This window comes from Actinotalea alkalitolerans (genome assembly GCF_023369855.1).
Classification (GTDB): Bacteria; Actinomycetota; Actinomycetes; order Actinomycetales; family Cellulomonadaceae; genus Actinotalea.
Map to the genome: position 1 here is coordinate 169,673 of NZ_JAMBPP010000001.1, position 113,220 is coordinate 282,892.

A 113,220-nucleotide genomic window follows, 5' to 3' on the forward strand; every position below is an offset into this window, starting at 1 on the left:
CGGTACCTGTGGATCGGGCTGCTCACCGTCTCGGTCACGATGGTCATCGGGGTGCTCGGTGCGGTGGGCCAGAGCACGACCCGCTCGATCCTGGTGTTCCACATGATCAGCCAGATCGGCTACATCCTGATGGGTGTGGCGCTGTTCACCCCGCTCGGACTGATGGCCGGGATCTTCTACCTCATCCACCACATGTTCGTGAAGGCGTCGCTCTTCCTGTCCACCGGTGCGATCGAGCACGTCTACGGCGACAGCCGGCTGGACCGGCTGGGCGGCATCGCACGCCGTGAGCCGCTGCTCGCGGTCGCCTTCATCGGTGCGGCGCTGTCCCTCGCGGGTCTCCCGCCGTTCTCGGGGTTCGTGGCCAAGCTCACCCTGGTCACCGCAGCCGTGGACGCCCAGCAGTGGGGCGCGGTCGCGGTGGCCGTCGCGGTCAGCCTGATCACCCTCATGTCGATGCTCAAGATCTGGGGCACCGCCTTCTGGGGCTCACCACCCGACGACCCCGACACGGTGGACGGCAGCACGACCATGGTCAAGGTCCGCGCACGACTGGTCGCACCGGCCCTGGTCCTGACGGCCACGACCCTGTGCCTGGGCCTGGGTGGTGAGGTCCTGCTGGGTCTGGCCTCGCAGGCGGCCGCCGGGCTGATCGACACCTCGGCCTACGTGGAGGCGGTGATCCGGCCGTGAGCCGTGTGCGCTGGGCCCTGCGACTGCTGGGCTTCCCGTTCTACTTCGCCGCCGAGGTCGTCAAGGCCAACACGACGGTCGCCCGGGACATCCTCACACCGGGCAGCCGGATCACCGCCGGCTTCGTCGAGCTCCCGCTGCGGTGCGTCACCGACCTGGAGATCACCACGATGGCGAACCTCATCACCCTGACGCCCGGGACGGTGACCGTGGCCGTCCGCAAGGACCCCGCGACGCTCTGGGTGCACGGCATGTACATCACCGACCTCGAGGAGTTCCGCGCGGACCAGTACGCGATGGAGACCCGGCTGCTGGCCGCGATGCGACGCGACCCCGACGCCGGGCCCGTCCCCCCCGCACCGCCGCTCACCGGGGAGGTCGAGCGATGACCCTGGACCTGCTGACCACCCTCGCCTTCGTGGTGATCGTCGTCTCGATGATCGCCGCCGCGCGCAGGATCCTGCGCGGTCCGTCGGACGCCGACCGAGGCGCGGCCGCCGACGTGATCTTCTTCGGCTTCGTGGCCCTGGTGGTGATCCTGGGCCTGCGCCTGGGCAACGACCTGGTGATCGACATCGTGCTCGTGGCCACCCTCGTGGGGTTCATCGCGGCGCTGTCCCTGGCCCGACTCATCACCGGAGGCAAGCGATGAGCGACGTCCTCACGCACGTCGGCACCGGCCTGGTCCTGGCCGGTGCCCTGGTGTTCGCCGTCGGTGCCCTCGGGCTGGTGCGCCTGCCCGACGTGTACTCCCGGCTGAGCGCGGTGACGATGGCCGGCGGGCTGGGCATCGCCCTGATGCTGATCGGGGTGCTGCTGCACTTCCCGAGCCCGCTCAACACGGTCAAGGTCGCCCTGGCACTGCTCATCCAGCTCGCGACGGCGGCCGTGGGTGGCAACGCGATGGCCCGCGCCGCCTACCTGACCCGCGCCCCACGGGCCGCTGCCACCCGGTTCGACCAGCTCGCGACCGCTGAGTCCCTGACACCCACCGCGGAGGACGTGGTCGGGGTGGAGGTCGAGCCGGGGGACGTCGGGCCGGTGACCGAGCCGCAGGGCCCCGGCGACCGATGACCGCCGAGGTGACCGGTGTCGAGCCTCTCGCGCGCACCGCAGGTCCCGGTGAGGGAGTAGGTTCTGCGGCGTGACCGACGCCTCGACCGTGCTGATCGACGGCCCGTGGGAGCACCGCTTCGTGACCGCGAACGGTGCACGGTTCCACGTGGCCGAGGCCGGTGCGCCGACCGCACCGCTGGTCGTGCTGCTGCACGGCTTCCCTCAGCTCTGGTGGGCCTGGCGGCACCAGCTGCCCGCCCTGGCGGCCGCCGGCTACCGGGTGGCTGCGATGGACCTGCGGGGAGCCGGCGCCTCGGACAAGCCGCCTCACGGCTACGACGTCCCGACCCTCACGCGTGACGTCGCCGGGGTGATCCGTTCGCTGGGCGCCGATCGGGCGGTCGTGGTCGGCCACGGTGTGGGCGGGACGGTCGCCTGGTCGATGCCGGCCCTGCAGCCCGCGGTCACGCGCGCCGTCGCGACGCTGGGTGCGCCTCACCCGCTGCGCTGGCACAGCCCCGGTGCCGGCCGTCGGATCGCGCTGAGCCCAGCGGCCCGCAGGCTCGCCTTCGCCCAGCTGCCCTACTTCCCCGAGCGCCAGATGACCCGCGGTGACCTGAGCACCCGGGTGCTGCGGGAGTGGGGCTCACCCGGGTGGCTCTCACCCGACGTCGCCCAGACGTACCGGTCGGCCGCGCGGGTGCCGTTCGCCGCGCACAGCGCGATGGAGACCCTGCGCTGGCTGGTCCGGTCCACCCCGCGGGTCGACGGTCAGCGCTACCTCGCGGCTCTGCGCTCCTCCGAGGTGGCCGTCCCGGTGCTGCAGGTGCACGGGCGGCTCGACCGCTGCGTGCCGCTCTCCTTGGCGCGGGCTGCGGGGCCCGGGCGTCCGTACCGCTTCGAGGTCGTCGAGCGTGCCGGGCACTTCGTCGCGGAGGAGGCGCCCGAGCGGGTCAACGACCTGCTGGTCGGCTGGCTGGGTGGGCTCCCACCGGTGGCGGCGGCACGGACGCGCCGGCGCGCCGCTCAGTGACCGGCGCACCCCCGCTGTCGGTGACCAGGGCCAGGGCACGTTCCGGATCGCTCTCCCCGGCCCCCGCGGACGGGCACAGGTCGGCCAGCGGGCACGCCCCGCAGGCCGGGCGTCGCGAGTGGCAGGTCCGGCGTCCGTGGAAGATCATGCGGTGCGAGAACAGGGTCCACTCGCGCTTCTCGATCATCTGACCGAGCTCGGTCTCGATCGCGACAGGGTCCTCCTGGTCGGTCAGGCCGAGCCGTCGGGCGACCCGCCCGACGTGGGTGTCCACCGGGAGGCCGGGGACGCCGAACGCGTTGCCCAGCACCACGTTCGCCGTCTTGCGTCCGACGCCGGGCAGCCGCACGAGGTCCTCCATGCGCCGCGGGACCGTGCCCGCGTGGCGTTCCAGGAGAGCCTGGCCGATGCCCCGCAGCGACTCGGCCTTCGCCCGGAAGAACCCCGTCGAGCGGATCACGTCCTGGAGCTCCTCGGGGTCCGCCCCCGCGTACGCCGCGGCGTCGGGATACCGCGAGAAGAGCTCAGGGGTGACGAGGTTGACGCGCACGTCCGTGGTCTGCGCCGAGAGCACCGTGGCGACCAGGAGCTCGAGCGGGCCGGTGTGGTCGAGCTCGCACCTGGCATCGGGGTAGCGCTCGGCCAGGAGCCGGTTGACCCGTCGTGCGCGTCGCGTCCGTGCGAGCTGTGACTCGGGGGGCATCTCCGCATGGTAGGCGCCTTCAGCCCTGCCGACCCGGTCGAGGCGCGGACGGGGCGTCCCCCGAAGGGGTGAACGACGACGGGCCATTGGAGTGAACGCGACCCGATCCGCTCAAGTGCGCCACCGCGACGGTCGACGTAACGATCACGGGCAGAAGGAGCGCCGTGGACGACAGGCACGCAGAGAGGGGACGAGGAGACATGGCACTCCCGCACCCTTCGCACCCCTCGCGCACCATGATCACCGACCCCGTCACCGCCCACCGGGCACTGCGCGCCGAGCGTGGACAGCTGGTCCGCTGGCGTCGGCTGCTGCGGGCCCGGCTCGATCTGACGGTGGCCGCACTGGCACCTCCTGAGCCCCTGGGAACCCTGTCGTGGGACGTGCTCCCGGCGGGTCAGCACCGTCTCCCCGCGCACGTCGATCTCGTCTCGGCCGTGTCCGCGACGCCACCGCGAGACACCGTGGACCTGATGGAGCAGCTGCGCAGCCTGGACCGGACCCTGGCCGCGTACGGGGACCAGCTCGACGCCATCCTCGAGGACCTCGCCGGTCAGACCCTCCAGCTGGTGGCCTCCGAGGTCGACGCATCCCCCGCACCCCCGGCGGGCGCTCGCTGAGCCTGCACGGATGAGGCAGGATGGTGGCGGGCGTCACCCCTGTGCGCCCGCACCAGACCAAGGACGGGACGGCGTGGACGACGACGTAGTGCTCTCAGCACCCCTCTTCGCAGGGATCGACGCGGAGGCATCGCGCGCGCTCTTCACCTCGATGACCCCGGTCCGCCTGGCCCGCGGTCACGCCCTGTTCCAGGAGGGTCAGCCCGGCGATCGGCTGTACGTGATCGGATCGGGCAAGGTCAAGCTCGGCCGGCGCTCGAGCGACGGCAGGGAGAACCTGCTCTCGGTGCTCGGACCGGCCGAGATGTTCGGCGAGCTCTCCCTGTTCGACCCCGGCCCGCGCACGGCCACCGCGACCGCCGTCTCGGACGCCGTCCTGTACGAGCTGAGCCACACCGAGCTCATCGGCTGGCTCGAGCAGTACCCGGCAGTGGCCAAGCACCTGCTGGAGGCCCTGGCCCGCCGGCTGCGCCGCACCAACGAAGCCCTCGCCGACCTCGTCTTCTCCGACGTCCCCGGACGTGTGGCCAAGGCCCTGCTCGACCTGTCGACCCGCTTCGGCGAGCCGGCCGACGACGGCCTGCGGGTCGCGCACGACCTCACGCAGGAGGAGCTCGCCCAGCTGGTCGGCGCCTCGCGCGAGACGGTCAACAAGGCGCTCGCCGACTTCGCCGCCCGCGGCTGGGTCCGTCGGGAGGGCCGGGCCATCGTGCTGCTGGACATCGACCGGCTCGAGCGCCGCGCCCGCTGACTCGAGCGCCGCGCGCTGAGCGGGCGCGGCGGCTGCCTGCTCAGCCCTGCGACCCTCGGCTCACCGCAGCTCGACGACCAGCTCGATCTCCACCGGGGAGTCGAGCGGCAGCACGGCCACCCCGACGGCGCTGCGGGCGTGCACGCCCGCCTCGCCGAAGATCTGCCCGAGCAGCTCGCTGGCGCCGTTGACCACCTGCGGCTGGCCGGTGAACGAGGGGTCGCTCGCGACGAACCCGACGAGCTTGACGACACGCTTGACCCGATCCAGGCTGCCCGCCTGCTCGGCGACCGCCGCGAGGGCGTTCAGCACGGCGGCCCGGGCGAGGGACGCTGCCTCGGTCGGGTCGACCTGGCCCGGTCCGAGCCCGACCTTCCCGGTGGTGGGCAGCGCACCGTCGACGAAGGGCAGCTGGCCCGAGGTCCACACGTAGCTGCCGGTGCGCACGGCGGGGACGTACGCCGCGACCGGTGCGGCGACCTCGGGGAGCTGGATGCCCAGCTCGGCGAGGCGCTGACCGATGGTCGAGGTCACGGGCGCTCACCCGTCGGGCGCTTGAGGTAGGCGACCAGGCCGTTGCCGTCCGGGCCGGGGATGACCTGGACGAGCTCCCAGCCGTCCGCCCCCCACTGGTCCAGGATCGCCTTGGTCGCGTGCACGATGAGCGGAACGGTCGAGTACTCCCACGTGGTGGCCATGGGCTGAGCCTATGACGTCGGGGGGCGGCGCTACGACTGCTGCCGGAGCGCTGCCGCGCGGGCCGTCCGGTTGCCCGCCCCGCCCTCGCGTCGTTCGGGGGTGACGTTGCCGACGTGCCCGGCGTCCCCCGGGTTGGGACGTGCTCGCGACGGGTCGCCGTGGACCCGCGGGCGGTAGCTGCTCTCCTCGATGCGGGCCAGCCCCGGTTCGAGCTGCAGCATCTCCCACCAGGACTCGACGTCGGGGTGACGGCGCAGCAGCGCGCGTCGTTCACGCTCGGTCATGCCGCCCCAGACACCGAACGCGATGTGGTGGTCGAGCGCGTCGACCAGGCACTCGAGCCGGACCGAGCAGCCGGCGCACACCTCCCGTGCCGCACGCTGCGCAGCGCCCTCGACGAAGAGCTCGTCGGGCGACCGCGACCTGCAGGCTCCGCGGGTCGCCCAGTGCTGGTCGTCGGCCACCATGCCCCCTCCGTCGAACTCACCGCCACCCGGAGGCAGGCAGCGGACCGCGGCCGGGGCGCCTCCCGGCGTGGTGCCTCCACCGTAGGGCCATCAAGTACCCCTCGGGATGGGCCGTTCGGGTAACCGGTGGGCGGGTGGCTCCACCACGCCTCCACAGAACCGCTCCACGAACCCCACCGCGGACCACCCCGGTATCGCAGGAGCCCTCCCGTAGGCTGGTCGCATGGTGACCCCTGCCTCCCCGCCTGCCTCGACCCGCTCCGGCCGGCACGTCAACGCCCTCCAGGCCCTCGCGCTGCTGCTCGCCTTCGCGCTGGTGGCCGGGCTGGGTGGGGTGCTCGCCGCAGGCCTGGTGATGCCGGCGGTGGCGACGGCCAGCGCCGTCACCGAGACCTCGGTCACCCTCTTCGACGACCTGCCGACCGAGTTCGAGGAGGAGCCGCTCTCGGAGAAGTCGACCGTCCTGACCGCGGACGGCACCGTGCTCGCGACCTTCTTCGACCAGAACCGCATCGTGGTGAGTCTGGACCAGGTGTCCCAGCCGATGCGCGACGCGGTGGTCTCGGTCGAGGACCGCCGCTTCTACGAGCACGGGGGCATCGACCCCCTGGGCATGGGGCGCGCCTTTGTCAACAACGCGGTCAACGACGACCTCGAGGGCGCCTCGACCCTGACGCAGCAGTACATCAAGAACGTGCTGATCACCTCTGCGGAGGACGCTGAGGAGGTCGCCGCCGCACGCGAGACCGACGGCGTCGACGGCTACGGCCGCAAGCTCCGCGAGGCCAAGCTCGCGATCGCCCTCGAGCAGCGGCTGACCAAGGACGAGATCCTCGAGCGCTATCTCAACATCGCCCAGTTCGGGCCGTCGGTCTACGGCGTCGAGGCGGCGGGGCAGTACTACTTCTCGACCCCGGCGTCCGAGCTCAACTACCTCCAGGCCGCCACCATCGCCGGGATCACCCAGTCACCCGGCCTCTGGGACCCCGAGCGCAACCCCGAGGGCACCGAGGGACGGCGCAATGACGTGCTGGTCCGCATGCTCGGTGAGAGCAAGATCACCCAGGAGGAGTACGACGCCGGGGTGGCTACCCCCCTGCCAGAGACGCTCGACATCAGCCGCAACAACCTTGGGTGCATGGCGGCCGGTGGCTCGGGGTACTTCTGCGACTTCGTGACCAAGATCCTCATCCAGGACGAGATCTTCGGGGAGACCTACGAGGACCGGCGCGCCCGGCTGTACCGGGGTGGGCTGACCATCACCACCACGATGGACCTCGGTCGACAGCTGATCGCCGAGCAGGAGGTCATGGCGGGCATCCCCCCAGACGACCCCTCGGGGGTCGCCCACGCCGTGTCCGTCGTCGAGCCCGGCACCGGCCACGTGCTCGCGATGGCGCAGAACCGCACGTTCAACACCGCACCGGAGCCGGGCCCCGGCCAGACCGCGGTCAACTACAACACGGACTTCAAGTACGGGGGCTCGAGCGGCTTCCAGCCGGGCTCGACCTTCAAGCCCTTCACGCTCGCCGAGTGGCTGCGGCAGGGCAACAGCCTCAACCAGGTGATCGACGCGACCCGACGCGACTTCACCGACTGGAACGCCCCCTGCACCGGCAGCCTGCCCGACTACAACCCGCAGAACTCCGAGGGCGGTGACCAGGGACCCATCTCGGTGCTGCGGGCGTCCTCTCGATCGGTCAACTCCGGGTACATGGCCATGGCCAACCAGCTGGACCTGTGCGGGATCTTCGAGACCGCCGCCAAGATGGGCGTCCACCGGGCGACCGGCGAGCCGGTCGAGGTGGGCCCAGCGAACGTCCTGGGAACCGCGGAGATCGCACCGCTGACCATGGCGGCCGCCTTCGCGACCTTCGCCTCGGGCGGTACGTACTGCGACCCGATCGCGATCATCAGCGTGGTGGACCGCCAGGGAGAGCAGCTGCCCGTCCCGTCGGCCAACTGCCGGCTGGCCCTCGAGCCGCAGGTCGCCAACGGCGTGACCTACGCCCTCGAGCGCACCCTCACCGAGGGCACCGCCTCGGCCGTCGGCGGGCTGCCAGGCCGGCAGTCGGCCGGCAAGACGGGTACGTCGAACGTCAACGAGCACACCTGGTTCGTCGGGTACACCCCGCAGCTGTCGACCGCGGTGTGGACCGGCTACTCCGAGGGCAACATCCCGGTACGCCGGATGACGGTCAACGGCACCTACTACCGCAACGTCTACGGCTCGAGCATCTCCGCCCCGACCTGGAAGCGCTTCATGGTCCGTGCGCACGAGGGACTCCCGGCCGCCCCGTTCGGTGCGGTCGACGGGCGCATCCTCAACGGGGTGCAGGTGCGGGTGCCCAACGTGGGGGGGATGACCCAGGCGAACGCCCGCGCGACGCTCGTCGGCGCCGGGTTCAACGTGCGCACCTCGACCGACGCGCGCTTCTCCCAGGTGCCGCAGGGCCTCGTGGCGGCGACCGACCCGTCCGGCGGGTCCACGGTGACCAAGGGGACCGTCATCACGCTCTTCCCGTCGGCGGGACCCGAGCCCCGGCCCGACCCGCCCGCCGACGAGCCCGGCTCACGCGGTGGCGGGAACGGCCGTCCCGACGCCGGCCCGCCCGGCGCACCGTGACCGCCTGATGGGTCGCGGACCGACGCTTCCTGCCGTTGCCGGTGCGGTGGCTCTCACGGGAGCCGCCGCACTGGCCTGGGCGAGCCTGGTCGAGGTGCGCTGGTTCACCCTGCGCCGGGTCGCCGTGCCCGTGCTCGCCCCCGGCCAACGCCCGCTGCGGGTGCTGCACCTCTCGGACCTGCACCTCACGCCCCACCAGGACGAGAAGATCGCCTGGGTCCGCCGGCTCGCGGACCTCGAGCCGGACCTGGTGATCGACACGGGCGACAACATGGCGCACGTCGAGGCCCTGGCGCCCCTGCTGCACGCCCTCGAGCCGCTGATGGCACTCCCCGGGGCCTTCGTCATGGGCTCCAACGACTACTACGCACCGGTCCCCAAGAACCCCGCCCGGTACCTGCGCGCCGACCCGCGTGGCACCCGCGTCAGCGAGCACGTGCACCTGCCCGCCGGGCCTCTGGGGGCCGCGCTGCGCGAAGCCGGCTGGAAGGACCTGACCAACCGGCGTGACACGGTACTGGCGGACGGCCGGACGATCTCGCTCGTCGGGGTCGACGACCCGCACCTGGACCGCGACCGGTTCCCGGGCAACCTGCACCCCTACCGCGCAGACATCGACCTGCGTCTCGGGGTCGCGCACGCGCCGTACCAGCGGGTCCTGGACGCCATGCACGGAGACGGCGCACAGCTGGTCCTGGCGGGGCACACCCACGGCGGTCAGCTGTGCGTCCCGGGATGGGGGGCGCTGGTGACCAACTGCGACCTGGACGCCCGGCGGGCCAAGGGGCTGCACGGCTGGCCCGGGCCGCGGCCGGACACCCCGGAGGGAGCCGGGTCGACCTGGCTGCACGTCTCGGCCGGCCTCGGCACCTCCCCCTATGCACCGGTGCGCTTCGCCTGCCGGCCCGAGGCGACGCTGCTGACCCTCGTCGCCCGCTGAGGTCCACGGGACCCGGGCTCGGGCCCCGGACGAGGCCGGTTTCGTCGGTGCCCCTGGTCTCGGCTATCCTGTTCAGGCTCCACGGGGTGTGGCGCAGCTTGGTAGCGCGCTTCGTTCGGGACGAAGAGGGCGCAGGTTCAAATCCTGTCACCCCGACACAGTGAGTAAGGCCCCTGGCCTGCGGAGACGCGGCCGGGGGCCTTACCTCTTCCTGCTGCTGCCAGCGCTTGGCCGGCGGCGAATCACCCCGAAATCACCCCCAGCGTCGGGGCAGGCGCAGCGGAGTCGTTGAGCAGCTGCAGCGCGGAGCGGTCGGCGGAGTCGCCGAGGTGGTGCAGGTAGCGCGCGGTGATCTCGACGGAGCTGTGACCCAGCCACGCCTGCACGGTCGTCAGCGGCACGCCGCGCACGATCCACTCGCAGGCGGCGGTGTGCCGCAGGTCGTGCAAGGTTCGGCCCTGGCCGGCCTCGCTCCAGTGGGTCTGCCGGACGAACGTCGAACGGTGGAGCTGTCCGCCGCCGGGGCCGGTGAGCAGCAGAGCGCCGGGGCCCTTGCCTGCGGCGAAGCGGCGGAGCACGGGCACCAGCGCGTCGGGCACGGGAACCCGACGACCCCGGCCCGACTTCGGGGTCTTGGCCGCGGCCGTCCCCTCGGGCTGGTTCCGGACGACGCGCAGCATAGGCATCGGCACCTCGATGAAGTCGCTGACGAGCATCGCCCTGGCCTCACCCCAGCGGATGCCGGTGCGCCCGAGGACGTTCACGAGATCGGCGTAGACCTGGCCGGCTTCGGCAACCTTCGCCAGCACCTCCTCGAACTCCTGGGCCGGCAGGGGGCGCATGTCCTCGCGGGCTCGACGGTCCTTCGGCGGCGGTGCGGACTTGACCGGGTTGACGGCGACGTAGCCCTCGGCGACGCACCAGGCGAAGAACGACGACAGCGACTCGCGGTGGCGCTTGACCGAGGTCGGCGCCAGCCCGCGCGCGAGCAGGCCGTCCTGCCATGCGCTGATGGCTGTGCCGGTCACCTTGCCGACGTGGAGCTTGCGGAGCCAGATCGGCAGGATCGTCTCGGTCCCGGTCCTGCCCGACCGCTGTCCGGGGGTAGGCATGAGGTAGCGGTCGGTGTTCAGCGTGGTGCGGCTGACCCGGCCCTCCCGCTCCTGGAGCCAGTCGGCCAGGAGCACCTCGACAGCGACCTTGCCACGGCTCGGGTCGTAGCCGTGCTCGTCGAACGCTCCGCGTTGCCGACGCTCCCACTCGGTCGCCGCCCGCTTGGTCTCGAAACGGCGGGTGGTGACGACGAGGCCACCGATCTTCAGGCGGCCCTCCCACTTGTCACCTCGTCGCACCGGCACGGGCACCCACTCGCCGCAGCGCACGTGGCCGAGCCGCAGAGCGCCCGGCCAGCCACCGCTCGACGTCCGACGCCCGGTAGCGCGGCACACCCTCGGAGAGCCAGTAGACGTCGGGGCCCTCGAACGACTGGCGCCAGCGCACCAGCGTCGACTTGGAGACGGCCAGCCATGCCGCGACCTCCTGCGTGCGCAGGAGCCTGTCGCCTGCATCCACCGTGTGCGTTTCCCTCATGACCACACCTCGTGTTCTCGCGGGTACACGCGATTGAATCACGCGCGGAGACGTATCGGCAAGTACATGAGGTGGAGTGGAATCTCGCGTAGCCTGGCCGCATGTCGACAGCCCCCCGCCTGCCCGGCGACCAGACCTACGACGGGCTGCTCGTCCCCGACGACCTGCCCGCTGGCTGGCATCTGCCCAGGCGGTTCCCCGGGGAGCGCCCCGACGACGCCAGCGCAGCGATCGACGCCCTGCTCGGATACGACGACCAGACGGTCGAGGATGAGGAACGCCAGGCGCAGCTCGACTCCGAGCAGATCGAGACGCTCGACGGCCGCTGGCGCTACATCGAGCACGCCGCGACGCACACTCGCGTGTTCATCAGGCTCCAGCGCCAGCCCTACGCCATCCCTGAGGAGATCCGCATCACCGGGGTCGTCTACCTGCCCTGGCGCCCCGGTGACCCGATCACGAGCCAGCTCCTGCGCGAGCTGCCGACGGCTCGCATCGAGGCCGCGATCAACAAGCGACTGTTCGCCACGACACGCACCAGCACCATCTCGGGCGGCAAGATCGAGCTTCCCAGCGGCCGCAAGGTCGCCGAGCGTGACCTGCTCAAGCCACTCGGCGACCCGAAGCAGACTCCCGACTTCTATGAGCTCGTCGCACTGCAGCACGGCCGGCTCAGCGTGAATGGCGATGCGAACCCTTCGGCGACCATGGCAGAGCTGAGCGGCGTCGCGCTCAGCACCGCCCAAGGCTGGGTCGCCAAGGCTCGCGCCCGTGGACTTCTGCCGCCTGGGCGGCGGGGACGAGCCGGTTAGCATCCGTGTCTGGCAGTGGCACACCAGGAGGCCGTCTGCCGCTGGACTTGAACGCGCCGGCGGATCCGCAGGGTGCCCGGGTCGCGCTGGGTGCTACTGGCGCTTCTCGACCGTCAGACGCGATGGACCGCCCAGCCCGTAGCGGGAGGCTCCTGCGTGTGACTGGAGCGCCTGCAAGACGTAGACGTCGTAGTTTCCTGCTGGCAGGCGTGGGTCGGGCGCGTTGGACTCGTTGCCGCACGAGATGAACTCGACGCGCATCTGCACCCGTTCCTCGGCCAGCATGCGCAAGGTCAAGGCGCTGGGCTCACGGAGGGGCAGCCAGTCGTCGTTTCCCTGGACGCCGACGATGACTCCCGTTGCGGGGTCGACGGCGACGAACCGAGGCAGCTCGGCTGCCGCCAGGCCGCCCGGTAGGGCACCTGGATCGGTGGAGATCGTGATGGCTGCGCTTCCGTCTGCCGCCGTCGCCGCAAGGGTCTGCTGGAGCTCGACAACCGCGCCCGTCGGTGTCCAGCCGGCCTGCTCGGTGGTCAGCCCGCAGAGGGCCACTCCGACGCCAGGAGAGGCTGGCCGGGGATCAGCGGTTCGCGCGTCGCTCAGTGAGGTAGCAGCCATGGCCACCATCGCCACGATCCCGAGTCCACCCATGGATCGCGCAGCCAAGCGGGCGACGCGACGGCGCCGAACGACGGTCACCATCTGGGTGACCTGACCACTCAGCCGTTCTCCGGCGATGTCGTCAGGGATCCGTCGTGCGACCTGCTCGAGTGCCTCACTGATCTGGGACATCAGAACCTTCCCCGCTTCGAGTCGATCCCGACCACCTCGACGACCTCGGTGCTCAGCTCGGTGAGAATCTCCGTGGGCGTCAGCGAGACGCCGTTCCGGTCGTCGGTGTCAGCGAGGCCAAGAACCGAGGTGATCTCCTTGGTCGCGTCGCTCAGGTACCTCTTCACAGCTCCCTGGCTCAGACTCAGCTGGTCCGCGATCATCGGGACGGTCATGTCCTCGTAGTAGCGGAGCACCAGGCACGCCCTCTGGCGTGGCCGCAGCTTCCACAATGCCGCCTCCACGTCCAAGCGGTCGGCCGCCATCGCTTCGCCGTCACCGCTGCTCGCAGGTGGGTCGAACAGGTGGCGGACGGCAGCCCAGCGGCGACGCCGTCGGAAGCCGTCGACGTAGGCGTTGAGCATCGCCCTGCGGACGTAGCCCTCCGCGGTCTCGGCATCCAGCTCACTCTTGCCCGCGGCGAAGGTGCGGAGCAGTGCGTCCTGCATCAGGTCCTCAGCCTCGCCCCGATCGCCGCAGAGCAAGAACCCATAACGGATCAGCGCCGTACTGCGGTCCGTGACAAGTCGTTCGAGGGAGATCTGCCACGACGCCACCGACCGCCTCCCTTCATCCGTGAGGGGCACCGACCGCACCCTTACCCACCAGTACGACCGGGGCGTCGAAACCGTTGGTCACCAACTTCTGCACTCTGCCTGCTGGCGGTCACCTCATCTGGGCTCGCTGGTAGCCGGAGACCGGTGGTGGCCCTCGTGGGCTGCGGGCCGCCTGGCGTGCGGCGCGGCCTACGGGTTCGAGATTCCGTGCTCCTCGAGGTACACCCGAGCCCGCTCGACCACGGCCTCCTCCATGCTCCGCAGCTCGGCGTAGTACTCCGCATCCCGCTCGAGGGCGGTCGCCTGCTGTACCGCATCCAGGTCTCCCATGCGCTGGACGAGGTCGACGTGCTCCTTGCAGGAGACGTCGACCAGTCCGATGCGGATCTGCTCGTCGATCGGGGCCTCGAGGACGGCTGGCGGCAACCACTCCCAGTCCTCCTGCGGTGGCAGAACCCCGCCGTCGGTGAGGCACTGGTGCCACTCCCCGATGATCGCGCGACCTTCGTCGGTGTCGAACGCGGGTCGCCACCCGATGTCACCGTTCCTGTGCTTTTCCATCAGTGCGAGGCTGTCGAAGTCCAGGCCCGCGTCGACGAGCGCAGATGTGCACTCGCTCGCCGCTTCGGACTCGCCGTCGTCCGGTGGCCGTGGGTCCTGGGTCTCGGCGTGGTGCTCCAGCAGAGGTCCGTACCCGTTCTGCCGCACGTCACTCTCCTGCCACATGCCGTAGGGCAGGCTCTCCCATCGTTGCTCCGGGACCAGCCCCTCGAACTCCCAGAGCTCGCCGAAGCCCCGCTCGCCCATGCAGGTCGAGAAGAAGTGGAGGTACGCCGTCCGGGTGACTGCCGAGTCGTGCGGATCCAGACCCACCTCGTCCATCGGCAGCGTGATCGTGCCGGCCTCGTGGTCGACCGCGGCGCGAGCGGGCGGTGCGGTCGTCTCCGTCGGCGACGGCACAGCCGGTGCCACGGGGGCCGGGTCCGGGATCAGGGCACCGGCGACCGGGTAGGCGCCGAGGGTGATCGCCAGCACGGCTCCCACGGTCCCTGCCTTGCGAGCGAGGCGGCGCCGTCGGCCGGCCAGCAGCACGCCGGCGCGGTCGACCGCCACGGGCGGCTCGGCGTCGGCGAGCCGACGCAGCCGGGCCAGGATCACGTCGTCGTCCATCACTTCTCCTCCTCGTGCCGGACGGCGACGCCGTCGGCCTCACCCAGCAGCTCGCGGAGCTGGCGCAGCCCTCGCGATCCCGCCGACTTCACTGCACCGACGGACACGTTGAGGTCGTCGGCCACCTGCTGCTCGGAGAGGTCCAGCACGTAGCGCAACACCACGACGCGTCGACGCTGGGCGCTGAGCCGGGCCAGGGCCCAGACCAGGACCTCTCGTTCGGCGTGCTCGTGCTCGTGCCCGGACCCGTGCGCGCTGAACGCACGGGGTGCGGTGGGCTCGGTCATGTCCTCGGGCGCCACCAGGTCCTCCCGCCGCCCCCGCCGCCACATGTCGATCCGCGCGTTGGCGAGCGTTCGCCGCGCGTAGGCCATGGGGTCGGTCGCCCGGGCCCGGGGCCAGGCGACGTACGTCCGGACGAGCGTCTGCTGGACGAGCTCCTCCGCCCGATGGGCATCGCCGCACAGCAACCACGCCGTCCGGGCGAGCAGCGGCTCGGCCTCGACCATGAATGCGGAGAACTCCTCGTCACGGGTCCACCGAAGGCGCGCACCGGCGGAGGGGTGCGCGACCACCGGCATGTCGGAGACGACTGGCACGTCTTCGACGCCCACCGGTACCCCCTTCATGACCTCACCAAGACCAACATGCCTAGTACACGCACAAGGCGCCCATGAGGTTGCCTGAAGGCATCACCAACCCCAACGGCATCGTGCGGACACCGCGCCGACGCCAACAGTCCAGGCCATGGCCAGCCTTGGACAGCGCGCAGACCCAAGCGTTCACTGCCGCTGGCCTACGAGGCGCTGCTACAACATCGCGTCAAGCGCACGCGCCTCGGCTACGGTCGCGAGGCAGCAGGTTGGGCCGACATCGACGTGCCGGAGCGCGGCCAGATCCGGGCGAGCGTAGCCGCCCTCAACGCGGCTGTGACCGGGGAGTGGAGGATGTCAACATCTGGGGGCGCTCGAGGCTTGAGGGGACATGACTGATCCACCGAGTGGAGCGGCGCGAGTCGACTTCGAGACCTGGTATCGCGCCGAGTTCCCGCGGGTCAGCGGAGCGATGGCTCTGGCAACGGGCAATCCCGGGCTCGGGGAGGAGGCTGCAGCGGAGTCCTTCGCACTCGCGCTGCTGCATTGGTCCAGGGTCGGCGCGATGGACTCACCCGGGGGCTGGGTCTACGCGACCGCACTCAACCAGGTCCGCCGGTCCTGGCGACGTCAGCAGCTGGAAGCCCGCTACCTGCAGCGCTGCCGTCCAGAGGACGTACCCGCTCCCCGGGAACCGGATACCGCCTTGTGGCGGGCGGTCGCTGGACTCAGCGCGAGAGCCCGGACTGCAGTCTCGCTGCGGTACGTGGCGGATCTCAGCGAGGCGGAGATCGCCGCTGCCATGAACATCACCCGAGGCACCGTCGCCACGACCCTGTCGAGAGCACGCAAGCAACTGGCAGAGCAGTTGCGGCCCGCCCTGAACGGAGACCTGAGATGACCGACGAACTCCTCCGCGACCTGGCGGACGTCGCGGACGTTCCCACCCGCCCGGTAGCCCAGATCCAGGCCCGAGCGCGACAACTGAGGGTCCGACGTCGCCGCTCCCGCTCCGCCGCCGCGGCTGTGACACTCAGCGGGGCCCTGGTGATGGCGAGCGTGATCGGCTTCGGCCCAGGACCGAGCGGCTCATCGAGTGCCACCGCCTCCCAGGTGCTCATCGCCGCGGGGGCGGCTGCCGGGGAACAACCAGGCGGCTGGCCTGAAGCCACCTACTGGTACGTCGCATCCGAGATCCAGTACACCGGTGAGGACCCATACCGTCGCCAGAGCTGGATCCCGCGCGACCCCGTCCTGGAGGGCGCCCTGCAGGACCCTGGCGTCTTTGGTCCCGACGCGAGTCTCGGAGCAGACGGCGTCCATACCGGCTCGCTCGGCCCGACGTGGTTCCACGCCGGCGGAGCGATCGACTGGGCCGGGCTCTACGCCCTGCCGACGGATCCGGTCGAACTCGAACGCATCTTGCGCAGCGACTACAACCCCGACGGCGCCAGTGAGAACGAACAGCTGTGGGAGAGCGTCAAGTCACTCCTGGTCGGCACACCCGCACCGCCGGCCCTCCGCCAAGCCCTGTGGGAGGTGACCGCGACCATCCCCGGAGTGGAGTTGACCGGCCGTGTGACGGACGCCGCCGGACGACCTGGGATCGCAGTCGAACGAGATGACCGCGCCAACGGCCGTCAGATGGAACGCCTCGTTGTCGACCCCGACGAGGGTCGACTCCTGCAGATCGAGCAGTACACGCAAGACGGCGTCCTGGCGTGGCGCATGACCCTCTTGGAGCAGCGACCCGCCGACACAGCACCCGAGACAGACCCCCCCATCTGCGGACCGGGATCTGAGCCCCATCGAAGCTGCTGATAGCGGCAGCCGCTCGCGCACTCCTCGGCTGGCCCAAGCTTCGCGTCCGCGAGGTAGTCATCATTTTTCGGTCGCCGAAGAACGGACGGGCGGCGGCAGATCCGTGCACGACCCTCGACGAACTCTCAGACGATGGCGTCGGCCTTCATGAAGATCTTCTCGATCTCGTCGGTGAGGACGGCGGTGTACTGCTGGGCCATCTCGACCCCGAGGGTGCGGTGGCACGCTCGAAGCAGGCGTCCTCGAGCCGCTTCACGAACTCGTCGCCCGCCATGTCGCCCGGCGGGGCGACCTCCCACCAGGTGAACGGCGCCGACGGCAGGCCGACGTCGGCGAGGTCCTCGGGGGTCTTCGCGACTGTTCGTCGTCGGCGGTCCCGTCGGCCTCCGTGCAGATCTCGGCGACCCGGCGAAGCACCGGGGGCACAACGTGCGGCCGAGCACGCCCCGGGCCGGCGCGGTAGGCGACGATCGCGCACTGGTACCGCGTCGTGTGATCGTGCTCGGGTTGCCGTGGGTAGGCAACTACTGACGGGCGGTGATGACGTAGTCGGCGTAGAAGCCCTCGCCGGTCTCGTTCGAGACGTCGAGCGTCACCTGGAAGTCGTCGGATCTGAGTTCGGCGTAGTTCCAGGCGGGTCGAGTCGGGTCGGTCTCCTCCTGGTCGACAGCGAACCCAGCGGCGGTGAGGGCGGCGACGGCGAGCGGGTAGCCGTCCGCTCCGGCGTCGTTCAGCTGGAGCATGACCCGCCAGCTTGAACCGTCTGAGTTCAGCTCGGCCCGCAGGATGCGTTCGACGAGGATCGGGACGTCGCGAGGGAGCGCCGACGGGTCGACGGCGGTCCACAAGTCGGGCGTCTCCGCTGCGGTTGGCGAAGCGGTCTGGATGACCGTCATGGTCTCCGTCGGTGCGGGAGCCTCGTTCCCACAGCCAGCGAGAGCGACGCCACCGGCGACGACCACAACCGCGAAGGCAATCGCACCTCTCATCGATCGATGATCGCAGAGTGGACGCACTCGTGTTGCCTCTCGCCCGCGCCTCGACAGCCAACCTGACGCGAATGGACGTATGCTACCTTCGATAGTTGCAAGTACACGCGATGACGGGAGTCGGCGTGAGAGGTGGCGTGATCCTGTTCCGAGGTGCCGGCGCGGCCGCGCGCCGCTACCTCGAGGCGGATCGCTCACGGGCTGACGAGTACTACCTGGAAGGCGGCGTCGCTCGGGCGGAGCTGTCGGTGGTCGACGGGACCGGGAGGGTGACCGGTGAGAGATCCCTGACGCCCATCCAGTACGCCGGCTGGGTCGACTGGGTCGAGCCGATCACCGGGGAGTCGATGGGGACTCCGCGTCAGGCTGGCGAGGCTCGACAGGGCTCGCCGCGGTTCGCCGAGATGGTCGTAAACACCCCCAAGTCCCTGTCGATCGCCGCCGCCCTGCACCCGGACGTGTCCGAGGCTCTGGACGCTGCGCAGCGCGACGCCGTGGCCGAGATCCGGTCCTGGCTCGGCCTGCACTCGGTCACGCGCGTCGGCCCGCGCGGGCGGCAGGAGGTCGTGCCGGTCGAGCGGCTGGAGACGGTCGCCATCTCGCACAGGACCTCGCGGGCGGGCGATCCGCACTGCCACATCCACCTGCAGATCGGGACGCGGGTGTGGGCCGCCGGCGCGTGGCGCGGACTGGACACCGCGGCACTCTTCCGGCAGCAGGGCGCCATCCGCGCGCTTGGCACCGCAGTACTGGCGGCCCACCCTGGGCTCGCCGCGGTGCTGGACGCGCACGCCCTGACGCTCGATCCCGTGACGGGCGAGGTGCCAGAGCTGCAGCCGTTCAACGCGGCGATGAGCAAGCGCGCCAGCCAGGTCGCGCGCAACCTGGCGTTGTTCGAGGCCAAGTGGGCGGCCGCCCATCCCGGCCTAGAGCCCGGTCCGGCGGTCAGCGCCCGGTTGCAGGCGAGGGCCTGGGATCACGAACGCCCGCACAAGAAGCCGTCCCGTCTCGGCAGCGAAGCGGGCTGGCGTCGCGAGCTGGACGACGCCGGCTACACCCCCGACCTTCCCCGCGCGCCGCGACGCGTCCCCGTCGCGCTCGACGAGCTGCGTGTGCAGGAGGTGGCGAACCGCGCCCTGGACCGGTGCGCCGCCGGCGCGTCGACCTGGACGGTGCACGACATCCAGGAGCACGTCACCCGGATCATCACCGAGGCGGGCGTGCGGGCCGAGCGCGGCGAGCTGCGTGACCTCATCGCGATGACGACCCGACTGGCGGCCGACGACTGCCTGTCCGTGCTCCCACCCGTCGTCGCGCACCCCGAGCACGTCGCGCACCTGACCAGCGTGCGGGTCGTCGCGGCGGACACGCAGCTGCGCGACCTGCTGGCAGCGCGCGCCGCTCAACCATCAGGGACCACGCCGGATGTGAGCCGCCTGGCGCGCGATCGCGGACTGGACGACGAACAGGCACGCGCGGCCGCAGCGGTCGCCTCGGGCGCTCCGTTGGTCGTGGTCGAGGGGGCCGCGGGCGCGGGCAAGACCACGATGCTCGGCGTGGCGATCTCCGCGGCGCAGGCCGAGGGCCGCGCGACCAGGGTCATGACACCGACGAAGAAGGCAGCCGACGTCGCCGCGCGCGAGCTCGGTGTACCGACCGACTCCGTCGCGAAGCTCGTCCATGACCACGGGTGGCGATGGGACCAGGACGGGGTGTGGACGCGCCTCGCGGTCGGGGAGCCGGACCCGCGCACGGGCGGCATCTACGCCGGGCCGTCCGCATCGGCCCGCCTGCACCGAGGAGAGCGAGTCGTCGTCGACGAGGCGGGGATGCTCGACCAGGACACCGCCATCGCCCTGCTGCACATCGCCGACGAGGCAGGAGCGAGCCTCGCGCTCGTCGGAGACCGCGCGCAGCTGGCGGCGGTCGGCCGGGGTGGGGTGCTCGACATCGCGGCTCAGGTCTCGCGGCGCATGTTCGACATGGCGACGGTGCACCGCTTCACCGACCCCGAGTACGCCGACCTCACCGTGCAGATGCGCCGGGGCGAGGACCCGGCGCATCTGTTCGACCGGCTCGAGACCCTGGGCCTGGTCGTGCTGCACCCCAGCACCGAGGACGCGCACGACGCGGTCGCCCGCACGGCTCGAGACGGCGACGCGGTCACCGTCGCGACCAACGACGAGGCCCGCGCCCTCAACTCGGCGATCCGGGAGGTACGTGTCCGGCGCGGCGACGTCGACGACGCCCACACCACCTACGGCAGCGACGGCCTACCGATCGGCGCCGGCGACGTGGTCCAGACCCGCCGCAACCAGAGCGATCTCGGTGTGGCGAACCGGCAGACCTGGACCGTCCAGCACGTCACCGATGACGGCGGGGCCTGGGTCAGGGCGACCGCGGCCGGCGGCGTGCACGGGCGCAGCGTCAGGCTCCCCGACCAGTACGTCGCCGAGCACACGCACCTGGCATATGCCGCGACCTCCTACGGCGTCCAGAGCGCGACCACTCCCAGGGCGCACACGATCCTCAGCGACGCACTGGACGGGGCAGGGCTGTACGTCGGCATGACCCGCGGGCGGGACAGCGACACCCTGCACGTCGTCGCTGCGGACCGGGACGAGGCCCGCGAGCAGTTCACCGCAGCACTCCAGCGGGACCGCGCCGATCGCGGGCTGACCGACGCGACCCACGGCGCGCACCACGCGGTCAGCGGCCTCATCGCGGACGGCCCGGTGACGTTCGTCAACGCTGAACGGGCTCTGCTCCGCGAACTGATCACTAGTGCCGAGCGGGAGGCAGCCCGGTGGGAACACGCCCTGGGCGCCCTGACCCGGCAGAGCGCCGAGCACCGCGTCGGGGCGGAGCAGCAGGCCCACGTCGTCACGGCCGCCGACGCGCGCCTCGCGGACGTGCGGACCGCGGTCGCCGTACCACTGATCGAGATGGCCACCAGCGACGGCGTGGGCTACCTGAGTGCGCAGGAGCGGACGTGGCAGGCACACCGCGCACTGAACGTCGCGGGGCGGTTCGGCAAGCGGTCGGCCGCTCGCACCGCTCGGGAGGCGCTCGCGACGCACCGCACGACGGAGGACTCCGTGCGCCGACGCTGGGGTGACGTCCCGCACACGACGACCCACCTCCCCTTCTGGGCCGAGGCCGCTGCTGAGCGGCAGGTCCTCGCCGACCCCCGGGTGGTCGCGGCGCAGCAGTCGGCCGACCGCGCCCACCTCGAGCAGCAGGAGCTCAAGGCAGACCACAGACAGGCGCGGTCGACCCTGATGCACGACGTCGCGGGCGGGCACTGGCCCAGCCGACTGGCGGAGCGAGTCACCGAGCTGCGAGCTCACGTGCGTCAGGCACGCCGCGAGCTTGCCGAGATCGACGCCCTGCCCGTGGGCGAGGCCGCTCAGCTCATCCGCGACCGAGCAGCACAGGCCGAGGCTGGGCGGATCGCCGAGGCCGCGAGGCTGGCACAAGCGGCCGAGCGTGCGCGCTGGGATTTCTCGGCCCCGGTGTACCCGTCGGCGCCCGATCGCGACTACGGGATGGGTCGGTAGCACTTGACCCGTACAGCAGCGACGGTCGTGACTAGAATTCGGGTCATGACGACCACGACATCGCTGGCCAACGTCAAGGCCCATCTGTCCGCGATCGTCAGAACCGTCCACGACACCCACGAGCGGGTCGTCATCACACGCAACGGTGAGCCGGCCGCCGTCCTCGTCTCCCCCGACGACCTGGCGTCGCTGGAGGAGACCCTGGACATCCTGTCGAACAAGGCTCTGATGACACAGGTCGCCGAGGCCCGAGCTGAGATCGACTCCGGCGAGACCGTCGAGCAGTCGGCCCTGCGCCGGCGGTGACCTACCTCATCCGCTGGGCGCCGCCGGCGCAGCGGGCAACCGCAGAGACCCTGCCGGAGGCCGTAGCGACAGCGGTCCGGATGTTCGCCAGCGGCGCACTGGCCGAGGATCCGCAGCGAGCCGGCACGCGCCTCACGCATGAGCTCGCCGGGTACTGGTCCGCCCGCCGCGGTCAGTACCGCGTCATCTACGCCATCGATGACGAGGCCGCCACCGTGACGATCATGACCGTCGACCATCGCCGCGACGTCTACCACTGAGGATCCGGAGGACCGTTGGACCGCATCAGGGTCGGCGCAAGCGCACACAGGCACCCAGCGCCCCCGCGGCAGTCGACGGGCTCTCCCGCCGGGCGTGACGGCCTTTGCTGCAAGGATGGGAAGCAAGCATGGCGAAGCGTTGGTCATACGAAAGGATCTCGCGCTATCCTTTCGTAACGCGCACTCGCACGCAAGGCTTCCGCCGAAGCCTTCTTCACCGGAGTGCCGTGGGAAAGGCCCGAGCACGCCGGAGGACCGATGAACGAGCGACGCGAACCGGCCGGCCAGGCCCAGGGCGATCCGAGGCTCAGCAGCGCCCAGGCCGCGCCCGCCCTACACCCCACCGCCGGCTGGCCACCGGTGACCTATGAGGACCGCGACTGGGCCTCCACGCTCAACGAGGGCCACCTCGACGTGTGGCAACGGATCAAGACCGCCCGCCCCTACAAGGCCGCCGTCCCACCGTTCATCGCCGACCTGGACCCCCGCCTGCGACCCGAGGCGCTCACCGCCGCGTTGGATGCCACCAACGAGGTCACCCGCTTCGACACCGAGATGGCCGGCCTGCCCGTGCCCATGCCCGCAGTCCTGCTGCGCACCGAGTCCGCGTCCTCCTCCCAGATCGAGCACCTCACCTCCAACGCCCGCAACATCGCCCTCGCTGAGCTCGGTGCCCCCGGCAAGGAGAACGCCGCACTCATCGTGGCCAACGCCCACGCGATGACCACCGCCCTGAAAGCCGGAGAAGCCGTCACCCCCGCCACCATCCTGGCGATCCACGCCACCCTGCTCCAGGCCGCCGAGCCCGACCACGCCGGCACGTGGCGCGACCAGCAGGTCTGGATCGGGTCCTCACCGATCTCCCCGCACGACGCAGACTTCGTCCCACCCCACGCCGACCGGGTCCCCGGGCTGATCGACGACCTCTGCGCGTTCGGCCAACGAGCCGATGTGCCGCCGCTGGTGCACGCCGCCCTCCTCCACGCCCAGTTCGAGACCATCCACCCGTTCATCGACGGGAACGGCCGCACCGGAAGAGTCTTGGTCCACACCGTCCTGCGCGACCACGGGATCACCCGGCACACCACAGTCCCGGTGTCCGCCGGGCTGCTGCGCGCCCCCGGCCGGTACTTCGACGCGCTCGGCGCGTACCGTGACGGCGACCCGAACCCCATCGTCACCGAGATGTCCGCCGCTGCACTGGCCGCGGTCGCCAACGGCCGTCAGCTCGCCAGCGACATCCTGGGCATCCGCCAGCAGTGGCGGGATCAGATCAAGGCCCGCACCGACTCGTCCGTCTGGCGGCTCGCCGACGCACTCTTCGCCCAGCCGGTGATCAACGTCGACCGCGCCGTCACCGACCTGGGGGTCTCCGCACCGGCCGCCCGGGCGTCCATCGCCACCCTGGTCGACGCCGGTGTCCTCACGACGACGTCGCACGCCCGCCGCAACCGCGCCTGGCAAGCGACCAGCATCCTTGCCGCGATCGACGACTTCTCCCGCCGGGCAGGGCGGCGCGCCGCGGGGCGGTGAGGCCCGCGCAAACGCTCACCCCAGAATCACCCCCACTGCGAGCCGGACAGCCCTGGAGACACCTCACGAATCGCGGTGACCTGCGCAGACACCCCCGACGGGACGTTCGGGACGAAGAGGGCGCAGGTTCAACTGTCACCCCGACCAGCAGACGAGGGCCCTCGACCAGCGGAGACGCGGGTCGAGGGCCTTCGTCGTCCAGCACACCCAGGGCACCTGGCGTCGCGGCGGCACCGAGGTCGGCCTGGTCAGCTGACCAGTGGAGGCGCCGCGGGTGTCGTCTGCGGGGACCGCCACAAGACGAGCTCTGCGATCCGAGCGGCTCTCGTCACCGTCGTACCGCTCGACAGCCGCGGCAGCCCTGCCACCGTCCGCGGCTCGTGCCACCGGGTCGTGCTGCACCGTGCGCAAGTGCGCCCTGACGGTGGCACTGCACCGGTGCGAGACTGGGGGCAGGGCACCGAGGCGTGGACCGACCTGCGCCGACGCCCGAGTCGGGAGGCGATCATGATGACCACGGACCGCACCACGGTGAGAACGCCGTCGTCCTGCCCACCGCGCACCGCCCGCCGGCACCGCTCCCCCGCCCTGGCGGTGACCGCTGCGCTGCTCCTCGTCCTGACCGCGTGCACCGGAGCGACCGGTGAGGAGCCCTCCCCCACACCCGAGCCGCCCTCGCCCGCCCCGACCCCCACGGCCGAGCCGAGCCCGGAGCCGACCGCGACACCCGGGCCGGTGGACACGGTCGCCTACTACCTGGTCGACACCCGCGCAGGGCTGCGACTGGCCCGCGAGCTCGGCGAGGGCACGGGGACCGACGCCGTCGTCGCCTCGGTGCAGGCGATGGTCGACGGCGCCGACGACCCCGACTACAGCACGGCCTGGGACCCCGCGACCGAGGTGCTGTCGGTGGGTCCCGGAGCGGACGGGACGATCGTCGTCGACCTGAGCGCGCAGGCGCGGCAGGCGAACATCGGTTCGCAGGGTGCGGCACTGATGATCCAGCAGCTCGTCCACACCGTCACGGCCGCCGCCGAGGACGAGACGGCGGGTGTGCTGCTGACCATCGACGGCGAACCTGCCGGTGAGCTCTGGGGTACGGTCGTCTGGGACGAGCCCGTGACGCGGGCCGATCCCCTCGAGGTGCGCGTGCTGGTGCAGATCGACGAGCCGCGCGAGGGCACCGTGACGAGCTCGCCGATCACGGTCAGCGGCGAGGCGAACGTCTTCGAGGCCACCGTGCTGTGGTCGGTGCTCGACGCCGACGGGACCGAGGTCGCCGCGGACTTCACCACCACGGCAGAAGGGCAGACCTTCGCCCCGTTCACCTTCTCGGTGGACCTCGAACCCGGGACGTACACCGTCGTCATCAGCGAGTCCGACCCGTCCGACGGCGAGGCCGGCACCCCGATGAGCGACAGCAGGTCGGTCACGGTGGAGTGACCGACCACAGATCACCCTCGACCTGCCCAAAGGTCCCGGAAGAACCCGGTCCCGACCTGTCGAAATAGAGGTATGGATCTCACGACCTTCGCAGCAGTTGTCGGCATCCCCGTCGAGGACGACCTCCCGCCGTTCTGGGACTGACCGCGACCCCGCTCGACGCTCCGCCGCTCGTCCCTCGCTCACCCGCGAGGACGTCGGCGCACCTCGTCACCCCTCGGACGTGACGCCCGGCTCCTGGCCGGTGGCACCGTCCTGCGCAGGGGCGACCTCGGCCTCTCCCGGGGCAACCTCGGAGACCGTCGGTGCACCGGTGACCGCGTCGTCGACCAGGTCGACCGCTCGTGGGCCGAAGACCAGCAGCGACGCGACGAGCAGCACCCCCGCGACGAGCTGACGACCACCGCTGCGTGAGGGGCTGGGCAGCTCCGCACGAAGGGTACGTCCCACGTCGCGGACCTCCTGGGCCGAGAGCCGCACGGGCAGGCTGCGCAGGTACGGTCCCAGCTGCCGGGCCCCGACGAGGGTCACCCCGCTGCTCAGCATCGCCGGGGGCACGTTCTGGCTCGGCACGCACAGCACCGCACGGGTCGCGGTGCGGTGCTGCGGCGGGAGGGTCGCGGCGATGGTCCCCGCCGACCAGGCGAGGGCCGCGGTGTCGGCCGTGCGACGGTGCCCATGGACCCGCAGCTCACCCTGAGCGGTGGTCACCACGCCGGGCTCGTCCGCGATCCCCAGCACCATCACCCCGCCCGGGCCGACCAGGACCACGGCACGCTCGGCGCTCGCACCGACGCGGCGGTCGCTGCGTCCGACGAGGACCCAGCCGTCCGCGCCGACGGACCGGGCGATCTGGGAGGTGCGCAACGGCGCACCCACGGAAGCGGGCGTGTCATAGACGAGTGCCATGGTCGTCCTATCGGCGTTCGTGGGTCGGCGTTGACCCGTGGGGAGCATCTTGCTGCACGACGGGCTGTGACACCAGTCACGGACCACCACGAATGCGGACGATCTTCCCTCGCCCACCACGCCCGGAACCCCGTCGGCGTCGTACAGTCACCGGCATGCCGATCCCCGAGTTCGTCCTGCGCCTCCGCGCGGCGGTCGGCCACGCACCGCTGTGGCTGCCCGGCGCGTCCGTCGTGGTGCTCGACGACACCGACCGGCTCCTCCTGGGGCGCCGCGCCGACAACGGCCTGTGGGCAGTGGTCAGCGGGATCGTGGAGCCGGGTGAGGAACCGGCGCGCGCGATCACCCGAGAGGCCCTCGAGGAGACCGGTGTCGAGATCGAGGTGGTGGCCCTGACCGCCGTGTCGATCACCGAGGAGGTCCGGTACGCCAACGGCGACCTGGCCCAGTACCTCGACCTCTGCTTCTGGGGCCGCCCCGTGGGCGGCACGGCCCACGTGGCCGACGACGAGTCCACCGAGGTCGCGTGGTTCGAGCGCGACCACCTGCCGGCCGACCTGACGAGGACGTCGACCGAGCGCATCGCGCGCACCCTCGCCTACGTGGCCGCCGCGCGGGGAGGCGGACGTCCCGAAGCCTGGTTCGCACGCTGACCCAGGGCCGGGCCGTCGAGGCCTCACTGCCAGCGGAAGACCTTGGCGGCCACCGGGACCAGCACCAGCGTCCACAGCACCATCACCACGAGCTGCTGGACGGGCACGCCGTCGCCGAACCACCCGGCGCTCATCGCCTGCGCGGCGGCGCCCAGCGGCAGGAACCCCGCGACCCGCTCGAGGGAGTCGGGCATGAGGGGGCCGGGCATCCACGCCCCGGCGAAGAAGATCAGCGGGAAGTAGAGGAGCATCCCCAGACCGTTCGCCGTACCCGCCGTGGGGACGACCGCCGCGAGCAGGCAGCCCAGCGCGATCATGTGCAGCGCGCCCAGCACGAACGCCACGACGACGACGCCGGGCCGGGTCGGTGCCACGATGTCCAGGACCGCCCAGGCGACCGTCAGCGCCAGGGCGACCGCCACGAGCAGGGCCAGGGCGACCGCCACGAGCAGGGCCGCCACGTTGACCGCGACCTGGGCGACCAGCAGCCGTGAGGCGGGCAGGGGCGTGGTCGACAGCCGGCGCAGGACCCCCCTCTCCCGGTAGGTGCCGAAGGCCGAGGGGAAGGTGGTGAGCGAGACCGTCGTGATCGCCATCGCCAGCGCGACGGGCACGTACAGGTCGATGCCCCGCAGGTGGGCGATCTCCGGGATCGCGGCGGTGATCGGCTCCTGCATGCCCGGCATGACCAGGCCGAGCAGCAGCAGCAGGACGGTGGGGAAGGCCAGGGCGAAGAAGGCGGTGCCCGGGTCGCGCAGGTACACGCGCCCCTCGGCCAGGGTCAGGGTGCGCAGGGCGTGCATGTCAGACCTCCTCGAGGACGGTGGTCGGCTCGGCGTCCGCGCCGGGCCGGTGCTGGCGGTCACGACGGGTCAGCTCGACGAAGGCGTCCTCGAGCCGGCCGCGCTCCGCGGCCACCGCGACGGGGGTGATGCCCTGGCCGGTCAGTCCCAGCAGGGTCGCGACGACGACGTCGTGCCCCCCGCGCACGACGACGTCGTCACCGGTGACGTCGACCTGCTCGACCGAGGGGACCTGCGCCAGGACCGCGCGGAGGCGCTCGTCGGGCACCGGGTCAGCGGTGCGGAAGCGGAGCACCTGCCCGACCCCGGCCCGCCGGACGAGGCCCTGGGGGGTGTCGGTGGCCACGACACGGCCGTGGTCGATCAGGGCGAGGCGGTCGCACAGCCGCTCGGCCTCGTCCATGAAGTGGGTGACCAGGACGATGGTGACCCCCTGGTCCCGGACCCCCTCGATGAGCTCCCAGGTGTCCCGGCGCGCCTGGGGGTCCAGCCCGGTGGTGAGCTCGTCGAGCACCGCGATCTCGGGGTTGCCGATCAGTGCCAGCGCGATCGACAGCCGCTGCTTCTGACCTCCCGAGAGCTTGGCGTACGGGGTGTCGAGGGAGCTGGTCAGCCCGAGCCGGGCGGCCAGCGCGCGCCCGTCCGCCGGGTGCTCGTAGAACGAGGAGTAGAGGTCCAGGGCCTCACCGGCGCGGAGCTTGCCGGGGAGCTCGCTCTCCTGGAGCTGGCAGCCCACCCGCTGCCGCAGCGCGAGGCCGTCGCGCTGCGGGTCCAGGCCGAGCACCCTGACCGTGCCGCGGTCCGGTGCCCGCAGGCCGGTCAGGCACTCGACGGTGGTGGTCTTGCCGGCACCGTTGGGTCCGAGGATCCCGAAGATCTCCCCGCGGTGGACGTCGAGGCCGACGTCGTCCACCGCGATCGTCGAGCCGTACCTCTTGTGCAGGCCGTCCACGCTGACCACGGGGTCAGCGGGTCGGTCCTGGGTGCTGCTGGGCATGATGAGCCTCCGATCATGGGTGCGGTGAGGGGAGGGACGGCGTCGGGCCCTGTGCGGGCCGCGCCTCCCCGTGCGAGGTGTGGTGAGTGGTGGCGCCGGCCGCTGCCGGCGGGCCGTGCCGCGCCGTCAGCCGGTCGCGGTGTGGACGGTGGCTCCTCGGGTGGCCAGGGAGAACGCTGCGGCCAGGACGACCAGGAGCCCGACGATCACCGCAGCCCGCAGGGCCAGGTCCAGGCCGGGCGCGGCGATGCCGAGGCCCGCCTGCAGGATCCACATCACCCCGAAGATCGGCCCGACGGTCAGCGGGAGGGTGAGGGTGCCCCACCATCCACCGAACCGGTAGTACGTGATGCCGACAAGGAGTCCGCAGAGCTGAGCCGTGCCGATCAGGGCGAGATGGGTACCGAGCACCAGGTCGATGTCGCTCGAGGCGTAGCTGGTGTCGGACTCCGTGAGCTCGTGGCTCCAGCCGGCGATGCCGTAGACGAGCCTCTCGACCTGGAGGAGCACCGTCAGCGCGACCGCGTAGACGACAGTCATCACCAGCATGGCCAGGACGGCGGCGCGAGCGAGGCTGCGACGGGTCATGCCCGCGGCGACGTGGACCGGCAGGTAGGCGGTGATCGTGCCGATCGCCATCGCGAAGGGGAACCAGATGCCGCCCTGACGGCTGAACTGGACCACCGAGGCCGTCACCTCGCCGAGGTTCGCCCAGACGATCAGCGCGACCGTGGCCCCCGCGAGGACGACCGACACGGCCCACGCCGCGATCACGAGCTGGCCGCGGACGAGCCATCGGACGGTCCGCAGCACGGGTCCGCGGCGGTTCCCCCGGACCGGCGCCACCTGCGTGTCAGCGGTCATCGTCCTGCCTCCTTCCCGGTCAGGTGCACGAACAGGTCCTGCAGGTCCACCGGTCCGATCTCCAGGCCCAGGCCTCGGGCGGCGGCGATCTCCTCGGGCTCGAGGTCGCCGTAGACCGTGGCCTGGGTGGTGGGGCCCAGGCTCTGCCGCCCGACGACGGTCCGCCCGGCGACGAACGCCTCCACGGCCTGGTCGGGTCCGGTGACGCAGACCCCCCGACGTCGCAACGTCTCGGCGTCCTCGGTCAGCAGGACCTTCCCGTGGTGCAGCACGACCACCGTCTCGAGCAGTCGCTGGACCTCCTCGATGAGGTGGCTCGAGAGCACGATCGTGCGCGGGTGGCTCACGTAGTCGGCGAGCAGGGCGTCGTAGAACTCGTACCGCGACGGTGCGTCCATGCCCAGGTGCACCTCGTCGAGCAGCGTGAGCGGCGCCCGCGAGGCGAGCCCGACGATCGTGCCGAAGGCCGACCGTCGCCCGCGGGAGAGCGCGGAGTGCTTGCTGCGTGGGTCGAGCTCGAAGCGGTCCATGAGGGTCCCGGCGAGCTCGTGCGAGTAGTGCGGGCGCGACTGCGCGACGAGGGCGAGGTTGTCCTCGAGACTGCGGTCGCTCAGCACGTCCCCGCTCTCGCGGACCAGGACGACCCCCTCGAGCACCCGGGCGTTCTCCCACGGGTCCTCGCCGTCGACCAGGAGGGTCCCGGCGTTCGGCCGACGGAAGGCCGCCATGGCCGACAGGAGCGTGGTCTTGCCCGAGCCGTTGCGACCGAGCAGCCCGCAGATGGTGCCCGGGGGGATCTCCAGGCTCACCCGGTCGACCGCGACGGTCGAGCCGTAGCGCAGCGTGAGGTCGCGGGTCTGGACGGCGAAGCTCATCGGTCCTCCTGGGGGGTGGCCGGCCGTGCGGGGTCGACCTCGGCGGCGGTCCGGGCGGCCTGCCGGAGCCGGTCCACGACCTGCTCGACGGGGATGCCGAGGATGTGGGCCTCGAGGGCCAGGGGTTCGACGGCCTCGGCGAAGAAGCGCTCGCGTCGGCGGCCGAGCAGCGCCTCGCGGGCGTCGGGGGCGACGAACATGCCGACCCCGCGCCGCTTGTAGAGGATGCCCTCGTCGACGAGCTCGGCGAAGGCCTTGGCCGCGGTCGCCGGGTTGATCCGGAACGTCGTCGCGTACTGCGTGGTGGACATGACCTGCTCCTCCTCGCTGAGGGCACCGCTGAGGATCTCGCGGCGGATCTGGTCGGCGATCTGCAGGTAGATGGGGTCACGGCCGTCGAACACGCGCTCCACCTCCTGCAGGACTGGTTCTGTGGTTCATTACTCCACTAATGAACCACAGAGGCCGCGCGAGGGCAAGGGGCTGGCGGGAGAAGGCGCCCCGTGACCGGGGCAGACGGCTGCGTCAGGCGGAGGCTTGGTGCTTCGCGGCGATGAGCTCGGCGATCTGCACGGCGTTGAGCGCCGCACCCTTGCGCAGGTTGTCGCTGCTGATGAACAGGGCGAGGCCACGCCCGTCCGGCACGCCCGGGTCCTGACGCAGACGCCCGACGAAGCTCGGGTCCTGGCCGGCGGCCTGCAGCGGTGTCGGGATGTCGGTGAGCTCGACACCCGGGGCGCCGGCGAGCAGCTCCTTGGCCTGATCGACCGACAACGGCCGCTCGAACTCGGCGTTGACCGACAGCGAGTGCCCGGTGAAGACCGGGACCCGCACGCAGGTCCCCGAGACCAGCAGGCCAGGGATGTCCAGGATCTTGCGGCTCTCGTGGCGGAGCTTCTGCTCCTCGTCGGTCTCGAACGACCCGTCGTCGACGATCCCGCCCGCCATCGGCAGCACGTTGAAGGCGATCGGCCGGGCGTAGATCACCGGCTCGGGCAGGTCGAGGGCCCCGCCGTCATGGGTCAGCGCGGCGACGTCGGCCCCGGCGAGGGCGGTGACCTGAGACTCGAGCTCGGCCACCCCCTTGAGGCCGCCCCCGGAGACCGCCTGGTAGGTCGAGACGATCAGCCGGGTCAGTCCCGCGGCGTCGTGCAGCGGCTTGAGCACGGGCATCGCAGCCATCGTGGTGCAGTTCGGGTTGGCGATGATGCCCTTGACGGCCTGGTCGATCGCCTCGGGGTTCACCTCGCTGACCACGAGCGGGACCTCGGGATCGCGGCGCCAGGCCGAGGAGTTGTCGACCACGATCGCGCCGGCAGCGGCGAACCGGGGCGCCAGGGCCTTGGAGGTCGCGCCACCCGCCGAGAACAGCGCGATGTCCAGGTCGCTCACGTCAGCTGTCGCGGCGTCCTCGACCACCACGTCCCCCCCGGCCCAGGGCAGGGTCGTGCCGGCCGAGCGGGCCGAGGCGAAGAAACGCATCGAGGCGACCGGGAAGTCCCGCTCGGCGAGGAGCTGTCGCATCACGGCGCCGACCTGCCCGGTCGCGCCGACCACGCCGACCCGAAGGCCCCGCCGTGCCTCGCTGGACCCTGTGCTCATGCTCATCGTCCTGTCCCGCCGTAGACCACGGCCTCGCCGTCGGAGGAGTCGAGGTCGAAAGCGGTGTGGACCGCCCGGACCGCGTCGTCGAGCTGGTCCGAGCGCGTGATCACCGACACCCGGATCTCGGAGGTGGAGATCATCTCGATGTTGATCCCCGCGTCGCGCAGCGCACCGAAGAGCTTGGCGGAGATCCCCGGGTGGGACTTCATCCCGGCGCCGACCAACGACAGCTTGCCGATCGTGTCGTCGTACTGGAGCGAGTCGAAGCCGATGGACCCCTGCACGGCCTGCAGCGCCGCGGTGGCCTTCTGGCCGTCTGTCGCGGGCAGCGTGAAGGAGATGTCGGTCAGCCCGGTCGAGGCCGCCGAGACGTTCTGCACGATCATGTCGATGTTGACGTCCGCGCCGGCGACGACCTCGAAGATCTGGGCCGCCGTCCCGGGCACGTCCGGCACGCCGACGACGGTGACCTTGGCCTCGGTGCGGTCGTGCGCGACGCCCGAGATGATCGGCTGCTCCATCTGTCCCTCTTCCTGTGCGTCGGCGTGCTCGTCGGTGACGAGCGTGCCCTCACGGCCCGAGAACGAGGAGCGCACGTGGATGCGCACCCCGTTGCGCCGGGCGTACTCGACGCAGCGCAGCATGAGGACCTTGGCCCCGCTGGCTGCCATGTCGAGCATCTCCTCGTAGGAGATGCGGTCGATCTTGCGGGCGCTCGGCACGATCCGGGGATCGGCCGTGAACACCCCGTCGACGTCGGTGTAGATCTCGCAGACGTCCGCCCCGATCGCGGCCGCGATGGCCACCGCCGTGGTGTCCGACCCGCCCCGGCCGAGGGTCGTGACGTCGTTGGTGTGCTCGGTGACCCCCTGGAAGCCCGCGACGATGGCCACCGCGCCCGAGTCCAGGGCCTGCCGGATGCGGCTCGCCTTGACGTCGATGATGCGGGCACGACCGTGCACGTCGTCGGTGATCACACCGGCCTGCTGACCGGTGAAGGACTGCGCCTCGACACCCAGGTTCGCGATGGCCATGGCCAGCAGGGACATCGAGATGCGCTCGCCCGCGGTGAGCAGGATGTCCATCTCCCGCAAGGGGGGCAGGGGGGAGATCTCGTTCGCGAGCTCGAGCAGCTCGTCGGTGGTGTCGCCCATCGCGGAGACCACGACCACGACGTCGTCACCGGCGCGCTTGGCCTCGGCGATGCGCTTCGCGACGCGCTTGATCGCGGTCGCGTCGGCGACCGAGGATCCCCCGTACTTCTGGACGATCAGGCTCACGGCGAGCGCTCCGGTGTGAGTGGCGGTGGTGCATGTCTCGGATGCCAGATCCTAGACGTGACCAGCCCGCGGACACCGGGACGTTCACCATGCGGGAAGACGGCAAGGCCGAGGGCCGCGAGCACACAGAACGGGTAGACAGGGAGGTCGGCGCAGGCACCCGTCGCCTGTGCCTCAGCACCCGCCGTGTCCCGGCACCAGGAGGCACCATGCGCAGCACCGTCCTTGCCACGGCCGTCGTCGTCGGTCTGCTCGCCCTGGCTGGCTGCGCGACGGGCGGCGAGGCGGGCAGCCCCAGCCCCGACGTCGAGGTCCCCGGCGCCCCGACCCCGATCGAGACCGACGAGCCGACCACCGAGCTGGTGGTCACCGTCGACGAGACCGGTGACGGGCAGACCCGCACCTGGACCCTCACCTGCGACCCGCCCGGGGGGGACCACCCCGACCCCGAGGGCGCCTGCGCGACCCTGGGAACGGTGGACATCGCGGAGGCCTTCGCACCGGTGCCCGCCGACCAGATGTGCACCCAGCAGTACGGCGGCCCGCAGGTCGCCACGGTCCAGGGCCTGGTCGGCGGCGAGCAGGTCGACGCGACCTTCTCGTACACCAACGGCTGCGAGATCTCCCGGTGGGACAACCTGACGGCACTGCTCGGCGAGGCAGGGACCACGCAGTGAGCGCCGCGAGCATCCCCCACACCGTTGCACGCCGGCCCTAGGCTCGCGCCATGCCCACTGCCGCCGACGGCGCCGTCGGTCCCGCCCCGCTGGCCCCTGCCCCCGAGCACCCCGGCATCGTGGTGTCCGGGGTCCGCCGCCACTTCGGGGCGGTCCGCGCGGTCGACGGCGTGGACCTCGTCGCCCGCCGCGGGGCGGTCACCGCGCTGATCGGGCCCAACGGCTCGGGCAAGACGACCCTGCTGCTCGTCCTGGCGGGGCTCCTGGTCCCCGATGCCGGCACGGTGCGCATCGCCGGGCACGACCCGGTCACCGCGGGCCTGACCACCCGGGCGCTGACCGGCTGGATGCCCGACGCCTTCGGCACGTGGGACTCGCTGACCGCGCGCGAGGTGCTGACGACCGTCGGTGCCGCCTACCGCCTGCCTGCCGCGCGCGCGGCGGCCCGCGCCGCAGAGCTGCTCGACCTGGTGCACCTGACCGACCTGGCCGACCGCCCCGCCCACGTGCTCTCGCGCGGCCAGAAGCAGCGCCTGGGCCTGGCCCGCGCGCTGGTGCACGACCCCCAGGTGCTGCTGCTCGACGAGCCCGCGTCGGGCCTGGACCCCCGCTCACGGGTGGACCTGCGCGTGCTGGTGCGTGACCTCGCGGCCCAGGGCAAGACCATCCTGGTCTCGAGCCACGTGCTGGTCGAGCTCGACGAGATGGCCGACGACGCCGTCTTCGTCTCGGCCGGACGGACGGTCGCCGCGGAGTCGCTCGCGGCGGCATCGGCGGCGCGCCGGCCCTGGCGTCTACGGGCCCTGTCCCAGTCCGGCCTGGCCGGGTGGCTGACGGCGGCCGGGGTCCCGTGGCGACCCGAGGGCGGGACCGCGAACGGGTTCGCCCCACCGCCCGACCTGCTCGACTCGCCCGGCTCGCTCGTCGTGGACCTGGACGGCGAGGCCGGGGCGGCCGACCTGCTGCGCGCCGCCGTCGGTGCGGGCGTGCCGGTCACCTCGCTCGCGCCGGCCTCCGGTGCCCTCGAGGCGACCTACCTGGCCCTCGAGGAGGAGCGGCGATGACCACCACGACGGCCCCACCGGTCGGACCGACCCCGACCGACCCCCGTCAGGCCGTCGACCCGCTGCCCGGGGCCGGCAGCACCTGGTCGGTCAGCTGGCACGGTGTGCGGACCGTGGCGACCCTCGAGCTGCGCCAGCGGGTCCGGTCGACCCGGTGGATCGTCTCGCTGGTGGTCTTCGGGCTGCTCGTCGGCGGTGTCAGCGTGCTGACCTGGGCCTTCGCCCGACAGGTGGACGACGCGGCCTGGACCGTCGGCCCGACGATGTTCGGCTTCATCGCGTTCTTCGTGCTCTTCCTGGGCCTGCTGGTGTCCCCGACGCTCTCCGCGACGGCGATCAACGGGGACCGGGCCGCGGGCACCCTGGCCACGTTGCAGGTCACCCTGCTGAGCGCGCTCGAGATCGTGCTCGGCAAGCTGCTGGCCGCCTGGCTGGCCTCGTTGGCCTTCCTGGCGGTGTCGCTGCCGTTCATCCTGTGGGCCTTCGCCACGGGCAACACCTCGCCGCTCGCCGTGCTCACCACCGTGCTGCTGCTCGCCGTGATGCTCGCCGTGGTGTGCGCGATGGGACTGGGCTTCTCGGCGCTGACCGCCCGGACGGCCGGTTCGGCGGTGCTGAGCTACGTGGCGGTGGCGAGCCTGTCGGTGCTCTCCCTCATCATCTTCGGGCTCAGCGTCCCGCTGGTCAGCGGGATCGAGACGGTCCAGGTCTACGAGGAGGACTGGGAGGCCTGGGAGCGCGAGGGCAACGAGTACCCGCTGGACGGCGAGCCGATGATCCCCTGCACGTGGGTCGAGCGTGAGCAGTACGTCTCGCACACCGAGCGGACGTGGTGGCTGCTGGCCATCAACCCGTTCGTGATCGTGGCCGACGCCGCGCCCGACGCGGTGCGCCCGCGGGACGACTACTACGGCTCGTTCGACCCGCTGGCCCTCATCCGTCAGGGCGTGCGCACGGCCCGGCTCGGCCCGCCCGAGACCTTCAACTACTGCTGGCGCGAGCTCGAGATGACGGGCCAGGGCTTCGGCGCCGGGACCTCCGACGACGGGCGGCCGCTCAGCCCGGTCTGGCCGTGGGGACTGTCCGTGAACCTGCTGCTCGGCGCCGCCGGGGTGCTGTTCGCGACCCATCGGCTGCGGATCCCGCAGCGCACGCTGCCCCGGGGCACGCGCGTCGCCTAGCCCGTCGCAGCGACCTCACCCGTCGCACGAGACCGGTGGTCACATGATGAGACCGGTCTCCGTCTCCTGATGAGACCGGTCTCAGAAAGCCTTGTCCATGAGTCATGGTCTCTATAACGTCGAGTCCTGGTCGCACTGACAGGCCACCTAGCCAGCGTGGGCGGGTGTCGGCCGTCCGACCGCACCGACGGCCGGACCAACCTGCGGGGTCGCAGCGGCCACGTCGCGACCCTGCCGACCCGGGGGGGCCATGACAGCCACGACCGCACGACAGCCGCAGCACCGGGAGGCGGGCACCTCTCGACCACGTCCGCACCTGCGGCGCAGGCTCACCGCGATGACCGCCACCGCCGCGGTCCTCCTGGTCGGCGGCGTCCTCGCCGTCCCCGCACATGCCCAGACCCGACCCGTCGGTGCCGGCAGCTACACCACGGACCAGGTCGGACCCGCACCGGAGGGCTGCGCACCGCTGGCCACCGATGCCCGCGCGTACCTCACCGACGACGCCCCCTCGGGCGCCGTCCCCACCAACGACTGGTGGTCATCCCTGGTGTTCAAGCACCCGAACGCGAGCTGCACCACCAGCGCCCCGCTGCACGCCCACCCGGTCGCGTACCAGCCCCACCAGGACGGCCTGGGACTGTCGAGCACCCGCGAGCCGGTCATGTACGGCACCCCCGGGGGCATCGGCGAGTTCCACTACCCCTACAGCGAGGACGTCGTCGTCGGGGTCGACGGGCTCGACGCCCCCGTGGTGATGGTCGCCGACTGGACGGACTGGACCGTCACGCCGTCCTGGGAGGGCAACGGCCGCTCCCTGCGAGCGACGATCGGTCACGGCCTGCCCTTCAGCTGGTACCACCTCAGCGGCGGCGACGCGGTGCTGGACACCCCGAGCGGGGTGCGGACCTGGCTCCAGGACGGAGGCCACATCGGCTTCACCGCCGGCGGCAGCGACTACGTCGCCTACGCCCCCGTGGGCTCGACCTGGAGCTCGACCGGCAACCAGCTGCGCAGCTCCCTGGCCGGGGCAGGGTTCCTGTCCGTCGCAGCGCTGCCCACCACGCCGGTGGACGACGACGCCACCCGCCGCGCGTTCGCCCAGCGGTACGCCCCTTACGCGTTCTCCGAGGTCACCGGGACCCGCGCCGACTACACCTACGACCAGGCCGGCGGCACGGTGCGCACCACCTACTCCCTGGAGACAGCACCGTTCCAGGGCTCGGTCGACGGGACGGTCGTCTCGCTCTACCCGCACCAGAGCGCGTACCTCGACAGCACGACCGGCGACGGGCCGTCGCAGGGCCAGGCCATCGACCGCACGTACGTCTCCCCACGAGGCGACATGCTGACGCTGGCCGGTGCGACGTCGTTCACCACGGACACGCCGTTCACCGGGGTGCTGCCCGAGATCCCCGCGGTCATGACCGGGAGCGGGGAGCAGAACGCCCGGCTGGACGCCCTGCTCGACCAGGTCGCGCAGGACCCGATGGACGCACGTGGCAGCGACACGTACTGGACCGGCAAGGGGCTGGGCAGGGCGGCACGGATCGCCGAGATCGCCGACCAGGTCGGCCGCACCGACGTGCGCGACACCGCCCTGGCCGGCATCCGCGAGACCCTGACCGACTGGTTCACGGCCTCGGACGGCAAGACCGAGCAGGTCTTCGCGTACAACGAGAGCTGGGGCACCCTGGTGGGCTTCCCCGGCTCGTACGGCTCGGACCGCGAGCTCAACGACCACCACTTCCACTACGGCTACTTCATCCTCGCCGCGGCGACCCTCGCCCGGTTCGACTCCGAGTGGGCCGCCGACGACGCCTACGGCGGCATGGTCGACCTGCTGATCCGGGACGCGAACGGCTACGACCGCGACGACGAGATGTTCCCCTACCTGCGCGACTTCGACATCTACGCGGGCCACGACTGGGCCGCGGGCCACGGCGCCTTCGGGGCCGGGAACAACCAGGAGTCGAGCTCGGAGGGGATGAACTTCGCCAACGCCCTGATCCAGTGGGGAGAGGCGACGGGGGACACCGAGGTCCGCGACGCCGGGGCCTTCATCTACGCGACGCAGGCCGCAGCGATCCAGCAGTACTGGTTCGACGAGGCCGGGGCGATCCCCGAGGGCTTCGGCCACACGACCCTGGGCATGGTCTGGGGCTCGGGCGGCACCTACTCCACCTGGTTCAGCGGTGCGCCCGAGATGATCCAGGGCATCAACCTGCTGCCCATCACGGGCGGTCACCTGTACCTCGGCCTGCGGCCGGACGACGTCCGCAGCAACTACGCCGAGCTCGAGCGCACGATCGGCGGGCCGCCCACGGTGTGGCAGGACCTCCTGTGGTCCTCCCTGGCCCTGGGGGACGCCCCGGCGGCGCTCGCAGCCCTCGACGGCCATCCCGGCTACACGGTCGAGGAGGGCGAGAGCCGGGCGCACACGTACCACTGGATCGCGAACCTGGACGGCCTGGGCACGCTGGACAGCGGGATCCGCGCGGACCACCCCCTGGCAGCCGTCTTCGACGGGACCGGTGGTCGCACCTACGTCGCCGCGAACGTCACCGCGCAGGAGATCCTCGTGCGCTTCTCCGACGGCACCCGGGTCACGGTCCCGGCCGGCCGCACGGTCACCACGGGTGCCCACAGCTGGAGCGGCGGCTCGGGTCCGGGAGGGCCCGGCGGCGAGGACCCCAGGCCCACACCCGACCCGACGCCCGACCCGGACCCGGACCCGACACCGGACCCGGACCCCACGCCCGACCCGGACCCCGGCACGTCGGTCTTCGACCGCTACCTCACGCCAGGGGGCGTGCTGGCCCCGCAGCCGGGGAACGTCACGACCACGAGCGTCGCGCGCGCCTCGGGGCAGGACGCGATCGGCGAGCCGGCCCTCGGGCTCGTGCTCGAGGCGACGGGACTGACGGGTGACCACACCGGTGGCGCGACCCGCTTCTCGATCGGCCTCGACGCCGGCACTGCGGTCGGCAACGGCACCCGTCTGCGGGTCTCGTACGACCTGACCGGCGACGGCACCTGGGACCGGGTCGAGACCTACCACTACTTCGCGACCGACCCGGTGCCGGGCTGGGAGCAGTACACCGAAGCCCGGGGCCTGCTGAGCACCGGGGGCGCGCTCGGTGACCTCCGCGACGGTCGGGTCAGGGTCGAGCTGTGGAACGTGATCGGCACCCAGCCGACCTCGGTCGACCTCGCCGGGTCGGTCGTCCACCTGCCGTTCGCAGGATGACGACGGCCCCCGGTGCAGGGGGCACCGGGGGCGTGCAGGTGCGAGGGCCGGGGCTCAGCGTCCCCGGCCCTCGCGCAGCAGCGGCGCCAGCGCGTCCAGCTTCCCCTGCTGCGGGGTGACCCAGTCGTCCTGGACGAGGCCGCCCGTGTCGCTCGAGTTGGGGTTGTACGACCAGTAGGCGAAGCTGAAGCCACCGTCGAGCAGGTACGGGACCAGGTGGGCGAGCCAGCTCCGGTCGGACTCCGTCTCGTGGTGCGTGCCGAGCTCCCCGACGAGCACCGGTGCGATGTCCTCGTGCACCAGGTAGCCCCAGTTCGTGTCCCAGAGGGGCCGCAGGTTCTCGGGGTAGGTCGGGTCGGCGAACCACGGCTGCGGGTAGACGCTCGCGGGGTACTCGTGCGTGGAGTAGACGACCCGGTCCGGGACATCCAGGGTGATGGGGTGGTCGCGGACGTCCGACAGGCCACCGCCCCACCAGGTGGACGTCCCGTCACCCATGCGCTCGACCCCCTCGACCACGACGAGCCAGCTCGGCTGCACGGCGAGGATCGCGTTGCCCGCACGGGTCGCCGCGGCCGCCCAGTCGAGCGCCGCGTCCCCGCAGCCCCAGCATGCCGGGCCGTGCGGCTCGTTGTGCAGGTCCGCACCGATGACCGTGGGGTCCTCGAGGTAGCGCTCGGCCAGCATGACCCAGTCGTCGATCCACTGCTGCTCGGGATACGCGTCGGTGTACCAGAGCTCGGACTGCTGGTCGTACCCCGGCCGGTGACGGTCGAGCAGCACCGTCATGTCCCGCGCCCGGGCCCCGGCGACGACCGCGTCCATGATCTCGAGCGCGCTCCTGCCCGCCAGGTCGGGGTTCTTGCTCTCATCGATGCTGTTCGGCGCCGCGCCGCCGATGCACTGGTTGGACCACGGCAGCCGGATCGTCGTGAACCCGAAGCCGTGGATCTGGTCGAGGACCTCGTCCATCGACCGGGTCCACAGGCCGTGGGGCACGCAGTTCTGGGTCTCGAGCCCGAACCAGCTGACCGCCTTGAGGACGACGGGGCTCCCGTCGCTGTCGACGATCGTGGCCCCGTCCGTGGACAGGAAGCCCTGCGCTGACGCCACGACGGGCGACGACGGCGCAGGCGCTGGCTCGGACGACGTCGCCGGGGTGCGGGACGACGTCGGAACGGAAGCCGGTGCGACCGCGCGGCCGGCGTCGCCGACCGCACCGAGCTGGATCACGCCGACCGCGCCGACCGTGATGCCGACGACCAACGCCCCGACGATCGACCCGATCCACAGGCCGCGTCGCCGCCCGGGAGCGGGGACCGGGCCGGTCACCTCAGGGATGCAGGGCCTTGAACTCCGCGTCGGCCGCGACCTCGTCGTCGACGTCCAGGCGCAGATGACCCAGCATCACCTGGAGCACCCGCAGCACCGCCGAGGCCCGCTCGCCCCAGTTGGCCAGGTAGGAGAACTGCCACCACCACAGCGCCTCGAGCACCTGGCCGGTGTCGTAGTGCCGCTGCCCCTGCGCGAGGGCACCCACGATGAGCACCAGGTCGCCCGAGAGGGACGAGGTGACGACCTCCGAGCCGAGCACCGGGTCGTGGACCTCGGTGTAGTCGTCGATGCCGTCCAGCACGTTCTCGAGCCCCGCTCCCAGGGGGTCGAGGTCGGCATCGGGGCCGACGTCCGGCTCGAACCGCTCGGGCGGCAGGATGTCCACCATCGCCCCGAGCCGCGCCCCGGCGGCCAGCACGTCGGAGACAGCCAGGAGCAGCAGCGGGATGGCCGCCTCGGGGTTGGATCCGGCGGCGACCTCGGTCACCGTGCTCACGAACCGGCGGGACTCCGCCGAGACGGCGTCGGCGACGTCGCGCAGGTCTGCTGGCGTCTCGTCCGCGGTGGGTGGTGCAGGCTCTTCTCGGCTGTCAGGCACTGATCTGCCTCCGTCCTTCGAAGGCCCGCCCCAGCGTGACCTCATCGGCGTACTCCAGGTCCCCCCCGACCGGTAGTCCGGAGGCAAGTCGCGTGACCCGCAGACCCATGGGGACCAGCAGCCGCGCGAGGTAGGTCGAGGTGGCCTCACCCTCGACGTTCGGATCGGTCGCGAGGATGACCTCGGTGACCGTGCCGTCGGCGAGACGACTCATCAGCTCGGCGATGCGCAGGTCGTCCGGACCGACGTTGTCCATCGGGTTGATCGCCCCGCCGAGCACGTGGTACCGCCCGCGGAACTCGCGGGTGCGTTCGATCGCGACGACGTCCTTGGGCTCCTCGACCACGCAGATGGTCTCCAGCGACCGACGCGGGTCACGGCAGACGCGGCACTGCTCCTCCTGCGAGACGTTGCCGCACACCACGCAGAACTGGACGCGGGCCTTGACCTCGGTGAGGGAGTCGACGAGTCGACGCACCTCGGCGGGGTCGGCCGCGAGCAGGTGGAAGGCGATGCGCTGGGCGCTCTTCGGCCCGACCCCGGGCAGTCGCCCGAGCTCGTCGATCAGGTCCTGGACCGCGCCTTCGTACACCCGTCCAGCCTAGTGCGTGCGGGGTCAGCGCGGGTCGTCGGGGATCTCGTCGATGACCGTGCCGCCCAGCATCTGCGCGACCAGGGGTGCCCCTACCAGCCCCGAGGAGATCAGGTCGGGGTCGTCCGGAGAGGGGTCGTCGACCTCGACAGGTCCCGACGGCTTCGCCTGGGCGGCCATGGCCCGCTCGAACGGCGAACCGGCGCGGGTCCGTGCACCGGCCGGACCGGCGCCCTCCTCTGCCGCACCCTCGGGTGCAGGCTCGGGGTCCGGCTCGGGACCGTCGGGGATCGCCTCACCGTCGGGGCCGGTGCCGCGACCGGCACCGGGCGCGACACCCGGACGGGGGGACCGCCCTGCGCCGGTACCCGTCGGACGTGCCCGGTCCGGCTGCCCGGACGGACCTGACGTGGTCGCGACCGGAGGGACGGGCGCGTCCCACGAGGCCTCGGCCGCCTGGGTGACCCGTCGCGCGCGAGCGGCGGCCTCGCTCTCGGTCCCGCCCTCGGCCGCAGGAATCACCTCCGCGGTGGTGCCCGGGCCCGGCGCGGCGCCCGGGGTCGGGGGGGCGCCCGCGGCGACGGCCCCCAGGGAGGTCTCGATCCGCACGGTGATGCCGAGGGTCTCGTGCAGGGCCCGCTGGACGTTGTCCTGGTGCGGGCCGGCCCGGAAGGTGGTCGCGAGCTGGGGTGTGCTGAAGCCCAGGGTGACCTTGTCGGCGGTGACCTCCGCGACCTGCGCGTTCTGGCTGACCAGCACCCAGGTCGCCATCCGCAGCCCCCGCAGGGTCTGCAGCACCTCGGGCCACCGACGGCGCACGGTCTCGGCGTCCAGACCACCTGCCGACCGCTCCTGCGACGAGGGTGGTGCGGACGTCACCGGGTGCTGAGCCGCGCGGGGTGCGGGGCTGGGGGACGCGGGCAGCGCTGCGTCCGGCGACGGGGTCGACGCCGCGGGCGGTGTCGCGACCGGCGCCTCGGTCGGCTCGGCGACTGGTTCTGCGGTCGGTCCTGCGGTCGGTCCTGCGGCCGACCCTGCCACCGGTTCTGCGGCCGGCGCCGCGGTCGGTGTCGGCTCGCCGTCGGCGACAGGAACGCGCTCGACGGCAGGCTCGTCCTCGGGCTCCGGGGCGACTGCGCGGACCGGGTCGGTGACCCGAGCAGGCTCGCGCGGGGGCACCGACGGCCGCGCCGGCGAGGGCTCGACCACCTGTGGCCCGGTGGGCGCCGGCACCTGCGGCGGGGCGAGGGGAATCATCGACCGGGGTGCCGGGGCCGCGACCGTGCCGACCGGGACACCCGGGGCGACCGGGGCACCCGTCGGCGCGGTGGGGCCGGCTCCCTGCCCGAGGTCACGCTCGACCTTGTCGAGGCGCGCACCGAACCCGCGAGCGCCGTCGTCGGCGGCAGGGAGCAGCAGGCGCGCGGCGAGCAGCTCGAGATGCAGCCGGGGGGACGTCGCCCCGGTCATCTCGGTCAGGGCCGTGTTGACCAGGTCGGCCGAACGGGAGAGCTCGGCGGCACCCAGGGCGGTGGCCTGAGCGCGCATCCGCTCGAGCTGGTCGGCCGGCAGGTCACGCAGCACGGCCTGGGCCGCGTCCCCCGAGGCCGCGATCACGATGAGGTCGCGCAACCGCTCGAGGAGGTCCTCGACGAACCGGCGGGGCTCGTGCCCCGAGGAGACCACACGGTCGACGACCCGGAAGGCGCTGGCGCCGTCCCGCGCGGCGATCGCGTCGACGGTGTCGTCGAGCAGCGTCGCGTGGGTGTAGCCGAGCAGGGCGACGGCGCGTTCGTAGTCGATACCCGCCTCACCCGAGCCGGCCACGAGCTGGTCGAGCACGGACAGCGAGTCACGCACCGACCCACCGCCGGCCCGCACCACGAGCGGGAGCACCCCCGAGCCCACCGGCACGCCCTCGGCCGCGCAGATCTCCTCGAGGTAGGAGATCAGGCGGTCCGGCGCGACCAGGCGGAACGGGTAGTGGTGCGTGCGCGACCGGATGGTGCCGATGACCTTGTCCGGCTCGGTGGTCGCGAAGACGAACTTCACGTGCGGCGGCGGCTCCTCGACGATCTTGAGCAGGGCGTTGAAGCCCTGCGGCGTGACCATGTGCGCCTCGTCGAGGATGAAGATCTTGAACCGGTCGCGGGCCGGGGCGAACGTCGCCCGCTCGCGCAGGTCCCGGGCGTCGTCGACACCACCGTGGCTGGCCGCGTCGATCTCGACCACGTCCAGGCTGCCCGGGCCACCGCGGGCCAGGTCGGTGCACGAGTCGCAGGTGCCGCACGGCGTGTCCGTGGGACCCTCGGCGCAGTTCAGGCAGCGCGCCAGGATCCGGGCCGACGTCGTCTTGCCGCAGCCGCGCGGCCCGGAGAACAGGTAGGCGTGGGTGATGCGGTCCGCGCGCAGCGCCTGCATCAGCGGGTCGGTGACGTGCTCCTGCCCGATCACCTCGGTGAAGGTCTCCGGCCGGTAGCGGCGGTACAGGGCTGTGGTCACTGCACGAGCGTAGAGGCCCCTGCCGACGCCCGGCACGGCGTTCCTGGCAGATCCGTACGCCCGATCACCTGCTCTTGCCTCTCACACGGTGTCAGGGTGTGGACTCATGAGCATGCCTCCCCAAGGCGAGCACCTGCTGTCGATCGGCGAGTTCTCGCGGCTCTCCCGGATCAGCGTCCGGATGCTGCGGCACTACGACGAGCACGGCGTGCTGCACCCCACCCGCGTCGATGCGTTCTCGGGCTACCGGTCCTACGCGCCGGACCTGCTGCGCACCGCCGGGCGGATCCGGGACCTGCGTGACGTCGGCCTCCGGGTCGACGAGCTCGCCGCATGCGCGTCCGTGCTGGACGACCCGTCGGCGCTCCGCCCGGTCCTGGAACGTCAGCGCGATCGCCTGCTCACCGACGCGTCGGTGGTGGCGAACCGGGTCCGGGAGGTGGAACGCCTGATCACCGATCTGGAGGTCACACTCATGTCTGTCGAGATCACCCACCGCACGATCCCTGCTCGCACGGTCGCGTCCGTCCGCGACACCATCCCGGGCTACCAGGACGAGGGCCTGCTCTGGGAGCGGCTCATGGCCGGGATGTCGGCCGTCGGCGCGCAGATGGCACCCGCCCCGCTCGCTGTGGCGGTGTTCCACGACGAGGACTACGTCGAGGCTGGGCCCGACGTGGAGGTCCAGCTCGACGTCGCCGCCGCCTTCCCCGAGACGGGCGACGTACGTTGCCTCGACCTGCCCGAGCAGCAGGTCGCCACCGGGACGATGCACGGCGGCTACGAGGGCATCGGCGCCGTGATGGAGGCCATCGCCCAGTGGGCCGGGGAGCACGGTTACCGGTTCACGGGGCCGATGTTCAACATCTACGTGGTCGGACCGGGAGAGGAGCCCGACCCTGCGCGCTGGGTCACGGAGGTCTGCGCACCTGTCGTTCGCGCCGACGAGCCCGTCACGTCCGGCGCCGATGCGGACGGCGGGAGATGAGCGCGGAGAACGATCCGCGCCGTGAGCGCCCGGACCGCTACCGGGCGGCCGACACCCCGGCCCGGCTGACCGTCCCGCCGCTGAACCTGCTCATGGTCGACGGGGCCGGCGACCCGAGGTCGACCCAGGCGTACACCGAGGCTGTCGGCACGCTCTACGCGGTGAGCTACGGCGTCCGCGCACACGTCAAGGAGGCCGGAGGGACGCCGTGGACCGTCATGCCGCTCGAGGGTCTGTGGTGGGCGCTCGACATGGCCGGCTTCAGCACCGACCGCCGCGAGGACTGGCTCTGGACGATGATGATCGCCCAGCCGGCGGTGGTGACCGCCGAGATGGTCGAGGCGGCGCTGTCCGCCGCGGCGACCAAGGGTCGGGCGCCGGCGGCTGACCGGCTCCGGTTCGAGGCGTTCGACGAGGGCGACGCCGTCCAGGTCATGCACCACGGGCCCTACGAGACGGAGGGACCCACCATCGCCGCCCTCCACTCCTCCATCACGGAGCAGGGCCTGGTCCTGCGGGGCAAGCACCACGAGATCTACCTCAACGACCCGCGTCGGGTGGCACCCGCAGCGGTGCGGACGATCCTGCGCCAGCCGGTCGCCGCACACTGAGGTCGGCGCCGGCGTCCCACCACGAGGGGCGCCGGCGAGCCCGGCGGTCTGCACCGACCGGCCCGTCAGGGCAGGGCGAGGGAGGTGGCGAGGAGGCCCACGACCACGTACCCCGCCACCGCGGTCCCGGCCTGCACCCGTGGCGGCACCCGCGCACCGAGCAGCGAACCGGTCGCGGCGAGCCCGAGCTGCCAGGCGGCCGACGCCAGGCCGATGCCGACGACGAACGCGACCCGGTCGGTGGGCCCGGCCAGCCGGTCGCCCAGACCCGCCGCGACGACGGTGAAGTAGACGACCGTCATCGGATTGACCGCGGTCAGGACCACGAACCGGACCAGGGTTCGCCCGGCCCCCGCCCCGAGATCGGCCTTTCCGTCGCTATCCGCAGCGGGCAAGCGACGGAAAGGCCGATCTGGACGAGGCGCCGAGCCGGGAGGTCGGTGTCGGCCGAGCGGCATGGTCGCCAGCGCGGTCGAGGGCGCGGTCGAGGGCGTCGGGCTGCGCAGGGCGCGGGAGAGGCCTGTGACCGCGACCCCGGCGAGCACCGCGGCGCCGATGAGCTCGACCTGGCGGTCGTGCCCCGCCAGGAGCGTGGAGACCGCCGTGCCCGCGAGCACCGCCACGACCGCGTAGGTGAGGTCGACCAGCGCAGCACCGAGCCCGCCGGCGGCGGCCGGACGCCAGCCGTGCGTCATCCCGGTCTGCAGCAGGAGCACCCCGATCGCGCCGAGCGGCACGGCGACACCCAGCCCGACGGCGACGCCCAGACCCAGGGCGGTGAGCAGCTCGATCATGCGCGGGAGTGTGCTCCGGCCGGACCGCCACGTCGAGAGGATCCTGTGGATCTCACTGCTCTTCTGCGATGATCGCGGTGTGGACCCCACAGACAGAGAGATCCTCCGCGAACTGACCGCCGACGCCCGCGTCACCTTCCGTGACCTCGGCGCACGGGTGGGACTGTCGGCCAACGCCGTCGCGGCGCGCGTCCGTCGGCTGCAGCACGACGGCGTGATCGCGCGCTTCACCGTCGAGCTCGGCCCGGGCGCCGTCGGGCAGGGTCCAGCAGGCGGGCTCCCCAACGCCGGCGCGGGGCTCGAGCTGTACCTGGACGTGCGCCTCAAGGAGGGGGTCACCTGCGACGACTTCGCCCGGCAGCAGTCGGACTTCCGCGAGATCCTCGACGCCGTCCACCTGACCGGCCCGTACGACTTCCTGGTCCGGGCCGTCGTCCCCGACGCCGCCGCCCTCGACCACCTCGTGCGCAGGCTCAAGACCGAGGCCGGCGTCGCCCAGACCTCGACCCGCCTCGCCATGCGCCCCCCCGCAACCCGCTGACCCGCGCGCCCACACCCGCACCCCGCACCCACCCGCACCCCGCACCCGCTCGCACCCCGCCCGCCCCCACCCTCGCCGGCCGACATCGGGCCTTCCGTCGCTTTCCGCAGCGGGTAAGCGACGGAAAGCCCCCTCTCGGCGGCGGGGGCTTGCGTGCGCGGACACGTGGGACGTGCTGGCGGGATCGCGTGCTACTTTGCCGATGTCATCCGCCCAGTAGGGATTTGGAGCATCACGTGAACCACCCCGTGGTCATCGAGCGACGCGCACGCTTCATGTGCGCCATGCCTGGTGCCTCCCGCGGGGTCATGTGCATGTCCGACGACCAGCGCTGAGACCTCTCACCACTCTCACGCTTCCCGGTCCCCGGCGGACCCCCTGACGTCACACCCCCTGGCTCCTGCGTGGGCCCCTGGGTACCGGTGTGCCGCGAGCAGCGAACCGCCGCCGGGAACCCCTGGCCACCCGGCACCCTCGCACCTCCCGTGCACCCACCTGGAAAGGCACCACCATGAAGCGCACCCTGACGCCCCTGCTCGCAGGGATCACCCTCGTCGCGACCCTCGCGGCCTGCGGGGGCGGTGACACCGCCGCTGCCCCGACGCAGGAGGCCAGCGTCGAGAACCCCGTCGAGGTCACCGTCGGCGTCACCGACCAGAGCCACGACTACTGGCGCACCTTCGAGGAGCTGGCCGCGGAGGCCGGCATCGAGGTCGAGCTGGTCAACTTCACCGACTACAACCAGCCGAACCCGATCACCAGCCGCTCCGAGCTGGACCTCAACCAGTTCCAGCACCTGCTGTACCTGGCCAACTACAACGTCTCGGCGAACGACGACCTGGTGCCGATCGGTTCGACGGCGATCTACCAGCTGGGCCTGTACACCGAGAAGGACTACACGACGCCCGACGACATCCCCGACGGCGCCGAGATCGCCATCCCCAACGACGTCGTCAACCAGGCCCGGGCCCTGCTCGTGCTCCAGTCCGCAGGCCTGATCAGCCTGGCCGACGGCGGCAACGCCTTCTCGACGCCGGCCGAGATCGACGCCGACGCCTCACGGGTCACCGTGGTGCCGGTCGACGCGAACCAGACCACCGTCCAGCTGCGGAGCCTGGACGCGGCGGTCATCAACAACAACTTCGCGGCCGACGCCGGGATCGACCCGACCACGGCGATCTACTCCGACCTCGAGGACACCAGCACCGCACGCCCGTACCTGAACATCTGGGTGACCCGGGCCGAGGACGCCGACAACCCGGTCTACAACCAGCTCGTGGAGATCTACCACTCCGACGAGGTCATCTCGCAGCTCATCGAGCAGAACGGTGGCACGGCCGTCTCGGAGGACATCGACGCGGCCGAGCTGCAGGCAGACCTCGCCGAGCTCCAGGAGCTCGTCAGCAGCTCGCAGGGCTGACCACCTCGCCGGGCGGGGCGGCGCCACGCCCCGCCCGGCGGACCGGTCCCGGACCACCGGGCACCGGCGACCAGGGCGCCCCGGCGTCACGACGAGGACAAGGACCGACCCATGACTGCGATGGTCACTCTCCGCGACGTCTCCAAGACCTTCACCGGCTCCTCAGGCCCCGTGCACGCCGTCGACGGCGTCACCTTGGACGTCGAGCGGGGTGACGTCTTCGGGATCATCGGCTACTCCGGTGCGGGCAAGAGCACCCTCGTCCGGCTGATCAACGGGCTCGAACGCGTCACCGGCGGGCAGGTCCTCATCGACGGCCAGGACGTCACCGACCACTCCGAGCGCCAGCTGCGCTCGGTCCGGGTGGGCATCGGCTTCATCTTCCAGCAGTTCAACCTGCTCAACTCGCGGACCGTCGCGGGCAACGTGGGCTACCCGCTGCGGGTCGCCGGATGGCCCAAGGAGCGCCGCGAGGCGCGGGTCGCCGAGCTGCTGGAGTTCGTCGGCCTGGTCGACAAGGCCCGGCAGTACCCCGACCAGCTCTCGGGCGGTCAGAAGCAACGGGTCGGCATCGCCCGTGCCCTGGCCACCTCGCCGCAGCTGCTGCTCGCCGACGAGGCGACCAGCGCGCTGGACCCCGAGACCACCAAGGACGTGCTGGACCTGCTGCGCCGGGTCAACCTCGAGCTCGGGGTGACCGTCGTGGTGATCACCCACGAGATGTCGGTGGTCTCCTACCTGTGCAACAAGGTCGCGGTGATGGAGAACGGCAAGGTCGCCGAGCAGGGCTCGGTCTACGACATCTTCTCGGCCCCCCAGCAGGAGGTGACCCGCCGGTTCATCACCAGCGCCCTGCACGACCGCCCCCGCCCGGACGTCCTGGAGCGGCTGCGCGAGCGCCACCCGGGGCGCATCGTCACCGTCAGCGTCCGTGAGGAGGCCGGCTCGGGCACCCTGCTGACCCAGCAGCTGCGGGCCCACGGCGTGGACGGATCGATCGTCTACGGCGGGATCACCGAGGTCGACTCGCGCCCCCTCGGGTCGCTGACCCTCGAGCTGGTCGGTGACGACACGAGCATCGATGCCCTGATCGCCGACCTGCGGGTACGGACCGACGTCGAGGAGCACGTGCGACCAGCGGCGAGCGGCGAGGGGAGGTCACGATGAACTCCGGGAGCGCGAGCCTGTGGCCCACCTTCCTCCAGGCGATCGTCGAGACGCTGCAGATGGTCTCGGTGACCCTCCTGGTCGGCGGGTTCGCCGGCCTGGTGATCGGCATCCTGCTCTACACCACGCGCGCCGGGAACCTGCTGGCCAACCGCCCGGTCTTCACCGCGCTGAACGTGCTGGTGAACACGGTGCGACCCATCCCCTTCATCATCTTCATCACCGCGATCCAGCCGCTCACGGTCGAGGTGACCGGGACGAGCTACGGCACCGAGGCGGTCATCTTCCCGATGGCGATCATGGCGACCTTCGGGACGTCACGGATCGTCGAGCAGAACCTGGTGGCCCTGGACCCCGGTGTGATCGAGGCCGCCCGGGCGATGGGCGCCGGTCCGCTGCGGATCATCCTCACGGTGATCATCCCCGAGGCCCTCGGGCCGTTGGTGCTGGGCTACACGTTCCTGTTCGTGGCGATCACCGACATGTCCGCGATGGCCGGTGCGGTCGCGGGCGGGGGGCTGGGCGACTTCGCGCTGCAGTACGGCTACCAGCGGTTCAACCCGGTGGTCACCTGGTTCACCCTCGGGGTGATCGTGGTCATCGTGCAGCTGGGTCAGGTGCTGGGGAACTGGCTGGCCCGGCGGGTCATGCGCCGCTGAGGGTCGTGCGCCGCTGACGGTCACGCAGCTGACGGGTCAGATCTTCTTGCCGGGGTTGAGGATCCCGGTGGGGTCGAAGACGGCCTTGAGGCCGCGCTGCAGCTCGCGCACCGTGGGGCCGAGCTCGGCGTCCAGCGCGCCCTGCTTCTCCAGGCCGATGCCGTGCTCACCGGTGACCGTGCCGCCGAGCTCGAGGGCCAGACCCAGGATGCTCTCGTGCGCGCGGTGGGCCAGCTCGACCTGGACCGGGTCGAGCGGGTCGTAGGCGATCGCGGGGTGCAGGTTCCCGTCACCGACGTGACCCCCGGTGCCGATCGGCAGGCCGATGCGGCCGGACAGCTCCTCGAGCCGGTCGAGCAGCTCGGGCAGGCGGCTGCGGGGGACGGACACGTCCTCGTTGATGCTGCCGCCGCGGATCGCGCGCATCGCGGCGTGGAACGACCGCCGGGCCCGCAGCAGCGCCTCGAGGGCCACGGCGTCGGTCGCGACGTCCACGGTCAGCGCGCCGTGTTCGTGGGCGATGCGCTGGTAGGCGGCGACGTCGGCTGCGCCCTGCTCGTGCTCGTCGGTCAGCACGAGCAGCATCGCGCGGGCCCCCACGGGCAGACCGGCATGGGGGTCGTGGGCGACGATGGCCGCCAGCACGACCTGGTCGAGCAGCTCCAGGGTGCTGGGCCGGTGCGGGCCCGCGATGATCTCGTTCGAGGCGAGCAGGGCGTCGCGGACCGTGGGGAAGGTCGCGCAGATCCCCTGGTTCTCCCCCGGCGCTGCGAGCAGACCGAGCGTCACCTCGGTCACGATGGCCAGGGTCCCCTCCGAGCCGACGACCAGCCCGGTGAGGTCGTAGCCGGCCACGGCCTTGACGGTGGGTGTGCTGGTGCGGACCACCCGTCCGTCGGCGAGCACCACCTCGAGGGTGCGGACGAAGTCGCGGGTCACCCCGTACTTGACGCAGCGCATGCCGCCCGCGTTGGTGGCGACGTTCCCGCCGATCGTGCTCCAGGAGTCCGAGGCGGGGTCGGGCGGGTAGAACAGGCCCTGCGCGGCGACGGCGACGGCCAGGTCCCGGGTGACCACCCCGGGCTGCACCACGGCGACCTGGTCGACCGGGTCGATCCGCAGGACGGCGGCCATCCGGTCGAAGACCATGAGCAGCGCGCCGTCGACGGCGTTCGCGCCGCCTGCCAGGCCGCTGAGCGCGCCCTGCGGCACGATCGGCACCCCGTGGCGGTGCGCGATGCGCGCCACGGCCTGCACCTCGATCGTCGATGAGGGGTGGACGACGGCGAGCGGGACGCCCGTCGGGCCGGTCGCCGAGGCGTCCTGCGCGCGGGCGAGCAGCCGATCGGGGTGGGTGACGACGGCGTCGGCCGGGAGCGCGGCGCGCAGCTCGTCCAGGGTGGTCGTCGGGGCGGGGTGGGTCACGGGAGCCTCGCAGGGTCGGGAGTCAGGTCCTGCCCGGGGGCCGGTGCTGTGCCCGGGGGCCGGTGCCGCACGGATGGGGCACCGACCAGGTGCCGACCGTATCCCCGTCGTGCCGGGACCTGGTGGGACGTCTCACCAGGTCCCGGCAGGACGCTGCGCGGCTCAGTCCGGGCGCACGACCGTGTCGGCCAGCACCGAGCGCAGCAGGGGCCGGCTGGCCTCGGTCGCACCGATCACGAGGAGGCCGCCCACCAGCAGGCACCCGGCGAGCGCGATCAGCCCGGTGAGGTCGGTGGCGGTCGCCAGACCCAGGATCGGCACCACGAAGAGCAGCGCGGCCGCGGCCGAGGTCCCGGCGACGAACACCAGCGGGGCGATCACCTCGTGACGGCGGACGGCGTCGAACAGCTCGACCGGGACCCCCGCGAGCTGCTGCAGGGCGTACTCGCGCCGGCGGTCCAGCACGCTCGCCGCCTGCATGATCCCCGCCGAGGTCGCCGCGAGGATGAACGCGATGCCCAGTGTCAGGAGCGCGCCGGTTAGGACGTCCTGCCACAGCAGCCGGCCCACCGGGTCGTTCTGCATGCCGTCGTCGGCCAGCATCGTGGGGACCACCGAGAGGATCCCGGCGACGAAGCTCGCGAGCCCCAGCCCACCGACCACGCGCCACGCACCTCGCGGGTCGTCGAGCAGCCGGCGGGCGGCCAGCAGCCGCGCGGGGGTTCTCGCGCGTCGGGCCATGACCCGCGCGAGCAGCCCGATGGTCCACGGTCCGAGCAGGTTGAGGGCCAGGAAGACCATCGCGAGCAGACCGAGCAGGATCACCAGGAAGACGGCGCCGTCGATCCCGCCGCCGACCTGCGCGACCACACCGACCGCACCCAGCGCGACCACCACGACCAGGGCGCGCACCCAGTGCATCGCGGGTGGTGACTGGCGGCGGGCGACGCCGAGCGGGGACACCACGACCCGCCGCAGCGAGACCGCCCCGCTCACCGCGGCGACAGCCGGCACCACGACGAGGGCCGCGAGCAGCGGACCTGGCCCGACCCACAGCTCGCCCACGCCGAGGCGCTGACCCTGGAAGGTGAGCCCCGTCCAGACCGGCAGCAGCGCGAGGTAGCCCACCACGCCCAGCGCGGCACCGAGCAGGCCCTGCCGCGCGGTCTCGACCAGGGTCAGACCCACCACCTCGCGCGGGGTGACCCCGAGCAGGCGCAGCGTGGACAGGCGGGCGTCCCGTTGGGCGACACCCAGCCGGGCGGCGGCCCCACCGAGGGACAGCAGCGGGACGCACAGCAGCACCACGGCGACCCAGGCGAGGATCACGTAGGTGCCGGCGTCATCCCCGCCGAGGGGGGCGGGAGGGTCCTCGGCACGCTCCATGAACGCCATCAGCCCGCCGATCACGCTGAGGGTCAGGGCGGTCGCGATGGCGAAGGCCAGGACGGCCAGCGCCGTCGTCGTGACCTGCGCGCGGCCGCCCCTGCCGTCCGTGCCGCGCAGCAGGGAGGCGCCCGGGCGGGCCCAGGTCAGGGCCAGGACGGCCCTCATCGCACGGCACCGGCGGTGGGCAGCACCACGCCGTCCCACACCTCGATCCGACGCGAGCACCACGAGGCGACGGTCTCGTCGTGGGTCACCACCACGAGGGACGCCCCCGCGGCGCGGGTGGTCTCGGTCAGGATCCGCATCACCTCGGCGCCGGTGGTCTGGTCGAGGGCGCCGGTGGGCTCGTCGGCGAACACGACCCCCGGCCCGGTGATCAGCGCCCGGGCGACGGCGACGCGCTGCGCCTGCCCGCCCGAGAGCTCGCCCGGGCGCCGCTGCTCCATGCCTCGCAGGCCGAGGGCGTCGAGCCACTGCCGGGCCAGGCCCATGGCCTGGGCCCGCGGGGTGCCGAGCAGCATCGGCGGCAGGGCGACGTTCTCCTGGGCGGGGAGCTCGGAGAGCAGCTGGCCGAACTGGAAGACGAAGCCGTACCGGCGCCGGCGCAGCAGCGACCGTTCACGCTCGGACATCCCGGAGACCTCGTGACCGTCGAGGTGCACGGTCCCGGCATCGGGCGGGAGGATCCCCGCGAGGCAGTGCAGCAGGGTCGACTTGCCCGAGCCCGAGGGGCCCATCACGGCCAGGGACTCCCCCGCGGCGAGGTCGACGTCGACACCTGCGAGCGCCGTCGTCGGGCCGAAGCGCTTGACCAGCCCGCGGGCGGACAACCGCGGGACGGTGCTCGGCGGGGGCAGCGGGGCGGGGTTCGGGCTCGGGGCGGTGGTCATGCGTCCAGGCTCGTCGCACGGACGTGGCAGGCGCGTCGGGCGGTGGGTCCGTCCTGGCGAGCGGCGGGTGCGACCGTGGGTGGGGCGCGGGGTGCATGACGTCCGACCAGGGTGGGAGACCGCGACGGCGACCGGTCAGGACACCGGGGCCGGGGCTGGGGCCCGGTGGGCATGCAAGGACCCCCCGCACACCCACCAGAGCCCGCCTGCCCTTGCTGCCTTCCGGCCCTGGGGGAGTTCAGCGAGATGATGCCGCACGAGGGGTCTGGATGAACCCTAACGCAGGGGCCCCGGAGCGCCGAAACCGGGAACCCTCGGTTCTCTCGCGATCCTTGACATGCAAGTGACCACTTGCCTATGGTCGGTGCCGTGAGCGACATCTACAAGGCGCTCGCCGACCCCACCCGCCGGGTGATCCTCGACGAGCTGGTCGAGCGCGACGGCCAGACCCTGTTCGAGCTGTGCACCCGGCTCACCATGAAGCACGACGTCGCCTCGTCACGGCAGGCGATCTCCCAGCACCTCGACGTGCTCGAGGCCGCCGGGCTGGTCACCCGACGCCGCGAGGGCCGCTACACCTTCCACCACCTCGACACCTCGCCGCTGCGCGAGGTCGCCACCCGCTGGCCCACCACCCCATGAGGACACCCATGCCCAGGATCACCATCACCAGCGTCTTCGTCGACGACCAGACCACCGCCCTGGCGTTCTACACCGACGTGCTCGGCTTCGTGCCCAAGGACGACGTCCCGATGGGCGAGCACCGCTGGCTCACCGTCGTCTCCCCCGACCAGCCCGACGGCCCCGAGCTGCTCCTCGAGCCGAGCGAGCACCCCGCCGTCGGCCCCTACAGGGCCGCGCTCGTCGCGGACGGGATCCCGTGCACGTCGTTCGGGGTCGACGACGTCGTCGCCGAGCACGCACGCCTCACCGCGGCCGGCGTCGTGTTCACCCAGCCACCCACGACGATGGGCCCGGTCACCACGGCCGTGCTGGACGACACGTGCGGCAACCTCGTCCAGATCGCGTCGTTCGCGGCCTGACCCGTCCGCCCGGCGCACCGCGCGACGGTCGAGCGGGTCAGGCGGAGGGCAGGTCCGTGCGGCGCATCCGGAGCAGGGTGCGTCGCGCGGTGCGGTACTCCTGCGCCGTCGGGTAGCCGCTGTGCCCCTGGACCGGTGGGTACGTGGCGTTCTCCTCGTCGAGCAGGTAGCCGAGCGGGTCCTCGCACTGCAGGTCGTGGTCGTCCAGGGCCGCGACGAGGCTCGCGCCGATCGGATCGGTGTCCCGCCACAGGTTGATCCACCGGTCGCCCAGGGCCGCCCGCACCCGCAGCAGCTCGACCGGCCTGCTCACCCCGCGCGCCACCACCGAGCGACCCCGGGGCACCAGCTCGCTGCCGCTGAAGTACTGCGGGAACAACGGCTGGTACAGCCGCCCCAGGGGGCTGCCGTGGGTGAGCAGCACGACATGGTCCAGGGTGCGGCCACGTGACGGTCGGCCGTCGGCCGCTGCGCTCCCCTGTGCCGCCTCGGCCGCGTCGAGGGTCGCGAGCTGGGCGATCACCGCGAGCGCGATGACCGTGCCCTGCGAGTGCGCCGAGAGCACGACCCGGGGGCCGGGGGCGAAGGTCTGGGCGCCGGCGAGGTGCCGGATGCGCGCGACGAGCTGGGGCACGGCGCGTTCGGTGTAGCTGGGCGGGGCGAACGGGTGGCAGCCCCGCGGCCAGAAGGACAGCACGTCCCAGACGATCCCCACCTGACGCCGGACCTCGGCCGAACGCCAGCTCGCGACCACGAGGGCGACCAGACCGGCCGCGAGCAGCGCGAGCGCCCACGAGCCCGCGGTCGCGAGGACCTCCCCCAGGTCACCGACCCATGCTGTGGCGGGCACGGTCGCAGGCTCGTCGGCCAGGGTCGCCACGGCCTGCCCGAGGTCTTCCCCTCGCCACCCCAGCCGGCGGAACAACCCGTCGACCAGCTGCAGGTTGGACGTCACGGCGATCCCCGCGAGCACCACCCCGCCGACCCCGCCGACCGCCAGCGCGTTGACGATCCACCGCGTCTGGACGAGACGCTGGAGACGGCGGGCACGCACGATCCGCCGGATGCGGTAGTCGTCGCGCCACTCGCGGTGCAGACGACGACGGTCCGCCGGGTCCCGGGTGACGCCGTCGGCGCCGCGCGACGGGCTCGAGCCGACCCCGTAGTGGTCGGCCACCGCGACGACGTCCTTCGACGGGTGGCGTGAGACCAGCACGAAGGTCACCACCCCGGCGACCAGGCCCAGCCCGACCACGACCGCGAACCCGCCCGAGGCCCACTGGAGGAGCACCGGGACCTCGATCGACGTGGCCGGCCCATCCTCCTGCGCGGGGGCCCGCAGCAGCTCGGCGATCCGCAACGAGGCGGCAGCGACGTACACGTAGCCCAGCAGCGTCCCGCTGGCCGCCACGACCCACGGCGCGAAACCACCCAGGGCGGGCAGCTGGGTCTCGGCCGCGGGTGTGCGAGCCGTCGGGCTGAGCGCGGCATGGTCACCGGGGCGCGGGTCCAGCGCCCGTGCGCACCGGTGCGCGGTGTTCAGGAGCCGCTGGGCACTGAGCAGCACCAGGCCCACGGCGAGCGGCAGCAGCACCTGCACCCAGACGACCACCGTGAGCATGTCCCCCAGGGCCGGCAGCTCGCCGGGCAGGGAGGCCGCGGCGCCGTCGTCGTCGACCGCCTGCCGGAAGGCCAGGGCCGCGAGCACCGCCGCGAGCAGCGCCACACCCTGGAGCGTCGTCGTCACCACGCCCTGGGCCGGGGTCGGTCGGTAGGTCCACGACACCCACCGCGTCGGCAACGCCACCAGGAGCACACCCGCCACCACGACGAGCGCGCCGCACACCAGGGCCGTCCACCACAACCCGGTGCCCACGCCTCGCGACTGACCCTGCTCGGCCCACGCGACCGCTGCGGTCGTCTGCTGCGACGACCACACCAGCAGCAGCGCGACCGTCGCCCACCCCACGCTCAGGTGCACGCTGCGCAGCCGTCGCACCAGCGGCTCCCCGTTCCACATCAGCGGGGAGAACAGGTCGGGCTGGGCCTCGTCACCGCGGGTGGACCCCACCGGCGAGCCGCTCAGGTCTGCTGCGGACGACGCCTCGTACCGCAGGCTCACCCGGTGCGAGAGCCACGCCACCGCGCCCAGGAGGAGCACCGGGACGGCCGAGGCCACCGCCACCCGGGTGCCCAGGGTCCAGTCGTCGGCGACCGTCAGCCGCTGCCCGACGACGCCGCACACCTCACCCGCGCACTGCCACGCGAGCAGATCCATGCTGATCAGCGCGGCCGCCAGGGTCACCAGCACCGTGAGGGTCACCGCGAGCAGCCGCATCGAGGCGCGGAACAGCCACGGGCGCGCCGCGCGGCTGCTGGGCCCGTCGCCGTCGGTCAGGTCGCGACTGGTCCAGAACGCGAGGTTGACCAGGGCGAACGGCAGCATCACCAGCCATGCCGCCTGCTTCGCGACGCCCGAGGTCAGCCGACCCCAGCTCACCCCCTCGAGCACCCCGCCTCCGGGCAGCCGCCCGGCGGACGCGTCGGACGCCCGGACGAAGCGCACCAGGTCGTCACCCGCGACCTGGTCGAACCTCTCGACCCCCAGGAGGCCCTCCGGGCTGGTGCCCGAGACCCCGTGGACGAGCAGCTCGACATACGACGGACGCACCGGCATGCGCATCGCCTCCCGCAGAGATCGCCAGGATGCTCCCCTCGGGCTTGCCGCGACAAGAGGCGCCCCACGGGTGCGGCGGTGTGCGTTCGGAGGAGCGCGGCGCCGTCGGGTAACCTCGTGCGGCCAGGAGGATTCGCCTAGTGGCCTATGGCGCACGCTTGGAAAGCGTGTTGGGTGCAAGCCCTCGGGGGTTCGAATCCCCCATCCTCCGCTCCAGCAAGCACAGCGAAGGGCCCGTGACCCGCAGTGATGTGGGTGGCGGGCCCTTTGTCGTGAGGGGGTGCTGGCGGCCGGAGGGGTGGAGGTAGCCGTTCCGGTGAGGTGCCGGACACCCGATCAGGCTCCCTCGACGGTGCTGGGCTCGTGACCGGCGTCTTCGCCCCGCGACTGGCCGGACTCGACGCGTCGCCTGAGCGCCTCGTTGAACGCGGTGAACCCGGCGTGGCTGTTCGCGGTGGCGCCCTTGAAGAGGGTCACGAGGATCCCGGTGAAGCGTTCGCTGTGGGTCAACCGGGTGGTCCCGTCGGGTTTGACGGTCAGCACGAAGGAGTGCAGCCCGTCGAACAGGCCGCCCGGGCCCAGCCTCCCGATCCAGCTGAGCTCCTCCCCCGGCGTGGCAACCAGAAGCCTGGGCCGGAAGGTCGTGCCGCGACCACCTCGGCCGGCCAGGTGGACGACCAGCCGGCTGCCTGCCTCCGCGGTGCCGTCGATGCGGTCCATGAACGGGTTCCACTCCGGGTAGGCGGGGAAGTCGGTCAGGACGTCCCAGACGGCCTGGGGGCCGGCGTCGATGTCGATCGTGGTGATGACGGTGGCGCTCATGCTCTGCTCCTCTCTCGTCGGTGGCCGCCTGCACGGTGCTGCGGCCACCGCGCCGGGTCGTCCTCCAGGACGGCCCGGTCCCATCCGCCCAGGACGGCTGCGGCGGCGTACGTGCTGTGGAGAAACTGCGCCACGGTGTGGTCCGGGTCCTCCGAGTCGGCCACCGCCTCGTACGGCAGCAGGAACTGGCCGTTCTCGACGCTGTAGTACGCCGCGTCCGGTGCCACGGGGTAGTCCGCGAACCCGTCGGGCTCGGGGTAGGCGTACGCGTAGAAGGCGCCCTCCTCGCCCCCGCCCGGCCAGAACCCGGCACTGCTCAGCTCACGGGAGTAGCCCTCGACCATCACCCAGTCGCCGCAGTTGGGGGCGCCGCCGGGGTGCTCGGGCGCCTCCCGACCGGAGAACCGGGTGCACGCCAGGTCCATGGCGCCCCAGAAGAGGTGCACCGGGCTGACCTTGCCCACGAAGTGGGAACGGAAGTCGCCGAGAACCCGGTCCGCATGCACCAGCTGCTGCCAGAACAGGTGGGCGGCGACCGGGTCGTAGGTCGCGTGCTGGTCGTCAAGGGGGAACGGGACCGCCGGGTCCACCTCGTTCGGCCGGACGTCGATGACCACGTCGATGCCCAGCTCGTCGAGGGCCCGCATGGTCGCTGCGTAGAAGTCCGAGACGGGTCGCGAGAACAGTCCGACGAGCCGCTCCTCCCCTGCGCTGCTCCGTATCCGGAGGTGGTGCGCGACGACGTCGAGCTCGAGGTCGAAGGACCCAGAGCGGTGCGGGATCGCGCCGGTGGTGAGCCCGCGGGGGCTCACGTACAGGGTGACCTGCCACCAGTGGTTGACCAGTGGGCTCTGCGAGAGCCGGATCTTCCCCACGATCTGGGTCCACATGTGCAAGGTCTCGCGGGTGTCGGTCCAGTCGTCGACCCGCAGTCGCGGCCACTCGTGTGGTGAGCCGATGTGCGTCGTCATGGCTCCTCCTTCTCCGGCAGCGGTGCTACCGGTGCTCGGGGTTCTCCTGGTCAGGAGCGCAGCCGGCGTCCCACTCGCTGCGTCGGTTCCCGTACGCCGGTACGCCGCCCGCGCCGCGCAGGATCGCGGCGAGGTGCATCAGGTTGTAGGTCATGAAGGTCGTGTTGCGGTTGGTGAAGTCGTTCTCCGGGCCCCCCGACCCTGGATCCATGTACGACGGGCCCGGACCGGCGGCGCCGACCCACCCGGCGTCGGCCTGCGGCGGGATGGTGAACCCCAGGTGCTGCAGGCTGTAGAGGACGTTCATCGCGCAGTGCTTCGCGCCGTCCTCGTTGCCGGTGATGACGCACCCGCCGACGCGGCCGTAGTAGGCGTACTGCCCCGCGTCGTTGAGCGAGCCCGAGCAGCCGTAGAGCCGTTCGACGACCCGCTTCATCACCGAGCTGTTGTCCCCCAGCCAGACCGGGCCAGCCAGGACGAGGATGTCGGCCGCCAGCACCTTCTCCATGAGCGCAGGCCACTCGTCGAGCGCGGCGCCGTGCTCGGTCATGTCCGGCCACACCCCGGTGGCGATGTCGTGGTCCACGGCCCGGACCTCCTCGACCTGGACCCCGTGCTCCCGCATGATGCGGGAGCTGATGCGGGCAAGACCCTCCGTGTGGCTGGGCTCCGGTGAACGCTTCAGCGTCGCGTTGATGAACAGGGCTCGCAGACCGTCGAACCGGGGCGGCACGGCGATCTCGCGGGCGGCGGTCATGTCAGCACCTCGTTGCCGGCTGCGGCGGACGGCGCGTTGACGACGACGTCCACGTACTCCGGGTGGTGGCGCAGCCAGCTGAGGATGGAGTGACGGTGGTCCGGATCCCTGCTCACGGCGACGTCTGTTGACATGTTCTCGAAGCCTCTCTGCTGGTGTGTGCCCGGTGCCGTGGACAGCGACGATCGAGTCGTGGTGAAGGCACCCGAGCAGCTGTGCCTCGCACCGCAGGCGGGTCGGCCCCGGCTTGATGCCGTGTCACCAGGCTCGCCGCCAGCGGGTTGTCGTGGCGTCGGTGGAACATCCCGATGTCGTGGCCGGTGATGGCACCAGCGGTGTGGGCGGGCTATGGCCATGTGTGGTTCGCGTCGGTGAGAATCACCTAGAGCCGTGCGACCGGGGAGGAGAGCGACCCTGAGCGACCTCGTGGGCCGGCGCGCGGAGCGTGAGACGGTCGAGCAGGTGCTCGTGCGCGCGCGGGCCGGGCGCAGCGGTGCGCTGGTGGTGCGCGGGGAGGCGGGGATCGGGAAGACGGCGCTGCTGGACCAGGCACGGGAGGCCGCCGCGTCGTCGGGATTCCGGGTGGAGTCCGCGGTAGGGGTGGAGGCGGAGGCGCAGTTCGCCTTCGCCGGCCTGCACCAGCTGTGCGGTCCGCTGCTGGGCGGTCTCGCCGCGCTGCCCGACCCCCAGCAGGCCGCCCTGGGAGTGGCGTTCGGGCTACGAGGCGGCCCGGCACCGGACCGCTTCCTGGTGGGGTTGGCGACCCTGACCCTGGTGGCCGAGGTCGCGGAGGAGGGGCCGCTGCTCTGTCTGATCGACGATGCGCAGTGGCTGGACGAGGCGTCCGCGCAGGTCCTGGCGTTCGTGGCTCGGCGGGTCTCAGCCGAGCGGGTGGCGCTGCTGTTCGGCGTGCGCGACTCTGGCGACGGGGGCGCGGGCGGTCCGTTGGCCGGTCTGCCCGAGCTGCGCCTCGAGGGCCTCGACGCCGCCGACGCGCTGGCGCTGCTGACCGCTGCGGTCCGCGCACCACTCGATGGGGAGGTGCGCGACCAGGTCGTCGCGGAGGCTCGCGGCAACCCCTTGGCCCTGCTGGAGCTGCCCGACAACGCCCAGCCGGCGGGGCTGGCCGGGGGGTTCGAGCTGCCGGACGTGGGGAACGTGCCGCGCCGCATCGAGGACGAGTTCCGGCGCCGCTCGGCGGGGCTGCCAGCCGAGACGCAGCTCCTGCTCCTCACTGCTGCGGCCGACCCGACCGGCGAGACGGCGCTGCTGTGGCGTGCTGCCGCTCACCTGGGCATCGACCCTGAGGCGGCCGCACTCGCGGAGCACGCCGGGCTGCTGCTGCAGATCGACACCCGCGTCCGGTTCCGTCACCCGCTGGTGCGCTCGGCTGTCTACCAGGCGGCCACACCACCGGACAAGCGACGAGCGCACGGCGCCCTGGCCGAGGCCACCGACCCACGCTCGGACCCGGACCGACGCGCCTGGCACCGCGCACAAGCCGTGCTGGGCACCGACGAGGACGCCGCCGCCAGTCTGCAGGACTCAGCCGACCGGGCACGCGCCCGGGGCGGGCTGGCCGCCGCAGCCGCGTTCCTGCAACGCGCGGTCAAGCTCACCCCCGACCCGGCCACCCGCGCGGCCCGGGCACTGGACGCCGCCCACATCACGCACGCAGCCGGATCGACCGAGGCGGCCTCGGAGCTCCTCACCGTCGCAGCGTCCGGGCCGCTGGACGCCCTGCAACACGCCCGGGTCGAGCTGCTGCGTGCCCGGATCGCCTTTCGCCTGACCCGAGGCAGCGACGTTCCGAGGATGCTGCTCGCCGCCGCCAACACGCTCGTCCCGCTCGACGCGGCGCTGGCGCGCGAGGCCTACCTCGAGGCGATCGAGGCGTCGTTCCACGCTGGACGCTTCGCCACTGCCCACACCCTGCACGAGATAGCCGTGGCCGCTCAGGAGGCGGTGCCGCTGGGCACGTCGTCACAGCCCATCGACCTGCTCCTGGACGGGTTGGCCACCAGGTTCACGCTGGGGTACGAAGCGAGCGTTCCCAGCCTCGAACGGGCGCTCGAGGCGCTCCGCGACGACTCTGGATCCCACGACAACGGCCGTTGGCTGTGGCTGGCCTGCCACGTCGGGGCGATGCTGTGGGACGACGAGAGCATCTATCTCCTGGCCAGCCGCGCCGTGCGGCTCGCGCGCGAGGCCGGGGCACTGGCGACGCTCCCCGCCTCGCTCAACGCGCTCGGTCTGGTGCTCGTGCTCACCGGCGAGCTCAGCCGGGCCGCCGAGCTGTTCGCGGAGGACACGGCCATCACCCGGGCGACCGGCGCCCCGCCGATTCCCAACGCCAGGCTCAACCTGGCTGCCTGGCGCGGTGTGCCAGGGGCCCCCGAGTTCCTCGAGACGACGGTGGCGGGGGCGACGGCGCGCGGCGAAGGGCTGACCCTGAGCAGTGCTGACGCCTCGCTCGCCTACCTGCACAACGGGCTGGGCAACTACGACAAGGCGCTCGCCGCAGCGAGTCGTCTGAGCGAGCTCGACGAGCTGGCGCACAGCAGCGTCGCCCTTCCCGAACTCATCGAGGCGGCCGTCCGTGCCGGCGAGCCGGAGCGTGCCGCGGCCGCACTTGACCGGCTCGTGTCCAGGGCCTGCGCGAGCGGTACCCCGTGGGCGCTCGGGATGGCCGCGCGCTCCCGCGCCCTGGTCAGCACCGGGCCGAGCGCCGAGGACCACTACCGTGAGGCGATCGAGCGGCTGGGCCGCTCCCGCATGGCCACACATCTGGCTCGCGCGCACCTCGTCTACGGCGAGTGGCTGCGCCGCGAGGGCCGCCGCCAGGACGCGCGCGACCAGCTGCGCACCGCCCACCGGCTGCTGTCCGACATGGGCGCGGAGGCGTACGCCGACCGCGCGGCCCGCGAGCTGCGCGCCACCGGCGAGCACCCCCGCCGACGGACCGCCCAGCCCACCGACGCGCTCACCGCCCACGAAGCGCACATCGCGCGGCTGGTGGCGACCGGGGCGACCTCCCGGGAAGTCGCCTCCCAGCTCTTCCTGAGCCCGCGCACGATCGACGCCCACCTCCGGAGCATCTTCCGCAAGCTCGGCATCACCTCGCGCCGGCAGCTCAGGGAGCTACGGCTGCCGTGAACCCAGGGGCACGGACCCCACGGACCACCGGCCCGCCACAGGGGCGGCAGCGAGCCCGACTGTCATGCGATGAAGCTGACCCACTGCCCCTCGGAGACCACCTCGACGGAACCGTCGACGACGACGAGGGCCGTCTGCTCGTCGATGGCGTACGCCGGCCCACCGATGTCCGCGGCCCACCGCTCGGCGTGCGCCAGCGTGTTGGAGGGGAAGGCGTCCAGGTGCGGGAAGATCGCGAAGTCGACGAGGCCGAGCGTCCGGTCGTCCCGCGCGGACGGCCACTCGACGAAGGAGGGCCCGATGCGCGGCGACATCACCATGCTGCCCGCGCTCACGCCCACCCAGACCGTGTCGGTCAGCGACGGCAGCAGCTCGGCCAGGCCGGACTGCCGCACCCAGTGGCACAGGTAGGTGGCGTCGCCGCCGTCCACGAGCAGCACATCGGCCTCTTCGACCCAGGGAACCCAACGTTCCTCGCCGATCGTGGGGAGGGCGGTGAGCTCGAGCACGCCGAGGGAGGCCCAGCCCAGGCCGGACAGGTGCTCGAACCCCGGACCGGCCGCGACGAGGCCCTGCACGGTCGCCGGACCGCACATCGGGTGGCCCCACTGCGCCGTCGGGATGCACAGCGCATGGGACTCTCCGACCGGCTTGCCGAGGAGCCGCACGAGGGCGTCCCGGATGCTCGGGTTGGTGACGCCGCCTGACGTGAGCAGCAGCTTCATGGGTACCTCGTGACGTGAGTGGATGCCTGACTCATGTGGACCGGCGGTCGAGCCAGAACTCATCGTGGCCGAGCGGCAGGGGCGCGCGGTGCAGCCTGATCAGACTCGCCGCGCTCCGTCAAGGATCGCGCGCAGACGGCCCGCCAGCTCCTCGTCGGTCGTCTCGCGCACGGACTCCCCGGCCGAACCGAGATGGATGCCAGAACCTGCGACGACGCGTTTGGCCGAGGCGTGGACCGCGTCGACACCGGTCGCCACGACGAGCGACACGTTCGCAGCCACGACACCCCCACCAGCCATGATCTCGATGCGGCCGGCCGCGTGCCGGACGAGGCGGGTGAGCTCGCCGCGTCCCTCGACCGCCGACGCCGCACCGCCCGAGGTGAGCACCCGCGACACCCCGAGCTGCACGAGCACGTCCAGCGCGCCGATCCGGTCACCGAGGGTGTCGAACGCGCGGTGGAAGGTGATGGGCGCAGGGCCGGCGGCGTCGGTCACCGCCCGCAGGAGCTCGGCGTCCACGCCGCCGTCGGACGTACCGCCCACGACGACGCCGGCAGCACCAGCAGCAAGGACGTGACGGAGGTCGCGGACGATGACGGCGCGTTCCTCGGCCGTGTAGCCGAACCCCCCTGCTCGGGGACGGATCAGGACGTGTGCGGCGACCGGTGCGGCCGCTGCCGCCTCCACCAGGGCGAGCGACGGTGTGAGCCCGCCGACCGAGAGCGCCGAGCACAGCTCGATGCGGTCCGCGCCGACACGCGAGGCGATCGCGATGCCCTCGAGGTCCTGCACCGCGAGCTCGAGAGCGACCATCGTCCGATCCTCGCACGGGGCCCCCGTCCACGGCGGGCGCCGCGGGCCTCGGGTCATCGGGTTCCCGACGCTCAGCGTGGCGACCAGAAGTACCGGTTCCAGTCGTCGACGAGCGCGAAGCCGACTGCCCCGACCAGCACGAGCACCGCGAGCGCGACGACGGCCGAGGTGCGATGCCGGGCGCGCAGGGTCACCAGGACGACGAGGCCGTAGGCGAGGAGGATCGCTGCAGCGCTGGTCGCGGCGACCGACAGGTGCCACTCGGGGTTGCACTCCGGCGGGGCCGGCATGATCGCCGGGCAGACCCGGTCCTGGTCAGGGTTGATCAAGACGAGGTCGAGGGACCGGCGCACCCGCCACCAGATCGCGACGACCCACGTGGTCGCGATGAGCCCTCCGGCGACGATCGGCGACCACCTCAAGGGCCTGGAGCGTGGAGCGTCGTCGTCGGGCACCAAGCGATCCAAGCACGCGGCACCCGTTCTCCGGCAGCGGCAGGAGGACGACGGCACCGACGCCAGCGGCGGCGCCGCTGGCGACCCGAGCACGGGGCGTTCGGTCCCGACGAGGTGGTCCGGTATCCTCGTGCGGCCAGGAGGATTCGCCTAGTGGCCTATGGCGCACGCTTGGAAAGCGTGTTGGGTGCAAGCCCTCGGGGGTTCGAATCCCCCATCCTCCGCGTGACGAAGGGCCCGTGACCTGCGGAAGCGTAGGTGGCGGGCCCTTTCACGTGGGTGGTCGCCGAGGAACGCCGCTTCTCGCAAGCCGCTGACCTGCGGTGTGGCAGCAGTTCGGCTCTGGTGGGATGTTGCCCCTCGTCCACCACCGTCCGGTGCCGGCGGGCACGCTCGGCTCCCATGCCTCCCGAGCTCGCCGTTCAGCGCGTCCGACGGAGAGGAACGAAACGGTAGTGTTTAAGCCGCCAATACGGGAGCGTAAGCCCTGAGGCCGACCGTGACCGACTGTCACGGCTTCCCACCCCGATCCTGATCGACGAGTGGCAGTTGTACCCCGCCGTCTGGGACCAGGTCCGCCGGGCTGTCGACGCCGGTGCCACCCCCGGGTCCTACCTGCTCACGGGGTCCGCGACACCCACCACCGCTCCCACGCACACGGGCGCCGGCCGCATCGTCCGCCTGCGACTGCGTCCGATGAGCCTCGCCGAGCGCGGGCTCGTCGAACCCACCGTGTCACTCGCAGGCCTGCTCTCCGACGCCAGGCCGCCCGTCGGCGGCGAGAGTCGTGTCGGCCTGGCGGAGTACGCCGAGGAGATCGTCACAGGCGGCTTCCCCGGGCTGCGCACCCTGCCCGCGCCTACGCGATCCGCCGGCCTGAGCGGCTATCTCGACGCCATCGTCGAGCACGACTTCGCTGAGCTGGGACACGTCGTGCGCCGACCTCGGACGCTGCGCGCATGGTTGAAGGCCTACGCGGCTGCGACGTCGACGACGACGTCCTACAACGCGATCCTCGATGCATCGACGGCAGGGCATGGAGACAAGCCCGCGAAGACGACGACCATCGCGTACCGCGAGACCCTCGACCGGATGTGGCTCCTCGACACCGTCCCCGCGTGGACCGGAACGCGCTCACACATGGCCTCACTCGGCCAGGCACCCAAGCATCACCTCGCTGACCCAGCCCTCGCGGCACGGCTCCTCGGCGTCGGCGCCGGTGCGCTGCTCGACAGCCCGAACCCGGACAGCCCACCGATCCCGCGGGACGGATCCCTCCTGGGCGCTCTCTTCGAGAGCCTCGTCACCCTCTGCGTACGGACCTATGCCGAAGCGGCCGACGCACAGGTCAGCCACCTGCGCACCCACCGCGGCGATCACGAGGTCGACCTGATCCTCACCAGGGACGACGGACGCATGGTGGCCCTGGAGGTGAAGCTCGCGGCAGTCGCGGGCGACGAAGACGTCCGCGACCTGCACTGGCTGCGCGAACAGGTCGGTGACGATCTCCTCGACGCCGCCGTGATCACCACAGGACCAGCTGCATACCGCCGCCCCGACGGGATAGCCGTCATCCCGGCAGCTCTGCTCGGGCCCTGATCGCGCGACCCGACGTCGTCTACTCACCCACCTCGCGAGGCTCGCGCCGGCGCCGGTCAGGGCCCGTCACCCGCGCCCCGGTTGCAGGCTGACGAGGGTGTGCCACGGTGCGGTGTGGACAGGCAGACGATCGGCATCGGTGTCGGTGGAGCAGCTGTCGTGGGCGTCGCCTTCGGCATGGCCCGCTACGCCTACGGGCTGACCCTGCCTGACGTGAGGTCAGAGTTCGGCCTGTCCGAGCTGCTCCTGGGTCTGATCGCCAGTGGCACCTTCGCGGGTTATCTCATCGGGCTGGTCTGCGTGCCGCGACTGTCTGCCCGACGAGGACCGCGGGCACCCACGACCGTGGGCGGTGTGTGCGGGTTCATCGGCGCGGCGACCGTCGCTCTCGCACCGTCGCCGTGGATCCTGGCCGTGGGTGCTGTGATCAGCGGTAGTGCCGCCGGCTGGGTGTGGGCCCCCTACTCCGACATCGTGACCGAGGCCGCGCCACGGCCCCGCCGAGCGACCCTGCTGGCGGTGATCACGACCGGGACCAGCCTGGGGCTGGTCGGGCTCGCGGGGCTGGGCCTGCTCGCGACCGCGTACTCCTGGCGGCTGACCTGGGCGGGCATCGCCCTGGCCGCAGCGGTTGCCGCGGTGCTGAACAGGCGCGTCGTGCCCCGGGTGGCTGCTCCTCGCCGAGGCGAGGGGGCCCCGCGGCAGTCTCTGTGGCGGCGGCCCATGGCCGCGCCCCTCGCGTACGCCGCGCTCTACTTCGCCGCTGTCACCATCTACTTCACCTACGCCACCGAGGCCGCGCGCAGCGGGGGACTCGCCGGTTCGGCCGAGCCACTGCTGTTCGCTCTCATCGGCGTCGGCGGCCTCGTCGGGCTGCGCACCGCGTGGATGAACCGCGCGATGGGCACACCGGTGGTCGGGGTCGGCAGCGTCTGGGTGGTCAGCGGCGCCCTCGTCCTCCTCGGGCTGGGACGGACGTCGCTGCCCCTCACCCTGCTCTCCGCACTCCTGCTGGGGACGGGCTACATGGTGGGCTCGTCCCTGCTGGCCATCTGGACGGCTCAGGTCGCCCCGGATCGGCCCGGTGAGGGTTTCACGTTGGCGCTCGTGGTCGGTGCGGTTGCCTCGATCGCCGCGCCTGCGGCGATGGGTGCGCTCATCCCGGCCCTGGGGCTGCCGACGATGCTCGTGCTCGTCGCCGCGGGCGCTGCCGTGGGCACGCTGGCCCTCGCCGCCCCACCGCTCCGGGGTGCGGCCGAGTCACGACGACCTGGGTGACTCCTGGCCCCCGCGGCCGCTCGTGGTGCCGACCCGTGGCGGGCTCGGGTGCGGGCGGCGCATGCTCGAGTCCTCACGTCAGGAGAAGCCCATGCCCCTCGCCACGCCCCAGGTCGTCGTCTTCGACGTCAACGAGACCCTGAGCGACATGACCCCGCTCCGGGCCCGATGGGAAGCCGTCGGGGCACCACCCCACCTCGCCCAGCAGTGGTTCGCCGAGGTGCTCCGGGACGGGTTCGCCCTCGCGGCAGCCGGTGCGCAGGAGGACTTCGCCACGATCGCCGCCGACGTCGCACGGCGACTTCTCGTCGGTGCCGGGCGGGACGCCGGTGCCGGTCAGGACCTCGACGCCGCAGTGGCTCACGTCATGGGAGGGTTCGCAGCGCTCGAGGTGCACCCCGACGTCGCCGACGGCATCCGAGCGCTGCACGACCTCGGGATCCGGCTCGTGACGCTCACCAACGGCGCCACGACGGTCGCCGACCGGCTGCTGCAGGGTGCCGACCTCCGGGACCGCTTCGAGCAGCTGCTGTCCGTGAGCGACGCCGGCCTCTGGAAACCAGCAGCGCAGGCCTACCGCCACGCGCTGGACGCGTGCGGGGTGAGCGCCACGGAGGCGATGCTCGTCGCGGTGCACCCGTGGGACGTCGACGGCGCGTCGCGCGCCGGGCTGCGGACCGCGTGGGTCTCCCGGACCGGCGGTCGGTACCCGGCCTACTTCCGTGCGCCGGACGTGACCGTCGGCTCCCTGGTCGAGCTCGCCCAGGCGGTGACGCGTGGTGGCCCCGCGGGGCATCCCTCCCCCGGCCGTTGATCACGACCTGCTCTCGAACCAGGGGCCGCAGCTCCCTCTCCGGGGTGGACTCAGGATCCGCCCCGGGTGCTCGACGCGCCCCTCACCCGACCGGCCGCGCCAAGAGGTCGTCGACCGTGAGGACGATCGGGGTGTTCGTCGCACCGCTGGACAGGTAGTGGCTGACGCCGATCCATCCGGACGCCTGCAGCTCTGTCGCGGAGTCGGTGCGCGTGACGGTCCAGGCGGACGGCTCGGCCGTTCCCGCACGCCACACCTTGGCCTGGATCGTCGTCGGCGAGGTGCCGGTCGCCTGGACGCGGACCTTCAGCTGCTCGCCCGCCACGTGGGTCACCCCGGGCAGGACCGCCGCCGGTGCGATGAGCGTGGCGGTCGACCCGATCTTGCGCTCCAGGGCCAGCACGATCGACGCGTCGGGCCGCAGCTGCAGGCGAGCGCTGTAGGAGCCGGTGCTCAGCCGTCGCGGCGAGACGCTCACGTACAGACCGGACCCGACGATGGGCTTGTCGGTCGCGATCGTGTACGTCAGGTCGGTGCTCGACGAGGAGACGGCCGGGAGCGAGATGTCAGGCCCGGCCCCGGACGCCGGCAGGATGATCCGCCCCACACCCCCGGAGACCGAGTAGTTCGCGCTGCTGCCCGTCGTACGCCACAGGCCCCCGGTCTCGGCGCTGCCGAACCCCGTGGCCACCGTCCGGCTGAAGGTGTCGGCAGCGAAGGCCACCGGCTCGACCACCTCGGAGACCTCGACCGTGCGCGTGACGGTCCCGGTCGCGCCGTCGTCGTCGGTCACGGTGAGGGTGATCGTGTACGTGCCCGGCGCGGCGTAGGTGTGCGTGAGGCCGGCGCCGGTGAGGCTGGTCCCGTCTCCCATCGTCCACGCGTAGGACGCGATCACGCCGTCCGGGTCGGTCGAGGCGTTGGCGTCGACCGCGCAGGCCAGGCCGCTGCACGAGGCGGTGAAGGACGCCGTCGGCGACTGGTTCGGGGGCGGGTCGACAGGCGGGCCGATGGTGAACGCGTCGGTGAACGTGCCCCCGGAGGCGCGTTCGAAGGAGGCGGTGAGGGTGGTGGGGGTCAGACGGACGTCGAGCGCCCCCCATGTCGCCGTGGCGAGCCCGGACATGGCCGCGAAGTACCCCGCCTCGCTGTCGGCGGGGTCCACGGCTCGCTGAGCGATCCCGCCGGTGCCCACGGTCGCGAAGACGGTGCCCGCGCTCTTGCCCATCTCGGCGGTGCTGTCGACCACGCAGCTCGCGTTGAAGGTCCCCGGCACGACGGTGCTGCAGCCGGGACCGAAGCCGATCTGGTGGGTGCGCTGGTAGGAGTGCTCGTGGCCGTACAGGACCAGGTCGACCTTCTTCGCGATCAGCATGTCGTGCAGCCCCGCGCCGATGTCGCAGCCGTAGACGCCCACGGACAGGCAGGGCTTGTGCGCGCCGACCACAACCCACGGGATGGACGCGGCCCGGGCACCGTCGATGGCGGCCGCTGTCCACTGGTACCGCGGGCTGCCCACCGCGTAGGACCAGGTACCGTCCGGGAAGGTCAACGCCGGGGAGATCATCACGTAGCGCACCAACGGCGCATGCGCGGGGACGTCCACGTACCACTGGCGGCCGTAGGTGCCGACCAGCCCTGGGAGCTGGTTGGGCAGGCAGGCGGAGAAGTCGTTGATGTTGCCGTCCATACCGTTCGACTCGTGGTTGCCCGCGAGCAGCTGGAAGGCGAACCCGGCCCCCACGTGGCTGGTCACGTACTCGCACCAGGCGTCCTCGGACGGGGACGACGCGTACGAGAGGTCGCCGAGGGCCAGGTTGAGATCCGGTCCCAGCGCATCGATGCGGTTGAGGACGGCCGAGGTGTTGGCGCCCGCGGCGTAGTCACCGACCGCCGTGAAGTGCACCTCGTCGGCCGTGGCCGCCATCGGCACCAGCCCGGTGCCGACCCCCGCCAGAGCGAAGACCGAGACAGTGAGTGCCGCACTGATCCAGGATGTCCGTCCACGCATGACGACCTCCGTCAGGGCGGCGCTCGGGGACCCGGGCCACCTCGCTCCCCGTAGTACCGCATATCGGGACGAAAGGGAATGGTGGCAGTGGGCAGGTGGGCGCAATCTCCCTCCCCGCCCGGTGCTCACGGCCTACTCTCGAACCAGGCCCGCAGACCGCTGCTCCCGCTCCGGGGTGGACCTGATCTCAGCCGCGAGAAGGACGAGCCGGTGACCGAAGCCGCGATCAGTGTGCAGGGACTGCGCTACTCCTACGGCGACCTGGAGGCCGTCAAGGGAATCTCCTTCGACGTCGCCCCCGGGGAGATCCTCGGCTTCCTCGGCCCCAACGGTGCGGGCAAGTCCACCACGATCAAGATGCTCACGGGGCAGCTCCCCCCGAGCGGCGGGTCCGCGACCGTCCTCGGCTACGACGTGGGCACCGGCAGCTCGCAGATGCAGGCGCGCATCGGCGTGTGCTTCGAGGAGAAGAACCTCTACGTCACCATGTCGGCCAAGGAGAACCTCGAGTTCTTCGCCTCGCTCTACGGGATCAAGAACCCCGACGCCGACGGCGTGCTCCGACGGGTCGGCCTGGCCGACCGGGCGACGGACCGGGTCAAGACGTTCTCCAAGGGCATGCGACAGCGGATGATGATCTCCCGCGCCTTCATCAACACCCCGGACGTGCTCTTCCTGGACGAGCCGACCGACGGCCTGGACCCCACCACCGCGGCCGCCATCCGGACCACGATCCAGGAGGAGGCCGACCGCGGGGTGGCGGTGCTGCTCACCACCCATGACATGTTCGAGGCCGACCAGCTCTCCGACCGCGTCGCGTTCATCAACGGCGGCGAGATCGTTGCCCTGGACACCCCCGAGAACCTCAAGCTCGCCTACGGCTCGCGCTCGGTCAAGGTCCGGCTGCGTGACGGGGACGGCGTGCGCGAGGAGAACCTGCCGCTCGACGACGGGAGTGCCTCGGCCCGCCTCGCGGAGCTGGCGACCTCGCCCGCGCTGCTGACGATGCACACCGAGGAAGCGACGCTCGAGCACATCTTCATCCAGCTCACCGGCCGAGGGCTGGCGGGGTGAACCGGCGCGTGTCCCGCCCGGCGATCGTCGCCTCGATCGTCCGCAAGGACTTCACCGAGTTCTCCAGGGACCTGCTGTACATCTTCCTGTCGGTCCTGGGTCTGGTGCTCTTCGCCGTCACCTACTACCTGGTCCCGGACACCGTCGACGAGACACTGACCGTCGGGGTGCACCAGACGGGCCTGGACGAGCTCTTCGACCAGCTCGACGCCTCCGAGGCCGACGGGCTGGCCCTCGTGCAGTACGCCGGCGGTGACGAGCTCGCGGCGGCCGTCCACGACGGGGACGTGATGGTCGGCCTCGCCTTCCCGGAGGGCTTCCTCGAGGCCGCGACGGCCGGGGAGCAGCCGACCGTGACCGTCTACAGCGACGCCGCGGTCCCGCCGGAGGTCACCGGGGCGGTCCAGTCGATGGTCCGTGAGATCGCCTACGCCCTCACCGGGCACGGGCTCCCCGTCACGGAGCCGGCCGAGGAGTCGATCGTCCTGGGCATCGACCGCGCGGGAGACCAGACTTCCATGCGCGACCTCATGCTGCCGATGCTGGTGTTCTTCATCCTGATGATCGAGACGTTCGCGCTCTCGTCGTTGATCGCGAACGAGGTCCTCAACCGGACGGTCACGGCGGTGCTGGTCACGCCCGCCCGGGTGAGCGACTTCCTGACCGCGAAGACCATCTACGGGACCCTGCTCACCGGCGGCCAGGCGGTGCTGCTGCTCCTGGTGCTGCAGGCCTTCACGCTGGGCAACCTCGGCATCCTGCTGGCGACGGTGCTGCTCGGGGCCGTCATGTTCACCGGGATCGGCATGATCGCCGGGTCGGCGGGCAAGGACTTCTTCAGCACGCTGTTCCTCACCATGGCCTTCGTCCTGCCGCTGATGATCCCGACGTTCTCGGTGCTGTTCCCGGGCACCGCGGCGGGCTGGGTGCAGGCCATGCCCTCGTACCCGATCATCGACACGCTGAACGAGGTGCTGACGTACGGAGCCGGATGGTCCGACGTCGTCGGCTCCCTCGGCGCCGCCCTGGCCTGGGTGACGGTGATCTTCGTCATCGGCCTCCTTGTGCTGCGGCGGAAGGTGAGGTCGCTGTGAGCCTGTCCCGGATCTGGGTGATCCTGCGCAAGGACCTGGCCCTCGGCCCGCGGTCTCCGATCTTCCTGTACGCCGTCGCGCTGCCCGTCGTGCTGACCGCGATCTTCCAGCTCGCGTTCGGCTCGCTGTTCGACCCCGAGCCCCGGATGGCGGTCGTGGACGACGGCGCCTCGCAGATCACCTCCTCATTGCGCGAGCTTGAAGGCGTCGAGCTCACCGTGCTGGACAGCGCCGAGGCGCTGCGGCAGGGCGTCGAGGCGAACGACCACGACGTCGGCCTGGTGCTGCCCGCCGGGTTCGACGACGCCGTCCGTGCCGGCCAGGAGCCGCCGCTCGAGATGTATGTCAGCGGCGGCTCCCTCGCCGCCGACCGGATGATCCTCAGCGTCACGACGATCGACCTGATCCGCGCCGTCGAGGGCGGAGCGCCCCCGGTCGACGTCGAGCTGGTCCAGACCGGCGACGCCGGCCTGCCGATCTCCGTCCGCCTGGTGCCCGTGCTCGTCATGTACGCGCTGTTCGTCGCGGGCACGTTCGTCCCCGCGTCGAGCATCGTCGACGAGAAGATCCGCGGGACCCTCACGGCCATCCTCGTCACTCCCGCCAGGGTCAGCGAGGTGCTCGCGGCCAAGGCCTCCCTGGGAGTGCTGCTCGCCTTCCTGATGTCCGTCGTCACGCTGCTCCTGAACGGCGCCGTCGGGAGCAGCTGGGCGCACCTGCTCGTCGTGGTACTCCTCGGTGCGACGTTCACGGCCCTGCTCGGGCTGCTGATCGGGACGGTCGCCAAGGACGGCGCGACGCTCTTCACGATCGTCAAGAGCAGCGGCATCCTCATCTTCGGCCCCGTGATCTTCTACCTGTTCCCCGAGTGGCCGCAGTGGATCGCCCGCCTGTTCCCGACCTACTGGGTGATCGACCCGATCTGGCGCGTCGCGGTGCTCGGCGAAGGGCTGGCCGACGTCTGGGTGCCGATGGTCGTGGCGGTCGGCCTCGGAGGGCTGCTCGTGCTCCTGGTCAGGCGGCTCTCGGGGCGCATGCTCGCCCGGGCCACGGCCGCGTCGTAGCGCGACACGCGGTTCGAGCGTCGAGAGCGCCAGCTCGGCGTGGAGGCCCTCGTGCACCATCCGTACGTCGACGTGGGAGATGCCGCCTCACAACCACCCGACCCGACGGAAGTTCCAGTGGAGCACCCCGACAGCCGCGACCATGAGGGCCAGCGCGAAGGCGTAGCCGAACGGCCAGCCGAGCTCGGGGAAGTGGCGGAAGTTCATGCCGTACACCCCAGTGATGACCGTCGGCGCGGCCGCGATCGCGGCCCACGACGACACCTTCTGCAGGATCACGTTCTGCCGGACCGTGACGCGCGCCAGGTTGGCGCTCAGCAGACCTTCCAGGCGGCCCGAGAGCATCACCACCTCCTCGGACAGGCGACGGGCGTGGTCACCGGCATCTCGCAGGAGGGCGCGCACGGCCTCCGGGGACATCACCGGTTCACCTCGCTCAAGCGTGTCGAACACGGCGAGCACCGGATGCACGGTCCGACCGAGCCGGTCAACCCGGCGATGGTGCAGGTAGATGGCCTCGCTCTGGTCGCGATCCCCCTGGAAGACGGCCTGCTCGATCCGCTCGGCCCCGTCCAGCAGGAGGTCGACCACCCGCTCGCCGTCATCGACCACCGTGTCGAGCACCGCCCACAGGACGATCATCGGTCCGAGCGCCGTGACCGCCGGGTGCCCGTCGATCCGCCGGCGGACACCGCTGAGGACGCCGCCTGCTGTACGGCTGACCACGATGGCATACCGCGCTCCGAGGAAGACGTCGAGCTCGACCACGTCGAGCTGTCCCGAGTCCTGGTCGTAGAGGGCCGCCTTGACGACCACGAACAGGCAGTCGCCGTACTCCTCCAGCTTCGGACGCTGGTGGCCCTCGAGCGCGTCCTCCACGGCCAGCGCAGGGAGATCGAAGCACTCGCTGAGCTCGTCGAGCTCCTCGCGAGCGGGTTCGCTCACCGCGAGCCACACGAACCCCGGCCCTCGCAGGGACAGGCGTGCGGCGTCCGGGATGCTCATCGCCTCTGAGCCGCGAGCGCTGGCGTGGTACCACGCGGAGTCGACGATCACGGCCGATCCAGCCTCCGAAGCCGAAGGAGCACGCCGCCAGGGGGTCCACCAGACGAGGGCGTCGCCGCCGAGCGTAATCGGCATCGGCGGTCAGTGGCCAGAGCGTCAGGCAGCACGTCGCCCGTGGCCCGTCGGGACGGACCGGCACGGCGAGCGGTGAAGGTCGGTCGCCCGCGAGAGACCGACGGCACATCGGCGGTCACTGACCGTTCCCCTCAGACCGGGTCGGGTCCGGCGCCCTCTCCGCGCGCGCACGCGTCCCGGGACGCATCGCCTCGAGCGTCCACCGGAACCGCAGCACCACGACGACCGCAGCTCCGAGCGTCCACAGCGCGATCACCCCCAGGTGCCACCAGCCGACGCCCAGCCCGGCCGTCACCTCGGTCATCGCCCGGGTCGCGTGCCGCAGCGGGAACACCCAGGTGAGCCGTTCCAGCCAGTCCGGGAACACCACGCCCTGCAGGAAGACGTCCGAGACGAAGGACAGCGGCAGCAACGTGCCCAGGGTCACCCCGACGACGGCCTGCCCGCTCGGGACCAGGGACAGCACAGCCAGCCCCAGCACCGCGAAGCACACCGCCGCGACGACGAACACCCCGACCATCACGGGCCACGACGCCGGCACCCCGGCGCCGTACATGACCATGGCCAGGGCCCACGCGGCCAGCAGGGTCAGCACCGAGACCACGAGCGCCGCGACGACCCGGCCGGTCAGCAGCGCCCACGCGGGCACCGGGGTGCCGCGCAGCCGTTTGAGCACACCGCGCTCACGGTCCTCGGCCAGGCCCTGCGGCATGTTGACGTACGCCGTCACACCTGCCCCGTAGACCGCCATGGTCACGGCGAAGAACGCACCGAGGGTCAGGCCCGAGTCGCCCAGCTGCTGCGTTCCACCACCGTTGACGACCGGGATCACCGCCACCAGCAGCACGGGGAAGACGACGGCGAAGAAGGCCGACGACGGGTCGCGCCACAGCACCCGCTGGCCGTGGCCCACCTGGGAGCCGAGCACCTGCCGGGCCGAGACCGACCCGGTGCGGCGAGGCCGGACGTCGTCGGCGTGCGCCCTGCCGGGGGAGGTGCCGGTCGCGGACGCCCGGTCCTGACCGTGCCGCAGCCCCCACACCGCGAGCGCCGCACCCACGAGCCCCCACAGGACGATCACACCCAGGTGGTCCCAGGCCCACCCGCTGCCGTCCAGGTACGGGTTGAACCCGTCACCGAGGGCGTTGACGAGGTGCTTGAGCGGGAACACCCACCCCAGGGTCGACATCCAGCCGGGCATGCCGTCGCCGAAGGCGAAGATGTCGGAGACGAACGCCAGCACGATGGCCACGCCGTTGGTCACCGCCGTCGTCGCCTGCGGCGGCAGCCAGGCCGCGGCAGCCAGGCCCAGCGCGCTGAAGGACACCCCGGCGACGAGCAGGGTCACGACCACCGCGGGCAGGGTCCGGCCGATCAGCTGCACCCCGTAGAACGCGACCCCCGTCGCCACGACGAGCACGGTCGCCAGCAGGCCGAGCAGCACCGCGGCCCCGATCCGCCCACCGAGCAGCCCCCACCGCGGCAGCGGCGTCCCCGCCTGCCGCCGCAGCACCCCACCGGCCTGGGCCTCGGCGAACCCGATGGCCAGGAACGAGAACGTCGCCATCACCACGCCGAAGGACGCGAACGCGGGGGCGAGGAACTGCGCCACCCGGATGCCCGCGCGGGCGTCGATCGTCTCGTTGCCCACGAACGCGGCCACGATGAGGAAGAACACGAGCGGGAAGGCGATCGACAGGATCATCGTGATCGGTGTGCGGGTCAGGGCCACGAGCTCGTGGCGGACCTGCCGGCCGAGCAGCCCGATGTCGTTCACGGTGCTGCCTCGCCCGTGGCCGCCCCCTCGGGGGTCGTCCCGGCGGCGTGCAGCCCGTTGCCGTCGGGCTCCTCGGAGCCCACCAGGTCGAGGTACACGTCCTCCAGGCTCGGGCGGGTCAGCGACAGCCCCTCGAGCTCGATGCCACGGGCGACCGCCCAGCCCGCGAGCGCTGCGACGTCGGCCGTCGCGGCACGCGTCCGCACGTCCACGACCGAACCTGCCACCCGCAGGTCCTGGCCCACCCGGGGGAGGTCGGCGACCTCAGCCCCGGCGGGCAGCCTGAAGGACACCACGGTCGCGAGCCCCGCTGTCGCCGCGAGCTGCTCGGCGGTGCCCTGGGCGACGACCTTCCCGTGGTCGATGACCACCAGGCGGTCGGCGAGGTGCTCGGCCTCGTCCAGGTAGTGGGTGGTCAGCAGGATCGTCGCGCCGAGCGAGCGCAGCCCGTCCACCACGTCCCACGCGCGGCGGCGGGCCGACGGGTCGAACCCGGTGGTCGGCTCGTCGAGGAACAGGAGCTCGGGGTCACCCACGATCCCCAGGGCGAGGTCCAGCCGGCGTCGCTGCCCGCCCGACAGGCTGCGCACCTTCGCATCGGCCTTCTCCTGCAGGCCGACCAGCGTGAGCACCTCCTCGACCGGCCGGGGCGAGGGGTACCAGCCGGCGTGCAGGCGGAGCAGCTCCCGGGGGCTGAACTGCTCCTCGAAGCCCGCCTCCTGGAGCACGATCCCGACACGCTCACGGAACGCGCGACCTCCCGTGCGCGGGTCGACGCCCAGCACCTCCACACGTCCCGCGTCCGGTGTCCGGTAGCCCTCGAGGATCTCGACCGTGGTCGTCTTGCCCGCGCCGTTGGGCCCGAGCAGCGCGACCACCTCCCCGGTCGCAACCGTCAGGTCCAGGCCGTCCACGGCCCTGACCTCCCCGTACCCCTTGTGCAGGCCCTCGACGACGACGGCGTTCACGGTGCACCTCCCGGTGATCGGCTCACCCCCCGTTCTACCGGCACCACCCCTCCCACGGCAGCCACTTACGCCCCCCGATCACCCCCCAACGGTCTCCGCCTGTCCCCCTCCCCACCCCCGAGCGGCAGAGGACGCACATCTGCACCCAGAACGCACTGGCGACCGTGCGACCTCGCTGCGGATGTGCGACCTCACGACAGGCAAGTGGGTGGTGTTCAGCGCGAGGGCTGGGTCCTTCCCGGGGTCTACGTCGTCCGGCAGCATGGGCGGCATGCGCGTGCTGCGGAACATCAGGTCCTCGACGCCGTGACGCGGTGCGCGTCCTGGCCACCACGCGCCAGGGGCCCGACGTCACGGCGGCCGGGCTCGAGCACGTCGCCTACCGCCGTCCCCGGCCCTGGTCGGGCCAGCAGCCTCGACCGTCGACCCGCGCCGCGGTGGACTTCCTGGCGATGGTCGGCGACCGCGCCTACGGCCGCGACCTGGCCGAGACGCTCGCCACCCGCCCCGCCGACGTCGTCATGGTCGACGCCATGATCCCGGCAGCATCCCTCGCCGCGGCCCGTCTGGGCGTGCCGAACGCCGTGCTCATGCACACGTTCGCCCGGTTCTTCCTGTCCCCCGCGCTCGAGGCGGCGGGCCGGCTGCGCGGGTTCTCCCCGCGACGGGCGTGGGCTCGCGCGTCGGCGGTCCTGGTGGTGTCGGACGCCGAGCTCGACCCCGCGCACGGCACGGCGCGGGCGGCCTCGTTCGAGTGGACCGGCGTCGCGGAGCAGCACCCTACGGCCCTGCCCCGCGAGAGCACCCCGAGGACGGGGTGACCCGCCACCGCCCCCTCCGCCCAGAACGCACATCTGCACCGAGGACGCACCGGCCATCGTGCGACGTCGCTGCAGATGTGCGACCTCGCGCGGGCCGACGGCGGACCTCAGGGTGATCTCAGGGTGGTAACCCATGGCGCCGGGCACCTCGGAGCCACCAGGATCGTCCTCATGGTCACCAGCCAGACGGACAGCGCAGCGGTGCCGTCCGTCCAGGTCGAGGGGCTGACGCGCACCTTCGGACCGGTCACCGCGCTCGCCGACCTCACCGTCGCGATGCCGCAGGGCGTCGTCGGGCTGGTCGGGGCCAACGGCGCCGGCAAGTCGACCCTGATCAAGATCCTGCTGGGCCTGCTGCCCGCCACCTCGGGACGCGCCGAGGTGCTCGGCCTGGACTGCGCGACCGACGGCCTGGAGATCCGCGGCCTCGTGGGCTACATGCCCGAGAGCGACTGCCTGCCGCCCGACGTCTCGGCCACCGAGCTCATCGTGCACCTGGCGCGCATGTCCGGGCTGCCGACGGCGGTCGCCCGCGAGCGCACCGCCGACACGCTGCGCCACGTCGGCCTGTACGAGGAGCGCTACCGGCCCATCGGCGGCTACTCCACCGGCATGAAGCAGCGGGTCAAGCTCGCCCAGGCGCTCGTGCACGACCCCCGGCTGGTGCTGCTCGACGAACCGACCAACGGTCTGGACCCGGCCGGACGCGACGAGATGCTCGCCCTGATCCAGCGGATCAGCACCGAGTTCTCGATCGCCGTGGTGGTGACCTCCCACCTCCTCGGCGAGCTCGAGCGCATCGCCGACCACGTCGTGGTCATCGAGAGCGGCGTGCTGCAGCGGTCGACCTCGACGGCGGACGCCACCGGGTACAGCGGCGTGCTGCTGGTCGAGGTCACCGACCGCGGGCCCGAGCTCGCCGCGCTGCTGCGGGCCGCCGGGGCGCAGGTGGTGGCGAGCGGCTCGGCGGACTCCTTCACCGTCGAGCTCGCCGACGAGAGCGTGCTCGACACGCTCCAGGCCGGCGCCGCCGACCTCGAGGTCGGGCTGGTGCGCATGCAGCGCCGCCGGCACCACCTCACCGAGATCTTCAGCGACCGGACGGAGGGCGAGCGTGCCCGCCACTGAACCCGTCGCCACGCCCGGGCCTGCCGCAGCCGGACCGGGCGACGACGTCATCCACGACATCGGCTTCCGCCACTACGACGGGCCCCGCCTGGGCCGCGCCTGGGTGGTGCGCTCCCTCCTGGTCGAGACGGTGCGCGGGTGCTTCGGCCTGGGCCGACCCGCCCGGTCCAAGGTCATGCCCTGGTCGCTGATCGGCATCCTCCTGATCCCGCCGCTGATCATCGCGCTGTCGATCCTGCTGATCGGAGGGGACGAGCTGCCCGTCACCTACACCCAGTACCCCAACGCGCTGCAGCTCGTCGTGTCCCTCTTCGTCGCGGGCGCCGCGCCGTACTGCGTGTCCCGGGACCTGCGCCACGGCGTCATGCCGCTGTACCTGTCCCGGCCGATGATGCGCACCGACTACGTGCTCGCCAAGTTCGCCGGCCTGGCCCTCGCGGTGCTCGGCGTGCTGGCCCTGGCCCAGACCCTGCTGCTCATCGGCGCGCTGCTGGCCAAGCTCCCGGTCGGGGCCCAGCTCGTCGGGTGGGCGTCGGGCCTGCTCGTCTCGGTGGTGCTGGCCGTCCTGCTCAGTGCGATCACCCTGGTCGTGGCGGCGTTCACACCGCGGCGCGGGTTCGGCGTCGCCGCGATCATCACGATCCTCGTGGTGGTGAGCGGGGTGGCCGAGATGCTCACCGCGGTCGCGCAGGACCGTGGGCTCACCACGGCAGCGGCGTACCTGCCCGCTCTGGACCCGTTCAACCTCGTCGACGGGATCGCGGTGCGGCTGCTCGGCGCCGAGTCCGCCCGTGGTCATGACGTCCCACCCGGTGTGCTCGGTGGCCTCACCTTCCTCGTGGTCACCGCTGCCGTCGTCGCGGGCTGCCTCGCCCTGCTGATCCGCCGCTACCGGAAGGTGGGTGTGGTGTGAGCACCCTCGTCCTGGACGGCGTCTCGCGCTGGTACGGCAACGTGGTCGCCGCCAACGACGTGACGATGACCGTCGGCCCCGGGATCACCGGCCTGCTCGGCCCGAACGGCGCCGGCAAGTCCACGCTCATCGCGATGATGGGCGGGTTCCTCGCGCCCTCGGCCGGCACGGTGACCCTCGACGGCACCGCGGTGTGGCGCCACCCCGACATCTACCGCGCGATCGGCCTCGTCCCCGAGACCGAGGCGATGTACGACATGGTCACCGGCTGGCAGTTCGTGGTCGCCAACGCCCGGCTGCACGGGCTGCCCGACCCCGCCGCGGCGGCCCGCCGGGCACTCGAGACGGTCGAGATGATGGACGCCAAGGACCGCGAGATCGCGACCTACTCCAAGGGCATGAAGCAGCGGGTCAAGATGGCCACCGCCCTGGTGCACGACCCGTCCGTGCTCCTGCTCGACGAGCCGTTCAACGGGATGGACCCCCGCCAGCGCCTGCACCTCATGGACCTGCTGCGCCGGCTCGGGCAGGAGGGCCGGACCGTGCTGTTCAGCAGCCACATCCTCGAGGAGGTCGAGGAGATCGCCGGCACCATCGAGGTGCTCGTGGCGGGCCGGCACGCGGCGTCGGGCGACTTCCGCCGGATCCGGCGGCTGATGACCGAGCGACCGCACCAGTACACGATCGCCTCGAGCGACGACCGGCGGCTGGCTGCGGCGATCGTCGCCGACGGCGCCGCCGACACCGTCGACCTGAGCGGTGGGAGCCTGGCCGTCCGGGCGCCCGACGTCGGCAGGTTCGTCCACGCGCTGCCCCGGCTCGCCCGGGACAACGGGGTGCGGCTGCTCGAGGTCTCCCCGGCCGACGAGTCCCTCGAGAGCGTCTTCGCCTACCTGGTGGCCCGATGAACGCCGTCGTGATGCAGCTGACGCTGCGAGGCCTGCTCGGGCGACGTCGGGCGCTGCTGCTGCTCGTGCTCCCGGCGTTGCTGCTCGTGCTCGCGGGCATCGTCCGCTGGGCCTCGGGGGCCGACGTGTTCGCCACCGTGGGCCTGACCGAGAACTTCGCGTTCGGCACCCTGCTGCCGCTCATGTGCCTGCTCATCGGCACCGGGGTGATCGGTTCGGAGATCGACGACGGGTCGATCGTCTACCTGCTCGCCAAGCCGCTGCCACGCCGCACGATCATCCTGTCCAAGCTCGCCGTCGCCTGGGGCGCTGCGTTCGTGTTCGCGGTGCTCCCGCTCGTGGCGGCGGTCGAGATCGCCGGGGACGACGGCGGTCGGCTCGGCCTGGCGTACGGGGTCGCCGCGACGCTCGCCGCCCTGACCTACACCTCGCTCTTCGTCGCGCTGTCCGTGGTGACGCGCAACGCGGTGATCATCGGGCTGCTCTACGCGCTGCTCTGGGAGACCGTGCTGGGTGGCTACGTCCCCGGCATCCGCAACGTCAGCGTGCGGCAGTGGGCACTGGCGACCGCCGAGTCGATCCTGGGTGACTACGCCTACGTGTGGGGCGTGCTGTCCGCCGTCGGCCAGACCGCAGCCCTCGGCCTGCTGGCGGCGACGACCGTCGGTGCCGTGGTCCTGGCCGTGCGTCGCCTGGAGACCCTGCGGCTCACGGCGACCGACTGAGGACCCGGCCCCGGTCGCACATCTGCTGCGAGGACGCACTGGTGATCGTGCGATCTCGCTGCGGGTGTGCGATCTCGCGAGGGTCGGCAGCGCTCACCCGTCGCGCGAGGGGCCCTCGAGCGACGTCGCGTCGAGCAGCGCGCGCACCGCGTCGACGTCGCCCGACACGTGCACCTCCGGGAGCCGCTCGAGGGCGACGCCGCCGATCACGCACGCCTTCCAGTCGGCGGTCGAGGCCCGGACCTCGGCGTGTGCCACGACGGCCTCGGGCGATCTTCCGACCTCGGTGGCGCGCTCGGACACCCGGGCCAGGTAGGTCACCGGCTGGGCGTTCTCGTGCCGCGAGTCCGTCAGACGGAGCACGACCCGTCGCTCGTCGGCGCACCCGGGGACCGGCCGCGCGTGCGCACGCATCGCAAGGACCACCGTGTCGGGGCTCATGCCCGCCTCGCGTGGCAGGGCCGGTGAGGCCACCGCCCATCGGGACAGCGCGGTGTTGACCGCCTCGAGCGCATGGCCCCACTCGGTGAGCTCGTACACGTCGACGCGGCCCGGTGCCGGAAGCCGGCGTCGGCGGGCGATCCCGTAGCGCTCCAGGTCGTGCAGGCGCTGTGTCAGGACGGCGGGCCCGATCCCGATCACGTCCCGCTGGATGTCGGAGAACCGCTTGGGGCCCAGCAGCAGCTCCCTCACGACGATCATCGTCCAGCGCTCGCCGACGAGGTCGAGGGCGTGGGCGGCTGCGCAGCCGTCGTCGTACGACCCGTACGACCGTCGAGGGGCCATTGACAGATCGTACTACTGATGCCGTAGTTTTCACTACGAAATCAGTAGTGAACGACGTCGTCCGACCGAGAGAGAGCCGGCATGCGCACCTCCGCGGCAGAGATCTGGCACACCGTCCACGACGAGAGACGTCGTCTGCTCGCAGACCTCTCCGGGGCGCGACCCGAGCAGTGGCGCACACCGTCGCTCTGCCCCGGATGGGATGTCCACGACGTCCTGGCTCACCTGGTCGACACGGCGAGAACCGGTCGACTGACCTTCGTCCGTGAGCTGCTGAGCGCCCGGATGGACTTCGACCGCGCGAACGCCCGCGGTGTCACCCGGGAGCGGCGGGCGGACCCGCTCGACACCCTCGCCGCGCTCACCCGGGTCGCCGACCTCACCCGGACACCGCCTGCCGCCCTCGCCACCCGCCTGGTGGAGGCCATCGTGCACGGCGAGGACATCCGCCGACCCCTGGGGATCACCGGGTCCTACCCGGACGACGCGGTCGCACAGGCCCTGACGCACCAGCTCAAGACCCCGGTCTCCTTCGGCGGGGGCCGCGAGCGCGCGGCAGGCCTCCAGCTGGTCGACCGCCGGACGGGTGTCACCTGGGGCACCGGGGACGCCGTCGAGGCCGAGTCCCTCGACCTGCTCCTCGCGGTCTCCGGGCGCCCCGTGGACCGCGAGCGGCTCCGCGGGAGCGCAGCAGACCGGCTCGCCGACGCCGCGCAGGGCCGTGCGGGCGCTCACGAGGAGGGGGAGCGATGAGCCCGCGCGCCGACAGGAGGAAGCAGTCCGACGCCGACCTGTGGGTCCTCGCCCATGCCGAACGGGCCGCACTTGCCGAGGACCTGTCGACCCTCAGCGCCGAGCAGTGGCGGCACAGCACCCTGTGCGGGGAGTGGGACGTCGAAGAGGTCGTGGCCCACCTCGTCGCGGCAGCCAGCCTGGACCAGTGGCAGTGGCTGCGCAGCATGCTCGGTGCGCGGTTCCGCCCTGAGGTGCACAACCGGCGACGCCTGGCCGAGCACCGCGGCCGGACGCCCGCCGAGACCCTGGACCGCTTCCACGCCGTCGTCGAGAGCACCACGGCACCCTCGAGCCACACCCCGGCCTACCTGGGCGAGGTCGTCGTGCACGCCCAGGACATCCGCCGTCCGCTGGGGCTGACCCGCTCACCCGGGGTCGAGGCACTGACCGCCGTGGCGGACTTCTTCGCCCGACGCGACTTCACCGTGAACAGCCGCACGCACGTCGCCGGCCTGGAGCTACGCGCGGACGACGGCCCGTTCGCGGCAGGCTCGGGCGCACCGGTCACCGGCTCGAGCCTTGCCCTGGTCATGGCCATGGCCGGCCGCGAGGCGTACCTCGACGAGCTCGACGGACCAGGCGTCTCCGTCCTCCGCAGCCGCCTGACGCCCTAGGCCGACTCCGCCGAGGTCGCACATCCGCATCCAAGACGCACCGGTGACCGTACGACCTCGATGCGGATGTGCGACCTCGCGACGCGCACTGGTTGGGCATCACTCACGACGACGCGGGTCCGCTCGGCAGGAGGCGGCGACGGCGCCCGCGTTCACATCCAGCGCCGCAGCTTCTTGCGCGACGCCGCCCGCCAAGCCCGCTCGAACGCGGCGTCGGCGTCTCGGCGACGTCGACCCTCGAGAGCATGCAGGAGTCCCCAGGTGAACGCGTTCTCGCCGTCCAGATGTGCGCGGACGCCGATCTCGCGGGTCAGCGCCTGGGCGACGACGCTGTCGTGGTGCTCACCGAGGGCGTCCTGGACCTCCTCCATCGCGGCTGCGAAGCGCGTGGCCGGCCGCCCCGCGACCGCGACGAGGACCTCGGACGCGTAGCGGGTGCGCTTGGCCGCCTTGCGGCACTCGTGCAGGGCGGCGTCACGCTCCGGGCCCGGAGGCCACCGGCGAGCACGTGCAGACAGGTCGGCGAGGTCCCGGTACGCCTTCTCGACCCGGCGCGGCAGGACGGCGTCGGCCCTCTTGCGGGCCAGGTCGGTCCAGGGCGGCGAGTCCACGAGGTGGTCGAGCTGGTCGAGGAGACTCAGGTAGTGCTCCGTGTCGAGGTACGCGACGACGTCGCGGAGCGCCTGCCGGTAGCGGTCGTCCAGCTCCGACCGGAGCCTGCGCCGCACAGGCCCGATCACGAGCTCGACGTCCTGCTCCGCGAGGCTCGCCGCGAGCCGGTCACGCATCACCTCGGCGTCCCGGGCTCGTCCGAGCACCTCGCCCAGCTCCTTGAGGTCGGCACGCAGCGGATCGGTGACGGACCGGTCGAGCAACGGCCGGAACGTCCTGAGCGCGCTGCGGAGCCGTCGCGACGCGACCCGCATCTGGTGGACCGCGTCCGGCTGGTCGGCACGGACCTCGGGGTCGCGGTCCGTGAGCGCCGTGACCTGCTCGGCCAGGTGCGACCACACGACCGCCCCGGCACGTCGTCGGCCCAGGCCTGGACGCGGCCCCGCGGGGACCTCGGTCGCCAGCACGTGATCGAGCTTCGACGCCGACGACGCCGGGACGGCGCCGGCCCCGGTGAGCAGCGACCCCGCGGTCTCGAGGATGCTCGGGTCACCGTCGCGCAGCTCGACCTCCCACTCGCGCCAGGTCAGCTGCCGGTGCCTGTCCGACCCCCGCGAACCGGCAGAGTCCTCCGACACGTCCGACGCCGCAGACCCCTCGATCCCGTCCAGGGTCGTGCCCGTCACGTGGTCGTCGCAGACCTCCGCGAGGACGCGTCCCTGCGCATCGAGGAGCAGGTGCACGACCCGCTCGTTCACCACGGTCGCCACCGCGACGAGCGGCCGGTTGCGCACGACCGCACGCACCTGCGCGCGCAGCGTGGCCGGTACCGTCCGCACGGCCCGACCGAGCGGGAGGCGGGTCTCGGCGCGGGCACCGTCACCGGTGGGTCGTTTGAGGTGCCAGCCCTCGTCGGGGCCACCGGTCCGCCGGCGCAGGGTGGCCCCGGTCGCGACGAGCGCGAGGTCCGCGGTGTCGAAGTAGGTTGCGACCAGGTGGTGGCTCTCGGTCCGGACGTCGGCCACTCCCGGCAACCCGCTGAGGTCGGGTACCGGGACGGCATCGGCCGGGGCCTCGAGCTTGATCTCGCGCTCGATCTCGTCATGGACCATGCCTGCAGTCTCGTCCGAGAGTGGCCCGCCCGCTCCTCGTGCGCCGCTCACCCGGCGCCGACACCGGCTGAGACCTCGCCCCAGCCGGTCACCGCGAGGTCGCCCCACAACGCCCGGCCGGGCTCGGCAGTCGAGCCCTGGTAGGAGTACATGGCCACCGCGCCGCCGTGCTGCACGGCCAGTCGGACCTGCGTGAGGGCATCGGTGGGGCTGTTCAGGTACCCGGCGACACCCGGGACGATGCGCGTGCCCGTCCGGCCCCCGAGCTGCACCTGGTAGGTCAGCCATGTCCGCAGCCACGCCGCCTGGTCCGGCTCCGCCTCGCGGAAGTAGTTCATCGGCATCAGCACGTCCACCAGGCCGCTCCGCGCCCAGCCCTCCCAGTCCTGGAGCGCCTCGCGGTACGCGCGGGTGTCGGCGAACGACGCCGTCCCCGCGCCACCAGGGCCCTCCCCCCAGCTGATCACAGCGGCCGAGAGCAGCGGTGACCTCTCGCCGGCCCGGATCGCATCCCGGGCGGCCAGCAGCAGCGCGTCGACCTGCTCACGACGCCACTGCGACCACGACGGGTCCTGCGGCTCGGGGACCTCGATCGCACCCGTCTGCGCCTGGTACAGGGCGATCGCCCTCGGGTGGTAGCCGTGCCGCTCGGAGGCGTAGCGCACGTAGTCCAGGTGGATCCCGTCGACCGCGTACCGGGAGGCGATCTCACCGACGACCTCCGCGAGATGCTCGCGGACCTCGGGCAGCGCCGGGTCGAGGTACTCGTCCCACGTCCCGTCGACGGTGCGGGTCACCCACCGGTCGGCCTCCGGGGCCGAGACCCCGTGATCGGCGGTCACCCAGCCGTCCGGGGCGGGCAGGTCCGCGTACGACGCGTGCCAGGTAGGCGCGACCGGCACCCACGCGTGGACCTCGAGACCGGCCGCGTGCCCCTCCTCGAGCAGGGCCTCCAGGACGTCGAGACCCGGTTCGAGGGCGGGGTCCGCGGTGCGCGGGAGGACCTCGGAGCGGTAGTACGCGTCGTGACGCCGGACCACCTCGGCCACGACCGCCGTCGCGCCCGCGGACACCAGGTCGGCGACGACCCCCCGGATGGCCTCCCTGGTCTTCAGGGAGTCGTCGAACAGGTGGACCCAGACCGCTCGGGTCAGGGCGCTCTCGGCCGACGGCGGCGCGGGGACCTGCTCGGTCGGCGTGGGCGTCGGTTCCGGGAGGTTCGGCTCTGGCGCAGGCCCTGGCTGCGTCGGACCCGGATCGACCCCCGGTCCGGACGACGGCTCGTCCCCGGGCCCGCACCCGGTCGCCACGAGGCCGACGAGCACCACGAGACCGAGCACGAGACCCCGACCACGTCCCACGACAGCTCCCCGAAGGCTTCGACGCCAGCGCTGCAGAACACCATCGTCCCACCCGAGCCCAGGGCGGCTCTCCCGGCCCGCCGCCGAGGACGCACATCCACCGTGAGAACGCCCAGGCGATCGTGCGATCTCGCTGCAGACGTGCGACCTCGCCCTGGCCGGTCGGTGGGTGAGGGCGTCGCTGAGGGATCCGCCGACCGGACCAGGCACTCCGCACGCAGTCCGCCGTCGGTGCTGGTGATCGGCACTCCACCCGCTCTGGCCGGCGTCACGTGGGACGAACGGTCCTTGCCCGGTGGTGGGCACCGTTCCGATGCTGGGAGTACGGGAACCGAGGGAGGCACCGATGACGCCGTCGACACCTGCAACCCGCCCGACCGGGCCTCAGCACGACCGTCTGCCGGTGGAGGTGCGACGTCTCGCCCGCGAAGACCTCCCGGTGGCGGCGCGGATGTTCGCCGTCGCCTTCGACAGCGACCCGATGTCCCGCCTCATGCTCCCGGACGACGACCAGCGTCGCCGGTTCCTCGAGCGTGGGGGACGCCGCCAGATCGAGCGTGCGATCCCCCACCGGCACGTCTTCGGCGCCTACCACGACGGGACGCTGTGCGGGATCGCGGTCTGGCTGCCGCCGGGCGTGGCCGTCCGGTCGGCCGAGGCGATCCCAGCGTCCGCCGCCCTCCGAGCGCTGCGGGTGGGGCTGCGTCACCCGCGTCTCACGGTCCGCTACCTGCGGGCGAGGGCGGCCGCCATGAAGGCGCTCCACCAGTCCGGCGCCTGGCACCTGGCGTTCCTGGCGACCGACCCCCGCGTCCAGGGGCGCGGGGTGGCCCGCCGGCTGCTCGACCGGGTGCTGCGTCGCGCCGACGAGGACGCCGTCGGCGTGTGGCTCGAGACGTACGACCCCGCGAACCCGCCGATCTACGAGCGGTTCGACTTCCGGACCACCACGGAGCTCACCGGCAGTGGGGTGCTGCCGCGCCTGTGGCTCATGGAACGCCCGCCGGCGGACGGCTGACCGCCGGTCTCGGGGGACGTGGGACGCGGGACGTTCAGAGCGGACGGGCCAGCTGGACTTTGTTGAGAATGATTCCTAGTATCGTCCCGTGCTCGAGACGTCCCCTTTGTCCGCTCCGCTCCCCTCGTCGTCAATCTCCCCGCCACATGCCCGGATCGACACCACCCGCCGGCGACGCCGCGCCCTCGCCGGGGCCGCAGCACTGCTGCTCGCCCTGGGCGTGGCGACCGAGGCCATGGCCCTGTCACACGCGGCGCCGACGGGTACCGGCCCCACCGCTGCCGCGCGACAGGTGCTCGCCACCGAGCACACCGACGCCATCTCGGTCTTCCTCGACAAGGGCGCCCTGAGCCTCGCCACCAAGGCGGACCTCGGGTCGAGTCGTGGAGTCCGGCTCGACCCCGACGCTGTCGTCTTCCACGTCACCGACTCCGCGCTGCGAGCCGCGCCGAGCGGCAGCGCCTTCACCTTCCTCGGGGTGGCGCCGGGCAGCCCGGTGCACGTGATCCCGCAGGCCTACACGTCCGGCGTGCTCTGGGCCGGGTGGAACACCGAGAGCGTTCCGCCCTCAGCGGTCGACGGACCGGTCACCCTGACCTGGGAGCAGGTCAGCGGACCGGGCGCGGTCGAGGTGTACGAGAGCGGCCTCGACGGCCCGCGTCGTCTCTTCAGCAGCCGCGACAGCACGCTGCGGAGCCTGGCGGTGCCCGCGAACACCCACGCGCACGCCAGCTGGGTGTTCACCGCCCCCGGCATCTACAGGGTCACTGTCAGCGCCTCGGCCCGAACCCCCCAGGGCGCGGCACTGTCAGCACCGCCACGCACCTACGTCTTCGCGGTCGGAGGGACGTCCCTCCCCGCACTCACGACCTCCGTCTCCCTCGACGCGCAGGCAGCCGACGAGGGACGGGTCAGCATGAGTGCCCAGGTCCGCTGGGCAGGGGCGGAGCAGGCGACGGCGCCCGAAGGTCGGGTCGAGCTGCTGCACGTCGGCGGAGGCGTCGAGACGCCGCTGGGAGACACCCCGGCATCGGCGGGGCGCGCCCATCTGACGGCGACCGTCCCGGGCGGCGGGCAGCTCGTCGCGAGGTTCGTCCCCAACGATCCCCAGCTCGTGGCGGGCGCGACCTCCCCCGGGGTGACCAACCCGCTCACGGCCACGGCACCGCAGGTCACCGGGCTGCGCCAGCAGTACCAGCCCGGCGAGCAGGTCGAGCTGGCACTCGAAGGTCACGACTCCCTGGCCCCCCACGGTGCACGGTGGGCCGTGCACCGCGTCGGGGCAGGCGAACCCGAGCAGCACACCGGCTGGACCCTGTCGATGCTCGCCACCGACGACCTCGACGGCGCCCGTGTGGTCGTCGACCTCCAGGACGCCGACGGCGGGCCCCTGGGCCAGACCCCTCCGGTCGTGATCCGTGTCGCGTCCTCACCGGCTCCGTCCCCCGCACCGTCGCCCGCGCCGCTGTCTCCGTCACCGACCTCGACGGATCCGCCATCCTCCGTGGAGAGCACGCCCTCGCCGAGCCCCCTCCAGGCTCCGCAGGGCGTCGACGCGGACGCAGCACCGGCGTGCCTGCCGACGCCGGTCACCGAGACGGTCGACGCGGGCAACGTCGACATCGTCACCGACGGGCACCTCGACCTGGGGCCGACCGTCCGCGACGGCCGCCTGGTCGCGGCGGTCAAGGACGACCGGTCCGGGACACCCGTGTGGCGATCACCCGAAGAGCTGGTGCTGCACCTCGACGGGACCTCCAGGACACCCGTCCCCACCGGCGGGGACTTCGCGTTCCTCGGGACGGGACACGTCTGGACGATCCCCCTCGCGCAACGTTCGGGCATCCCCTGGCTCGGGTGGAACACCCAGCACCCGACGATCGCGGGACGGACAGCGGGGCCCATCACGATGACGCTCGAGTCCGTCGACGGTCCCGGAGACCTCGCCGTCTACTCCCTGGACACCTTCGGAGGCGTCGGGGAGCGGTACTTCGGGAGCGTCGAGGGCTTCCCCCGTTCGACCGCCGTCCCCGTCGGTGCGGCAGGCGCGCACGTCCACGGGATCTGGGCCTTCACCGCCGAGGGGGCCTACCGGGTCACCATCGGCTTCTCGGGCACGGTGGACGGCGCCGCGCTGACGGGCAGTGCGGTCCTCGCCTTCGCGGTCGGCGACGTCGACCCCACCACCGCCGTCCAGTCGACGACCGTGACCCGGTACGAGGGACGGACCGCGGACGGGCAGGAGTGCGAGCTCGACCCGGCGCTGACCGGCCGCGCCCTGGCGCAGACCGGCCTCGACGACCAGTCGCTGACCGACCTCGGCATCGTCAGCGGCGTCCTGCTGGCCGCTGGAACAGCCCTCGCAGGGCTGTCCGCCGTGGGGCGCGAGCCGCGGCGCCGCAGGTCGAACCCCACCACCTCCCCCACCACCACAGGTTGATCACGCACCACCACACCGAGAGGAACAACATGGCACTGACGACACTACGGAGGCGCGCAGGCGTCTCCGGCGCCCTCGCGGCTCTTGCCACGATGGCGCTCACCCTTCCGGCGCAGGCGGTACCGGTCGAGGAGAGCGTCTACGCGGGCAGGACGGTCATGTCGACCGGCCACCTCGACCTGCTGTACGTCGACGTGATCGACGGCCAGAACCGCTCCATCACGCACACCGAGCTGGGCAACCTCGATCCGGCCGAGCTGGTGCTGCACGCCAAGCCCTCGGTCGCCTCGCGGACGGTCAGCGCGACCGTCGCCACCCTTCCGGGCATGAAGGCCCAGGGCGAGACCTACTACCTGCTCCCGCAGACCAGCCAGCTCGGCCAGCTGTTCGTGGGCTTCGGCTACTCCTCGGCCCTGCCGAGCGGCACCGCGATCACCCACCAGATCACCGACTTCGAGGGCGCTGGTGAGCTCATCGCCTGGCAGAACTCCGAGGACGGCCCGCTGCCCTTCTTCGGGTCGCACGAGTCCGCCCCGGCCGCCTTCACGAGCGAGGCGAACCACGAGCACGTCAACTGGGGCTTCACCGAGCTCGGCGAGTACCTCATCACGGTGACGTCGTCGGTGACCGTCCCGGGCGGGGAGGCCGAGACCCTCGCCCCGGCGACCTACACCGTGCTGGTCGGTGAGGACCTGCCGGCCGCTGACCCGGGCACCGATCCCGGTGACCCGGTCGACCCGGTCGACCCGGTCGACCCCGTCGACCCGACGGTGCTGAGCATCACGGGTCTCGGGCACCACTACCACGCCGGTGGTATCGCCACCCTGACCGCGGTCCAGGAGCCCGACACGGGCATCGACCACTACCACTGGTTCACCCGCGCGGACGCCTCCGCGGAGTGGTCGGTCGTGCCCGGTGCCGAGGCGGGCACCTACAGCTTCGTGGTGCGGACGGCTGACCATGGCTCTCAGGTCAAGGTCGTCCTGTACGACCACGACCACAGCGTGCTCACCGAGTCCGACCCGGTGACGATCGCCGTCGACGACCACGGCAACGACCCGGTCAACGGTCCGACCATCACTGCGACGCTCCCCGCTGTCGACGGTGCGCTCACACTGAGCGTCGCCCCAGAGAACCGTGAGGTCGACCTGGGTGAGCTGACCCTCACCCCCGCCGCCGACCGCTTCGCCGCTGAGGGAGCGCTCAAGCCCATCACGGTGACCGACACGCGGGCGGGCGACCCGGGCTGGTCGGCCTCGGGCCGGGTCCGCGCCTTCACCACCATCGACGGGTCCACCCTCACGGGTGCGCACCTCGGGTGGGCCCCCAGCGTCCTCGAGGCGAGCGAGGGGCAGTCCGTCACCGCCGGACCCGCAGTCGCGGGAACGCTGAGCGGCGGCCCGGGCGTGGGTGCCTGGAGCGTGCTCGGTCAGGCGCCGGAGGGTGCCGGGCGCGGCACCACTCAGCTCGGTGCAGAGCTCCTGCTCGAGGCCCCGACCACGCTCGAGCCCGGTACCTACACCGGGATGCTCATCCTGACCGTCATCTGACCCGCTCTGCCGTGGCCCCCCGGATCACCTCCGGGGGGCCACGGTGCGCCCGAGGAGACCCCCATGCCCGGACACCGTTCACCCCTCACCCGGCACCGGTGGCGCAGCATGCTGCGCACCGCGGCAGCAGAGCTGACGACCCGCACCGGCCTCGTCCTGCTGTCGGCCGCCCTCGCTGCGGGGATCGGTGCGACCGAGCCACCCCCTGATGCCGCGCCCGAACCGGCGCCGACCTCGTGGTCGGTCGCCCCCGCGACCAGCGAGGGACCGGACGGCCGGGCCCGGTTCGAGTACATCGTGGAGCCGGGCCACCAGTACGACGACCACGTGGCGATCCGGAACGTGGGCACCGAGCCCCTCGAGCTCGAGGTGTACGCGGCGGACGCCGCGAGCGGTGAGGACGGGAGCTTCACGGTCCTCGCGTCCGACGAGCCCAGCAGCGCAGTGGGCGGCTGGCTCACCCTGCCTGTCCAGAACCTGGAGATCGCACCCCGCGACACCGCCCTGGTCCCGTTCAGCATGATCATCCCGTCGGAGGTCGAGCCGGGGGACTACGCCGGAGGCATCGTCGCGGTGGTGCACACCCAGGGCACCGGCGAGACCTCTGGGGTCGACGTGCAGACCAGGGTCGGTACCCGCGTGTACGTGCGGGTCGCCGGCCCGGTCGAACCGGGACTGACGGTGGAGTCGGTCACCGCCTCGTACGCGCACGTCGTCAACCCCGCTCGACCCGGGAGCTCCGTGGTGAGCTACACCGTGGTGAACACCGGGAACGTGCGTCTGGACGCCGTGCCCACCGTCGAGGTGAAGGCTCCCTTCGGCCTCTGGTCGCACGTCGTCGAGGCAGACCCTGTGGTCGACCTGTTCCCCGGGATGGCCGTCTCCCGCACGATCGAGCTGCCCGTGGCACCCCTCGGGCCCATGACCGTGGACGTCGTCGTGCAGCCCGTCGCCTCAGCGGGCCAGGAGATCACCGTGCCGCAGGTGCGGGCCGGCACGGTGATCTGGGCTGTGCCCTGGGCCGCCCTGGTGGTCCTCGTGCTCCTCGCGCTCGTCGTCTGGTCGGCGGTGCGGGCGCGGCGACGGGTGCGCGAGCGTACCGATGGGCCCACCAGGGCAGGAAGCACGACGCCGGCACCCGAGCGGGCTCCCACGACTGACCGCCCAGCGCCGGCCCACCCGCGCGAGCCCGACGACGCAGCGACCCCGCGAGGCGGGACGGCCGACGAGCGCCCCGAGGTGCTCCCCACCGGGCGGGCCACCCCCGCGGCAGGTCGGGACCCCCGGTGACTCGGAGCCGGTCGGACGCGGCGCGCTCGACGGGGCCGACGAGCAACGGTCGGCTCGACCCGGAGCTCGCGGTCGGCTGGGTCGCTTCCTGGGACCGGCAGCAGGAGGCGTACGCGGTCGGCCGCGAGGAGCGCTTCGCGGTCGTCGCCGAGGTGGTCGCGACGGTCGTCGCCGCACGGCCGGCGCCGGTCGTGGTCGACCTCGGCTGCGGCCCCGGCTCGCTCGCGCTCCGCGTGGCGCGCCGCATCCCCCGCGCCCGGGTGATCGGCATCGACACCGACCCGCTGCTGCTCGCGCTCGGGCGGGCGGCGTCGCCAGAGGTCGACCTGGTCGAGGGGGTCGTGGCGGCCCCCGGGTGGACCGGTGCTCTCCCGCGCCCGCTCGACGCCGTCGTGTCCTCGACGGCCCTGCACTACCTCCGGCCCGACGACCTGCTCGGTGTGTACACCGACCTGGCGGCCCTCGTGCGACCCGGCGGTGTGCTCGTCAACGCCGACCACCTCCCCGCCGACGACGCCGTCCTGGAGACCCTCGCGCGCGACGTGTCACGCCGGCCCAGGTACGACGCGGAGCCGCCGCTGGACGCGGCCACGGCCTGGAGCTCCTGGTGGGACGCGGTCGCAGCGGAGCCGCTCCTTCAGGATCTTCTCGACGAGCGCCGTCGTCGGCCGCAGGTCACCGATGATCACCCCCTGTCCGCAGCAACCCACTCGCGCCTGCTCCGCGAGAGCGGCTTCCGCCACTGCGGGGTGGTCTGGCAGGACGGCCCCAGCACGGTCCTCGTCGCCGTGCGGTAGCACGTGGTCTCTCGCCGCTCGCAGCCGAGGACGCACACGTGCAGCGAGGACGCACAGGCGTCCGTGCGTCCTCGCTGGAGATGTGCGACCTCGCGCCGGGCGCGGGGCAGGCTGGGCTCAGTGCTCGTCGACGTGGTCCTCGTGCTGGGAGTGGTGGTGGCCGTCGTGGACGTAGTCGGTGTGGCCGGCGTGCTCGACGGTCTCGTGCCCGCAGTCGGGGCCGTGGGCGTGGTCGTGCGCCTCGTGGACGGCGTGGACCTCGCCCTCGTGCTCGTCGACGTGGTCCTCGTGGACGTGGTGCAGGTGGCCCTCGTGCAGGAAGTCCACGTGCCCCTCGTGCGGGACTGTGGCGTGCCCGCACTCCTCGCCGTGGGTGTGGGTGTGGTCGGTGTGGACACGGTGCGTGGCGGCGCTCATCGCGGTGCTCCTCTATCTCGTGGGGTGCTCTGACAGGGCGTGCTCGTGATGCTCCGGATCGACGACCGGGACGTTCTCGGGCTGCGGAGGTTCGCCGACGTGGGCGAGCGCGTCGGCGACCAGCGCGCTGATGTGGGTGTCCATCAGCGTGTAGACGACCTCTTTGCCGCGCCGGTCGCCGCGCACCAGCTGGGCACCCCGCAGGACGCGCAGGTGCTGCGAGACCAGTGACTGCGAGGCCCCCGACTGCTGCACCAGCTCGTGGACGCAGGCGGGGCCGCGCTCGAGCTCGATCAGGAGTGCCAGCCGCGCCGGGGAGGACAGGGCCTTGAAGAGCTCTGCTGCGCCGCGGACCGACTCGTTCTCCTTCACACGCAGATATTAGCACCTCTTCATATGACCGCAAGAGGCCCCTGAGGGCCCCTCCCCGGGCCGAGGGCGCTACCGGCCGAGCCGGTCCAGCGCGCCCTGCGCGGCAGCCACCCCGGTGCTGAACGAGGCCTGGAGCAGGTATCCGCCCGTGGGGGCCTCCCAGTCGAGCATCTCCCCCGCGACGAAGGTGCCGGGCAGGCTCCGCAGCATCAGTGACGCGTCGACCTCCGACCACGCGATGCCCCCCGCGGTCGAGATCGCCCGGTCGATCGGCATCGTCGCGGACACCACCACCGGGGTCGCCTTGACCAGTGCCGCCATCTGGCCGGCGTCACCGGGCAACGCACCGCCCCCCGCCTCACGCAGCAGCCCGATCGCGGTCGGGTCCAGGCCCGTCCGACGCAGCCACGTCGAGCCCGAGTCCTTCGGCCGACGGCGCTCGAGCCGCTCGGCGAGCTGGTCGACACCGAGGTCCGGGCGCAGGTCGACCTCCAGGACGCACGACCCGTCGGCGTCGAGCGCGTCACGGATCGCGGCGCCGATCGCGTAGACCGGGCCGCCCTCCAGCCCGGTGCGCGTGACCATCGCATCCCCGCGCACCCCGTGACCCGACCCCTGGACCGTGAGGCCGACCTGCTTGAGCGGTGCACCCTCGAAGCGGTCGGCGAACAGGGGCGTCCACCCGACCCGCACCCCGACGTTCGCCGCCCGCAGGGGCGTCACCCGCACACCACGGTCGGTGAACGGACCTACCCAGCCGCCGTCGGACCCGAGCCGGGGCCACGACGCCCCACCCAGGGCGAACACCGTCACGTCGGCGGTGGCCTCGGCCGTCGTGCCGTCGGCCGCCGTGAAGCACAGCCCGGTGCCGTCTTCGGTCCAGCCCGTCCATCGCTGCCGCCGCTCGAGGCGCACCCCGAGTCTGGCGAGGCGCGCCAACCAGGCGCGGACCAGCGGCGTCGCCCGGAACGACCGGGGGAAGACCCGGCCGCTCGACCCGACGAACGTCGGCTCCCCGAGCCCCGCGCACCACTCACGCAGGTCGTCGGGACCAAAGGCGGCGAGCATCGGGGTGAGCCGGTCGGCGGAGTCGCCGTAGCGGGTGAGCAGGCGCTCGCGGTCCTCGCTGTGGGTGAGGTTCAGCCCACCGTGACCCGCGAGCAGGAGCTTGCGGGCGACCGAGGGCATCCGGTCGTACACGGTCACCGCGAGACCGGCCCCGGCCAGTCGCTCTGCGGCTATCAGTCCTGCCGGTCCTCCGCCGACGACGCACGCGGTCGCCATCGTCAGGTCCGAGTGGGATCGACGACGCTGCGCGGCACCCGCCGAACATAGTCCACCGGCCTGGACGGCGGGGCCGCGACTAGGGCCCGAGCAGTCGGTCAAGGACGGGAACAACCAAGAGCATCCATCCGGCGAAGGCCAGTGCGGTGGTGACGAACGGGTACGCGTGGGCGAAGGCGAACGCCTCCGGCCAGCGGCGTCGGTAGTCCTTGGCCCGGCTGAGGTAGTCCCCCTCGAGCCTCGCGGGCACGCCCAGCGGCTCCCACATCTCGCGGAGCCGTCGCTTCCGGGCGATCCGACCCCGCGGGATGCCCTGTGCGCCGATGCGCAGACGGACGGCCCCGTCGTGCCCGATCACCACCGCGTAGAGCACGATCGAGTCGGGGCCCTTGGTGTTCACGTACACGACCTCGATCAGCGCGACCCGGGCGACCTCCGCGATTGCCAGCGCCTTGGACCTGCCCCACCGCGACCGCCACGTCAGTCGACCCGAGTGGACCGCCACCGTGAAGAACGCCGCCCGGTCCGCTCGCGGTGGGCGCGGACCCTGCCGTGGATCGACCGGCCGCACCCCGACCACCAGGCCCTCGACCAGCTCGACGAGGCGCAACCACGTCCACGCGGTGCGTTCACCCGGCTCGACCCCCATGCCCGCTCCGTCGGCGCCCACGTCGCTCGGCTTGAGCGGACCTCGAGCCGCGGTGCACTCCACTCAGGATGTCAACTGGTTGACAGCCTGAGTGTCAACCGGTTGACTCATCACCATGAGCGATCGCATCACGTACTCCCTCAACCACCTGGTGACAGCGATGAACGCCTACGCCGACCAGGTGCTCGCCGAACGCTGGGGCCTGACGTTCAGCCAGTTCACCTTCCTCGCGGTGCTCGAGGACGGCCAACCCCTCGACATCACCCGCATGGCCGAGTGCCTGGGGGTCTCCAAGGCCGCCGTCAGCAAGCGCGTCCCCGGTCTCCAGGCCAAGGGCTACGTGCAGACCGTCGCCGACCCCGCCAACGCCCGCCGCGTGCTGCTCACCCTGACCGACGAGGGTCTTCGCCTCGCCCACGAGGCCGGCGGCCTGCTCGACGCCGAGCTCACCCAGCTGTTCGAGGGCCGCGCCGACCTCGACCTCGACCGCACCCACGCCGACGTGCTCCTCATGCTCGAAGCCGTCCTCTCGAAGGGAAACCGCTCATGAGCCCCGCCCGACCCCGGATCCTCGTCGTCCTCGGCCACCCCCGTGGCGACAGCCTGTGCGCCGGCCTCGCCGACGCCTACGCCGCCGGCGCTCGCGCCGAAGGCGCCGAGGTCACGGTCCTGCGCCTCGGCGAGACCGACTTCGACCTCGCCTCGCGCGAGCCCAGCCTGCTCCGCTGGCACGGCCCCGACCAGGTCCCGGCCCGCGAGCCCGAGGTCGAGCAGATGATCGACGACGTGCGCGACGCCGACCACCTGGTGATGGTCTTCCCCCAGTGGTGGGGCACCTACCCGGCCCTGCTCAAGGGCTACATCGACCGCGTGTTCCTGTCCCGGTTCGCCTTCGCCTACCGCGAGGGTTCCTCGCTGTGGGACAAGCGCCTCACCGGCCGCACCGCGCGGGTGCTGATGACCATGGACAGCCCCCTGCTGTGGGACACCCTCAAGTACCGACGTGCCGCGGTGACCTCGCTGACCCAGGCGGTCCTCGGCTACTGCGGCGTACGGACCGTCGGCGTGACCCGCTTCCCCAGGGTGCGCTTCTCCACCGCGCAGAAGCGCGCGGACTGGCTCGCCCGGGTCGAGCAGATGGGACGCAAGGACGCCCGTCGCACACCCGCCGTCCGACCGGTCGAGACCGACGGGCACGCGGCGCTGGCGACCCCGACGCCCTGACGCGCTCGCCGAGCTCCCTGAGCCGTCCGGCCACGGCGTCCCGCAGATCCCCTGAACGGCACTGTCAGGCGGGTACCGCGACGCGGTCGGGTTCCGGGGCCTCCCACTGCGCCTCGCCGACATCGGGGGCGTCGGGGTGGTTTCGCGAACGGAGGTAGACGATCGTGCCGATGATCACCCAGACGCCGAGCATGACCATCGCCGGCACGCTGAGCTGCCCGGGCGAACCCGGCCAGGCGAGGAGCGCGATGAACCCGACGGAGAACGCCAGACCCACCAGGGACAGGTTCCGCTCAGCGCCTGCGCGACCGATGCGCATGCTGATGAAGCAGGTGTAGGCGTACGCTACTGCCGCAAGCATCGAGGACATGTCGACGATGTAGTTGACCACCTCACGGCCTGCCCACGGCGCCAGCAGACTGACCCCGAGAACCGCCAGGACGGCCCGGTCGAGAACGTGCTTGCCGCTCCGGTGCGTCAACCCGATCGGCAGGAACCGGTTCCGGGCGAGGGAGGAGATCAGACTGCTCGCCGCCAGGGTGAACGCGCTGATGCCGCCGAGGACAGCGCCGACGAGCGCACCGACCAGCAGGACGAAGCCGATCGGGCCGACGTACTGGGCCACGGCAGCGCCGGTGGCCCACTCCTCGGCCGCTGCCTGCTCCGGGGTGAAAGCAAGGGCCGTGAGGGTGTTCATCCCGATGTAGAGCACGGCCCCGATGACGATCCCCACGACGGCGAGCTTGGCAGCACGCCTCGGCGGGTAGGAGAGCTGCTTGGCCACCTGCGGGATGACGTCGAAGCCGACGAAGAGGAAGGGCACGATCGCAACCACCGAAGCGACGCGCCCCCACTCGACCGTCCACCCCGTCACGTAGGCGCCCACGAACTGGTCGACGTCACCGAGCACGAGCATGAGCGCGAACAGGATGGTCACGTTGATGAGCAGGCCCAGCACCAGGACGCTCTCCGTGCGGGCGCTGACCTTGAGCCCACGCAGGTTGAGCCAGGTGAACAGGATCATGGTGGCGCTGGCGATGGCGATGTCCGTGGCGTACACCCCGAAGCCCTCGACGGTGTAGAGGTACCCCTGGGAGATGCCGTCACCGAAGATCCGTTTGAGGACGAGCACGAAGGCGGTGCCGTTGAGACCGACCATGCTGGTGTAGGTCAGGACGAGGGCCCACCCGACGACGAACCCGTGGCCGCGCCCGAGGAAGCGGGCGGCGTAGGCCGACTCCCCCCCGTCATCCACGTGCCGTTCGAGCATCACGTGGTACCCGCGCTGGATGAAGACCACGGCCACAGCACCGATGGCGAACCCGATCGCCGTGTCGATCACCCCTGGACCAGACAGGAACCGGGTACCGGGGAGGGTGAACGATCCCCACCCGATGATGGCTCCCACGACCAGGACCACCGTGTCGAACCGGGACAGGCGTGCGGTCATGGAGGCTCCAAGGACAGCCGGGTGGCCCGCCGGCATGCCGGCGGGCCGGGGGGGGGCGGGCGCAGCGGGGGCGGACAGGAGCCCGGGGGCCGGGGGGGCCGCCCCCGGCCGGGGGGCGGCCCCCCCCGGCGGGCGATCAGGCGAAGTTGTACTTCGTCACGAGCGACTCACGACCGGTGGCCTGGTCGGTGAAGTACTCGTGGTTGCAGAACCCGAGGAAGGAGCCACCGATGTTGATCGCATTGGGGAAGCCCAGCTGGTTCAGTGCCCGCACGACGTTGTACGACCGCTGGCCGATACGGCAGTGGCAGTACACGGGCCGGTCGGTCGGGATCTCGTCGAGCCTCTGGCGGAACTGGCTCATCGGGATGTTGATCGCGCCCTTGATGTGCGCGAAGTCGTACTCGTTCGGCTCACGGACGTCAATGATGAACGCGTCCTCCTCGACGATGAGCCGTCGCAGGTCCCCCACCGTGACCTGGCTGATCACCTTGTTCAGGACGTTCAGCGCGACGAGGGCCGCGTTGTTCACGACGTCCTTGGCCGTGGAGTACATCGGCGAGTAGCAGAGCTCGAGGTCCCGCATGTCCTCGAGCGTCCCGCCCATCATGATGAGGGTCGCGATCACGTCGATGCGCTTCTCGACGTTGCCGGGGCCGACTGCCTGGGCGCCGAGAACGCGTCCGGTAGGCACCTCGAAGAGCAGCTTGAGGTGCATCGGCCTCGCCTCGGGCATGATGCCGACCATGTCCGAGCCGATGACGTACACCTTGTCGAACGACATGTTCTCGGCACGGCACTCGTCCTCGGTCAGGCCGGTCGACGCTGCGGTCTGCTCGAACACGCGCACGACGGCCGAGCCGATCACGCCGGTCTGGCGCTGGGACATCCCGCAGATGTGGTCTGCGGCCGCTCGTGCCTGACGCTGGGCCGGTCCAGCCATGGCCAGCCTGCTCGGCTTGTGGGTGAGCTGGTTGAAGACCTCGATGGCGTCGCCCACGGCGTAGATGCTCGAGTCGCTCGTCCGGTAGTGGCTGTCCACCGCGATACCTCCGGTGGAACCGATCCGCAGGCCGCTCTCGACCGCCAGGGTCGTCTCGGGCCGCACCCCCACCGCCATGATCACCGCCTGCGCCGGCAGGGTCGCCCCGGAGGCGACCGTGACCGTGTCAGGCCCGATCTTCGCCAGGGCGTCGTTGAGCACCAGCCGCACGCCCCTGTCGTGCAGCTCGCGGTGCAGGAGCTGGACGATGTCGCTGTCCAGGCGCATCATCACACGGTCGCGCATCTCGACCATGGTGACCCTCTTGCCGGCCATCTCCAGGTTCTCGGCGACCTCGAGCCCGATGTACCCGCCGCCGACGACGACCACGTCGCTGACGTGCTCCTGGTCGACGTGGCGCTTGAGCCGGTCGATGTCGACAACGTCGCGCACCGTGAACACGTGCGGGGAGTCCGCGCCGGGAATCGGCGGGACCAGGGGTACCGCGCCGGGAGAAAGGACGAGGAAGTCGTAGTCCTCGTCCCAGCGGTCGCCCGTCTCGAGGTTGACGACCACGACTGTCTTGGCCACGCGGTTGATGGCCACGACCTCATGGCGTACCCGGGCGTCGATCGCGTACTGCGTGGCGAACACCTTTGGTGTCATGAGCACCAGAGAGTCGGCATCAGGGATGATGCCGGAGAGGTGGAACGGCAGCGCGCAGTTGGAGAACGAGACGTCCCGTCCCCGGTCCAGGACGAGGATCTCGGCTCGCTCGTCGAGCCGTCGCAGGCGAGCGGCGACCGACATCCCGCCGGCCACACCCCCGACGATGATGATCTTCTTGCTCATCAGAGTCCCACTTTCGCCCGGCACGCGGGTCACACGTAGTTCTTGGGCAGGGAGTGGGGGTTCGGGCCGATGATGTTGACCTTGCCCCCGAAGTACTTCAGGGCACCCAGGGCACCGGCCCACAGGGCGAGTCCGAAGACCCATCCGGAGAGCGACAGGTTGCCGATGCCCGAGTAGAGCGCACCGATGTTGCAGCCGTTCGCCAGGCGGGCGCCGATGCCCATCAGCAGGCCCCCGACCATGTAGGTCATGATGTCGAGCCCGCGGAACTTCACGTCGAAGCGGAACCGGCTGGCCAGGAGCAGGGCGACAGCGGCACCCAGGATGATGCCGACGTTGCGCACACCGGTGCCGAGGTTGATGACGCCACCCGCGACGGCCTCGTTCGCCGCGGCGAAGGCCGGGTGGGTCAGCTCGATGCCGAACAGGTTGAGGAACCAGATGCCCCACTCGGAGAAGACACCTGTGACGCCCCACGACTTCTTGGTCGTCATCAGGATGAACAGGAACATGAACGAGAGCAGCACGGCCCCGGTGACGAAGGTCCAGCGAGTGACGAACAGGGTGTGGAACGTCCGGTAGCTGAGGAACCTGTACGGCTCGCCGGCGGGCTGCTCAGGCAGCTCCTTCTCGTGCTCGCTCCACTGCTCGACGGCGTAGTGACCCTCAGCCTTGCGCTTCTGCTCGTACCACCGGGTGATCGCGTAGATCCCGAGGAGCCCGGCAAGGGTCACCGCGACAGCGCCCGGGTAGCCGAGCGTGTCCGGAAGGTAGACCCGCGTACCGATCTCGCTGAGCGCGGTCGCGCTGAACTCGTAGGTCATCCAGACGCCGACCACGGAGCCGACGATGAACATCGGCAACGAGAAGGCGGCTCGCAGTGCCCCCTCACCGAGGTCCGACAGCGTGCCGGAGGCGCAACCGCCGGCCATGACCATGCCGATCCCGAAGAGTGCGCCACCGATGAGGAGCGCGATGCCGATGAACCCGACGTTCTGCGAGCCGGGGATCACGGCGTCGCCCTCCGCCGCGACCGCAGCGATGACTGCTCCACCCTGCGCGGCCGCCCAGTGCAGACCCGCGGTGAACGTCGAGGAGAGCGCGAAGGTGATCACGAGAGCCTTGGTGAGGCTGCCCTCGCCGGTCATGTAGATCCGCTTGACCCCGCCGGCGTAGCCGAACCGTGAGCGGGTCAGGATGTACCCGAGCGCGAGCCCGGTGATCATGAACAGGGCGAACTGGGCTGGGTCGGCAGCGAGCGGCATACCGATGGCGAACGCTGCGACGAGGACACCGAGACCCCACCACACCTGCGACGTCGCCCGTACAACGGGCAACGGCTTCATCGTCCGGTCGACGAGCCCTTCGGACGCACTGGACGTTGTCGTGGAGCTGGCCATGTGGGGCACTTCCTTGGGTCCATGCCGGCGAGGCGCGATGGAGCTGTGCCCGGGGCGCCTCTCACGGGGGTGCCAGGTTCAACGTATGGGCGAGCACTCACCGAGTGGGAGGGCCTACGTCCTGCAGGACGTTCGTCCTCGGCAGGTCGCCGCAGCGCGCGACCGGTCCCGTCCGACGCACCCACGCGCAGCAGCGACTCCCGTCCAGCGCTGAAGCCCTCACGACCCGGCAGCACCGGTCGATCATGAAGGCGACGATGCTGCACGAGGGAGTGGGCCGATGACCGATGCCCCCGCTGGGGGAGCAGGCAACATCCTCGTGCTCACCCTGCACACCGGTGGCCACTACTACGGCGAGATCCTCGCCGGGGTGCTGCGCACCGCCGCCGTGGCCGGGCGTCACGTGGTCGTGGCCGAGACCCGCGACCCCGGGGGACGCCACGGGGACCGCTCCTGGGGTCCGGCGTTCTCCCTTCCCCTGGCGTGGGACCGGGTGGCCGGCGTCGTCTCGATCGCGAACTCGGCCACACCCTCGTACCTCGCCGCCCTGCGTGAACGCCGGTTCCCGATCGTGCTCGCGAGCGAGGTGCACGAGGGCTTCGACGGCCCGGTCGCGCTGCCTGCCAACAAGGTCGCCATCGAGGCCGCCGTCCAGCACCTCGTCGACCACGGGCACACGAGGATCGGGTTCGTCGGTTCCCTGGACATCCGCGACTTCCGCGAGCGCTACGCGGCGTACCAGGTCGCGATGACCGCTCACGGGCTACCGGTCGACGACACCCTGTTCTTCCCCACGGCCGACTTCTCCCGCGAGAGCGGAGCGGCCGCGGCCCGTCGACTGCTCGCCCACCCCGCCCCCCCGACGGCGATCGTCAGCGCGACCGACGCCAACGCGATCGGGCTCATCCAGGCACTCACCACCGCGGGGCTCCGCGTCCCCGACGACCTCGCCGTCCTCGGCTTCGACAACACCGAGGGGGGTGCGTACTCGACGCCCAGCCTGTCGAGCGTCGGTCAACGGTTCCAGGACGTCGGCGCCCTGGCCGGGCGGCTGATCATCGACCTCGTCAACGGTCTCGACGTACCCGCCGGCAGCTACACGCCCGAGACGGTCGTCATGGCCCGGCGTGCGTCGTGCGGGTGTCGCTCGGACCTGACCGGCGCAGCGCGTCACGGCCGCCAGGTCGCCGCTCCCCCGACGGTGCACAGCCCGGTCGACGGGCTCCTCGCCGCAGCCCGCTCGCAGGACGAACGCACCATCCTCCGCTCGGTGGCGCGACAGGTCGAGGCACTGACCCTGTGCCCGCTGCCGCCCACCGATGAGCAGCTCACCGAGGTCGTGACCGCCCTGCGGGAGGTCAGCCGCGACGCGGAGGAGGTGCAGAGCATCGCCGCCGACCTCGCCGAGCACGTCATCGACGGCGTCGGCACCGTCGTGCCCGGCGAGGAGGTCGACCCGCGCACTCCCGGTCACGGGCGCATGGCCGCCACGCTCTGGGAGCTGCAGGCCCGGGGGCACCGCCACGGTGAGCGACGCCTCGACGCGTCCTCGATCGAGCTCGAGAGGATCGCGAGCTCCCTGCTGCGCAGCGACGGCGAGCACACCCGGTCGCTCGCCTGGCTTGCCGCGACCCACGTCCGCGCCGGGGTCCTCGCTCTGTGGGACGGCCCGCCCTCCGCGGGTCGCCTGCGGATCGCGGGCCTGCACGACCCCGACGGGCTGACCGGCCACCGGCTCGGTGAGCTCGTGGGGGTCAGGCAGTTCCCCGGGGAGGCTCTCGCCGCCGCGAGCCGCTCGTGGGACCGGGAGATGTGCGTGGTCCTGCCGGTCGCGTCGCACAGCAGGTCATGGGGACTGCTGGCCCTGCTCGGTCGGGTCGACACGAGCTCGGTGCGTGAGCCCTACCACCAGATGACCGAGCTGCTCTTCCGGGCCCTGGAGTCCGAGGAGCTCGAGGACGCCGTCCGCACGAGCGGTGAGCGCTACGCCTGGGCGGCACGCGCCTCCAACGACGGGCTGTGGGAGCTCGACGTCGTGACCGGACGGTTGTTCCTCTCGGCCCGTTGCCGGGACCTGCTGGGTGTCGGCCCCGAGGAGGAGGTCACCACCGAGGACTGGCTCGGGAGGGTCCTGCCCCCGGACCGCGAGCTCGTCGCGCAGGCCCTGGCGACGACGACACGACGCCCGGGCGTCCCGACGGAGATCGAGTACCGGCTCGCCCCGCGGACCCCTGACGGCAGGGCGGTCGGGGCCCGCTGGGTGCTGAGCCGTGGGCTCGGCGTCCCGGGGCCCGACCAGGACGCCGTGCGTCTGGTCGGCTCGCTGGCCGACGTCACGACGCGACGCGAGCTCGAGCTGCGGCTGCGCCGAGCCGCGATGTACGACGAGGTCACAGGGCTCGCCAACCGCCGCCTGTTCCTCGAGAGCCTGTCCGCCGCGATCCGGACCAACCAACGCGACCGTGGCCGCAGGTTCGCGGTGATCTTCCTCGACCTCGACGGGTTCAAGCTCGTCAACGACTCCCTCGGTCACCTCGCCGGTGACGACCTGCTGCGTGCCGTCGCCTCGCGGATGAGGTCCGCGACGAGGGCGGGCGACACCGCCGCACGCTTCGGCGGGGACGAGTTCGCGGTCCTGCTCACCGACCCGGTCCCGGACGAGCTCCTCGCGGTGGCCCGCCGCCTCCAGGGCCTCATCAGCCGACCCGTGCGCCTCGACGGGCAGGAGGTCTCCGTCACCGCGAGCGTCGGGATCGCGACGTCGGAGAGCGGCTACCTCGACGCCGAGGACGTGCTGCGTGACGCCGACACGGCCATGTACCAGTCCAAGGAGGCGCAGCGCGGGACCGCGACGATCTTCGACCAGACGATGCACGAGCGGGTCACCGATCACCTGCGGTCCCGCACCGAGATCCGTACCGCGCTCGCCGAACGCCAGCTCGTCGTCCACTACCAGCCGATCGTCGGGCTCGACGGCTCCCCGGTGACCGCGTTCGAGGCCCTCGTCCGGTGGCAGCACCCCGAGCGCGGGCTCCTGCTGCCCGGGCAGTTCCTTCACCTGGTCGAGGACACCGACGCCATCGTCACCCTGGGCCGCTGGGTCACGGACGAGGCATGCCGGCAGATCGCACGGTGGCGTGACGACGGGGTCGGCAGCGCGCAGGTCTCGGTCAACGTGTCCAACCTGGAGTTCTGGCACGAGGACCTGGTGCCCTGCTTGGTCGAGACGGTCGCACGGCACGGGCTGCCGGCGTCGTCGTTGGTCCTGGAGATCACCGAGTCGGTGCTCATCACCGACGTCGAGCGGGCCCGGCGGACCATGACCGACCTCGGCGGGCTCGGGTTCCGGCTGCACGTCGACGACTTCGGCACCGGTCAGTCGTCGCTGCAGACCCTCCAGGCCTTCCCGGTGCACGCCCTGAAGATCGACGGGTCGTTCGTCCGCGGCCTCACCGGCTCGGACCGTTCTGCGGTGATCGTGCGTGCGGTCGTCGCGATGGCCGGCGGGCTCGGCATGGACGTGATCGCCGAGTGCGTCGAGCTGCCCGACCAGGCGCGGATGCTCCGGGAGATGGGGTGCGCCCACGGCCAGGGCTGGCTGTTCGCCCGGGCGATGCCGGGCGAGGAGGCCGGAGCGTTCATCGGCCGGAGGCTCGACGTGACCGGTGTCGGTGGTCGGCCCTAGCGTGCAGGGCATGGGCGCACGCGTGCAGGAGGTGGTCATCGACTGTGCCGATCCCGCGGGGCTCGCGGGGTTCTGGGCGCAGGTGCTCGAGGCCCGCTGGGCATCGGTCGACGAGGGCTGGGCTGTGGTCGACGCCGACCCGATCCTCATCGCGTTCCAGCGGGTGCCGGAGGCGAAGCAGTCACCGAAGAACAGGCTGCACCTCGACGTGCGGGTGGACGCGGCACCCGAGGCGGTCGCCCGCGCGGAGGCGCTCGGCGCCCGCCGGACCGGGCAGTCCGAGCTCAGCACGACCGGCGACGGCTACGTGGTGCTCCAGGACCCGGAGGGCAACGAGTTCTGCTTCGTGGTCGACGAGGGCGGCACCTGGACCTCGACCATGCGCGCTGCGCTCGACGCCGCGCCATGACCCACCCGACCTACCGCTTCACCACCACGTTGTGGCAGACCGAGGGCGTCGGACCGTGGGTGATGCTCACCGTGCCCTTCGAGCAGGCCGACGCGATCGACGAGGTCTCCCAGGGGCAGCGGCACGGCTTCGGCTCGGTGCGGGTCGAGGTGCGCATCGGCACGACGACGTGGCGCACCTCCTTGTTCCCCGACCGGCGCCGCAAGAGCTTCGTCATGGGGGTCAAGCGCGCGGTGCGCGACGCCGAGGGGCTCGACGTCGGCGACACCGCTGAGGTCGAGGTCACTCTCCTGGAGGTGACCGTGACCCCTCCGTCGGCGCCGTCGCCACCCCGCAGCAGGCCGTCCTCACCGACGCCCTGACCGCCCCCGATCACGGCGGAGCACCGGGCGGCACCCGTTCGACGTACGCTCACTGGTCGTGGCCACCTTCTCCTCCGTGACGAGACAGCACGTCCTCCAGGCGATCGCCGAGCACGACACCCGTGGCGGCGAGCAGTTCATGGAGGTGTACGGCTTCGAGCCGTCGCCCGCCTGGACGCTGCTCCACGAGGGGCGCGAGTACGACGCCAGGGCGGTCCTGGGTGTCGCCCACCGGTTCGCGACCGGACGGCTCGCGACACCCGACGAGTTCAGCGGCGACATGCCTGGCGCGGTCGCGATCCTGCGCAAGCGGGGTTTCGAGGTGACCGAGCCGGCGTCACCCGTGCGGGCGACGCCCCCGCGGGCCCCGCGTTCGCCCCGGACGACGGCCGTGCGGACCCGTACACCTGCCGCGCGTGCCGTGGCCGCCCGCGACAACCCGCCCGCGATCTGCCCGACGTGCTCGATGACCCTCCCGGCGACCGGCGTCTGCGACGACTGCAGCTGACCTGCCGGCGCAGGGGGCTGACCCGCCGGCGCGCGACTAGCGCGCGACCCGCAGCAGCATCTCGACCACCCCCTCGTCCTGGACGGTCACGAAGCCCAGGTCAGGGGCGGTGAGGTCGTGGTCCGTGAGGACCACGGGCAGGCTCCCCGCCACGTCGAACCCGTCGGCGGTCCGTCGAGCGTCGAGGGTGACCGTGGCCGGCCGCGTGACGCCGTGCAGCGTGAAGGTCCCGACCGCGTCGACCTGGACGCTGCCCTCGTCGGCGAGGCCGGTGAGGTCGACCGGCTCGGCCAGGGTGAAGCGCGCCTCGGGGAGATCGGCGACCCGCAGGGCCCTGCGGAAGTACGCGTCGCGCGCGGACTCGTCCGTCTCGATCGAGGCGACCTGCACCGTGACGTCGGCGCTGACCAGCACCCCGTCCTGGACGACGAGCGTCCCGCCGACCTCCTCGGTCCGTCCGACGACCGTGACCGGCTGCCCGGACAGCACCTCGTCGAGGCGATACCCCGCCTCGGAGCCCTCGGCGACCTCCCAGCTGCCGTCGACGTCCACCGGCCCGGTGCCAGAGTCGACGGCCCCGGCGGCGGGCGGTGAGATCCCGAGAACGGCCGGCGGCTCGGGGGCCAGCACCCGTGCGTAGAGCCACGGTCCGCCGAGGACCGCTGCCACCAGGAGCGCCGCCGCGAACCCGACGACGAGCAGACGGCGGGTGCGTGGACGCGGCCGGGCCGGCTCGGTGGTGACCATGGGTTTCCTCCTCGAGAAGGGTGGCCCTGGCCGGCGGGCGCCGGTCGGGGCTGCTCGGGAGGGGGTTCGGAGCCGACCGGCGACCGGACGGGTCACGGTGCACCCGGCGCGGCGGGGCGGCCCGCCCTCGCGCCCCGTCCCTACACCGCGCCCGATCCCAACGGCGTGCTCAGCACCCAGGCGACGAGCCCGGTCACCGCGACCGCCATCACGAGCACCCCGCCGACGATGACGAGCGCCCCGGGGAGGAACGTCCGGGCCCGTGGGCGCAGCGCGACGTCGGAGGGATCGTCGCGGGCCACCCAGACCCATCCGCAGAACACGGGCGTCGCGCCGAGCCCTCGGCGGAACGCGGAGAACACCCTCGTCCGGCGCGGGTACCCGTCCGGGCCGGGGAACTCGACCTCGACGAGCATCCCGGGTCCGGCCCAGGTGGCGCCGACCTGACGGGCGGGCAGCTGGACACGGTCCTTCGCCCGCTCGTGGCGCCCGAGCGCCACGGCGCCGGTGAAGCACGCCGTCGCGACCACGACCGCGACCGCCCATGCCGCCCAGACCCACGGTGCAGTCTCCACGTCGCCCCCAGCATCGCCCGACGGCGCACGTCCTGCACCGGTCGCGACCGTAGCCCACGGGGCCGTCGGTCCCCGGTCGGGGCTTACCGTCACCTCTAGGCTCATCCGGGAGCAGCATCACCGAGCAAGGGATCAGACATGGCCAGCGCAGCACCCGTCGACAACGCGACGGTCGCCCCGAGGACCGCCGTCGCCGTGCTCACCTCGGGCGGGGACGCCCAGGGGATGAACGCCGTGGTCCGCGCCGTGGTCCGGACGGCCATCGGGGCCGGTGCGGACGTGTACGCGGTCTACGAGGGGCTGCAGGGCCTGGTCGACGGCGGTGACCGGATCAAGAGGTTCGAGTGGGGCTCGGTGGGCTCGATCCTGCACCGCGGGGGGACGGTCATCGGGACCGCCCGGTCCGTCGACTTCCGACAGCGCGACGGGCGGCTCAAGGCTGCCCGCAACCTCGTCCACCACGGCATCGACCGGATCGTGGTGATCGGTGGGGACGGTTCGCTCACCGGGACGGACCTGTTCCGCAGCGAGTGGAGCGGCCTGCTCGCCGAGCTCGTCGACCAGGGCGAGATCACCCCCGAGCAGGCCCAGCGACACACCCGGCTGATCATCGCCGGCGTGGTCGGCTCGATCGACAACGACATGGTCGGCACCGACATGACGGTCGGTGCCGACACGGCCCTGCACCGCATCGTCGAGGCCATCGACGCGCTGTCCAGCACGGCGGCCAGCCACCAGCGCTCGTTCGTCGTCGAGGTGATGGGTCGGCACTGCGGCTACCTCGCCCTGATGAGTGCGATCGCCGGTGGCGCCGACTACGTGCTGATCCCCGAGAACCCGCCCGCCGAGGGCTGGGAGGACGAGATGTGCGCCCGCCTCCGTGCGGGCCGTGCCGCGGGCCGCCGCGACAGCATCGTGATCGTCGCCGAGGGCGCCCGGGACCGCACCGGGGCGCCGATCACCAGCCAGGGTGTGCGCGACCTGCTCGAGGAGCGTCTCGGGGAGGACACCCGGGTCACCATCCTCGGCCACGTGCAGCGCGGTGGGACCCCCAGCGCCTACGACCGGTGGATGCCGACGCTGGTCGGCCACGCCGCCGCGATGGAGGTCGTCGACGCGGGGCCGGACCACGAGCCCCAGCTCATCGGCGTGCGCCACAACCGGGTGCACCGCACCCCGCTGATGGCCGCCGTCCAGCGCACCCAGGAGATCCCCGGGCTGATCGACGCCGGGGACTACGACGGGGCGATGGCCGCACGCGGGTCCTCCTTCACCGAGATGGTGCGGGTGTTCCAGGGCATCGCCCAGGTCGCACCGACGGACGCACCCACCCGGTCGCGCATCGCCATCCTGCACGCCGGGGGTCTGGCACCGGGGATGAACACGGCCGTGCGGGCCGCGGTGCGCTTCGGCCTCTCGCGAGGGCACACGATGCTCGGCGTGCGGGGCAGCTTCCAGGGCCTCATCGACGGCCAGGTGAGCGAGCTGACCTGGGGCGACGTCGACGGCTGGGTGGGTCTGGGTGGCGCCGAGCTCGGCACCAGCCGGGCCATGCCGAGCGTCGAGCAGTTCTACGCGGTCAGTCGCGCGCTGGAGAACAACGACATCGGCGCGCTCCTCGTGGTCGGCGGGCACCGCGCCTACGAGGCCACGTACCGGATGCTCCAGGAGCGTGACCGCTACCCCGGCTTCCAGGTGCCCGTCATCTGCCTGCCCACGACCATCGACAACAACCTGCCCGGGTGGGAGCTGACCATCGGCGCCGACACCGCCCTGTGCGAGGTCGTCAGTGCGGTCGACCGGATCAAGCAGTCGGCGATGGCCTCACGTCGCACCTTCGTGGTCGAGGTGATGGGTCGGTTCTGCGGCTACCTGGCCCTGATGGGCTCGCTGTCGGTCGGCGCGGAACGCGTCTACCTGCACGAGGAGGGGGTGCGCCTGGCCGACCTCACGCAGGACGTCGCCTCGATGGTCGCGGGCTTCGCCGCCGGCCGGCGCTTCCACCTCACGATCCGCAACGAGGACGCGAGCGTCGGGTACACCACCGACTTCCTGTGCCAGCTCTTCACCGAGGAGTCCGGCGGCCTGTTCGACGTGCGCCCGATGGTCCTGGGCCACCTCCAGCAGGGTGGCAGCCCGACGCCCTTCGACCGCGTGCAGGCGACGCGGCTCGCGGCCTACTGCGTCGACTGGCTCTCGCAGCAGATCGTCTCGGGGAGCACGGAGTGGGGCTTCGTCGGTCAGGCCGACGGCGCGCTGACCACCCTGCCGCTCAAGACCATGCCCGACCTGTTCGACATGGAGTTCCGCCGCCCGGTCAACCAGTGGTGGCTCGACCTGAAGCCGGTCATGGAGGCCCTCGCGACCGAGCCGTCCATCTAGGGCCGAGGGCAGCCCAGCACCTCACCCCCTTGCACCGAGGGGCCGGACGTCGGCACAGTGGTGGCCCCGACGCCCGGAAGGCGGTTGTCATGCGACACCGGATGCTCGTCCCTGGTCTTGTCTCGGTGCTCCTCCTGACCGGCTGCGGTGGCTCGGCCGACGAGCCCGACGCCGAGGAGACCACCCCTGCCGGTACGACGACCGCGACCCAGGACCCGGGTTCGTCGGGAGAGGCCACGGTGCTGCTCGCGTCGGTCGGCACCGAGGAGGACCCTGAGGCGTTCGTCATCGCGCTGACCGACGAGTCGGGCGAGCCGGTCACCACGCTGCCCGCCGGGGACTACGTCATCCAGGTCAGCGACCCGTCGACGAGCCACAACTTCCGCCTCCGGGGCGAAGGGGTCGACGAGTCGACGTCGGTGCCGGGGACGGACGACGCGACCTTCGAGGTGACCCTGGACCCGGGTGACTACACCTACACGTGCGACCCGCACCCCGCGATGACCGGGACCTTCACCGTCGAGTGAGCGCTCCGGGGCCGCGGACCTCAGCGAGCGCTTCCGGCCCTCGGCACGGCATGCTGGGTCCCGTGCCGGCGACCACCCCCCTCACCGACGCCCCCGCCCAGCTGTCGGTCAAGCTCCTGCCCGCCGCCGGTGTCTCGGCGTCGGCGATCCTGCTGTTCGGGC

110 protein-coding genes, 3 tRNA genes and 1 other RNA gene (2 of these 114 only partly in view) are annotated in these 113,220 nt (G+C 72.1%); 61 read left to right on the plus strand and 53 right to left on the minus strand.

Features of this window, described 5'->3' with window-relative positions:
* From M1R94_RS00805 to M1R94_RS00825, 5 genes are all read left to right on the plus strand, one after another.
* Positions 1–693: the 3' end of a monovalent cation/H+ antiporter subunit D family protein gene (locus M1R94_RS00805; RefSeq protein ID WP_249379759.1), read on the plus strand. Its footprint begins 792 nt before the window's first position; only the last 693 of its 1,485 coding nucleotides appear in the window; the start codon falls outside the window, past its left edge; the stop codon is at positions 691–693.
* On the plus strand, positions 690–1,082 hold the full coding sequence (locus M1R94_RS00810; RefSeq protein ID WP_249379760.1) for a Na+/H+ antiporter subunit E: 393 nt from the start codon (positions 690–692) through the stop codon (positions 1,080–1,082). Before M1R94_RS00805 ends, M1R94_RS00810 begins: the two co-directional genes overlap by 4 nt.
* The gene (locus M1R94_RS00815; protein ID WP_249379761.1) at positions 1,079–1,345 is read left to right on the plus strand and encodes an MrpF/PhaF family protein; all 267 of its coding nucleotides are present in this window, start codon (positions 1,079–1,081) and stop codon (positions 1,343–1,345) included. The genes M1R94_RS00810 and M1R94_RS00815 overlap by 4 nt, the downstream gene beginning before the upstream one ends.
* Positions 1,342–1,767 (plus strand): cation:proton antiporter, encoded by a 426-nt coding sequence (locus M1R94_RS00820; RefSeq protein WP_249379762.1) that lies wholly within the window; start codon positions 1,342–1,344, stop codon positions 1,765–1,767. Before M1R94_RS00815 ends, M1R94_RS00820 begins: the two co-directional genes overlap by 4 nt.
* 70 nt (positions 1,768–1,837) lie before the next feature.
* On the plus strand, positions 1,838–2,782 hold the full coding sequence (locus M1R94_RS00825) for an alpha/beta fold hydrolase (protein WP_249379763.1): 945 nt from the start codon (positions 1,838–1,840) through the stop codon (positions 2,780–2,782).
* Here the strand turns inward: M1R94_RS00825 and nth are convergent.
* Entirely contained in the window at positions 2,703–3,485 is a 783-nt protein-coding gene (nth, locus tag M1R94_RS00830) for an endonuclease III (protein WP_249379764.1), read from the minus strand. The two genes, M1R94_RS00825 and nth, sit on opposite strands and share 80 nt — an antisense overlap.
* Positions 3,486–3,685: 200 nt before the next feature.
* On the opposite strand from nth, the gene M1R94_RS00835 reads away from it, so the two are divergent.
* Both M1R94_RS00835 and M1R94_RS00840 read left to right on the plus strand, forming a co-directional pair.
* Entirely contained in the window at positions 3,686–4,105 is a 420-nt protein-coding gene (locus M1R94_RS00835; RefSeq protein WP_249379765.1) for a hypothetical protein, read from the plus strand.
* 73 nt (positions 4,106–4,178) lie between these two features.
* A complete protein-coding gene (locus M1R94_RS00840; protein ID WP_249379766.1) occupies positions 4,179–4,856 on the plus strand; it encodes a Crp/Fnr family transcriptional regulator in 678 nt (225 codons plus the stop codon).
* Between the two features lie 60 nt (positions 4,857–4,916).
* Here the strand turns inward: M1R94_RS00840 and M1R94_RS00845 are convergent, their stop codons facing one another.
* From M1R94_RS00845 to M1R94_RS20985, 3 genes are read right to left on the minus strand one after another with little or no spacing between them, the layout of a single operon-like run.
* Complete coding sequence (locus tag M1R94_RS00845; protein ID WP_249379767.1) at positions 4,917–5,390, minus strand: RidA family protein; 474 nt, start codon at positions 5,388–5,390, stop codon at positions 4,917–4,919.
* Entirely contained in the window at positions 5,387–5,554 is a 168-nt protein-coding gene (locus M1R94_RS00850; protein WP_249379768.1) for a DUF4177 domain-containing protein, read from the minus strand. Before M1R94_RS00850 ends, M1R94_RS00845 begins: the two co-directional genes overlap by 4 nt.
* Before the next feature lie 30 nt (positions 5,555–5,584).
* Positions 5,585–6,022, minus strand: a complete 438-nt coding sequence (locus M1R94_RS20985; protein WP_465245960.1) for a WhiB family transcriptional regulator — start codon at positions 6,020–6,022, stop codon at positions 5,585–5,587.
* Between the two features lie 223 nt (positions 6,023–6,245).
* Between M1R94_RS20985 and M1R94_RS00860 the strand changes: the two genes are divergently transcribed.
* From M1R94_RS00860 to M1R94_RS00870, 3 genes are all read left to right on the plus strand, one after another.
* Entirely contained in the window at positions 6,246–8,648 is a 2,403-nt protein-coding gene (locus tag M1R94_RS00860) for a penicillin-binding protein (protein ID WP_249379769.1), read from the plus strand.
* Between the two features lie 7 nt (positions 8,649–8,655).
* Positions 8,656–9,588 (plus strand): metallophosphoesterase, encoded by a 933-nt coding sequence (locus M1R94_RS00865; protein WP_249379770.1) that lies wholly within the window; start codon positions 8,656–8,658, stop codon positions 9,586–9,588.
* A gap of 82 nt (positions 9,589–9,670) precedes the next feature.
* Positions 9,671–9,744, plus strand: a tRNA-Pro gene (locus tag M1R94_RS00870).
* 86 nt (positions 9,745–9,830) lie between these two features.
* Here M1R94_RS00870 and M1R94_RS00875 read toward each other — a convergent pair.
* Together M1R94_RS00875 and M1R94_RS00880 are read right to left on the minus strand one after the other, a co-directional pair.
* Entirely contained in the window at positions 9,831–10,946 is a 1,116-nt protein-coding gene (locus M1R94_RS00875; RefSeq protein ID WP_249379771.1) for a tyrosine-type recombinase/integrase, read from the minus strand.
* Positions 10,927–11,178 (minus strand): helix-turn-helix transcriptional regulator, encoded by a 252-nt coding sequence (locus M1R94_RS00880; protein ID WP_249379772.1) that lies wholly within the window; start codon positions 11,176–11,178, stop codon positions 10,927–10,929. Before M1R94_RS00880 ends, M1R94_RS00875 begins: the two co-directional genes overlap by 20 nt.
* A gap of 101 nt (positions 11,179–11,279) precedes the next feature.
* Between M1R94_RS00880 and M1R94_RS00885 the strand changes: the two genes are divergently transcribed.
* A complete protein-coding gene (locus tag M1R94_RS00885) occupies positions 11,280–11,990 on the plus strand; it encodes a hypothetical protein (RefSeq protein ID WP_249379773.1) in 711 nt (236 codons plus the stop codon).
* 93 nt (positions 11,991–12,083) lie between these two features.
* Here M1R94_RS00885 and M1R94_RS00890 read toward each other — a convergent pair whose 3' ends face one another.
* The 4 genes from M1R94_RS00890 to M1R94_RS00905 all read right to left on the minus strand — a co-directional run bounded on the left by M1R94_RS00890 (position 12,084) and on the right by M1R94_RS00905 (position 15,162).
* Positions 12,084–12,782, minus strand: a complete 699-nt coding sequence (locus tag M1R94_RS00890; RefSeq protein WP_249379774.1) for a hypothetical protein — start codon at positions 12,780–12,782, stop codon at positions 12,084–12,086.
* Entirely contained in the window at positions 12,782–13,378 is a 597-nt protein-coding gene (locus M1R94_RS00895) for a sigma-70 family RNA polymerase sigma factor (protein ID WP_249379775.1), read from the minus strand. Before M1R94_RS00895 ends, M1R94_RS00890 begins: the two co-directional genes overlap by 1 nt.
* Positions 13,379–13,567: 189 nt before the next feature.
* Entirely contained in the window at positions 13,568–14,548 is a 981-nt protein-coding gene (locus M1R94_RS00900) for a hypothetical protein (RefSeq protein ID WP_249379776.1), read from the minus strand.
* Complete coding sequence (locus M1R94_RS00905; protein ID WP_249379777.1) at positions 14,548–15,162, minus strand: SigE family RNA polymerase sigma factor; 615 nt, start codon at positions 15,160–15,162, stop codon at positions 14,548–14,550. The genes M1R94_RS00900 and M1R94_RS00905 overlap by 1 nt, the downstream gene beginning before the upstream one ends.
* Positions 15,163–15,613: 451 nt before the next feature.
* Here M1R94_RS00905 and M1R94_RS00910 point away from each other — a divergent pair, with 451 nt between their 5' ends.
* Both M1R94_RS00910 and M1R94_RS00915 read left to right on the plus strand, forming a co-directional pair.
* Positions 15,614–16,042, plus strand: coding sequence for an RNA polymerase sigma factor (locus M1R94_RS00910; RefSeq protein ID WP_249379778.1), 429 nt, complete (start codon positions 15,614–15,616; stop codon positions 16,040–16,042).
* Positions 16,039–16,962, plus strand: a complete 924-nt coding sequence (locus M1R94_RS00915) for a CU044_5270 family protein (protein WP_249379779.1) — start codon at positions 16,039–16,041, stop codon at positions 16,960–16,962. Before M1R94_RS00910 ends, M1R94_RS00915 begins: the two co-directional genes overlap by 4 nt.
* Before the next feature lie 125 nt (positions 16,963–17,087).
* On the opposite strand, the gene M1R94_RS00920 is transcribed toward M1R94_RS00915, so the two are convergent.
* Positions 17,088–17,261, minus strand: coding sequence for a hypothetical protein (locus tag M1R94_RS00920; RefSeq protein ID WP_249379780.1), 174 nt, complete (start codon positions 17,259–17,261; stop codon positions 17,088–17,090).
* Between the two features lie 225 nt (positions 17,262–17,486).
* The gene (locus M1R94_RS00925; RefSeq protein ID WP_249379781.1) at positions 17,487–17,924 is read right to left on the minus strand and encodes a hypothetical protein; all 438 of its coding nucleotides are present in this window, start codon (positions 17,922–17,924) and stop codon (positions 17,487–17,489) included.
* Positions 17,925–18,088: 164 nt separating this feature from the next.
* Between M1R94_RS00925 and mobF the strand changes: the two genes are divergently transcribed.
* The 5 genes from mobF to M1R94_RS00950 all read left to right on the plus strand — a co-directional run bounded on the left by mobF (position 18,089) and on the right by M1R94_RS00950 (position 25,053).
* Positions 18,089–21,511, plus strand: coding sequence for a MobF family relaxase (gene mobF, locus M1R94_RS00930; protein WP_249379782.1), 3,423 nt, complete (start codon positions 18,089–18,091; stop codon positions 21,509–21,511).
* A 45-nt stretch (positions 21,512–21,556) separates the two neighbouring features.
* Entirely contained in the window at positions 21,557–21,817 is a 261-nt protein-coding gene (locus M1R94_RS00935) for a type II toxin-antitoxin system Phd/YefM family antitoxin (protein WP_249379783.1), read from the plus strand.
* Positions 21,814–22,077: a type II toxin-antitoxin system RelE family toxin gene (locus M1R94_RS00940; protein ID WP_249379784.1), complete on the plus strand. Its 264-nt coding sequence runs from the start codon at positions 21,814–21,816 to the stop codon at positions 22,075–22,077. Before M1R94_RS00935 ends, M1R94_RS00940 begins: the two co-directional genes overlap by 4 nt.
* 258 nt (positions 22,078–22,335) lie before the next feature.
* The gene (locus M1R94_RS00945) at positions 22,336–23,610 is read left to right on the plus strand and encodes a Fic family protein (RefSeq protein WP_249379785.1); all 1,275 of its coding nucleotides are present in this window, start codon (positions 22,336–22,338) and stop codon (positions 23,608–23,610) included.
* 507 nt (positions 23,611–24,117) lie between these two features.
* Complete coding sequence (locus M1R94_RS00950) at positions 24,118–25,053, plus strand: Gmad2 immunoglobulin-like domain-containing protein (protein WP_249379786.1); 936 nt, start codon at positions 24,118–24,120, stop codon at positions 25,051–25,053.
* A gap of 210 nt (positions 25,054–25,263) precedes the next feature.
* Here the strand turns inward: M1R94_RS00950 and M1R94_RS00955 are convergent, their stop codons facing one another.
* On the minus strand, positions 25,264–25,962 hold the full coding sequence (locus M1R94_RS00955) for a hypothetical protein (RefSeq protein WP_249379787.1): 699 nt from the start codon (positions 25,960–25,962) through the stop codon (positions 25,264–25,266).
* A gap of 155 nt (positions 25,963–26,117) precedes the next feature.
* Between M1R94_RS00955 and M1R94_RS00960 the strand changes: the two genes are divergently transcribed.
* Positions 26,118–26,615 carry an NUDIX hydrolase gene (locus tag M1R94_RS00960; protein ID WP_249379788.1) on the plus strand — a complete coding sequence of 166 codons (498 nt, stop codon included), beginning with the start codon at positions 26,118–26,120 and terminating at the stop codon, positions 26,613–26,615.
* 23 nt (positions 26,616–26,638) lie between these two features.
* Here the strand turns inward: M1R94_RS00960 and M1R94_RS00965 are convergent, their stop codons facing one another.
* The 7 genes from M1R94_RS00965 to M1R94_RS00995 all read right to left on the minus strand — a co-directional run bounded on the left by M1R94_RS00965 (position 26,639) and on the right by M1R94_RS00995 (position 33,039).
* Complete coding sequence (locus M1R94_RS00965; RefSeq protein WP_249379789.1) at positions 26,639–27,418, minus strand: ABC transporter permease; 780 nt, start codon at positions 27,416–27,418, stop codon at positions 26,639–26,641.
* Between the two features lies 1 nt (position 27,419).
* Entirely contained in the window at positions 27,420–28,415 is a 996-nt protein-coding gene (locus M1R94_RS00970; RefSeq protein WP_249379790.1) for an ABC transporter ATP-binding protein, read from the minus strand.
* Between the two features lie 126 nt (positions 28,416–28,541).
* Complete coding sequence (locus M1R94_RS00975; RefSeq protein WP_249379791.1) at positions 28,542–29,279, minus strand: hypothetical protein; 738 nt, start codon at positions 29,277–29,279, stop codon at positions 28,542–28,544.
* Positions 29,276–30,154, minus strand: a complete 879-nt coding sequence (locus tag M1R94_RS00980) for an ATP-binding cassette domain-containing protein (RefSeq protein ID WP_249379792.1) — start codon at positions 30,152–30,154, stop codon at positions 29,276–29,278. Before M1R94_RS00980 ends, M1R94_RS00975 begins: the two co-directional genes overlap by 4 nt.
* Complete coding sequence (locus M1R94_RS00985; RefSeq protein ID WP_249379793.1) at positions 30,151–30,558, minus strand: GntR family transcriptional regulator; 408 nt, start codon at positions 30,556–30,558, stop codon at positions 30,151–30,153. Before M1R94_RS00985 ends, M1R94_RS00980 begins: the two co-directional genes overlap by 4 nt.
* Positions 30,559–30,679: 121 nt before the next feature.
* Positions 30,680–31,756, minus strand: coding sequence for an aspartate-semialdehyde dehydrogenase (locus tag M1R94_RS00990; RefSeq protein WP_249379794.1), 1,077 nt, complete (start codon positions 31,754–31,756; stop codon positions 30,680–30,682).
* Between the two features lie 2 nt (positions 31,757–31,758).
* Positions 31,759–33,039 (minus strand): aspartate kinase, encoded by a 1,281-nt coding sequence (locus M1R94_RS00995; protein WP_249379795.1) that lies wholly within the window; start codon positions 33,037–33,039, stop codon positions 31,759–31,761.
* Between the two features lie 209 nt (positions 33,040–33,248).
* Here M1R94_RS00995 and M1R94_RS01000 point away from each other — a divergent pair, with 209 nt between their 5' ends.
* The 4 genes from M1R94_RS01000 (at position 33,249) to M1R94_RS01015 (ending at position 39,211) form a co-directional block, all read left to right on the plus strand.
* Positions 33,249–33,716, plus strand: coding sequence for an SSI family serine proteinase inhibitor (locus M1R94_RS01000; protein WP_249379796.1), 468 nt, complete (start codon positions 33,249–33,251; stop codon positions 33,714–33,716).
* Positions 33,717–33,766: 50 nt separating this feature from the next.
* The gene (locus M1R94_RS01005; protein ID WP_249379797.1) at positions 33,767–34,780 is read left to right on the plus strand and encodes an ABC transporter ATP-binding protein; all 1,014 of its coding nucleotides are present in this window, start codon (positions 33,767–33,769) and stop codon (positions 34,778–34,780) included.
* Positions 34,777–35,961 carry an ABC transporter permease gene (locus M1R94_RS01010; protein ID WP_249379798.1) on the plus strand — a complete coding sequence of 395 codons (1,185 nt, stop codon included), beginning with the start codon at positions 34,777–34,779 and terminating at the stop codon, positions 35,959–35,961. Before M1R94_RS01005 ends, M1R94_RS01010 begins: the two co-directional genes overlap by 4 nt.
* A gap of 337 nt (positions 35,962–36,298) precedes the next feature.
* Positions 36,299–39,211 (plus strand): glycosyl hydrolase, encoded by a 2,913-nt coding sequence (locus M1R94_RS01015; protein ID WP_249379799.1) that lies wholly within the window; start codon positions 36,299–36,301, stop codon positions 39,209–39,211.
* Positions 39,212–39,265: 54 nt separating this feature from the next.
* On the opposite strand, the gene M1R94_RS01020 is transcribed toward M1R94_RS01015, so the two are convergent.
* Genes M1R94_RS01020 through M1R94_RS01035 form a run of 4 tightly spaced genes read right to left on the minus strand, consistent with a single transcriptional unit; the run spans position 39,266 to position 44,238 of the window.
* Positions 39,266–40,543, minus strand: a complete 1,278-nt coding sequence (locus tag M1R94_RS01020) for a glycoside hydrolase family 5 protein (RefSeq protein WP_249379800.1) — start codon at positions 40,541–40,543, stop codon at positions 39,266–39,268.
* A 1-nt stretch (position 40,544) separates the two neighbouring features.
* Positions 40,545–41,144, minus strand: coding sequence for a DUF5063 domain-containing protein (locus M1R94_RS01025; RefSeq protein WP_249379801.1), 600 nt, complete (start codon positions 41,142–41,144; stop codon positions 40,545–40,547).
* Positions 41,137–41,736: a recombination mediator RecR gene (gene recR, locus M1R94_RS01030; RefSeq protein WP_249379802.1), complete on the minus strand. Its 600-nt coding sequence runs from the start codon at positions 41,734–41,736 to the stop codon at positions 41,137–41,139. Before recR ends, M1R94_RS01025 begins: the two co-directional genes overlap by 8 nt.
* 24 nt (positions 41,737–41,760) lie before the next feature.
* Positions 41,761–44,238, minus strand: a complete 2,478-nt coding sequence (locus M1R94_RS01035) for a DNA polymerase III subunit gamma and tau (RefSeq protein ID WP_249379803.1) — start codon at positions 44,236–44,238, stop codon at positions 41,761–41,763.
* A gap of 106 nt (positions 44,239–44,344) precedes the next feature.
* On the opposite strand from M1R94_RS01035, the gene M1R94_RS01040 reads away from it, so the two are divergent.
* Together M1R94_RS01040 and M1R94_RS01045 are read left to right on the plus strand one after the other, a co-directional pair.
* Complete coding sequence (locus M1R94_RS01040; protein ID WP_249379804.1) at positions 44,345–45,226, plus strand: MerR family transcriptional regulator; 882 nt, start codon at positions 44,345–44,347, stop codon at positions 45,224–45,226.
* Complete coding sequence (locus M1R94_RS01045) at positions 45,223–45,837, plus strand: GyrI-like domain-containing protein (protein ID WP_249379805.1); 615 nt, start codon at positions 45,223–45,225, stop codon at positions 45,835–45,837. The genes M1R94_RS01040 and M1R94_RS01045 overlap by 4 nt, the downstream gene beginning before the upstream one ends.
* Before the next feature lie 65 nt (positions 45,838–45,902).
* Here M1R94_RS01045 and M1R94_RS01050 read toward each other — a convergent pair whose 3' ends face one another.
* A complete protein-coding gene (locus M1R94_RS01050; RefSeq protein WP_249379806.1) occupies positions 45,903–46,631 on the minus strand; it encodes a LysE family transporter in 729 nt (242 codons plus the stop codon).
* A 79-nt stretch (positions 46,632–46,710) separates the two neighbouring features.
* Here M1R94_RS01050 and M1R94_RS01055 point away from each other — a divergent pair, with 79 nt between their 5' ends.
* From M1R94_RS01055 to M1R94_RS01070, 4 genes are all read left to right on the plus strand, one after another.
* Positions 46,711–47,172 (plus strand): Lrp/AsnC family transcriptional regulator, encoded by a 462-nt coding sequence (locus M1R94_RS01055; protein WP_249379807.1) that lies wholly within the window; start codon positions 46,711–46,713, stop codon positions 47,170–47,172.
* A gap of 511 nt (positions 47,173–47,683) precedes the next feature.
* Positions 47,684–48,592, plus strand: a complete 909-nt coding sequence (locus tag M1R94_RS01060; RefSeq protein WP_249379808.1) for a MetQ/NlpA family ABC transporter substrate-binding protein — start codon at positions 47,684–47,686, stop codon at positions 48,590–48,592.
* A 111-nt stretch (positions 48,593–48,703) separates the two neighbouring features.
* The gene (locus M1R94_RS01065; RefSeq protein WP_249379809.1) at positions 48,704–49,759 is read left to right on the plus strand and encodes a methionine ABC transporter ATP-binding protein; all 1,056 of its coding nucleotides are present in this window, start codon (positions 48,704–48,706) and stop codon (positions 49,757–49,759) included.
* On the plus strand, positions 49,756–50,418 hold the full coding sequence (locus tag M1R94_RS01070; RefSeq protein ID WP_249379810.1) for a methionine ABC transporter permease: 663 nt from the start codon (positions 49,756–49,758) through the stop codon (positions 50,416–50,418). Before M1R94_RS01065 ends, M1R94_RS01070 begins: the two co-directional genes overlap by 4 nt.
* Positions 50,419–50,454: 36 nt before the next feature.
* On the opposite strand, the gene M1R94_RS01075 is transcribed toward M1R94_RS01070, so the two are convergent.
* From M1R94_RS01075 to ffs, 4 genes are all read right to left on the minus strand, one after another.
* Positions 50,455–51,843 (minus strand): FAD-binding oxidoreductase, encoded by a 1,389-nt coding sequence (locus tag M1R94_RS01075; protein ID WP_249379811.1) that lies wholly within the window; start codon positions 51,841–51,843, stop codon positions 50,455–50,457.
* 162 nt (positions 51,844–52,005) lie between these two features.
* Positions 52,006–53,397, minus strand: coding sequence for an FtsX-like permease family protein (locus M1R94_RS01080; protein WP_249379812.1), 1,392 nt, complete (start codon positions 53,395–53,397; stop codon positions 52,006–52,008).
* A complete protein-coding gene (locus M1R94_RS01085; protein WP_249379813.1) occupies positions 53,394–54,122 on the minus strand; it encodes an ABC transporter ATP-binding protein in 729 nt (242 codons plus the stop codon). The genes M1R94_RS01080 and M1R94_RS01085 overlap by 4 nt, the downstream gene beginning before the upstream one ends.
* Before the next feature lie 172 nt (positions 54,123–54,294).
* Positions 54,295–54,391: signal recognition particle sRNA small type (gene ffs, locus M1R94_RS01090), an RNA gene on the minus strand.
* 100 nt (positions 54,392–54,491) lie between these two features.
* On the opposite strand from ffs, the gene M1R94_RS01095 reads away from it, so the two are divergent.
* Complete coding sequence (locus M1R94_RS01095; RefSeq protein ID WP_249379814.1) at positions 54,492–54,764, plus strand: ArsR/SmtB family transcription factor; 273 nt, start codon at positions 54,492–54,494, stop codon at positions 54,762–54,764.
* Between the two features lie 8 nt (positions 54,765–54,772).
* On the plus strand, positions 54,773–55,165 hold the full coding sequence (locus M1R94_RS01100; protein ID WP_249379815.1) for a VOC family protein: 393 nt from the start codon (positions 54,773–54,775) through the stop codon (positions 55,163–55,165).
* Positions 55,166–55,202: 37 nt separating this feature from the next.
* On the opposite strand, the gene M1R94_RS01105 is transcribed toward M1R94_RS01100, so the two are convergent.
* Positions 55,203–57,842, minus strand: coding sequence for a hypothetical protein (locus M1R94_RS01105; RefSeq protein ID WP_249379816.1), 2,640 nt, complete (start codon positions 57,840–57,842; stop codon positions 55,203–55,205).
* A 126-nt stretch (positions 57,843–57,968) separates the two neighbouring features.
* Between M1R94_RS01105 and M1R94_RS01110 the strand changes: the two genes are divergently transcribed.
* Positions 57,969–58,053, plus strand: a tRNA-Ser gene (locus M1R94_RS01110).
* A gap of 125 nt (positions 58,054–58,178) precedes the next feature.
* Here the strand turns inward: M1R94_RS01110 and M1R94_RS01115 are convergent.
* From M1R94_RS01115 to M1R94_RS01130, 4 genes are read right to left on the minus strand one after another with little or no spacing between them, the layout of a single operon-like run.
* On the minus strand, positions 58,179–58,664 hold the full coding sequence (locus M1R94_RS01115) for an SRPBCC domain-containing protein (protein WP_249379817.1): 486 nt from the start codon (positions 58,662–58,664) through the stop codon (positions 58,179–58,181).
* Complete coding sequence (locus M1R94_RS01120) at positions 58,661–59,635, minus strand: DUF5996 family protein (protein ID WP_249379818.1); 975 nt, start codon at positions 59,633–59,635, stop codon at positions 58,661–58,663. The genes M1R94_RS01115 and M1R94_RS01120 overlap by 4 nt, the downstream gene beginning before the upstream one ends.
* 25 nt (positions 59,636–59,660) lie before the next feature.
* On the minus strand, positions 59,661–60,392 hold the full coding sequence (locus M1R94_RS01125) for a flavodoxin family protein (RefSeq protein WP_249379819.1): 732 nt from the start codon (positions 60,390–60,392) through the stop codon (positions 59,661–59,663).
* Complete coding sequence (locus tag M1R94_RS01130) at positions 60,389–60,526, minus strand: hypothetical protein (RefSeq protein ID WP_249379820.1); 138 nt, start codon at positions 60,524–60,526, stop codon at positions 60,389–60,391. Before M1R94_RS01130 ends, M1R94_RS01125 begins: the two co-directional genes overlap by 4 nt.
* Before the next feature lie 256 nt (positions 60,527–60,782).
* Here M1R94_RS01130 and M1R94_RS01135 point away from each other — a divergent pair, with 256 nt between their 5' ends.
* On the plus strand, positions 60,783–63,548 hold the full coding sequence (locus tag M1R94_RS01135) for an ATP-binding protein (RefSeq protein ID WP_249379821.1): 2,766 nt from the start codon (positions 60,783–60,785) through the stop codon (positions 63,546–63,548).
* A 62-nt stretch (positions 63,549–63,610) separates the two neighbouring features.
* On the opposite strand, the gene M1R94_RS01140 is transcribed toward M1R94_RS01135, so the two are convergent.
* The 3 genes from M1R94_RS01140 to M1R94_RS01150 form a co-directional block, all read right to left on the minus strand.
* Entirely contained in the window at positions 63,611–64,273 is a 663-nt protein-coding gene (locus tag M1R94_RS01140; RefSeq protein WP_249379822.1) for a Type 1 glutamine amidotransferase-like domain-containing protein, read from the minus strand.
* A gap of 99 nt (positions 64,274–64,372) precedes the next feature.
* A complete protein-coding gene (locus tag M1R94_RS01145) occupies positions 64,373–65,089 on the minus strand; it encodes a copper homeostasis protein CutC (protein WP_249379823.1) in 717 nt (238 codons plus the stop codon).
* Positions 65,090–65,160: 71 nt separating this feature from the next.
* Positions 65,161–65,511, minus strand: coding sequence for a hypothetical protein (locus M1R94_RS01150; protein ID WP_249379824.1), 351 nt, complete (start codon positions 65,509–65,511; stop codon positions 65,161–65,163).
* A gap of 172 nt (positions 65,512–65,683) precedes the next feature.
* On the opposite strand from M1R94_RS01150, the gene M1R94_RS01155 reads away from it, so the two are divergent.
* The 4 genes from M1R94_RS01155 (at position 65,684) to M1R94_RS01170 (ending at position 69,235) form a co-directional block, all read left to right on the plus strand.
* A tRNA-Ser gene (locus M1R94_RS01155) sits at positions 65,684–65,768 on the plus strand.
* Between the two features lie 310 nt (positions 65,769–66,078).
* The gene (locus tag M1R94_RS01160; protein WP_308199858.1) at positions 66,079–67,143 is read left to right on the plus strand and encodes an ATP-binding protein; all 1,065 of its coding nucleotides are present in this window, start codon (positions 66,079–66,081) and stop codon (positions 67,141–67,143) included.
* A gap of 114 nt (positions 67,144–67,257) precedes the next feature.
* On the plus strand, positions 67,258–68,421 hold the full coding sequence (locus tag M1R94_RS01165) for an MFS transporter (RefSeq protein ID WP_249379826.1): 1,164 nt from the start codon (positions 67,258–67,260) through the stop codon (positions 68,419–68,421).
* Positions 68,422–68,512: 91 nt separating this feature from the next.
* Positions 68,513–69,235, plus strand: coding sequence for a haloacid dehalogenase type II (locus tag M1R94_RS01170; protein ID WP_249379827.1), 723 nt, complete (start codon positions 68,513–68,515; stop codon positions 69,233–69,235).
* A gap of 82 nt (positions 69,236–69,317) precedes the next feature.
* Here the strand turns inward: M1R94_RS01170 and M1R94_RS01175 are convergent, their stop codons facing one another.
* On the minus strand, positions 69,318–71,246 hold the full coding sequence (locus tag M1R94_RS01175) for a PKD domain-containing protein (RefSeq protein ID WP_249379828.1): 1,929 nt from the start codon (positions 71,244–71,246) through the stop codon (positions 69,318–69,320).
* A 210-nt stretch (positions 71,247–71,456) separates the two neighbouring features.
* Between M1R94_RS01175 and M1R94_RS01180 the strand changes: the two genes are divergently transcribed.
* The 3 genes from M1R94_RS01180 to M1R94_RS01190 are packed head-to-tail and all read left to right on the plus strand — an operon-like array spanning position 71,457 to position 74,478.
* Entirely contained in the window at positions 71,457–72,320 is an 864-nt protein-coding gene (locus M1R94_RS01180) for an ABC transporter ATP-binding protein (protein WP_249379829.1), read from the plus strand.
* The gene (locus tag M1R94_RS01185) at positions 72,317–73,414 is read left to right on the plus strand and encodes an ABC transporter permease (RefSeq protein ID WP_249379830.1); all 1,098 of its coding nucleotides are present in this window, start codon (positions 72,317–72,319) and stop codon (positions 73,412–73,414) included. The genes M1R94_RS01180 and M1R94_RS01185 overlap by 4 nt, the downstream gene beginning before the upstream one ends.
* On the plus strand, positions 73,411–74,478 hold the full coding sequence (locus M1R94_RS01190) for an ABC transporter permease (RefSeq protein WP_249379831.1): 1,068 nt from the start codon (positions 73,411–73,413) through the stop codon (positions 74,476–74,478). Before M1R94_RS01185 ends, M1R94_RS01190 begins: the two co-directional genes overlap by 4 nt.
* Before the next feature lie 87 nt (positions 74,479–74,565).
* On the opposite strand, the gene M1R94_RS01195 is transcribed toward M1R94_RS01190, so the two are convergent.
* The 3 genes from M1R94_RS01195 to M1R94_RS01205 form a co-directional block, all read right to left on the minus strand.
* Entirely contained in the window at positions 74,566–75,534 is a 969-nt protein-coding gene (locus tag M1R94_RS01195; RefSeq protein WP_249379832.1) for a magnesium and cobalt transport protein CorA, read from the minus strand.
* Between the two features lie 199 nt (positions 75,535–75,733).
* On the minus strand, positions 75,734–77,395 hold the full coding sequence (locus M1R94_RS01200; RefSeq protein ID WP_249379833.1) for an ABC transporter permease: 1,662 nt from the start codon (positions 77,393–77,395) through the stop codon (positions 75,734–75,736).
* Complete coding sequence (locus tag M1R94_RS01205; RefSeq protein WP_249379834.1) at positions 77,392–78,363, minus strand: ABC transporter ATP-binding protein; 972 nt, start codon at positions 78,361–78,363, stop codon at positions 77,392–77,394. Before M1R94_RS01205 ends, M1R94_RS01200 begins: the two co-directional genes overlap by 4 nt.
* Before the next feature lie 314 nt (positions 78,364–78,677).
* Here M1R94_RS01205 and M1R94_RS01210 point away from each other — a divergent pair, with 314 nt between their 5' ends.
* The 5 genes from M1R94_RS01210 to M1R94_RS01230 all read left to right on the plus strand — a co-directional run bounded on the left by M1R94_RS01210 (position 78,678) and on the right by M1R94_RS01230 (position 82,858).
* Positions 78,678–79,184, plus strand: a complete 507-nt coding sequence (locus tag M1R94_RS01210; RefSeq protein WP_249379835.1) for a glycosyltransferase family protein — start codon at positions 78,678–78,680, stop codon at positions 79,182–79,184.
* A gap of 171 nt (positions 79,185–79,355) precedes the next feature.
* On the plus strand, positions 79,356–80,312 hold the full coding sequence (locus M1R94_RS01215; protein ID WP_249379836.1) for an ABC transporter ATP-binding protein: 957 nt from the start codon (positions 79,356–79,358) through the stop codon (positions 80,310–80,312).
* Entirely contained in the window at positions 80,299–81,225 is a 927-nt protein-coding gene (locus tag M1R94_RS01220; RefSeq protein ID WP_249379837.1) for an ABC transporter permease, read from the plus strand. The genes M1R94_RS01215 and M1R94_RS01220 overlap by 14 nt, the downstream gene beginning before the upstream one ends.
* Positions 81,222–82,133, plus strand: a complete 912-nt coding sequence (locus M1R94_RS01225) for an ABC transporter ATP-binding protein (RefSeq protein WP_249379838.1) — start codon at positions 81,222–81,224, stop codon at positions 82,131–82,133. Before M1R94_RS01220 ends, M1R94_RS01225 begins: the two co-directional genes overlap by 4 nt.
* Positions 82,130–82,858, plus strand: coding sequence for an ABC transporter permease subunit (locus tag M1R94_RS01230; RefSeq protein WP_249379839.1), 729 nt, complete (start codon positions 82,130–82,132; stop codon positions 82,856–82,858). Before M1R94_RS01225 ends, M1R94_RS01230 begins: the two co-directional genes overlap by 4 nt.
* A gap of 93 nt (positions 82,859–82,951) precedes the next feature.
* Here M1R94_RS01230 and M1R94_RS01235 read toward each other — a convergent pair whose 3' ends face one another.
* On the minus strand, positions 82,952–83,644 hold the full coding sequence (locus M1R94_RS01235) for a winged helix-turn-helix transcriptional regulator (protein ID WP_249379840.1): 693 nt from the start codon (positions 83,642–83,644) through the stop codon (positions 82,952–82,954).
* 81 nt (positions 83,645–83,725) lie between these two features.
* Here M1R94_RS01235 and M1R94_RS01240 point away from each other — a divergent pair, with 81 nt between their 5' ends.
* On the plus strand, positions 83,726–84,397 hold the full coding sequence (locus M1R94_RS01240) for a maleylpyruvate isomerase family mycothiol-dependent enzyme (RefSeq protein ID WP_249379841.1): 672 nt from the start codon (positions 83,726–83,728) through the stop codon (positions 84,395–84,397).
* Positions 84,394–85,053: a maleylpyruvate isomerase family mycothiol-dependent enzyme gene (locus tag M1R94_RS01245; RefSeq protein WP_249379842.1), complete on the plus strand. Its 660-nt coding sequence runs from the start codon at positions 84,394–84,396 to the stop codon at positions 85,051–85,053. Before M1R94_RS01240 ends, M1R94_RS01245 begins: the two co-directional genes overlap by 4 nt.
* A gap of 152 nt (positions 85,054–85,205) precedes the next feature.
* Here the strand turns inward: M1R94_RS01245 and M1R94_RS01250 are convergent, their stop codons facing one another.
* The gene (locus tag M1R94_RS01250) at positions 85,206–86,777 is read right to left on the minus strand and encodes a CYTH and CHAD domain-containing protein (protein WP_249379843.1); all 1,572 of its coding nucleotides are present in this window, start codon (positions 86,775–86,777) and stop codon (positions 85,206–85,208) included.
* Positions 86,778–86,824: 47 nt separating this feature from the next.
* Positions 86,825–88,138: a glycoside hydrolase family 10-like protein gene (locus M1R94_RS01255; protein ID WP_249379844.1), complete on the minus strand. Its 1,314-nt coding sequence runs from the start codon at positions 88,136–88,138 to the stop codon at positions 86,825–86,827.
* A gap of 403 nt (positions 88,139–88,541) precedes the next feature.
* Between M1R94_RS01255 and M1R94_RS01260 the strand changes: the two genes are divergently transcribed.
* The 5 genes from M1R94_RS01260 to M1R94_RS01280 all read left to right on the plus strand — a co-directional run bounded on the left by M1R94_RS01260 (position 88,542) and on the right by M1R94_RS01280 (position 95,233).
* On the plus strand, positions 88,542–89,156 hold the full coding sequence (locus M1R94_RS01260) for a GNAT family N-acetyltransferase (protein ID WP_249379845.1): 615 nt from the start codon (positions 88,542–88,544) through the stop codon (positions 89,154–89,156).
* Between the two features lie 88 nt (positions 89,157–89,244).
* Positions 89,245–91,596, plus strand: a complete 2,352-nt coding sequence (locus M1R94_RS01265; protein ID WP_249379846.1) for a TIGR03773 family transporter-associated surface protein — start codon at positions 89,245–89,247, stop codon at positions 91,594–91,596.
* A 29-nt stretch (positions 91,597–91,625) separates the two neighbouring features.
* Positions 91,626–93,146: a choice-of-anchor M domain-containing protein gene (locus tag M1R94_RS01270; RefSeq protein WP_249379847.1), complete on the plus strand. Its 1,521-nt coding sequence runs from the start codon at positions 91,626–91,628 to the stop codon at positions 93,144–93,146.
* Positions 93,147–93,209: 63 nt separating this feature from the next.
* Positions 93,210–94,436, plus strand: coding sequence for a COG1470 family protein (locus tag M1R94_RS01275; protein WP_249379848.1), 1,227 nt, complete (start codon positions 93,210–93,212; stop codon positions 94,434–94,436).
* Complete coding sequence (locus M1R94_RS01280) at positions 94,433–95,233, plus strand: class I SAM-dependent methyltransferase (protein WP_249379849.1); 801 nt, start codon at positions 94,433–94,435, stop codon at positions 95,231–95,233. Before M1R94_RS01275 ends, M1R94_RS01280 begins: the two co-directional genes overlap by 4 nt.
* A 117-nt stretch (positions 95,234–95,350) precedes the next feature.
* Here M1R94_RS01280 and M1R94_RS01285 read toward each other — a convergent pair whose 3' ends face one another.
* The 4 genes from M1R94_RS01285 to M1R94_RS01300 form a co-directional block, all read right to left on the minus strand.
* Positions 95,351–95,650 carry a hypothetical protein gene (locus M1R94_RS01285; RefSeq protein WP_249379850.1) on the minus strand — a complete coding sequence of 100 codons (300 nt, stop codon included), beginning with the start codon at positions 95,648–95,650 and terminating at the stop codon, positions 95,351–95,353.
* Between the two features lie 12 nt (positions 95,651–95,662).
* On the minus strand, positions 95,663–96,022 hold the full coding sequence (locus M1R94_RS01290) for an ArsR/SmtB family transcription factor (RefSeq protein WP_249379851.1): 360 nt from the start codon (positions 96,020–96,022) through the stop codon (positions 95,663–95,665).
* Between the two features lie 69 nt (positions 96,023–96,091).
* Complete coding sequence (locus M1R94_RS01295) at positions 96,092–97,306, minus strand: BaiN/RdsA family NAD(P)/FAD-dependent oxidoreductase (protein WP_249379852.1); 1,215 nt, start codon at positions 97,304–97,306, stop codon at positions 96,092–96,094.
* A 79-nt stretch (positions 97,307–97,385) separates the two neighbouring features.
* Positions 97,386–97,955: a hypothetical protein gene (locus M1R94_RS01300; RefSeq protein ID WP_249379853.1), complete on the minus strand. Its 570-nt coding sequence runs from the start codon at positions 97,953–97,955 to the stop codon at positions 97,386–97,388.
* 115 nt (positions 97,956–98,070) lie between these two features.
* Here M1R94_RS01300 and M1R94_RS01305 point away from each other — a divergent pair, with 115 nt between their 5' ends.
* The gene (locus M1R94_RS01305) at positions 98,071–98,505 is read left to right on the plus strand and encodes a MarR family winged helix-turn-helix transcriptional regulator (protein ID WP_249379854.1); all 435 of its coding nucleotides are present in this window, start codon (positions 98,071–98,073) and stop codon (positions 98,503–98,505) included.
* On the plus strand, positions 98,502–99,179 hold the full coding sequence (locus M1R94_RS01310; protein ID WP_249379855.1) for an NAD(P)H-dependent oxidoreductase: 678 nt from the start codon (positions 98,502–98,504) through the stop codon (positions 99,177–99,179). Before M1R94_RS01305 ends, M1R94_RS01310 begins: the two co-directional genes overlap by 4 nt.
* A gap of 64 nt (positions 99,180–99,243) precedes the next feature.
* Here the strand turns inward: M1R94_RS01310 and M1R94_RS01315 are convergent, their stop codons facing one another.
* The 3 genes from M1R94_RS01315 to M1R94_RS01325 form a co-directional block, all read right to left on the minus strand.
* Complete coding sequence (locus M1R94_RS01315; RefSeq protein ID WP_249379856.1) at positions 99,244–100,629, minus strand: APC family permease; 1,386 nt, start codon at positions 100,627–100,629, stop codon at positions 99,244–99,246.
* Between the two features lie 136 nt (positions 100,630–100,765).
* A complete protein-coding gene (locus M1R94_RS01320; protein ID WP_249379857.1) occupies positions 100,766–102,463 on the minus strand; it encodes an FAD-dependent oxidoreductase in 1,698 nt (565 codons plus the stop codon).
* 29 nt (positions 102,464–102,492) lie between these two features.
* Positions 102,493–103,800: a YeeE/YedE family protein gene (locus M1R94_RS01325; RefSeq protein ID WP_249379858.1), complete on the minus strand. Its 1,308-nt coding sequence runs from the start codon at positions 103,798–103,800 to the stop codon at positions 102,493–102,495.
* A 343-nt stretch (positions 103,801–104,143) separates the two neighbouring features.
* Here M1R94_RS01325 and M1R94_RS01330 point away from each other — a divergent pair, with 343 nt between their 5' ends.
* The 4 genes from M1R94_RS01330 (at position 104,144) to M1R94_RS01345 (ending at position 108,827) form a co-directional block, all read left to right on the plus strand.
* Positions 104,144–107,548 (plus strand): EAL domain-containing protein, encoded by a 3,405-nt coding sequence (locus M1R94_RS01330; RefSeq protein WP_249379859.1) that lies wholly within the window; start codon positions 104,144–104,146, stop codon positions 107,546–107,548.
* A 10-nt stretch (positions 107,549–107,558) separates the two neighbouring features.
* Entirely contained in the window at positions 107,559–107,957 is a 399-nt protein-coding gene (locus M1R94_RS01335) for a VOC family protein (protein WP_249379860.1), read from the plus strand.
* Complete coding sequence (locus tag M1R94_RS01340; RefSeq protein WP_249379861.1) at positions 107,954–108,319, plus strand: DUF1905 domain-containing protein; 366 nt, start codon at positions 107,954–107,956, stop codon at positions 108,317–108,319. The genes M1R94_RS01335 and M1R94_RS01340 overlap by 4 nt, the downstream gene beginning before the upstream one ends.
* Positions 108,320–108,395: 76 nt before the next feature.
* Positions 108,396–108,827: a ScoMcrA-related endonuclease gene (locus tag M1R94_RS01345; RefSeq protein ID WP_249379862.1), complete on the plus strand. Its 432-nt coding sequence runs from the start codon at positions 108,396–108,398 to the stop codon at positions 108,825–108,827.
* A 36-nt stretch (positions 108,828–108,863) separates the two neighbouring features.
* On the opposite strand, the gene M1R94_RS01350 is transcribed toward M1R94_RS01345, so the two are convergent.
* Complete coding sequence (locus M1R94_RS01350) at positions 108,864–109,574, minus strand: YceI family protein (RefSeq protein ID WP_249379863.1); 711 nt, start codon at positions 109,572–109,574, stop codon at positions 108,864–108,866.
* Positions 109,575–109,714: 140 nt separating this feature from the next.
* On the minus strand, positions 109,715–110,149 hold the full coding sequence (locus M1R94_RS01355; RefSeq protein WP_249379864.1) for a hypothetical protein: 435 nt from the start codon (positions 110,147–110,149) through the stop codon (positions 109,715–109,717).
* 138 nt (positions 110,150–110,287) lie between these two features.
* Here M1R94_RS01355 and M1R94_RS01360 point away from each other — a divergent pair, with 138 nt between their 5' ends.
* The 3 genes from M1R94_RS01360 to M1R94_RS01370 all read left to right on the plus strand — a co-directional run.
* The gene (locus M1R94_RS01360) at positions 110,288–112,531 is read left to right on the plus strand and encodes a 6-phosphofructokinase (protein ID WP_249379865.1); all 2,244 of its coding nucleotides are present in this window, start codon (positions 110,288–110,290) and stop codon (positions 112,529–112,531) included.
* 89 nt (positions 112,532–112,620) lie between these two features.
* The gene (locus M1R94_RS01365; RefSeq protein ID WP_249379866.1) at positions 112,621–113,058 is read left to right on the plus strand and encodes a cupredoxin domain-containing protein; all 438 of its coding nucleotides are present in this window, start codon (positions 112,621–112,623) and stop codon (positions 113,056–113,058) included.
* Between the two features lie 62 nt (positions 113,059–113,120).
* On the plus strand, positions 113,121–113,220 hold the beginning of the coding sequence (locus M1R94_RS01370; protein WP_249379867.1) for a CPBP family intramembrane metalloprotease. Its footprint extends 722 nt past the window's final position; only the first 100 of its 822 coding nucleotides appear in the window; it begins with the start codon at positions 113,121–113,123; the stop codon falls past the right edge of the window.

Excerpts from the sequence above, each read along its gene's own strand:
- M1R94_RS00815 (WP_249379761.1), top strand. The coding sequence starts at position 1,079 with ATGACCCTGGACCTGCTGACCACCCTCGCCTTCGTGGTGATCGTCGTC.
- M1R94_RS00820 (WP_249379762.1), top strand. The coding sequence starts at position 1,342 with ATGAGCGACGTCCTCACGCACGTCGGCACCGGCCTGGTCCTGGCCGGT.
- nth (WP_249379764.1), bottom strand. The coding sequence starts at position 3,485 with ATGCCCCCCGAGTCACAGCTCGCACGGACGCGACGCGCACGACGGGTC.
- M1R94_RS00835 (WP_249379765.1), top strand. The coding sequence starts at position 3,686 with ATGGCACTCCCGCACCCTTCGCACCCCTCGCGCACCATGATCACCGAC.
- M1R94_RS00850 (WP_249379768.1), bottom strand. The coding sequence starts at position 5,554 with ATGGCCACCACGTGGGAGTACTCGACCGTTCCGCTCATCGTGCACGCG.
- M1R94_RS20985 (WP_465245960.1), bottom strand. The coding sequence starts at position 6,022 with ATGGTGGCCGACGACCAGCACTGGGCGACCCGCGGAGCCTGCAGGTCG.
- M1R94_RS00860 (WP_249379769.1), top strand. The coding sequence starts at position 6,246 with ATGGTGACCCCTGCCTCCCCGCCTGCCTCGACCCGCTCCGGCCGGCAC.
- M1R94_RS00865 (WP_249379770.1), top strand. The coding sequence starts at position 8,656 with ATGGGTCGCGGACCGACGCTTCCTGCCGTTGCCGGTGCGGTGGCTCTC.
- M1R94_RS00880 (WP_249379772.1), bottom strand. The coding sequence starts at position 11,178 with ATGAGGGAAACGCACACGGTGGATGCAGGCGACAGGCTCCTGCGCACG.
- M1R94_RS00885 (WP_249379773.1), top strand. The coding sequence starts at position 11,280 with ATGTCGACAGCCCCCCGCCTGCCCGGCGACCAGACCTACGACGGGCTG.
- M1R94_RS00890 (WP_249379774.1), bottom strand. The coding sequence starts at position 12,782 with ATGTCCCAGATCAGTGAGGCACTCGAGCAGGTCGCACGACGGATCCCT.
- M1R94_RS00900 (WP_249379776.1), bottom strand. The coding sequence starts at position 14,548 with ATGGACGACGACGTGATCCTGGCCCGGCTGCGTCGGCTCGCCGACGCC.
- M1R94_RS00910 (WP_249379778.1), top strand. The coding sequence starts at position 15,614 with ATGGCTCTGGCAACGGGCAATCCCGGGCTCGGGGAGGAGGCTGCAGCG.
- M1R94_RS00915 (WP_249379779.1), top strand. The coding sequence starts at position 16,039 with ATGACCGACGAACTCCTCCGCGACCTGGCGGACGTCGCGGACGTTCCC.
- M1R94_RS00935 (WP_249379783.1), top strand. The coding sequence starts at position 21,557 with ATGACGACCACGACATCGCTGGCCAACGTCAAGGCCCATCTGTCCGCG.
- M1R94_RS00945 (WP_249379785.1), top strand. The coding sequence starts at position 22,336 with ATGAACGAGCGACGCGAACCGGCCGGCCAGGCCCAGGGCGATCCGAGG.
- M1R94_RS00950 (WP_249379786.1), top strand. The coding sequence starts at position 24,118 with ATGATGACCACGGACCGCACCACGGTGAGAACGCCGTCGTCCTGCCCA.
- M1R94_RS00955 (WP_249379787.1), bottom strand. The coding sequence starts at position 25,962 with ATGGCACTCGTCTATGACACGCCCGCTTCCGTGGGTGCGCCGTTGCGC.
- M1R94_RS00960 (WP_249379788.1), top strand. The coding sequence starts at position 26,118 with ATGCCGATCCCCGAGTTCGTCCTGCGCCTCCGCGCGGCGGTCGGCCAC.
- M1R94_RS00965 (WP_249379789.1), bottom strand. The coding sequence starts at position 27,418 with ATGCACGCCCTGCGCACCCTGACCCTGGCCGAGGGGCGCGTGTACCTG.
- M1R94_RS00970 (WP_249379790.1), bottom strand. The coding sequence starts at position 28,415 with ATGCCCAGCAGCACCCAGGACCGACCCGCTGACCCCGTGGTCAGCGTG.
- M1R94_RS00975 (WP_249379791.1), bottom strand. The coding sequence starts at position 29,279 with ATGACCGCTGACACGCAGGTGGCGCCGGTCCGGGGGAACCGCCGCGGA.
- M1R94_RS00980 (WP_249379792.1), bottom strand. The coding sequence starts at position 30,154 with ATGAGCTTCGCCGTCCAGACCCGCGACCTCACGCTGCGCTACGGCTCG.
- M1R94_RS00990 (WP_249379794.1), bottom strand. The coding sequence starts at position 31,756 with ATGAGCACAGGGTCCAGCGAGGCACGGCGGGGCCTTCGGGTCGGCGTG.
- M1R94_RS01000 (WP_249379796.1), top strand. The coding sequence starts at position 33,249 with ATGCGCAGCACCGTCCTTGCCACGGCCGTCGTCGTCGGTCTGCTCGCC.
- M1R94_RS01005 (WP_249379797.1), top strand. The coding sequence starts at position 33,767 with ATGCCCACTGCCGCCGACGGCGCCGTCGGTCCCGCCCCGCTGGCCCCT.
- M1R94_RS01010 (WP_249379798.1), top strand. The coding sequence starts at position 34,777 with ATGACCACCACGACGGCCCCACCGGTCGGACCGACCCCGACCGACCCC.
- M1R94_RS01015 (WP_249379799.1), top strand. The coding sequence starts at position 36,299 with ATGACCGCCACCGCCGCGGTCCTCCTGGTCGGCGGCGTCCTCGCCGTC.
- M1R94_RS01040 (WP_249379804.1), top strand. The coding sequence starts at position 44,345 with ATGAGCATGCCTCCCCAAGGCGAGCACCTGCTGTCGATCGGCGAGTTC.
- M1R94_RS01045 (WP_249379805.1), top strand. The coding sequence starts at position 45,223 with ATGAGCGCGGAGAACGATCCGCGCCGTGAGCGCCCGGACCGCTACCGG.
- M1R94_RS01050 (WP_249379806.1), bottom strand. The coding sequence starts at position 46,631 with ATGATCGAGCTGCTCACCGCCCTGGGTCTGGGCGTCGCCGTCGGGCTG.
- M1R94_RS01060 (WP_249379808.1), top strand. The coding sequence starts at position 47,684 with ATGAAGCGCACCCTGACGCCCCTGCTCGCAGGGATCACCCTCGTCGCG.
- M1R94_RS01065 (WP_249379809.1), top strand. The coding sequence starts at position 48,704 with ATGACTGCGATGGTCACTCTCCGCGACGTCTCCAAGACCTTCACCGGC.
- M1R94_RS01070 (WP_249379810.1), top strand. The coding sequence starts at position 49,756 with ATGAACTCCGGGAGCGCGAGCCTGTGGCCCACCTTCCTCCAGGCGATC.
- M1R94_RS01080 (WP_249379812.1), bottom strand. The coding sequence starts at position 53,397 with ATGAGGGCCGTCCTGGCCCTGACCTGGGCCCGCCCGGGCGCCTCCCTG.
- M1R94_RS01085 (WP_249379813.1), bottom strand. The coding sequence starts at position 54,122 with ATGACCACCGCCCCGAGCCCGAACCCCGCCCCGCTGCCCCCGCCGAGC.
- M1R94_RS01100 (WP_249379815.1), top strand. The coding sequence starts at position 54,773 with ATGCCCAGGATCACCATCACCAGCGTCTTCGTCGACGACCAGACCACC.
- M1R94_RS01105 (WP_249379816.1), bottom strand. The coding sequence starts at position 57,842 with ATGCCGGTGCGTCCGTCGTATGTCGAGCTGCTCGTCCACGGGGTCTCG.
- M1R94_RS01115 (WP_249379817.1), bottom strand. The coding sequence starts at position 58,664 with ATGAGCGCCACCGTCATCACCACGATCGACATCGACGCCGGCCCCCAG.
- M1R94_RS01120 (WP_249379818.1), bottom strand. The coding sequence starts at position 59,635 with ATGACGACGCACATCGGCTCACCACACGAGTGGCCGCGACTGCGGGTC.
- M1R94_RS01125 (WP_249379819.1), bottom strand. The coding sequence starts at position 60,392 with ATGACCGCCGCCCGCGAGATCGCCGTGCCGCCCCGGTTCGACGGTCTG.
- M1R94_RS01130 (WP_249379820.1), bottom strand. The coding sequence starts at position 60,526 with ATGTCAACAGACGTCGCCGTGAGCAGGGATCCGGACCACCGTCACTCC.
- M1R94_RS01140 (WP_249379822.1), bottom strand. The coding sequence starts at position 64,273 with ATGAAGCTGCTGCTCACGTCAGGCGGCGTCACCAACCCGAGCATCCGG.
- M1R94_RS01145 (WP_249379823.1), bottom strand. The coding sequence starts at position 65,089 with ATGGTCGCTCTCGAGCTCGCGGTGCAGGACCTCGAGGGCATCGCGATC.
- M1R94_RS01170 (WP_249379827.1), top strand. The coding sequence starts at position 68,513 with ATGCCCCTCGCCACGCCCCAGGTCGTCGTCTTCGACGTCAACGAGACC.
- M1R94_RS01175 (WP_249379828.1), bottom strand. The coding sequence starts at position 71,246 with ATGCGTGGACGGACATCCTGGATCAGTGCGGCACTCACTGTCTCGGTC.
- M1R94_RS01215 (WP_249379836.1), top strand. The coding sequence starts at position 79,356 with ATGGTCACCAGCCAGACGGACAGCGCAGCGGTGCCGTCCGTCCAGGTC.
- M1R94_RS01230 (WP_249379839.1), top strand. The coding sequence starts at position 82,130 with ATGAACGCCGTCGTGATGCAGCTGACGCTGCGAGGCCTGCTCGGGCGA.
- M1R94_RS01235 (WP_249379840.1), bottom strand. The coding sequence starts at position 83,644 with ATGGCCCCTCGACGGTCGTACGGGTCGTACGACGACGGCTGCGCAGCC.
- M1R94_RS01240 (WP_249379841.1), top strand. The coding sequence starts at position 83,726 with ATGCGCACCTCCGCGGCAGAGATCTGGCACACCGTCCACGACGAGAGA.
- M1R94_RS01245 (WP_249379842.1), top strand. The coding sequence starts at position 84,394 with ATGAGCCCGCGCGCCGACAGGAGGAAGCAGTCCGACGCCGACCTGTGG.
- M1R94_RS01250 (WP_249379843.1), bottom strand. The coding sequence starts at position 86,777 with ATGGTCCATGACGAGATCGAGCGCGAGATCAAGCTCGAGGCCCCGGCC.
- M1R94_RS01270 (WP_249379847.1), top strand. The coding sequence starts at position 91,626 with ATGGCACTGACGACACTACGGAGGCGCGCAGGCGTCTCCGGCGCCCTC.
- M1R94_RS01275 (WP_249379848.1), top strand. The coding sequence starts at position 93,210 with ATGCCCGGACACCGTTCACCCCTCACCCGGCACCGGTGGCGCAGCATG.
- M1R94_RS01285 (WP_249379850.1), bottom strand. The coding sequence starts at position 95,650 with ATGAGCGCCGCCACGCACCGTGTCCACACCGACCACACCCACACCCAC.
- M1R94_RS01295 (WP_249379852.1), bottom strand. The coding sequence starts at position 97,306 with ATGGCGACCGCGTGCGTCGTCGGCGGAGGACCGGCAGGACTGATAGCC.
- M1R94_RS01300 (WP_249379853.1), bottom strand. The coding sequence starts at position 97,955 with ATGGGGGTCGAGCCGGGTGAACGCACCGCGTGGACGTGGTTGCGCCTC.
- M1R94_RS01305 (WP_249379854.1), top strand. The coding sequence starts at position 98,071 with ATGAGCGATCGCATCACGTACTCCCTCAACCACCTGGTGACAGCGATG.
- M1R94_RS01310 (WP_249379855.1), top strand. The coding sequence starts at position 98,502 with ATGAGCCCCGCCCGACCCCGGATCCTCGTCGTCCTCGGCCACCCCCGT.
- M1R94_RS01315 (WP_249379856.1), bottom strand. The coding sequence starts at position 100,629 with ATGACCGCACGCCTGTCCCGGTTCGACACGGTGGTCCTGGTCGTGGGA.
- M1R94_RS01320 (WP_249379857.1), bottom strand. The coding sequence starts at position 102,463 with ATGAGCAAGAAGATCATCATCGTCGGGGGTGTGGCCGGCGGGATGTCG.
- M1R94_RS01330 (WP_249379859.1), top strand. The coding sequence starts at position 104,144 with ATGACCGATGCCCCCGCTGGGGGAGCAGGCAACATCCTCGTGCTCACC.
- M1R94_RS01335 (WP_249379860.1), top strand. The coding sequence starts at position 107,559 with ATGGGCGCACGCGTGCAGGAGGTGGTCATCGACTGTGCCGATCCCGCG.
- M1R94_RS01340 (WP_249379861.1), top strand. The coding sequence starts at position 107,954 with ATGACCCACCCGACCTACCGCTTCACCACCACGTTGTGGCAGACCGAG.
- M1R94_RS01350 (WP_249379863.1), bottom strand. The coding sequence starts at position 109,574 with ATGGTCACCACCGAGCCGGCCCGGCCGCGTCCACGCACCCGCCGTCTG.
- M1R94_RS01360 (WP_249379865.1), top strand. The coding sequence starts at position 110,288 with ATGGCCAGCGCAGCACCCGTCGACAACGCGACGGTCGCCCCGAGGACC.
- M1R94_RS01365 (WP_249379866.1), top strand. The coding sequence starts at position 112,621 with ATGCGACACCGGATGCTCGTCCCTGGTCTTGTCTCGGTGCTCCTCCTG.